89 protein-coding genes and 1 riboswitch (2 of these 90 cut by a window edge) are annotated in these 115,343 nt (G+C 43.3%); of the genes, 55 read left to right on the top strand and 34 right to left on the bottom strand.

Annotated features, from left to right (window positions below):
- The 13 genes from CGC64_RS15905 to CGC64_RS15840 form a co-directional block, all read left to right on the top strand.
- Nucleotides 1-440: the 3' portion of an ABC transporter ATP-binding protein gene (locus CGC64_RS15905; RefSeq protein ID WP_005681524.1), read on the top strand. Its footprint begins 226 nt before the window's first position; only the last 440 of its 666 coding nucleotides appear in the window; its start codon lies beyond the left edge, outside the window; its stop codon occupies nucleotides 438-440.
- Between the two features lie 84 nt (nucleotides 441-524).
- On the top strand, nucleotides 525-3,134 hold the full coding sequence (locus tag CGC64_RS15900; protein ID WP_005678605.1) for an ABC transporter substrate binding protein: 2,610 nt from the start codon (nucleotides 525-527) through the stop codon (nucleotides 3,132-3,134).
- Between the two features lie 175 nt (nucleotides 3,135-3,309).
- Nucleotides 3,310-4,788 carry a TolC family protein gene (locus CGC64_RS15895; RefSeq protein ID WP_005678607.1) on the top strand — a complete coding sequence of 493 codons (1,479 nt, stop codon included), beginning with the start codon at nucleotides 3,310-3,312 and terminating at the stop codon, nucleotides 4,786-4,788.
- 101 nt (nucleotides 4,789-4,889) lie between these two features.
- Nucleotides 4,890-6,245 carry a sigma-54-dependent transcriptional regulator gene (locus tag CGC64_RS15890; RefSeq protein WP_005678609.1) on the top strand — a complete coding sequence of 452 codons (1,356 nt, stop codon included), beginning with the start codon at nucleotides 4,890-4,892 and terminating at the stop codon, nucleotides 6,243-6,245.
- A gap of 79 nt (nucleotides 6,246-6,324) precedes the next feature.
- The gene (locus CGC64_RS15885; protein ID WP_005681521.1) at nucleotides 6,325-7,659 is read left to right on the top strand and encodes a sensor histidine kinase; all 1,335 of its coding nucleotides are present in this window, start codon (nucleotides 6,325-6,327) and stop codon (nucleotides 7,657-7,659) included.
- Nucleotides 7,660-7,756: 97 nt separating this feature from the next.
- Nucleotides 7,757-10,309, top strand: a complete 2,553-nt coding sequence (locus tag CGC64_RS15880) for a DUF5686 and carboxypeptidase-like regulatory domain-containing protein (RefSeq protein WP_005678611.1) — start codon at nucleotides 7,757-7,759, stop codon at nucleotides 10,307-10,309.
- A gap of 108 nt (nucleotides 10,310-10,417) precedes the next feature.
- On the top strand, nucleotides 10,418-11,707 hold the full coding sequence (locus CGC64_RS15875) for an inositol-3-phosphate synthase (protein WP_005678613.1): 1,290 nt from the start codon (nucleotides 10,418-10,420) through the stop codon (nucleotides 11,705-11,707).
- Between the two features lie 99 nt (nucleotides 11,708-11,806).
- Nucleotides 11,807-12,286 (top strand): phosphatidylglycerophosphatase A family protein, encoded by a 480-nt coding sequence (locus CGC64_RS15870; protein WP_005678615.1) that lies wholly within the window; start codon nucleotides 11,807-11,809, stop codon nucleotides 12,284-12,286.
- Between the two features lie 14 nt (nucleotides 12,287-12,300).
- Nucleotides 12,301-12,768 carry a GtrA family protein gene (locus CGC64_RS15865; protein WP_005681519.1) on the top strand — a complete coding sequence of 156 codons (468 nt, stop codon included), beginning with the start codon at nucleotides 12,301-12,303 and terminating at the stop codon, nucleotides 12,766-12,768.
- Between the two features lie 43 nt (nucleotides 12,769-12,811).
- Nucleotides 12,812-13,462, top strand: a complete 651-nt coding sequence (locus tag CGC64_RS15860) for a CDP-alcohol phosphatidyltransferase family protein (protein ID WP_005678617.1) — start codon at nucleotides 12,812-12,814, stop codon at nucleotides 13,460-13,462.
- A gap of 46 nt (nucleotides 13,463-13,508) precedes the next feature.
- A complete protein-coding gene (locus tag CGC64_RS15855; protein ID WP_005678618.1) occupies nucleotides 13,509-14,444 on the top strand; it encodes a phosphatase PAP2 family protein in 936 nt (311 codons plus the stop codon).
- 23 nt (nucleotides 14,445-14,467) lie between these two features.
- Nucleotides 14,468-15,460: a lysylphosphatidylglycerol synthase transmembrane domain-containing protein gene (locus CGC64_RS15850; RefSeq protein WP_005681518.1), complete on the top strand. Its 993-nt coding sequence runs from the start codon at nucleotides 14,468-14,470 to the stop codon at nucleotides 15,458-15,460.
- Nucleotides 15,461-15,891: 431 nt separating this feature from the next.
- On the top strand, nucleotides 15,892-18,429 hold the full coding sequence (locus CGC64_RS15840; protein ID WP_005678621.1) for a zinc-dependent metalloprotease: 2,538 nt from the start codon (nucleotides 15,892-15,894) through the stop codon (nucleotides 18,427-18,429).
- Nucleotides 18,430-18,840: 411 nt separating this feature from the next.
- Here CGC64_RS15840 and CGC64_RS15830 read toward each other — a convergent pair whose 3' ends face one another.
- The 6 genes from CGC64_RS15830 to CGC64_RS15805 form a co-directional block, all read right to left on the bottom strand.
- Nucleotides 18,841-19,290, bottom strand: a complete 450-nt coding sequence (locus CGC64_RS15830) for an N-acetylmuramoyl-L-alanine amidase (RefSeq protein WP_005677928.1) — start codon at nucleotides 19,288-19,290, stop codon at nucleotides 18,841-18,843.
- 10 nt (nucleotides 19,291-19,300) lie between these two features.
- Nucleotides 19,301-19,585, bottom strand: coding sequence for a hypothetical protein (locus CGC64_RS15825; protein ID WP_005677929.1), 285 nt, complete (start codon nucleotides 19,583-19,585; stop codon nucleotides 19,301-19,303).
- Nucleotides 19,586-19,613: 28 nt separating this feature from the next.
- Nucleotides 19,614-20,123: an HU family DNA-binding protein gene (locus tag CGC64_RS15820; RefSeq protein ID WP_005677930.1), complete on the bottom strand. Its 510-nt coding sequence runs from the start codon at nucleotides 20,121-20,123 to the stop codon at nucleotides 19,614-19,616.
- 190 nt (nucleotides 20,124-20,313) lie between these two features.
- A complete protein-coding gene (gene dnaB, locus CGC64_RS15815) occupies nucleotides 20,314-21,693 on the bottom strand; it encodes a replicative DNA helicase (RefSeq protein WP_032855249.1) in 1,380 nt (459 codons plus the stop codon).
- Nucleotides 21,694-21,695: 2 nt separating this feature from the next.
- Complete coding sequence (locus tag CGC64_RS15810; RefSeq protein ID WP_005677934.1) at nucleotides 21,696-22,325, bottom strand: hypothetical protein; 630 nt, start codon at nucleotides 22,323-22,325, stop codon at nucleotides 21,696-21,698.
- 418 nt (nucleotides 22,326-22,743) lie between these two features.
- The gene (locus CGC64_RS15805) at nucleotides 22,744-23,049 is read right to left on the bottom strand and encodes a DUF4248 domain-containing protein (protein ID WP_005677938.1); all 306 of its coding nucleotides are present in this window, start codon (nucleotides 23,047-23,049) and stop codon (nucleotides 22,744-22,746) included.
- Between the two features lie 203 nt (nucleotides 23,050-23,252).
- On the opposite strand from CGC64_RS15805, the gene CGC64_RS15800 reads away from it, so the two are divergent.
- From CGC64_RS15800 to CGC64_RS15790, 3 genes are all read left to right on the top strand, one after another.
- On the top strand, nucleotides 23,253-24,197 hold the full coding sequence (locus CGC64_RS15800; protein WP_005677939.1) for a tyrosine-type recombinase/integrase: 945 nt from the start codon (nucleotides 23,253-23,255) through the stop codon (nucleotides 24,195-24,197).
- A 375-nt stretch (nucleotides 24,198-24,572) separates the two neighbouring features.
- Nucleotides 24,573-27,539 (top strand): coiled-coil domain-containing protein, encoded by a 2,967-nt coding sequence (locus CGC64_RS15795; RefSeq protein WP_005677940.1) that lies wholly within the window; start codon nucleotides 24,573-24,575, stop codon nucleotides 27,537-27,539.
- 484 nt (nucleotides 27,540-28,023) lie between these two features.
- Nucleotides 28,024-28,863, top strand: a complete 840-nt coding sequence (locus tag CGC64_RS15790) for an Rpn family recombination-promoting nuclease/putative transposase (protein WP_005677941.1) — start codon at nucleotides 28,024-28,026, stop codon at nucleotides 28,861-28,863.
- Nucleotides 28,864-28,908: 45 nt separating this feature from the next.
- On the opposite strand, the gene CGC64_RS15785 is transcribed toward CGC64_RS15790, so the two are convergent.
- Both CGC64_RS15785 and CGC64_RS15780 read right to left on the bottom strand, forming a co-directional pair.
- Nucleotides 28,909-30,483, bottom strand: coding sequence for an Rne/Rng family ribonuclease (locus CGC64_RS15785; RefSeq protein ID WP_005681476.1), 1,575 nt, complete (start codon nucleotides 30,481-30,483; stop codon nucleotides 28,909-28,911).
- Nucleotides 30,484-30,770: 287 nt separating this feature from the next.
- Nucleotides 30,771-31,046 carry an HU family DNA-binding protein gene (locus CGC64_RS15780; RefSeq protein WP_005677943.1) on the bottom strand — a complete coding sequence of 92 codons (276 nt, stop codon included), beginning with the start codon at nucleotides 31,044-31,046 and terminating at the stop codon, nucleotides 30,771-30,773.
- A 208-nt stretch (nucleotides 31,047-31,254) separates the two neighbouring features.
- On the opposite strand from CGC64_RS15780, the gene mutY reads away from it, so the two are divergent.
- The 4 genes from mutY to CGC64_RS15760 all read left to right on the top strand — a co-directional run bounded on the left by mutY (nucleotide 31,255) and on the right by CGC64_RS15760 (nucleotide 34,941).
- Nucleotides 31,255-32,307, top strand: coding sequence for an A/G-specific adenine glycosylase (mutY, locus tag CGC64_RS15775; RefSeq protein ID WP_032855251.1), 1,053 nt, complete (start codon nucleotides 31,255-31,257; stop codon nucleotides 32,305-32,307).
- Between the two features lie 87 nt (nucleotides 32,308-32,394).
- On the top strand, nucleotides 32,395-32,874 hold the full coding sequence (locus CGC64_RS15770) for a single-stranded DNA-binding protein (RefSeq protein WP_005677946.1): 480 nt from the start codon (nucleotides 32,395-32,397) through the stop codon (nucleotides 32,872-32,874).
- 77 nt (nucleotides 32,875-32,951) lie between these two features.
- Entirely contained in the window at nucleotides 32,952-34,307 is a 1,356-nt protein-coding gene (locus CGC64_RS15765) for a gliding motility-associated protein GldE (protein ID WP_005681474.1), read from the top strand.
- 1 nt (nucleotide 34,308) lies between these two features.
- The gene (locus tag CGC64_RS15760) at nucleotides 34,309-34,941 is read left to right on the top strand and encodes a 4'-phosphopantetheinyl transferase family protein (protein ID WP_005677949.1); all 633 of its coding nucleotides are present in this window, start codon (nucleotides 34,309-34,311) and stop codon (nucleotides 34,939-34,941) included.
- Between the two features lie 137 nt (nucleotides 34,942-35,078).
- On the opposite strand, the gene CGC64_RS15755 is transcribed toward CGC64_RS15760, so the two are convergent.
- From CGC64_RS15755 to CGC64_RS15730, 6 genes are all read right to left on the bottom strand, one after another.
- Nucleotides 35,079-35,822, bottom strand: coding sequence for a DUF4465 domain-containing protein (locus CGC64_RS15755; protein WP_005677950.1), 744 nt, complete (start codon nucleotides 35,820-35,822; stop codon nucleotides 35,079-35,081).
- A gap of 38 nt (nucleotides 35,823-35,860) precedes the next feature.
- Entirely contained in the window at nucleotides 35,861-37,843 is a 1,983-nt protein-coding gene (locus CGC64_RS15750) for a YncE family protein (protein ID WP_005677951.1), read from the bottom strand.
- A 17-nt stretch (nucleotides 37,844-37,860) separates the two neighbouring features.
- The gene (locus CGC64_RS15745) at nucleotides 37,861-39,903 is read right to left on the bottom strand and encodes a TonB-dependent receptor plug domain-containing protein (RefSeq protein ID WP_032855222.1); all 2,043 of its coding nucleotides are present in this window, start codon (nucleotides 39,901-39,903) and stop codon (nucleotides 37,861-37,863) included.
- Between the two features lie 183 nt (nucleotides 39,904-40,086).
- Nucleotides 40,087-40,293, bottom strand: a riboswitch (cobalamin riboswitch).
- Nucleotides 40,294-40,327: 34 nt separating this feature from the next.
- Entirely contained in the window at nucleotides 40,328-41,266 is a 939-nt protein-coding gene (locus CGC64_RS15740) for a DUF5106 domain-containing protein (RefSeq protein ID WP_005677953.1), read from the bottom strand.
- A gap of 620 nt (nucleotides 41,267-41,886) precedes the next feature.
- On the bottom strand, nucleotides 41,887-43,668 hold the full coding sequence (locus tag CGC64_RS15735; protein WP_005677956.1) for a sensor histidine kinase: 1,782 nt from the start codon (nucleotides 43,666-43,668) through the stop codon (nucleotides 41,887-41,889).
- Between the two features lie 9 nt (nucleotides 43,669-43,677).
- A complete protein-coding gene (locus CGC64_RS15730; RefSeq protein WP_005677957.1) occupies nucleotides 43,678-44,367 on the bottom strand; it encodes a response regulator transcription factor in 690 nt (229 codons plus the stop codon).
- Nucleotides 44,368-44,608: 241 nt separating this feature from the next.
- Between CGC64_RS15730 and CGC64_RS15725 the strand changes: the two genes are divergently transcribed.
- The 4 genes from CGC64_RS15725 (at nucleotide 44,609) to CGC64_RS15710 (ending at nucleotide 49,468) form a co-directional block, all read left to right on the top strand.
- Nucleotides 44,609-45,802: a hypothetical protein gene (locus CGC64_RS15725; protein ID WP_005677958.1), complete on the top strand. Its 1,194-nt coding sequence runs from the start codon at nucleotides 44,609-44,611 to the stop codon at nucleotides 45,800-45,802.
- A 51-nt stretch (nucleotides 45,803-45,853) separates the two neighbouring features.
- A complete protein-coding gene (locus CGC64_RS15720) occupies nucleotides 45,854-46,660 on the top strand; it encodes a DUF3805 domain-containing protein (RefSeq protein WP_005677959.1) in 807 nt (268 codons plus the stop codon).
- A gap of 27 nt (nucleotides 46,661-46,687) precedes the next feature.
- Nucleotides 46,688-48,556 carry a ribosomal protection-like ABC-F family protein gene (abc-f, locus tag CGC64_RS15715; protein ID WP_005681459.1) on the top strand — a complete coding sequence of 623 codons (1,869 nt, stop codon included), beginning with the start codon at nucleotides 46,688-46,690 and terminating at the stop codon, nucleotides 48,554-48,556.
- A 63-nt stretch (nucleotides 48,557-48,619) separates the two neighbouring features.
- Entirely contained in the window at nucleotides 48,620-49,468 is an 849-nt protein-coding gene (locus CGC64_RS15710; RefSeq protein WP_005681458.1) for a histidinol-phosphatase, read from the top strand.
- 4 nt (nucleotides 49,469-49,472) lie between these two features.
- Here CGC64_RS15710 and CGC64_RS15705 read toward each other — a convergent pair whose 3' ends face one another.
- Together CGC64_RS15705 and CGC64_RS15700 are read right to left on the bottom strand one after the other, a co-directional pair.
- The gene (locus CGC64_RS15705; protein ID WP_005677963.1) at nucleotides 49,473-51,521 is read right to left on the bottom strand and encodes a polysaccharide lyase family 8 super-sandwich domain-containing protein; all 2,049 of its coding nucleotides are present in this window, start codon (nucleotides 51,519-51,521) and stop codon (nucleotides 49,473-49,475) included.
- Between the two features lie 45 nt (nucleotides 51,522-51,566).
- Entirely contained in the window at nucleotides 51,567-52,802 is a 1,236-nt protein-coding gene (locus CGC64_RS15700; protein ID WP_005677965.1) for a hypothetical protein, read from the bottom strand.
- A 181-nt stretch (nucleotides 52,803-52,983) separates the two neighbouring features.
- On the opposite strand from CGC64_RS15700, the gene CGC64_RS15695 reads away from it, so the two are divergent.
- Nucleotides 52,984-54,183 (top strand): pyridoxal phosphate-dependent aminotransferase, encoded by a 1,200-nt coding sequence (locus tag CGC64_RS15695; protein ID WP_005677966.1) that lies wholly within the window; start codon nucleotides 52,984-52,986, stop codon nucleotides 54,181-54,183.
- A 3-nt stretch (nucleotides 54,184-54,186) separates the two neighbouring features.
- Complete coding sequence (locus CGC64_RS15690; protein ID WP_005677967.1) at nucleotides 54,187-55,431, top strand: ABC transporter permease; 1,245 nt, start codon at nucleotides 54,187-54,189, stop codon at nucleotides 55,429-55,431.
- Nucleotides 55,432-55,463: 32 nt separating this feature from the next.
- Here the strand turns inward: CGC64_RS15690 and CGC64_RS15685 are convergent, their stop codons facing one another.
- From CGC64_RS15685 to CGC64_RS15670, 4 genes are read right to left on the bottom strand one after another with little or no spacing between them, the layout of a single operon-like run.
- Nucleotides 55,464-56,636, bottom strand: coding sequence for a glycosyltransferase (locus tag CGC64_RS15685; protein ID WP_005677968.1), 1,173 nt, complete (start codon nucleotides 56,634-56,636; stop codon nucleotides 55,464-55,466).
- A 56-nt stretch (nucleotides 56,637-56,692) separates the two neighbouring features.
- The gene (locus CGC64_RS15680) at nucleotides 56,693-57,718 is read right to left on the bottom strand and encodes an AI-2E family transporter (protein WP_005677970.1); all 1,026 of its coding nucleotides are present in this window, start codon (nucleotides 57,716-57,718) and stop codon (nucleotides 56,693-56,695) included.
- Nucleotides 57,719-57,777: 59 nt separating this feature from the next.
- Nucleotides 57,778-59,031 carry a sensor histidine kinase gene (locus CGC64_RS15675; protein WP_005681456.1) on the bottom strand — a complete coding sequence of 418 codons (1,254 nt, stop codon included), beginning with the start codon at nucleotides 59,029-59,031 and terminating at the stop codon, nucleotides 57,778-57,780.
- A 5-nt stretch (nucleotides 59,032-59,036) separates the two neighbouring features.
- The gene (locus CGC64_RS15670; protein ID WP_005677972.1) at nucleotides 59,037-60,395 is read right to left on the bottom strand and encodes a sigma-54-dependent transcriptional regulator; all 1,359 of its coding nucleotides are present in this window, start codon (nucleotides 60,393-60,395) and stop codon (nucleotides 59,037-59,039) included.
- A 377-nt stretch (nucleotides 60,396-60,772) separates the two neighbouring features.
- On the opposite strand from CGC64_RS15670, the gene CGC64_RS15665 reads away from it, so the two are divergent.
- The 16 genes from CGC64_RS15665 to CGC64_RS15585 all read left to right on the top strand — a co-directional run bounded on the left by CGC64_RS15665 (nucleotide 60,773) and on the right by CGC64_RS15585 (nucleotide 84,790).
- Nucleotides 60,773-62,074, top strand: coding sequence for a TolC family protein (locus CGC64_RS15665; protein WP_005677973.1), 1,302 nt, complete (start codon nucleotides 60,773-60,775; stop codon nucleotides 62,072-62,074).
- An 85-nt stretch (nucleotides 62,075-62,159) separates the two neighbouring features.
- The gene (locus tag CGC64_RS15660; RefSeq protein ID WP_005677975.1) at nucleotides 62,160-63,407 is read left to right on the top strand and encodes an efflux RND transporter periplasmic adaptor subunit; all 1,248 of its coding nucleotides are present in this window, start codon (nucleotides 62,160-62,162) and stop codon (nucleotides 63,405-63,407) included.
- Between the two features lie 12 nt (nucleotides 63,408-63,419).
- Nucleotides 63,420-65,825, top strand: coding sequence for an ABC transporter permease (locus CGC64_RS15655; RefSeq protein WP_050396685.1), 2,406 nt, complete (start codon nucleotides 63,420-63,422; stop codon nucleotides 65,823-65,825).
- 21 nt (nucleotides 65,826-65,846) lie between these two features.
- Entirely contained in the window at nucleotides 65,847-66,563 is a 717-nt protein-coding gene (locus CGC64_RS15650) for an ABC transporter ATP-binding protein (protein WP_005677977.1), read from the top strand.
- Nucleotides 66,560-68,980, top strand: a complete 2,421-nt coding sequence (locus CGC64_RS15645) for an ABC transporter permease (RefSeq protein ID WP_005677978.1) — start codon at nucleotides 66,560-66,562, stop codon at nucleotides 68,978-68,980. The genes CGC64_RS15650 and CGC64_RS15645 overlap by 4 nt, the downstream gene beginning before the upstream one ends.
- Before the next feature lie 417 nt (nucleotides 68,981-69,397).
- The gene (locus CGC64_RS15635; protein ID WP_005677981.1) at nucleotides 69,398-70,150 is read left to right on the top strand and encodes a FadR/GntR family transcriptional regulator; all 753 of its coding nucleotides are present in this window, start codon (nucleotides 69,398-69,400) and stop codon (nucleotides 70,148-70,150) included.
- A gap of 47 nt (nucleotides 70,151-70,197) precedes the next feature.
- Nucleotides 70,198-71,220 (top strand): hypothetical protein, encoded by a 1,023-nt coding sequence (locus CGC64_RS15630; RefSeq protein WP_032855224.1) that lies wholly within the window; start codon nucleotides 70,198-70,200, stop codon nucleotides 71,218-71,220.
- A gap of 26 nt (nucleotides 71,221-71,246) precedes the next feature.
- Nucleotides 71,247-72,158 carry a dihydrodipicolinate synthase family protein gene (locus CGC64_RS15625; RefSeq protein WP_005677983.1) on the top strand — a complete coding sequence of 304 codons (912 nt, stop codon included), beginning with the start codon at nucleotides 71,247-71,249 and terminating at the stop codon, nucleotides 72,156-72,158.
- Between the two features lie 118 nt (nucleotides 72,159-72,276).
- Complete coding sequence (locus tag CGC64_RS15620; protein ID WP_005677985.1) at nucleotides 72,277-73,917, top strand: sialidase family protein; 1,641 nt, start codon at nucleotides 72,277-72,279, stop codon at nucleotides 73,915-73,917.
- A gap of 3 nt (nucleotides 73,918-73,920) precedes the next feature.
- Nucleotides 73,921-75,156: an MFS transporter gene (locus CGC64_RS15615; protein ID WP_005677986.1), complete on the top strand. Its 1,236-nt coding sequence runs from the start codon at nucleotides 73,921-73,923 to the stop codon at nucleotides 75,154-75,156.
- An 18-nt stretch (nucleotides 75,157-75,174) separates the two neighbouring features.
- Nucleotides 75,175-76,599, top strand: coding sequence for a sialate O-acetylesterase (locus CGC64_RS15610; RefSeq protein ID WP_005677987.1), 1,425 nt, complete (start codon nucleotides 75,175-75,177; stop codon nucleotides 76,597-76,599).
- A gap of 109 nt (nucleotides 76,600-76,708) precedes the next feature.
- Complete coding sequence (locus tag CGC64_RS15605) at nucleotides 76,709-79,933, top strand: SusC/RagA family TonB-linked outer membrane protein (RefSeq protein ID WP_227102851.1); 3,225 nt, start codon at nucleotides 76,709-76,711, stop codon at nucleotides 79,931-79,933.
- A gap of 14 nt (nucleotides 79,934-79,947) precedes the next feature.
- Nucleotides 79,948-81,408, top strand: a complete 1,461-nt coding sequence (locus tag CGC64_RS15600) for a RagB/SusD family nutrient uptake outer membrane protein (RefSeq protein WP_005677989.1) — start codon at nucleotides 79,948-79,950, stop codon at nucleotides 81,406-81,408.
- Between the two features lie 12 nt (nucleotides 81,409-81,420).
- Entirely contained in the window at nucleotides 81,421-82,530 is a 1,110-nt protein-coding gene (locus CGC64_RS15595; protein WP_005681443.1) for a sialidase family protein, read from the top strand.
- Nucleotides 82,531-82,560: 30 nt separating this feature from the next.
- Nucleotides 82,561-84,105, top strand: a complete 1,545-nt coding sequence (locus CGC64_RS15590; protein WP_005677991.1) for a LamG domain-containing protein — start codon at nucleotides 82,561-82,563, stop codon at nucleotides 84,103-84,105.
- A 142-nt stretch (nucleotides 84,106-84,247) separates the two neighbouring features.
- Nucleotides 84,248-84,790: a DUF2500 family protein gene (locus CGC64_RS15585; protein ID WP_005677992.1), complete on the top strand. Its 543-nt coding sequence runs from the start codon at nucleotides 84,248-84,250 to the stop codon at nucleotides 84,788-84,790.
- 150 nt (nucleotides 84,791-84,940) lie between these two features.
- Here CGC64_RS15585 and CGC64_RS15580 read toward each other — a convergent pair whose 3' ends face one another.
- The 3 genes from CGC64_RS15580 to CGC64_RS15570 form a co-directional block, all read right to left on the bottom strand.
- On the bottom strand, nucleotides 84,941-86,260 hold the full coding sequence (locus CGC64_RS15580; RefSeq protein WP_005677993.1) for an aspartyl protease family protein: 1,320 nt from the start codon (nucleotides 86,258-86,260) through the stop codon (nucleotides 84,941-84,943).
- A gap of 242 nt (nucleotides 86,261-86,502) precedes the next feature.
- Entirely contained in the window at nucleotides 86,503-87,000 is a 498-nt protein-coding gene (gene trxA / locus CGC64_RS15575; protein WP_005677994.1) for a thioredoxin, read from the bottom strand.
- Nucleotides 87,001-87,335: 335 nt separating this feature from the next.
- Nucleotides 87,336-88,085, bottom strand: coding sequence for a GNAT family N-acetyltransferase (locus CGC64_RS15570; protein WP_005681440.1), 750 nt, complete (start codon nucleotides 88,083-88,085; stop codon nucleotides 87,336-87,338).
- Between the two features lie 739 nt (nucleotides 88,086-88,824).
- On the opposite strand from CGC64_RS15570, the gene CGC64_RS15565 reads away from it, so the two are divergent.
- Nucleotides 88,825-89,166, top strand: a complete 342-nt coding sequence (locus tag CGC64_RS15565; RefSeq protein WP_005677996.1) for a hypothetical protein — start codon at nucleotides 88,825-88,827, stop codon at nucleotides 89,164-89,166.
- Here CGC64_RS15565 and CGC64_RS15560 read toward each other — a convergent pair.
- The 3 genes from CGC64_RS15560 to CGC64_RS15550 form a co-directional block, all read right to left on the bottom strand.
- The gene (locus CGC64_RS15560) at nucleotides 89,159-90,658 is read right to left on the bottom strand and encodes an L-lactate permease (RefSeq protein WP_005677998.1); all 1,500 of its coding nucleotides are present in this window, start codon (nucleotides 90,656-90,658) and stop codon (nucleotides 89,159-89,161) included. The two genes, CGC64_RS15565 and CGC64_RS15560, sit on opposite strands and share 8 nt — an antisense overlap.
- A 94-nt stretch (nucleotides 90,659-90,752) precedes the next feature.
- Nucleotides 90,753-92,204, bottom strand: coding sequence for a DUF3868 domain-containing protein (locus CGC64_RS15555; protein ID WP_005677999.1), 1,452 nt, complete (start codon nucleotides 92,202-92,204; stop codon nucleotides 90,753-90,755).
- Between the two features lie 25 nt (nucleotides 92,205-92,229).
- Nucleotides 92,230-92,817: a DUF3575 domain-containing protein gene (locus tag CGC64_RS15550; protein ID WP_005678000.1), complete on the bottom strand. Its 588-nt coding sequence runs from the start codon at nucleotides 92,815-92,817 to the stop codon at nucleotides 92,230-92,232.
- Between the two features lie 248 nt (nucleotides 92,818-93,065).
- Between CGC64_RS15550 and CGC64_RS15545 the strand changes: the two genes are divergently transcribed.
- Genes CGC64_RS15545 through CGC64_RS15535 form a run of 3 tightly spaced genes read left to right on the top strand, consistent with a single transcriptional unit; the run spans nucleotide 93,066 to nucleotide 96,718 of the window.
- On the top strand, nucleotides 93,066-94,610 hold the full coding sequence (locus CGC64_RS15545) for an acyl-CoA carboxylase subunit beta (protein ID WP_005678001.1): 1,545 nt from the start codon (nucleotides 93,066-93,068) through the stop codon (nucleotides 94,608-94,610).
- A gap of 48 nt (nucleotides 94,611-94,658) precedes the next feature.
- A complete protein-coding gene (gene accC, locus CGC64_RS15540) occupies nucleotides 94,659-96,170 on the top strand; it encodes an acetyl-CoA carboxylase biotin carboxylase subunit (RefSeq protein WP_005678003.1) in 1,512 nt (503 codons plus the stop codon).
- Between the two features lie 23 nt (nucleotides 96,171-96,193).
- The gene (locus CGC64_RS15535; RefSeq protein WP_005678004.1) at nucleotides 96,194-96,718 is read left to right on the top strand and encodes a biotin/lipoyl-containing protein; all 525 of its coding nucleotides are present in this window, start codon (nucleotides 96,194-96,196) and stop codon (nucleotides 96,716-96,718) included.
- Between the two features lie 56 nt (nucleotides 96,719-96,774).
- Here CGC64_RS15535 and bioD read toward each other — a convergent pair whose 3' ends face one another.
- The 6 genes from bioD to CGC64_RS15505 all read right to left on the bottom strand — a co-directional run bounded on the left by bioD (nucleotide 96,775) and on the right by CGC64_RS15505 (nucleotide 103,648).
- Entirely contained in the window at nucleotides 96,775-97,425 is a 651-nt protein-coding gene (gene bioD, locus CGC64_RS15530) for a dethiobiotin synthase (RefSeq protein ID WP_005681432.1), read from the bottom strand.
- On the bottom strand, nucleotides 97,422-98,189 hold the full coding sequence (gene bioC, locus CGC64_RS15525) for a malonyl-ACP O-methyltransferase BioC (protein ID WP_005681431.1): 768 nt from the start codon (nucleotides 98,187-98,189) through the stop codon (nucleotides 97,422-97,424). The genes bioD and bioC overlap by 4 nt, the downstream gene beginning before the upstream one ends.
- A gap of 10 nt (nucleotides 98,190-98,199) precedes the next feature.
- Nucleotides 98,200-98,859, bottom strand: a complete 660-nt coding sequence (locus CGC64_RS15520; protein ID WP_005678006.1) for a DUF452 family protein — start codon at nucleotides 98,857-98,859, stop codon at nucleotides 98,200-98,202.
- Nucleotides 98,856-100,010 (bottom strand): 8-amino-7-oxononanoate synthase, encoded by a 1,155-nt coding sequence (locus CGC64_RS15515; RefSeq protein ID WP_005678007.1) that lies wholly within the window; start codon nucleotides 100,008-100,010, stop codon nucleotides 98,856-98,858. The genes CGC64_RS15520 and CGC64_RS15515 overlap by 4 nt, the downstream gene beginning before the upstream one ends.
- Complete coding sequence (gene bioA / locus CGC64_RS15510) at nucleotides 100,007-102,448, bottom strand: adenosylmethionine--8-amino-7-oxononanoate transaminase (protein ID WP_005678008.1); 2,442 nt, start codon at nucleotides 102,446-102,448, stop codon at nucleotides 100,007-100,009. The genes CGC64_RS15515 and bioA overlap by 4 nt, the downstream gene beginning before the upstream one ends.
- Nucleotides 102,449-102,538: 90 nt before the next feature.
- The gene (locus CGC64_RS15505) at nucleotides 102,539-103,648 is read right to left on the bottom strand and encodes a DUF4421 domain-containing protein (protein ID WP_005678009.1); all 1,110 of its coding nucleotides are present in this window, start codon (nucleotides 103,646-103,648) and stop codon (nucleotides 102,539-102,541) included.
- Nucleotides 103,649-103,808: 160 nt separating this feature from the next.
- Between CGC64_RS15505 and CGC64_RS15500 the strand changes: the two genes are divergently transcribed.
- The gene (locus CGC64_RS15500; protein ID WP_005678010.1) at nucleotides 103,809-106,934 is read left to right on the top strand and encodes a SusC/RagA family TonB-linked outer membrane protein; all 3,126 of its coding nucleotides are present in this window, start codon (nucleotides 103,809-103,811) and stop codon (nucleotides 106,932-106,934) included.
- 14 nt (nucleotides 106,935-106,948) lie between these two features.
- The gene (locus CGC64_RS15495) at nucleotides 106,949-108,430 is read left to right on the top strand and encodes a RagB/SusD family nutrient uptake outer membrane protein (protein ID WP_005678012.1); all 1,482 of its coding nucleotides are present in this window, start codon (nucleotides 106,949-106,951) and stop codon (nucleotides 108,428-108,430) included.
- Nucleotides 108,431-108,526: 96 nt separating this feature from the next.
- On the opposite strand, the gene CGC64_RS15490 is transcribed toward CGC64_RS15495, so the two are convergent.
- Nucleotides 108,527-109,729, bottom strand: a complete 1,203-nt coding sequence (locus CGC64_RS15490) for an MFS transporter (RefSeq protein WP_005678013.1) — start codon at nucleotides 109,727-109,729, stop codon at nucleotides 108,527-108,529.
- A gap of 97 nt (nucleotides 109,730-109,826) precedes the next feature.
- Here CGC64_RS15490 and CGC64_RS18870 point away from each other — a divergent pair, with 97 nt between their 5' ends.
- The 6 genes from CGC64_RS18870 (at nucleotide 109,827) to uxuA (ending at nucleotide 114,162) form a co-directional block, all read left to right on the top strand.
- The gene (locus CGC64_RS18870; protein ID WP_005678014.1) at nucleotides 109,827-109,976 is read left to right on the top strand and encodes a glycerate kinase; all 150 of its coding nucleotides are present in this window, start codon (nucleotides 109,827-109,829) and stop codon (nucleotides 109,974-109,976) included.
- A gap of 111 nt (nucleotides 109,977-110,087) precedes the next feature.
- A complete protein-coding gene (locus CGC64_RS15485; RefSeq protein WP_005678015.1) occupies nucleotides 110,088-110,333 on the top strand; it encodes a GlsB/YeaQ/YmgE family stress response membrane protein in 246 nt (81 codons plus the stop codon).
- A 46-nt stretch (nucleotides 110,334-110,379) separates the two neighbouring features.
- The gene (locus CGC64_RS15480) at nucleotides 110,380-110,667 is read left to right on the top strand and encodes a YtxH domain-containing protein (protein ID WP_005678016.1); all 288 of its coding nucleotides are present in this window, start codon (nucleotides 110,380-110,382) and stop codon (nucleotides 110,665-110,667) included.
- 376 nt (nucleotides 110,668-111,043) lie between these two features.
- Complete coding sequence (locus tag CGC64_RS15475) at nucleotides 111,044-112,114, top strand: LacI family DNA-binding transcriptional regulator (protein ID WP_005678017.1); 1,071 nt, start codon at nucleotides 111,044-111,046, stop codon at nucleotides 112,112-112,114.
- Nucleotides 112,115-112,136: 22 nt separating this feature from the next.
- The gene (locus CGC64_RS15470; RefSeq protein ID WP_005678019.1) at nucleotides 112,137-112,949 is read left to right on the top strand and encodes an SDR family oxidoreductase; all 813 of its coding nucleotides are present in this window, start codon (nucleotides 112,137-112,139) and stop codon (nucleotides 112,947-112,949) included.
- A gap of 43 nt (nucleotides 112,950-112,992) precedes the next feature.
- Entirely contained in the window at nucleotides 112,993-114,162 is a 1,170-nt protein-coding gene (gene uxuA / locus CGC64_RS15465) for a mannonate dehydratase (protein ID WP_005678020.1), read from the top strand.
- 75 nt (nucleotides 114,163-114,237) lie between these two features.
- Here uxuA and CGC64_RS15460 read toward each other — a convergent pair whose 3' ends face one another.
- Entirely contained in the window at nucleotides 114,238-114,840 is a 603-nt protein-coding gene (locus tag CGC64_RS15460) for a 3'-5' exonuclease (RefSeq protein ID WP_005678021.1), read from the bottom strand.
- A gap of 75 nt (nucleotides 114,841-114,915) precedes the next feature.
- On the opposite strand from CGC64_RS15460, the gene CGC64_RS15455 reads away from it, so the two are divergent.
- Nucleotides 114,916-115,343, top strand: the 5' portion of a protein-coding gene (locus CGC64_RS15455; protein WP_005678022.1) for an AraC family transcriptional regulator. The gene runs 397 nt beyond the window's last position; only the first 428 of its 825 coding nucleotides appear in the window; the start codon lies at nucleotides 114,916-114,918; its stop codon lies off the right edge, out of view.

Here is a 115,343-nt window from a genome sequence, read left to right as displayed (position 1 = left end):
AACTTGCCGCTTTCCGTAATAAGAAACTGGGATTTGTGTTTCAGTCCTTCCACCTGATAAATTCGCTCAATGTGCTGGATAATGTTGAGTTGCCTTTACTTTACCGTCGTATGAGTAGCAGTGAACGCAAGCGGTTGGCACAGGACGTTTTGGCAAAGGTGGGGTTAAGTCACCGGATGCGTCATTTCCCGTCTCAGCTCTCCGGTGGTCAGTGCCAGCGTGTTGCTGTTGCCCGTGCGATTATCGGCAATCCGGAGATTATCCTTGCTGACGAGCCGACCGGTAACCTGGACTCCAGAATGGGAGCGGAAGTTATGGAACTGCTTCACCGGTTGAATAAGGAAGACGGACGGACGATTGTTATGGTGACGCATAATGAAGAACAGGCAAAACAGACTTCGCGGACAGTTCGTTTCTTTGACGGGCATCAAGTGCAGTAAAAAGTTAAGGCTATTTGCATTGTTTTCAATATAATAACTTATCTTTGTGCGAACAATATTGAAAGAGGTGCAGATCTTTTGCTTATGAAACAACGATATTTCTGTGTGTTTGTAGTTCTGTTTATTGCCGTTCTTTGTCAAGCGGCAGCATCGGAGCGTACATACAATGTGCTTTTTATCCAATCGTATACTTCGCAGACTCCTTGGCATCGCGATTTGAACCAAGGTTTGGTGAAAGGCTTTAAAGATAATGGCTTGAAAGTGAATATAACGACTGAATATCTGGATGCGGATTTTTGGGCATTCAGATCTGAGAAAGTCATTATGCGTCGTTTCTGTGAGCGTGCTCGTGACAGGGAAACCGATTTGATTGTGACATCCAGTGATGAGGCTTTCTATACGCTCTTTGCGTGTGGAGACTCGTTGCCCTTGCAAATACCGGTTGTGTTTTTTGGTATTAAGTATCCGGATGAGAAGCTGTTTGCCGCTCATCCCAATGTCTGCGGATATACGGTCAATCCTGATTTTGATATTATTTTGCGGGAGGCACAGCGACTGTTTCCCAAACGCAAAGAGGTTATTTGTGTGATTGATAATAGTTTTCTGAGTAACAAGGGACTGGAGGATTTTCAGGAGGAATGGGAAGTCTTTCAGAAAGATAATCCCGATTATGACATGAAGATATATAACACACAAAATCAGACAACCAGCCATATTATTTCTGCTATTTGCTATCCGCGTAATAGTTACGGACGTGTGGTAATTGCTCCCAAATGGTCTCCTTTTCTTTCTTTTGTAGGCAAAAACTCGAAAGCCCCTGTTTTTGCTACACAGAATGTTGGTTTGACCAACGGAGTGTTCGGTGCTTATGATTGCGATGCCTATACTTCGGCAATGCAGGCCGCACAGAGAGCTTCTTCCGTGTTAAAAGGAACATCTCCCAAAGACGTCGGGGTTACTGAGATTCCGCAAGGGTTTATATATGACTACAAGCAACTGGAATTTTTTCATGTCAATCCTGACAAGATAGGCTCGAAAGGAACTGTTGTCAATGAACCCTATTGGGAGAAATATAAACTCTTGTTTATCCTTCTTTATCCGTCTATTCTGGCATTGTTGATTGCATCTATCGTATGGTTGATTCGCGTCAATCGTCGCGAGGCTAAGCGGAGGGTACAGGTACAGACCCGTTTGTTGGTACAAAATAAAATGGTAGAGCAACGCAATGAGTTTGATAATATCTTCCATTCCATTCGCGACGGTGTCATTACGTATGATACCGATTTACATATCCATTTCACCAACCGTTCCCTGTTGCAAATGCTACATTTGCCGTTCGATATAGGCGGACGTGTGTATGAAGGAATGATGGCGGGAAGCATTTTCAAGGTTTATCATAATGGTCAGGATATCCTCCATAAAATGTTGAAGGAAGTAGCAAAGACCGGAAAGAGTGTTATGATACCGCAAGGTGCCTTTATGAAAGAAGTACATAGTGACAAATATTTTCCCGTATCGGGAGAAATCGTGCCTATTTTTTCAAGGGAAGAAATTACCGGTATGGCTCTTTCTGCACGTAATATATCGGATGAAGAGATGCAGAAGCGTTTCTTCGACATGGCAGTGGACGAGAGCGCTATTTATCCGTGGCAGTTTGATATGGAAACAAATTGCTTTATTTTTCCGCAAGGCTTTCTGGTGAGGCTCGGTTATGATGAAGCTGTTACTACCATTTCTCGCAAAGAAATGGATCGTACGATTCATCCGGATGATATAAAAGAAATACGTGTTCTTTTTGACAAGGCCTTGTCGGGTGAAGAAGAAAGCACACGTTTGAACTTCCGCCAGCGTAATGTGAAAGGCGAATATGAGTGGTGGGAGTACCGTTCTTCTATTGTTACCGGCTTGACGCAGGATTCTCTCTATAATATATTAGGTGTATGTCAGAGTATCCAGCGGTATAAGACTGCTGAGCAAGAGATGCGGGAGGCACGTGATAAGGCGCTTCAGGCGGATAAATTGAAGTCGGCCTTCCTTGCCAATATGAGCCACGAAATCCGCACTCCGCTGAATGCTATCGTCGGTTTCTCCGATTTGTTGAGTGATACGAGTAACTTTACCGAAGAAGAGGTGACGCAGTTTATTGCCACAATCAACAAGAACTGCGGATTGTTACTGGCTTTGATTAACGATATTCTCGATTTGTCGCGCATCGAATCGGGAACAATGGAATTTATGTTTGCGGAACATAACCTGCCTTTATTGCTCAAAACTGTCCATGATTCGCAGCGCCTGAATATGCCTGCGGGCGTAGAACTGGTACTGCGTATGCCTGCGGGCGACAAGAAATATCTTACGACAGATAATGTCCGCCTGCAACAGGTAGTCAATAACCTTATTAATAATGCTGCCAAGTTCACCGGTAGCGGCTTTATCACTTTCGGTTATGAAGAAGATGAAGAACCGGGTTATACCCGGATTTTCGTAGAAGATACGGGAGTCGGCATTTCGGAAGAAGGTATCCGCCATATCTTCGAGCGGTTCTATAAGGTCGATAACTTTACGCAGGGGGCAGGTTTGGGATTGAGTATTTGCCAGACTATTGTCGAACGTCTGAAAGGAACTATCAGTGTCACTTCCGAAGTAGGCAAAGGCACCCGCTTTACGGTACGTCTTCCTAACTACTGCGAATAGACACCCGTACCTGCTACAAACAATACTAAAACGGCTGCATACATAATCGAACGTTCATTTTTGAGCATAGTGTCCGAAAATGAACACTGTTCTTATTCTTTAATTGATTGAAAATAAATACCTTATTCTTTTGGCACATCGTTTGAATCTCCTTAGGTGAAAAATATAGTGCGTAATGAAAAAGAAAAGTATATTGTTTGCTCTTGCTGCTGTTTGCCTGCCTGTGGTATTATCGGCACAGCAGGAAAGGAAGATAACCTTGAATGAAGCTATTGCTATGGCACGCGTGCAATCCGTAGATGCCGCCGTTGCCCTGAATGAATTGAAAACTGCCTATTGGGAATATCGTACCTTCCGTGCCGATCTTTTGCCGGAAGTCAACCTGACCGGTACATTGCCTAATTACAACAAGTCTTATGGCTCCTATCAGAATGCAGACGGTTCATACAGCTTTGTCCGTAACAGTGCTTTGGGACTTTCCGGCGACCTTTCCATTGACCAGAACATCTGGCTTACCGGCGGTAAACTTTCATTGGTGTCTTCGCTCGACTATATGAAGCAGTTGGGCTCCGGAGGCGACCGTCACTTCATGTCTGTTCCCATTACGCTGAAACTCACGCAACCGATTCTTGGCGTAAACAACGTGAAATGGAACAGGCGCATTGAACCGGTACGTTATGCGGAAGCAAAAGCTGCTTTTATTACCGCTACCGAAGAAGTAACCATGCGGGCAATCACCTATTATTTTAATCTCCTGCTGGCCGAAGAAAACTTGGGGACAGCCAGGCAAAACCTCTCCAATGCCGACCACCTCTACAAAGTAGCACTTGCTAAACGTGAAATGGGGCAGATCTCCGAAAACGAACTCTTGCAACTGAAACTTTCCGCCTTGAATGCAAAAGCTTCTTTGACGGAGGCCGAAAGTGACCTCAATGCCAAGATGTTCCAGCTTCGCGCCTTTTTAGGAGTGGGAGAGGATGAGAATCTGCGTCCCGTCATTCCCGAAACTGTGGACGGAACGAAAATGGAATACAATCAAGTGTTGAGCAAAGCTTTAGAACGTAACTCATTTGCTCAGAACATTCGTCGCCGACAGTTGGAAGCTGATTATGAAGTGGCCACGGCACGCGGTAACCTGCGTAGCATCGATCTGTTTGCAAGTGTGGGGTATACCGGAGAGAATCGTGATTTCCCTGCTGTTTACAAGAATTTGCAGGATAACCAAATTGTGCAGGTCGGTGTTAAGATTCCTATTCTGGACTGGGGAAAACGCCGGGGTAAAGTTCGGGTTGCCAAGAGCAACCGTGAAGTGGTGCTTTCCAGAATCCGTCAGGAACAGATAAACTTCAATCAGAACATTTTCCTGTTAGTGGAGAATTTCAATAATCAGGCGCAGCAGTTAGCTATTGCAAAGGAAGCTGATCTCATAGCGCAGCAACGTTACAAGACCAGTATTGAAACCTTTCTGATTGGCAAGATTAATACGCTGGACCTGAACGACGCTCAAAGTTCCAAAGATGCGGCGCGTCAGAAGCACATTTCCGAGCTCTATTATTATTGGTATTATTTTTATCAGATTCGTAGCCTGACGCTTTGGGATTTCCGTACCAATACCGAACTGGAAGCCGATTTTGATGAAATAGTGCGACAATAAAAAAGGAAAGGTCCATAAAGACAGTATTTTTTTGTAGATTTGCATCATCACAGTAATAGAAAAGGAAGCTCTGATAGAATATAGAATAAGGAATACGAACTATGATTCTGATAATTGACGATGATAGCGCGGTACGTTCTTCGCTTAGTTTTATGTTGAAGCGTGCGGGATACGAAGCACAGGTAGTTCCCGGTCCCCGGGAAGCTATCGAAGTAGTGCGTACGGTAGCTCCGGATTTGATACTTATGGATATGAACTTCACTCTCTCAACGACAGGTGAAGAAGGTTTGACTCTGCTCAAACAAGTGAAAGTGTTCCGTCCCGACACTCCGGTGATACTGATGACAGCTTGGGGGAGTATCCAACTTGCCGTGCAGGGAATGCAGGCAGGAGCTTTTGACTTTATTCCCAAACCGTGGAACAACGCTGCCCTGCTGCAACGTATCGAGACGGCCTTGGAACTTTCCACTGCTCCTAAAGAAACAACGCAGGAACAGAACGACGCATTCAATCGTAATCATATCATCGGTCGTAGCCAAGGCTTGACGGACGTATTGAATACCATTGCCCGCATTGCAAAGACCAACGCCTCCGTATTAATAACAGGCGAAAGCGGTACAGGTAAGGAACTGATAGCCGAAGCGATCCATATTAACAGCCAGCGTGCTAAGCATCCTTTTGTAAAAGTAAACCTCGGAGGAATTTCCCAAAGCCTGTTTGAAAGTGAAATGTTCGGGCACAAGAAAGGAGCTTTTACCGACGCTTCCGCCGACCGTACCGGACGTTTCGAAATGGCAGACAAGGGAACGATCTTCCTTGATGAAATAGGCGACCTCGACCTTTCCTGTCAGGTGAAGCTTCTGCGTGTATTGCAGGATCAGACCTTCGAAGTGCTCGGCGACAGTCGTCCACGCAAAACGGACATCCGTGTAGTTTCCGCCACCAATGCCGATTTGCGCAAAATGGTGAATGAACGTACTTTCCGTGAAGACTTGTTCTATCGTATCAATCTGATAACCGTTAAACTACCCGCTTTGCGCGAACGCCGTGAGGACATCCCTTTGCTGGTGCGTCACTTCGCTGACCGTCAGGCAGAGACGAACGGATTGCCTCGCACGGAATTTTCCGCCGATGCCATGCAATTTTTGAGCCGCCTGCCTTATCCGGGAAATATCCGCGAATTGAAGAACTTGGTGGAACGTACGATACTTGTCAGTGGCAAGCCTACTCTCGACGCATCCGATTTCGACGCCCAGTATATCCGCCATAACGATCAGAAAGCAGCCGAAAGTACTTCTTTTATCGGCATGACTTTGGACGAAATAGAGCGTCAGACCATACTTCAGGCTTTAGAACGGCATAAAGGTAACCTGAGTCAGGTAGCTATGGCATTAGGTATCAGTCGTGCCGCCCTTTACCGGAGGCTTGAAAAGCATAATATAAATTATACGTTATAATAGCTTGTATATTGTGGCTCTGTCTGATGATGCAGACAGATAATTACCAGTGAATCATATAACTTAAAACTATTTGTCCGTGCGAATCAAAGGCTTCTTTTACATATTCGTCATCTTGTTGTTGATTTTGGGAATTGGCTTGCTTTGCCTTTCCGGCCAGTTACGTCCGGCTTTCTTTTATGTAGGAGAGGGGCTGATCCTGTTCATCTTGGTCTATCTGGTTTTCTTTTATCGTAAGATAGTGAAACCTTTGAACACGATTGGAAGCGGTATGGAATTGTTACGCGAGCAGGATTTCAGTAGTCGACTGAGCCGGGTGGGGCAGTACGAAGCCGACCGTATCGTGAATATCTTCAACCGCATGATGGAACAACTCAAGAACGAACGCCTCCGTCTGCGCGAACAGAATCATTTTCTCGATTTGATGATTAAGGCTTCTCCTATGGGAGTTATCATCACCTCCCTTGACGACGAACTTTCGGAACTTAACCCTATGGCGTTGAAAATGCTCGGTGTCCGCTTCGAAGATGTTCAGGGGAAAAAGATGAAAGACGTTGACTCCCCGTTAGCCGGGGAACTTGCCAGTCTGCCGAGAGGTGAGACAGTAACCGTCCGCCTGAATGACTCGAACATTTACCGATGCACCCATTCCTCCTTTATCGACCGTGGATTCCAACATCCTTTCTTTCTGATCGAAAGCCTTACGGATGAAGTGATGAAAGCTGAGAAGAAAGCCTATGAGAAAGTAATCCGTATGATAGCCCACGAAGTGAACAATACCACTGCGGGAATTACCTCTACGTTGGACACCGTAGAGCAAGCGCTTACTACGGAAGAAGGTATGGAAGACATCTGCGATGTGATGCGTGTCTGCATTGAACGCTGTTTCTCCATGAGCCGCTTCATCACTCGCTTTGCCGATGTAGTGAAGATTCCCGAACCGACGTATTCTCTTGTCAATCTCAACGACCTAGTCTTTGCTTGTAAACGTTTCATGGAAGGAATGTGCAACGACCGCCACATCACTCTCCGCATGGAGATAGACGAAAGTCTGCCGGACGTAAAACTGGACAGCTCCCTGTTTGAACAAGTGCTTGTCAATATCATTAAGAATGCGGCGGAGAGTATCGCACCGGAGGGGAAAAGCATTGTGCCTGAAGACGAAAGTCCGGAACCCAAAGGAGAAATCATTATCCGTACCCTGTCTCCTGCTACGATCGAGGTGATAGACAACGGCAGAGGGATCAGTAAAGAGACAGAAGCCAAACTGTTCAGCCCCTTCTTTTCAACGAAACCGAACGGTCAGGGGATCGGGCTTATCTTTATCCGTGAAGTTCTGATGCGTCACGGATGTACTTTCTCTCTGCGTACTTATTCCGACGGATTAACCAAATTTCGTATTCTTTTTCCTTAAATGTGATAAATGAGAACAGTTCTTCCGTCAAACAGAACTATTAATTGTCCCCAAATACCCTTACCTTTGCCCCGCTCAATTCAATAGAATTTAAGGTATGAGACTAATGGTAAAAGGTGTACTAACGCTCTTTCTTTTCTTGACTATCAGTATTCCGCTAAGCGCGCAGTATATACTGCAAGGCGTGGTGACTGATTCTCTGACAAAGGAACCTTTACCTTATGCATCTGTACGTCTGAAAGACACGACCGAAGGAACGACCACCGGAAGCGACGGACGTTTCTACTTCAAGACCAGCCGTTCCGAAGCAGTGCTGGTAGTTTCAGTGATAGGCTATAATGATTACAGCCGGCAGATTCGTCCTGCCCGGAATGCATCTTATAAAATCGCCCTTTCACCCACTTCGTATTCCCTCAATGAAGTCGTAGTAAAGCCCAAACGCGAACACTACCGTAAGAAAGACAATCCTGCCGTAGAATTTGTCCGTCACATGATAGAGCATCGTGACGACCATTCGCCTGACGAAAAAGATTTCTGGCAACGTGAACGCTACGAGAAAACTACCTTCGCACTGAACAACTTTGATGAAGAAAAACAGAAAAAATGGCTCTACCGCAAGTTCGATTTCCTCACGGAATATGTAGATACCTCCGCCGTGACCGGAAAACCGATCCTTACCGTATCCGCCCGTGAACTGCTCGCTACGGATTATTACCGTAAATCCCCTCATGCCGAGAAACAATGGGTGAAAGGCCGCAAACAGGCAGGTGTTGACGAGTTTCTTTCCAAACAAGGAATGCAGGCAGCTATCAACGAGGTGTTCAAAGACGTTGATATTTACGAGAATAACATCTCCTTGTTCACCAACAAATTTGTCAGTCCCCTGTCGCGCATCGGTACAGGATTCTATAAATACTACCTAATGGACACCTTGCAGATAGCAGGTGAACAATGCGTAGACCTTGCCTTCACTCCCTTTAACTCAGAATCTTTCGGCTTTAACGGACACCTGTATGTGACACTCGACTCCACCTATTTCGTGAAGCGTGCCGTATTCAATTTCCCGAAAAAGATAAACCTGAACTTTGTCGATTATATGTTGCTCGAACAGGAATTTAAACGTGCCGAAGACGGTACGCGCCTGCTCGACCACGAAAGTATTACCGTAGAATTCAAGCTGACCGAAGGACAGGACGGTATCTTTGCCCGTCGCGTAGCGGATTATACGAACTATACATTTACTCCCACTGCCGAAGCGGACAAAGCCTTCGCCAAGCCGGAGCGTATCATTGAAGAAACGGAAGCCCTGTCCCGTCCCGCAACCTTCTGGGCGGAGAACCGTCCGCAAGCCGCTATCTCCGAACAGGAGAACTCCGTGGACAAGCTGATGACGCAACTGCGCGGTTATCCGGTTTACTACTGGACGGAGAAGATTCTCTCTATCCTCTTTACCGGATACATTCCTACTTCCAAAGAAGCCCCTCTTTTCTATATTGGCCCGATGAATGCCACCATTAGCGGTAACACGCTCGAAGGTCCCCGTCTCCGTGCCGGAGGAATGACTACCGCATGGCTCAATCCGCACCTTCTCGGTAAAGGTTACATCGCCTACGGCTTCAAGGACGAACGGGTGAAAGGACTGGCGGAACTGGAATACTCTTTCAAGAAAAAGAAAGAGTACGCCAACGAATTTCCTATCCACTCATTAAAACTACGTTACGAGTCAGACGTCAATCAATATGGGCAGAACTATCTCTACACAAGTAAAGATAACGTATTCCTTGCCCTGAAACGCGAGAAAGACGATCGCATCGGTTATTTCCGGCAAGCCGAGTTGACCTATACCAACGAGTTCTACTCAGGTTTCTCCTTCCAACTGACGGCACGTCGTCGGACAGACGAGTCCTCCTACCTGATTCCCTTTCTTCAGAAAGAAGGTGATGTGCTGACTCCGGTCAAAGAATACTCCACCAGTGCAGCCGAATTGAAACTGCGCTATGCTCCGAATGAGAAGTTCTTCCAGACGCAGTGGAACCGTTTCCCCGTGTCGCTGGATGCTCCGGTGTTCACGCTCTCCCATACCATTGCCGGAAAGGGAGTGCTGGGAAGCGATTACACCTACAACCATACCGAAGCGGGAGTGCAGAAGCGTTTCTGGTTCTCCGCCTTCGGCTATACGGACGTCATACTGAAAGCAGGAAAAGTATGGGACAAAGTGCCTTTCCCGTTGCTGATAATGCCTAATGCCAACCTTTCCTATACCATTCAGCCCGAATCCTATTCATTGATGAATGCCATGGAGTTTATGAATGATGAATATTTCTCTTGGGACGTCACTTATTTCCTCAACGGCTGGCTGTTCAACCGTATCCCGTTGTTGAAAAAACTGAAATGGCGTGAAATCGTTTCATGCCGGGGATTGTATGGTCATTTGAGCGATAAGAATAATCCGGAATTGAGCGACGGATTGTTTGCTTTTCCGATAGCGGATACCCGTGCCATGGGGAAAACGCCTTACGTGGAAGTGGGCGTAGGTATCGAAAACATATTTAAGGTATTACGCTTGGATTACGTCTGGAGGCTTACCTACCGTGATTCACCCGGAATAGACAAGTCCGGTTTGAGAATAAGTCTCCACATGACCTTTTAAAAGTTAAATCCTGCTAATTGCAATGTTTATATGACAAATAAAGACTGTATTAGTAATTAATTAATCTTATTTTTGCATCAATTTTAGTTTAATTTTAATAGAATAGAAATGAAACAAGAAATTAAACCCGCTACCGGACGCCTCGGTGTGTTGGTAGTTGGAGTCGGTGGTGCGGTTGCCACCACAATGATTGTAGGTACACTAGCCTCTCGCAAGGGACTGGCAAAACCGATAGGATCTATTACCCAGTTAGCCACAATGCGCATGGAAAACAACGAAGAAAAACTCATCAAGGACGTTGTGCCCTTGACGGATTTGAACGACATTGTTTTCGGAGGTTGGGACATTTTCCCGGATAATGCATACGAAGCTGCTATGTACGCTGAGGTTCTGAAAGAAAAGGACCTGAACGGAGTGAAAGACGAATTGGAAGCTATCAAGCCTATGCCGGCTGCTTTCGACCACAACTGGGCAAAACGTCTGAACGGTACGCACATCAAGAAAGCTGCTACCCGTTGGGAAATGGTAGAGCAACTGCGTCAGGACATCCGCGACTTCAAGGCTGCCAACAACTGTGAACGCATTGTGGTACTTTGGGCTGCAAGTACTGAAATCTACATTCCGTTGTCAGACGAACACATGTCACTCGCTGCTTTGGAAAAAGCGATGAAGGACAACAACACAGAAGTGATCTCTCCGAGTATGTGCTATGCATACGCTGCTATCGCAGAAGGCGCTCCGTTCGTAATGGGTGCTCCTAACCTGTGTGTAGACACTCCGGCTATGTGGGAATTCTCCAAGCAGAAGAATGTACCTATCGCAGGAAAAGACTTCAAGAGCGGTCAGACACTGATGAAAACCGTATTGGCTCCGATGTTCAAGACCCGTATGCTGGGTGTGAACGGCTGGTTCTCTACCAACATTCTCGGTAACCGCGACGGCGAAGTGCTTGATGATCCGGACAACTTCAAGACAAAAGAAGTCAGCAAACTGTCTGTAATCGACACGATCTTTGAACCCGAAAAATATCCTGATCTCTACGGAGACGTTTATCATAAAGTACGTATCAACTACTATCCTCCCCGCAAGGACAACAAAGAGGCATGGGACAACATCGACATCTTCGGTTGGATGGGCTATCCTATGGAAATCAAGGTAAACTTCCTTTGCCGTGACTCTATCCTCGCTGCTCCTATCGCGCTCGACCTGGTATTGTTCAGTGACTTGGCTATGCGTGCAGGTATGTGCGGCATCCAGACTTGGTTGTCATTCTTCTGCAAGAGCCCGATGCACGACTTCGAACACCAACCCGAACATGACTTGTTTACTCAATGGAGAATGGTAAAACAGACATTGCGTAACATGATTGGCGAAAAAGAACCCGATTACTTAGCTTAATCAGGAACCAAGAATAATAAAGTTGAGATTGAGGTTTGCCTTACTGAAAAGACGGGTGGATGCTCAACCTCAACTTTTTAATTAGTAACTTGTAATTTAATGAAGAAAGCTCCTTTTCTACCTGTATTGATAGGCACGGGCTTTGGCTCCGGTTTTTCTCCTTTTGCTCCCGGTACCGCCGGGGCGTTGCTGGCTTCTATCATCTGGATTGCACTTTATCTTCTGCTCCCTTTTTCTGTTGTCTTATGGATTACTGCCGCGTTGGTGATTGTGTTTACTTTCGCCGGGATCTGGGCTGCCGATAAGCTGGAGGCTTGTTGGGGGGAAGATCCTTCGCGTGTAGTGGTAGATGAAATGGTCGGAGTGTGGATACCATTGCTTGCCGTTCCCGACAATGACAAATGGATATGGTATGTAGTGGCGGCTTTCGTCCTGTTCCGTGCATTCGACATTGCCAAGCCATTGGGCATCCGCAAAATGGAGAGTCTCAGAGGTGGGGTAGGTGTGATGATGGATGATATACTGGCAGGGGTATATAGTTTTATCTTGTTAGCAGGAGTAAGATGTGTGATTGGCTGAGAAAAGTTGCACGGATGATTTCCCAGAAGGGTGGCTTCTTCATGTTTTTGAGGGCGCAGCTTTCGGCTCAAATGGCAACTATTGCAGACTTTCTGGTTACAATTCTTCTGGTGAGGCTGTTTGAAGTCTACTATGTATATGCTACCCTCGCAGGGGCTGTATACGGAGGAATTGTCAATTGCGTAATTAATTATAAATGGACCTTTAAATCGACAGGAAAGAAAACGAACGTTGCTGTAAAGTTTATCCTTGTGTGGGTATGCAGCATCTGGCTGAACACGTGGGGAACGTATGCGCTGACGGAATCATTGGCAAAGATTCCTTGGGTACGCGATACGCTCAGTCAGTATTTCGGCGACTTTTTCATTATCCCCAAAATGGCGGTAGCGGTTATCGTCGCATTATTCTGGAATTATAATATGCACCGCTTTTTTGTATACCGGAATATAAACATAGGAAGTTTGTTCAGAAAAAGAGATTGAAATAAAAACAGAAGATTTAGATAAAAACAGATTTAGACACAATATGAATTACAGAGATTATTTGCAACAGTTGATTTATAAGATTATCAATCCTTTGATACACGGAATGATTAAAATCGGAATCACTCCCAATTTTATCACTACAACCGGATTTATCCTGAACGTGGTGGCAGCAGGAATGTTTGTCTATGCCGGTATCTGTGGCGGCCGGAACGACCTTGCTATCGTCGGTTGGGCGGGAGGTGTTATTCTGTTTGCCGGATTGTTCGATATGATGGACGGTCGTGTGGCGCGGTTGGGAAACATGAGTTCCAAATTCGGTGCACTCTATGATTCGGTGCTCGACCGTTACAGCGAACTGATGACATTTTTCGGTATCTGCTACTACCTGTCGATGAAAGATTATTTCTTTTATGCCCTGATTGCGTTTGTGGCATTGATCGGTTCGTTAATGGTGAGCTATGTTCGTGCACGTGCCGAAGGATTAGGTATCGAGTGTAAAGTAGGATTCATGCAGCGTCCGGAACGTGTGGTACTCACCAGTCTGGGAGCGTTGTTCTGCGGTGTATTCAAAGATATCACGGCTTTCGACCCGATGTTGATACTGATTGTACCTTTGGCTTTCGTTGCCGTATTTGCCAATATCACAGCTTTCGCGCGTGTGAGACATTGCTATAAGGTAATGATGAAATAATTGTCCGAAAAGCTAAATAGTATTGGTATATTAACACCTTATTAGAATGAAAATAGTTATTGAACTGCCGTCAAAGAATGAAGCCCTGATTACTGTAATCACTATGGCTCTTTTTCTTTTGCTGACAGGTGTCTTCATCGGACTTCGTTCCGAACATTTCTTAATGGTGGCACTCTATCTGGTCTTATTCTTTGCCGGGCTACCCACCCGTAAACTTGCATTAGCCCTGTTGCCTTTTGCCATTTTCGGAATCTCCTACGACTGGATGCGTATCTGTCCCAATTACGAAGTGAACCCGATTGATGTAGCCGGATTATACAATCTGGAGAAATCTCTTTTCGGGGTCATGGACAACGGTATCCTGATTACCCCGTGCGAATATTTCGCTGCCCATAACTGGCCGGTTGCAGATGTCTTTGCCGGCATCTTTTATCTGTGTTGGGTCCCCGTGCCTATCCTGTTCGGTCTTTGCCTGTACTTCAAGAAGCAGAGAAAAACATATCTCCGCTTTGCGCTGGTATTTCTGCTGGTCAACTTAATCGGCTTTGCCGGTTATTACATTCATCCTGCTGCTCCCCCCTGGTATGCCATTAATTACGGTTTCGAACCGATACTGAACACTCCGGGCAACGTAGCCGGTCTGGGACGTTTCGACGCTTTCTTCGGTGTGACGATTTTCGACTCTATCTACGGGCGCAATGCCAATGTTTTTGCCGCAGTGCCTTCGCTTCATGCCGCCTATATGGTGGTGGCTCTGGTATATGCTATCATCGGCAAATGCAGGTGGTATGTGATTACTCTCTTTGCCGTTATCATGCTGGGCATTTGGGGAACGGCTGTTTATTCCTGTCACCACTACATCATTGATGTGTTGCTCGGTATATCCTGCGCATTACTCGGTTGGCTGGTGTTTGAATACGGGCTGATGAAAATTCCGGCATTTAATAGATTCTTTGACAGGTATTATAAGTATATAAAGTAAAATATACAGGTATATAAGAAGCAGTGAAGAACAAGTACCGCAATATATTCCTCGCTTTTGGCATCATTGCCGTCCTGATAATGATATTCACATTCGATATGGATTATCGGGAACTTTGGGTGAATCTGAAGCGTGCAGGAATATATTTGCCCTTGGTCTTGTTGCTTTGGCTGTTTGTCTACCTTATTAATACGCTGTCATGGTATATCATCATCCGTAGCGGAGGCAAACCGGGCTTTTCCTTTTCCCGGCTTTATAAATTTACCGTAACAGGCTTTGCGCTCAATTATGTGACACCCGTCGGGCTCATGGGAGGCGAGCCTTATCGGATTATGGAGCTGAAACCCTTTATCGGAATCGAAAGGGCTACCTCTTCGGTGATTCTCTACGTGATGATGCACATCTTCTCCCACTTTTGTTTCTGGCTGACTTCCGTCCTGTTGTATGTCTGTCTCTATCCCGTAGGGTGGGTCATGAGCGTTATTCTGGGAGCTATCACTTTATTCTGCCTGCTGGTTACCGTCCTTTTTATAAAAGGCTACCGGCACGGTATGGCAGTTGCCTTTATCCGCATGGGTAGTCGTCTCCCTTTTCTAAAGAAGAAAGTACTTCATTTTGCCGAAACCCATAAAGAGAAACTGGAAAACATAGATAAGCAAATCGCCCTCCTTCACCGGCAGAAGAAACGTACTTTTTATTCGGCCCTCTTTCTAGAATACACGGCTCGTGTTGTCAGTTGCCTTGAGATCTGGCTGATACTTAATGTGCTGACAACAAACGTCAGCTTTGCCGACTGCTGCCTGATTGCTGCCTTTTCCTCCTTGTTGGCCAATCTTTTGTTCTTCTTGCCGATGCAGCTCGGTGGACGTGAAGGAGGCTTTGCACTTGCCGTAGGTGGCCTCTCCCTTTCCGGAGCCTACGGGGTTTATGCTGCACTGATTACCCGTGTCCGCGAAATGGTCTGGATCGTGATCGGGCTTGCTCTGATGAAGGTTGGAAACAGGAAAGGAAATTAGCCGGCATGGCATACTGCGTCAATTTTAAGCCGGAAAAGAAAATTCTCGTTTGGCTTTGAAAAATGATGCTTCTTCAAATTTGGTGGTAATTTAACTAGTCGGTGGTATCTCCATTCCCCTCCTTCGGGGAAGGAGGGGTGGCTGAAAGCCGGGGTGGTAGGTGGATACACAATGTTGATAATAACCGACTTACGCATTCACCTACCACCTCCCCCTACGGGTACTCCTCCTTCCCGAAGGAGGAGAATGGAGAATACTATCGACTATCAAATTATTGTTGAATACTATCGACTATCAACTTTCAAATTATTATTTTCCTAATTAATTTTACCACCAAATTAGAAGAAGAACCTGAAAAATAAGGAAGTATTGTTTGGATAGCTCGTGTGAATAGTTAACTTTGCAGTTATTAACATCTTAAAAATAAGAACATGAGAAAACTAACTACCTTTTTGTTGCTTCTGGCAATGTTGATTCCAACGGCCGGAGCGCAGTCAACCGACATCTTTAAAAAGAAGAAAAAGAAAAACAGTAAGACGGAAGCTGTCGACAAAGCGAAAGCCGACTCCATAGCGAAAGCCAAGAAATCTCCTTTCCAACCTTATGCAAGCGTAATCACCGGTAAAGCCAAGACTATGAACGGTTTCTTCAAGGTGCACTGTATAGAAGGAAAATACTTCTTCGAAATCCCCGATTCCCTGTTTGGACGGGATATTCTGATTGTCAACCGTATTGTAAAGGCCCCGGTGGACAAACAAAAACGTAAAGCCGGCTATCCGGGCGACCATATCAGCGATGAAGTGATACGTTTCGAACTGGGACGGGACAACAAACTGTTTATCCGTCAGATCTCTTATCTGGAACATTCCACCGATACACTGGGAATGTATCAGGCAGTGCTGAACTCCAACGTGCAACCTATCGTTGCCACCTTCCCGCTGAAGACGATGCGCAAGGACAGCCTGACGAAAAACTATGTGATCGAAATGACCGACTTTATCCGCAGGGATAATGATATGTTCTCTTTCTCCAACTATGCGAAAGATAATATCGGGGCGACTTCAATGATCTCCGACGCCAGCTATATCGACACCTTGAAAGCCTTCCCGCAGAATATCGAAATCCGCACCGTGCGCACCTTCCAACGGAAACCGCCTATGGGCAGCGCTCTTGAGAAAATGATTGCTCAATACTACAACTCCACCGGTCCGATGACTTACGAACTGAACAGCTCTATGCTGCTCCTGCCCAAAGAGCCGATGAAACCGCGACTCTATGACCCCCGCGTAGGCTATTTTGCTGTCGGCTATAAAGACTTTGACGGTAACCCGCACGGTATGAAATACAAAGCGAACATCACCCGTTGGCGTCTCGAACCGAAAGACGAGGACAAAGAAAGATATCTGAGAGGAGAACTTGTAGAACCCAAGAAACCGATCGTTATTTACATCGACCCTGCTACTCCTAAGAAGTGGGTTCCCTACCTGATTCAAGGTGTCAACGACTGGCAGAAAGCCTTCGAGAAAGCCGGATTCAAGAATGCCATTATCGGTAAGGAAGCCCCCACGGACGATCCTACCTGGAGTTTGGAAGACGCCCGCCACTCGGCTATCGTCTATAAGCCTTCCGACATTCCGAACGCAAGCGGTCCTCACGTACACGATCCCCGCAGCGGTGAAATTCTGGAAACACATATCAACTGGTATCACAATGTAATGTTGTTGCTCTACAACTGGTATATCGTACAGGCCGGAGCCATAGACCCGGGGGCACGCAAACCTCAGTTTGACGATGAACTCATGGGCGAATTGATACGCTTCGTGTCTTCTCATGAAGTAGGCCACACACTCGGCTTGCGTCATAACTTCGGTTCTTCCGCTACCGTTCCGGTAGAGAAACTGAGAGACAAAGCATGGGTGGAAGCCAACGGCCACACCCCGTCTATCATGGACTACGCACGTTTCAACTACATCGCCCAGCCGGAAGACAGCATCTCACGTGCCGGAATCTTCCCGCGCATCGGTATCTATGACGATTGGTCTATCGAGTGGGGGTATCGCTGGATGCCCGAATTCAAGACGGCGGAAGATGAAATTCCTCACATGAACAAGTGGATTATCAGTAAGCTGAAAGAAGACAAGCGTTACACCTTCGGTACGGAAAGCGACCGCGACGATCCCCGCAACCAGAACGAAGACTTGGGAGACGATGCTATGCTGGCTGGTACATATGGTATCAAGAACCTGAAACGTATCATGCCCGAAATTATAAAGTGGACGTACGAGCCGAACGAAGGTTACGAGAAAGCAAGAACTTTATATAGTAATGTCGCCGGACAATTCTCTCTGTATATGGGACACGTGGCGACCAATGTTGCCGGTATTTACAGCACCCCGATTTCGGTAGAGCAGACCGATGTGAAAGCAGTGGAATTTGTGCCGAAAGAGATACAGAAGAAAGCAATGGCCTTCCTGAACAAAGAACTGTTCACCATGCCTACCTGGCTAATGGATAGCCAACTGTTGGAGAAAGCCCAGGTCAACACCTCCAGTTTTATCTTCAGTGTGCAGAGTGGCATACTGAAAGGCTTGCTTAGCAGCCGCACATTGGATAAAATGACAACTAACGAGTTGATGAACGGTACGAAAGCCTACACTTCCGCTGAGATGTTCCAGGATTTGAGAAAGAGTATCTGGAATGATCTGAGAGGAGGGAAAAGACCCGACCTCAATCAACGTGCCTTGCAGAAAGTCTATGTCAACTCATTGACTGCAATGCTCGAGAAACCGAAGACGAACGCCAATCAGTATATGCCCGATTCTCTGTCGGAAGCATCCGCCATTGCCCGTGGGCAACTGACAGATCTCCGGAGAGACCTTGCCAATGCAGCAAGCGCTTCCGGTGGTATATACAGAAGCCATTACCTGAACCTGAAAGCATTGATTGATACTGCATTCGAAGCAAAATAAAAGGTTGCTTCTTCAAATTTGGTGGTAAACTTAATTAGGAAAATAATAATTTGAAAGTTGATAGTCGATAGTATTCAACAATAATTTGATAGTCGATAGTATTCTCCATTCTCCTCCTTCGGGAAGGAGGAGTACCCGTAGGGGGAGGTGGTAGGTGAATGCGTAAGTCTATTATTATCAGCATTGTGTATCCACCTACCACCCCGGCTTTCAGCCACCCCTCCTTCCCCGAAGGAGGGGAATGGAGATACCACCGACTGGTTAAATTACCACCAAATTTGAAGAAGAATCAATAAAAGAAAGAATTTCTTTTTGAATAAACAGGAAACTCCAACTAATCCGACTTTATCAATCGGTTAGTTGGAGTTTCCTGTTTCATCTTTTTAGAGAAAGGAGAGCGCTTTTCTCAGTTTACACCTTCCCCCAATCCTTTTCAGCATTAAAGCAGGGACAAGCCTTGATCCATTCTTCCGGTTCTATCTCACCGTTTCCGTTCAGGTCGGGACTGAGGTCGCGATGTCCGCAGATGCGGCAGCCCGGGTAATCCTTCAATAAAGTGAGAATCAGCACACGCATCGAATGTTTCTGCCATTCGGTACGGGTATCTTTGGGATGTCCCTTGCAGTCGAGCCCGCCTTCGTAGCAGATACCGATACTTTCTTTGTTGAAGCCACGGGTGTGTGCGCCGATGCGTTCGAGAGGTCGGGTCGATTTGATATCCCCATTTTTGCGGATATAAAAATGGTATCCCGTCCCGTTGAATCCCCGCCTGCGGTGGCAGATATCCAAGTCATATTCCGTAAACTCCCTGTCCTCACGTGTAGCGGAACAGTGGATTACTATCAACTTTATAGGTCGCATACGTTCTCTTTCACAGCGCCCGTTGCGTACAATCTTTATTGCTGCATTGCAGGGCTGCCGCCTGTGCAAGTTGTCCCCGCAGTGAAAAGATCTCCGTATGCATTTCCTTCACCCTCGAACTAAGGTCAAAATAATCCTTCAACACCTTCTCCAATTGCTGCATCAGAAAAGTATATTGGTCTTTCACCAGTTCGCTGAACTCTTTTACCTCCTGCGCCATGACTTTGCGCTTCTTGCGGCTGCTGCCCAGAAAGGGCAGCACCGTCATAATGATTTCTATAATCTTATCTAACATGAATGTGATTTATTAATGAAGAATACCTTTAAACAGACGGGTCGGGAGTGACACCACCGCCGCCCGGTTTATCATTTCCGCCGTTTCCGTCATCGGAGCCGTCGGTTTCACCTTCGCCCTTCCCCGCAAGGACGAAATCTACATTATTCTCACTTCGGGTGGCAGTGTGGCTGGTATTCACCAGGTGCAGCGCCTTGTCCGCCACGAAACGGACATTCACCCGGCGGATACTGCGCACCGTGCAATCTTTCTCCTTCTCCGTGCCCTCGCTGCTCAACGTGATGTGGAACGTGCCCAATCCGTCGATCTTCACTTTATCGCCCTGCGTGAGCGACAGACGCAACTGCTCTACAAAAGCCTCGATAGCGTGCTTCACATCTCCCGCTGTGAGCGAAGAATTCGCCTCGATCGCATTCGCCAGCTTATTGACGTCCATAACTCTCACAGTACCCGATTTCTGGCGTACATAATACAACACCTGCGAATCTTCCTGATTCACATACTTTCTGCGCTGATAGCGCTCCACTAATACGTTCATAATTGAAAAAAGTTAAGGTTTAAGTAATAATATTTTCTGTCATTATTGACATTACAAATATACAAAATCTGAAAGGAGAAGTCAAGTATTTTGCCATTTATTTTATACTGATTTTTGAAATAAAACAAGGCACGGATGATTGAAAATTATTGTTGTATAAAATTGAATCTGTCTCACACTGGAATCACTTTTACTTTGCATGTTTCAGCAGAAACTCCAATGGCGGTACATAGTCCGTAATTTTTGTCATTTCCGGATTATGCCCGAAATAAGCGTTCCCGGTTTCCCCGTTGCGTTGTTTGGCTACGATTATAATGCCGAGCCCTTCGGTGGGATAACCGCTTTCGCGGTCGGTCGGTATGCGTGCGAGGGCAGGGCGGTAGAGTAGTAACACGACGTCCGCATCCTGCTCGATCGCTCCGCTCTCGCGGAGTTGTGACAGTTCGGGGCGACCGGCGGGACGGCCCTCCGACACACGGTTCAACTGGCTGAGCAACACCACAGGCACATTCAGTTCTTTGGCAAGCAGCTTGGCCTTGCGGGTGGCTTGCGCCACTTCCTGCTCTCGGTTACGGTTGTTTTGTCCCGTCGTCATGTCGCATAGTTGCAGGTAATCGATGATAATCATGTTGCACTCATTCCGGCTTTGCAGCAGCCGGGCGCTGCAACGGATGTGTTCCATGTTGACCGATGTACTGTCATCTACGTGTATCGGGAGACGTGCGAGGTCGGCGGCTGTGGCGTGTGCTTCTGCCAGTTCCTGCGTGCTGACTGTTCCCGACCGCCACCGGCGGGCGCTGATCTCACTGGCTGCCGTCAGCCAGCGGTCGGCCAGCCTTTCCCCTTGCATCTCAAGACTGTAGACGGCTACGGCATATCCTGCCATTGCCGCGTTCCGTGCCAGATGCAATGCCATGCCGGTTTTCCCTACACCGGGACGGGCGGCAAGTACTATTAGATCACTGTTCTGGAGTCCGGACGTCATGCGGTCCAGATCCGTCAGTCCGGTGGGAATGCCGGTCACTCCGTTCGTACTCTTGGCGATACGTCCCTCGGCTTCGGTCATGGCGGCGCTCATCAGTGCGTCCATGTCGCGCAGGTGGGTGTTGTGGTTGAACTCACCCTCCAGGCGGTCGAGCAGGTTGTGTGCATCTATCAGCGAGTCGTCGATATCCATGGTTTCGTCCAGCGAACAGGCGAGAAGTTTGTTGAAGCCCAGGATCATTTCGCGCCGCAGGTATTTTTCGTGCACAATCCGGATGTGGTATTCGATGTGTGCGGAACTTGCCACTTTACTGCTCAGTTGGGTGATACCATACGGACCGCCCGCTTCTTCGAGCTTTCCGCGGTGTGAAAGTTCCTCTTTCACGGTGAGGATGTCGATTTTGGTACCCGCCTGATACATCGCCAGCATGGCGGCGTAGATTATCTGGTGGCGTAGCACGTAAAACATTTCGGGGCGTAGCTTGTCGGCTACCAGCGGCATGGCTTCCTGTTCTATCAGGCAGGCGCCGAGGATCGCTTCCTCTATTTCGGGTGCTTGGGGCGAAACTCTGTTTTCGGTATTCATCATTAATAGGTGTATTCGTTCAGGAAAGCTTTGTTCGATAAATAACTGCCGGCATGGAGGAGAAAATTGACGTTCGTCTGGTGGAAATAATATACTTCGATGTTGTCGATTGCCAGTTGTTGTTCCTTGTCACTCAGCTTCTTCCACTCGCGTTGCGCCTTGGCGATGTTCTCCTTGGGAAGCTGCGTGATGCTGTGGTATTCGTTCCAGAACAGTTGGAACTTCTCGTTGACAGCTTTCTTTTTCTGTTTCCCGGCATCGGGCAGTCCCACCCATTTGTCATATTCGACGACGCGTATGTGCAGGGATGTATTGTTGGGGTGGGGGATGATTTCGATGATTCCCCGGGTGGCAAGTCCGTGCATGAAGCGGAAAGTCTTCCCGGTGGACCAGTGGAGAACGCGGCTCCAGTCGCGGTAACTGAACAGGCTTTCACCTCTTTTGCACGGGCAGTTCTTGTTGCAGCGGTCGTTGTATAGCGTTTCCGAATAGTTGACTTTCATCAGGATTTTCAGGAGTGCCTCTATCTCTCCCTCTTGCAGGTGCGGATTTTCTATCTGTTGTTGCAATAAGGTTTTCGGGATAATGAGAAAACCATGCTTTGTCATGGCTTGGAAATTAAATTTGTTCATTTTGGCTTATTTAAAATTTTCGGTAAAGGTAATCCCTTTGCGTATGGCTTGCAAGAGGCGTTGTGGTGTGTGGATGACTGTGGACGGTTGCGGACTTCGAATGTACTTCCGCTAACTGTTTTTTCTCTCTGCGGATGTTCTCCGGAGGGGATGATGAAACAGATACTCCGTTTCTGTCCGGCAGAGCCTTTGATACAGACAAACAGAGCCTTCGTTCGGTTGAATCGGAGGCTCTGTTTTAGTTGAAAAATACGGTCGTTTTTACGAACACTTTGTGGAACACTTTTTTCCTACTGCAAATAGCTGTATTTTTGAGAGTTATCTTTCTGTGGGAAAAAATGCCGAACGCAAAGTGGAATACATAATAAACGATAAAAGATAAATGATATATTTAAAAATATATAGTTCGATTTTTCTTTTATTTCTTATCCGTGTTTTTGTTTTCTGCTACGCGCTGTACTTTGACCGACAGTATAATGTGGGGCGGTCCCCAATGGCGGTAGATGATTAGCTGCATTTCGGGGCTGATCTCGATCGTCGTGTCGGTGTAGTGCGCGTCGGCAAGTTGTTCACTCAAAGCATTACTTGCTTTGATACAATTACGCATTTTTTTGCTGGCGGACGATGTACTTGCCATTTGAGGGAAGTATGCCACTGCCAAATCGGAAAAATGCTTGAAACCGTTAATGCTGTAGCTTTCGTCAGCTACTTCATTACTTTTCATAAATTTACAATTTAATTGTTTCTTAATTATGGCTTTTGTCTTAAAAACCGCACAAATATATGAAAATATATTTGATAAATAACATGAAAGTTTTAGTTTTTATTTTTGTAATTTTATGTATGTAAATTTTTATATATTGAATTTTTTGTTTTACTAAAGTAAAGTGTGGGAATAGTAAATATTATTAATTAAATTATTTGTTGATGAAGAAGGAAAGTTTTACTTCGTTTATGAAACAAGTGGCTGCCGATTTGCAGCAGAGTGGAAATTTAGGGACTGCTCATGTGTATAGAAGTAGTTTGAATGCGATTCTTGTTTTTCAGGAATCGGAAAGCGTGGAGTTTCGGGAAATAACTCCGGAGTGGCTGAAACATTTTGAGGGTAGCCTTCGTGCCCGCGGGTGTAGTTGGAACACGGTGTCTACGTACCTTCGCACGATGCGTGCCGTTTACAATCGGGCCGTCGATCTTCATCGTGCGCCGTACGTGCCGCATCTGTTCCGTTCCGTATATACAGGTACGCGGGCGGACCGCCGGCGGGCGTTGGATATGGAAGACATGAAGAAGGTGTTTGCCCGCCTGTTGCAGTCGGCCGCCATACCTCCCGGCATGAGGGGTGCGCAGGAATTGTTTATTCTCATGTTCCTGCTTCGGGGATTGCCTTTTGTCGATCTGGCTTACCTGCGTAAGAGCGATCTTCGGGGGGATGTCATTACTTACCGTCGCCGCAAAACGGGTCGTCCGTTGTCGGTGACGTTGACACCGGAAGCCATGTTCCTCTTGCAGAAGTATATGAACCGTGATAAGCGTTCGCCTTATTTGTTCCCTATTCTCCGCAGCGCCGAAGGTTCGCCGGAAGCTTATCGGGAATATCAGTTGGCATTGCGCCATTTCAATTATCAGTTGGAACTATTGGGAAGGTTTTTGGGATTGAAGGATAGATTGAGCTCCTATACCGCGCGCCATACCTGGGCTACAACGGCTTATTATTGCGAAATTCACCCGGGCATTATCTCCGAAGCTATGGGACATTCGTCCATTACAGTGACCGAGACGTATCTCAAACCTTTCCGGAGTAAGAAAATTGATGAAGCAAATAAACAGGTTCTCGATTTTGTAAAACGCTCTGTGATAGGTGTAAGCGCTTGATTGTAAGTCTGTTACTTCGTAGGTAACGGGTTTGAATATCGGTGCAAATATGAGCATATTTCTTAAAACAACCAAACGAAATCAAACATTTTTTCCAATAAACTACTCAAAAGCGGAACTAGGACAGATAAAACACGTGGATTCTTTGTATTAGGGCTTTGTTAACTTCTAAATATTGCAAAAGGTTTCCCTCCCCTCTGCCGCTCGTCAGAAGCAGGGGTAAAGAACTTTCATCACTTATCGTATCATTTTTCAGTATCGACTACTCTCAGAGAGCAGGAACAAAGGTTTCTCCGTTACCTACGAAGTAACGGGCCGTCTATTATTGAAACTTAGTGTTTAATAATATATTATTAATGTAATTTTTAAGTAGTTATGAAGAAAAATTTTGTTAGGGTAATGCTTTTCGGGGCATTGACGCTTGCAGTCACTACAACAGTCACAAGTTGTAAGGATTATGATGACGACATTAAAGGCTTGCAGGAACAGGTCGATAATATTAAATCGACTAATCCTGTGAGCACGGAAGACATGAAAGCTGCTGTTGATGCGGCAACGAAAGCTTTGGAAAAGAAGGTTAAAGACTTGCAGGATCTGGTTGACGGCAAAGTTACTGCCACTGATTTGGAAGCCAAAATTAAAGAATTGGAAGGTAAGCTGGCAGCTGGTGATAAAACCGTAGCTGATGCCTTGGCAGCAGCTAAGACTGAACTTACTGAATTAATAAATGGTAAAGCCAGTCAGGCAACAGTTGATGCCATTAATAGAGATATTGAGGCTTTGAAGGGAATGAAGACGACTCTTCAGGCTTTGATTGATGCAGAAAATAAGTTTATTGCTAATCCGGAGGATTTGAGCGGCTTCGAAAACACTAGCTTCGATAAATTCATCAATCAGAGCATTATAAATGCACTGAACGATAAAGGTGAAAACAAGGGAGCTATTGCCCAATATGTAATCGAAGCTGTACAAGCCGGTGTTGCATCAAATGCTAAAGCACTGAATGAGCACATTGAAGGCCTCGGAATAACCGGTGTAAAGGATTTGACGGGATTTGTAGATAAAATCTACAATGAAATCTTTAAAGAAAACGGTGTTATCAAAAAACAACTGGACAGTTTGGATGAACTGTTGAAAGCTATCAATGCACACGTAGGTACTGAGGAAGGTCAGTCTAAAGACTATGCAGCACTTATCAATGAGATTGTGGCTGCAAAAAATGCTTTGACTGCACTCCAAATTCCTGAAGGTAAGACTTTTGGGGAGGCTGTACAAGGCATCATTGACACTGAATTGACAAATGTAGAGTCTACATTAGGTAAGTTGAAAGCAGAATTGGAAGCAGAAATTACAGCACTGAAAGGCATGATCCAAAGTATCGTATACGTACCGGAATATGCAGACGGACTGGTTCAGCTTAGTACGTTCTATGCTAAGTTTGGTTCTAACGGTAATGCAGCCGATTGGGAACCGATGATTAGCGGTGGCGATGTGAAAGTGAGATTCCGTGTATCCCCGAGTAGTGCAGCGAAGGAACTGATTGATAATTTTGGACAGGCAACTGCTAAATATAATGTTGCAGTAGATTATCAGACGGTGAAAACACGTGCTACAGGTGAATTGTTCAATATTACAAAGATTGAAGCTGTAGAAGACGAAGCCAATCTGATTGAGGTGACTTTAGATGCTAGTAAGGCAGCAGCTAGCTATGCAATCGCTTTGACACTGACGGATAAAGTTGAAGGTGAGGCGAAGACTTTGAATGATATTTCTTCAAACTATTTCGTTGCTGTGAAGAATAATCTGTATATTAGCAAGGTAGAGTGGACTCCGAAAGAAAAGCCGGCAACATTAGTTAAAGGAAACACTATCGACTATAAAACGGGTGGTGACTATACTTTGACAGTTTATTCATCAGTAGATAATAATGGAGATGTTGAAGGCGAAGCCGACACAAGAACGAAGCTAAGTCAATATGGAATTTCTGCAGATAAGTTCCCTATGGAGTTAACTCTGGGAGGTACTAATGCCGCTAATTTTGAATTGTCTGAAGCAGGCGTGTTGTCTGCAAAAGAAGCAGCAGAAGTAAGTAACAAGGCGAAAGTATCGTATACAATAACAGTGTCTGGTCTGGGTGCTTCTTCTGAAAAAACAGTAGAATATACTGGTGATTATGGAGAGGTTAAATTGATCACTGAAGGTGAAGCACAAGAAGTTGTACTTGCTGCTGCGCAATTACCTCTTCTGTGGAATGGCGCAGAAAAATCATATACACTCGATGTAACTGCAGAAAGTGCTACCGTAGCTGCCGTAGCTAAGATAAAGGAAGCATTGGGCGTTGATAATTTCAACAATTGTACATTTACAGCAGTTCCGGTAACTCAGACAATTAAGTTGGGCAGTTCTAGCGGTGCTCTTGTCTTGAAAGTTCCTGCAAGCACAGTATGCGAAGCTACTGATATTACTACTAGAATTACTAGTCAAGACGGCAACAAGAGCATTGATGTAACAGTGAAAGGTGTAACGATAAGCTATCCTGATGCAAATGATGCAGCTTTCAAACTAATAGATAATGCTCAGACTTGGGACGGAAGTAAAGCAGTACTGGGTCGTACATTTACAGGTGCAGGTACTCAGGAAAGTAATTATACAGCTGTAACAGCAACAAGAAACCTGAAAGAGCTTTATTCTAACTATGCAGCTGTTGAGAGCAGTTTTGCTGGCTTAGGTTCCGGTGCTACTTTAAAGTTTGCTCCTGTTCTTGCTGAAGGTGAAGTTTCTATTACAGGTGTCACTGTAACTGAAAGTGGTGATGTAACTGTAACTAATTCTTACGAAGGTGATCCTATTAAAGTAACACTGACAGGAAAGTGCGGTGAACATGAAGTATTCTCTAAAGAAATTGCAGTGACAATTCCTGCTGATAAACTGAACGGAACATTTGCATATAGCGCAGAAAAACCGGAAGATCAAGGTAAACTTACTTATGATGTAACTTCAATAGAAAAGAGAAAAGAAGGTCTTGATTTGAAAACTGCTCTTGTTTGGAAAGATGCTACTGCTGCTGAAAACAAAATATGGCCGGAAGCTGCTGAGAATATTTACGACAGCAATGATCCTATGACTATATATGGTTTCGATGTAGAATATGTAATGGAAGAAGGTGCTAATAATGGCTTCTTTGAACCTACTATTGCTAAAGGCGTGCTCAAATTAACAACAACGGCAGCCGATTGGTCTGTAAGTGCAAAACCAATGGAAGTAAAAGTAACAGTTACTCCTAAATCTCCTTGGGGTGCTATGGAGGCTAAAACTGTAACAGTTACAGTTCCTGCATGGTAATAAGCCTTTGATGTATCAGACGATATCTCTCGTGATTCCCGGATTCATTTTCTGAAAGACCGGGAGATATCTTTGAAATCAACAAGATAAACCCTTCTTCACCCTCGTGGTGAAGAAAACTCCGAGAAGCACCAGTACGAAGCCATTCGCTTGTGAAAGTCAATCCTTCTATGCTGTGCTTCTTAAGAAAAGGGATGTCTTCCTAATAATTTCCCACTGACATCCCTTTTGCTAACTCTTAATGCATCTCCCTTATTATACCGGTCACAATTAGCCGGTCATGATTTCCCCTATGAAAGGGGGATGTCTTGAGAATACAAAAAGCCCGTGCTTGCGAAAGTCCGGGCTTTTCGTCCTTACATCTCCTTCTCTCTTATTCTAAAGGAAAAATGTTCTTTGTGAACAACTCATTTTTTATTCCAACCAGTTCTTATTCAACAAAAAAGCCTTATCTTTGTTGTAAGATACACAATCAACACGTATAATGGGAAGATTTATTAATCCCTTTACCGATTACGGCTTTAAGTTTTTATTCGGCAGAGAGGTAGAAAAGGAGTTATTAATCAGCTTCTTAAATGATTTGCTCGTAGGAGAGCATGTGATAACCGACATTCAGTTCCTCAACAACGAACAACAGCCGGAAGTAAAAAATGAACGAGGGATCATCTACGATATCTACTGCATGACCGATACAGGTGAGCGTATTATCGTGGAAATGCAGAATCGGGAACAACCTTATTTTAAGGACCGTGCTCTTTTCTATCTCTCAAGGGCCATTACGCAACAAGCCAAAAGGGGACAATGGAATTTCCGGTTGGATGCTGTATATGGAGTGTTCTTCATGAACTTTGTAATGGACAAGGACATGCCTGCAACGATAAGGACAGATGTTGTCTTATCCGACCGGGCTACAGGAAAGCTCTTTAATGACAAGTTTCGGCAAATCTTTATCGAATTGCCAAACTTTAATAAAGAAGAGGATGAATGCAATACGGATTTTGAACGCTGGATTTATATATTAAAGCATATGGATACACTTGACAGAATGCCTTTTAAGGCACGAAAAGCCGTCTTCGAACGACTGGAAAAGCTGGCTTCCAAAGCAAATATGACCCAGGAAGAAAGAGCACAGTACGAAGAAGAATGGAAAGTCTACAATGACTATTTCAATACGCTGGATTTTGCTGAAAAGAAGGGGATGCAGAAAGGGATGCAGAAAGAAAAGGAAGTAACAGCCCGTATCATGAAATCCAAAGGTCTTTCTCTCGAACTAATTTCGGAATGTACCGGACTTACAACCGAAGAAATTGAAAAATTAGAATGATAGAAACAAAAAGGCGACCCGTTTCCCGCGAGCCGCCTTTTCTGTCTATTTGATTTCGATTTCTTCCTTCATGTCGATTTCTTCTCCATGTGTATCATAGAACACATATTGTAAGAAAGCGAGTTTCTGACTTGGAATAACCTTGATACCGAATCCGTATTTCATCTGCCATTTCCGTTTCAGGGAAACGAGTCCCTGATTGATGTAGGCGGCAACATACGGATGGACGTGTAACGAGAATTTCTTAACCTTCAGTTTGTTGACCAGATAATCAATTTTACTCTCCAAAGTGTCCGTAAAGAGAATGGACGACTTGATAGTGCCTTTTCCGAAGCAGGTAGGACAAATTTCGGTCGTGTTGACGTCCATAGCCGGACGCACACGCTGGCGTGTAATCTGCATCAGCCCGAATTTGCTGAGCGGCAGAATATTATGCCGTGCCCTGTCTTTCTGCATATTGGCACACATCCGTTCATAAAGCTTCTGACGGTTTTCGGCTTCATTCATGTCGATGAAGTCTACGACAATGATACCACCCATATCTCTTAATCGCAGTTGGCGAGCCAGCTCGTCGGCGGCTCCCAGGTTTACTTCGAGTGCGTTACCTTCCTGCCCGTTGGCATTCTTGGTGCGGTTACCGCTGTTCACGTCTACTACGTGAAGCGCCTCAGTGTGCTCAATAATCAGATAGGCACCACTCTTGTAAGAGACTGTTTTACCAAACGATGATTTAATCTGCTTGGTGATACCGAAATTGTCGTAAATGGGAAGCTGGCCTTTGTACAGTTTCACGATGTTTGCCCGGTCGGGCGCGATCAGTGATACATAGTCTTTGATTTCGTTGTACACAGCCTCGTCGTTGACGTGAATATTCTCAAAAGAAGGGTTGAAGAGGTCGCGCAACAAACCTACGGCGCGACTGGTTTCTTCATAAATCAACGTCGGATACTTGGTGGCTTTCTGTACTTTAGCCATTGCATCTTCCCAATGTTTAACCAGGACTCTAAGCTCTCCGTCGAGTTCGGCTACGCGTTTGCCTTCGGCTACCGTGCGGACGATGACACCGAAATTTTTCGGCTTGATGCTCATCAGCAACTGTTTCAGGCGGGCGCGTTCTTCGCTCGATTTAATTTTTTGCGAAACAGAAACCTTGTCATTGAAAGGGATAAGCACGAGGTAGCGTCCGGCAAATGAAATCTCGGACGTCAGTCGCGGTCCCTTAGTGGAGATAGGTTCCTTTACAATTTGCACCACTACTTCTTGTCCCACCTTGAGTGTGTTGGATACGGTTCCGTCCTTGTCAAGATCGGGAAGTAGGGTTGCTTTGCTGATAGAAGTCAGCTTCTTCTTGTCGCTTAAAGTCTGCTTTATAAACTTTTCGAGTGAGTTAAATTGAGGACCCAGGTCAAGATAATGAAGGAAAGCGTCTTTCTCGTAACCGACGTCCACGAAACATGCATTCAGACCGGGCATCAATTTCTTGATACGTCCCAAATACATATTGCCCACGGAGAAAGAAATGTTTCTCCCTTCGCTTTGAAGTTCCACCAGACTCTTATCTTCGAGAAGAGCGATAGAGACCTCTTTGGGTTGTACGTCAACTACTAGTTCACTTGTCACTGTTTTGTTTCCTTATTATTGATTGAATCTCATTTACTATGAACAACTTTTTTGACAAATTGTTCATTTTGGGTTAGCTACTTAAACAAAGAACAAACTTGAAAGACATCGAGCTTCGCAAGTTTGTTCTTTATTTCTGTGTGATCCAGACTTAAAAATTATTTTTTGCTTTTATGTCTGTTCTTTCTTAGTCTTTTTTTACGCTTGTGCGTAGACATTTTATGTCTTTTTTTCTTCTTTCCGCTTGGCATAGCTTCACATTTTATGGGTTAATACTCTTGTTAAATTTATTTTTTTACTGAGATTGTAAATGTCTTAGCCGGTTTGAAAGCCGGAATGTTGTGCTCGGGGATGATGATAGTAGTATTCTTGGAAATGTTGCGAGCAGTCTTCTGGGCTCTTTTCTTCACCACGAAGCTACCAAATCCACGAAGGTATACATTCTCATCGTTAGACAACGAATCTTTTACGGCATCCATGAATGCTTCAACTGTTGTAAGAACGGTTGTCTTGTCAATACCGGTTTTCTTTGTAATCTCGTTTACAATATCTGCTTTAGTCATTTTTCCTTAAAAAAAATATTATTACTAGGTTTTTGCTAATTTTTTGGACTGCAAATATATAGCTTTTTGGTCTGCTAAAAAAATATATTCTGCACATTTTTCTAAAAAAGTGGAGGCATTAAGTTTTCTTAGAGTCAAAAGAGTTACTTTTGTACTGCTTTTGGATAGTATTTGCAAGATAAATGTAAGACGAACAACCGATATGGGAATGAATATTTTTAGTAAAGCAATTATAGACTGGTATAAGGAGAATAAACGAGAATTGCCCTGGCGGGAATCTTCGGATCCTTATCTGATATGGATTTCCGAAATTATTCTTCAGCAGACACGCGTGGCGCAAGGCTACGATTATTTTCTACGGTTTATCAAGCGTTTTCCTGATGTGCAGAGCCTGGCGGATGCGGACGAGGATGAGGTGATGAAGTTCTGGCAGGGGTTGGGATATTATTCGCGTGCCCGTAATCTTCATGCGGCGGCGAAAAGCATGAACGGTGTTTTCCCTAAGACATATCCGGAAGTACTTGCTCTGAAAGGGGTGGGAGAGTATACGGCAGCGGCTATCTGTTCCTTTGCCTATGGAATGCCTTATGCGGTGGTGGACGGCAATGTGTATCGGGTGCTTTCCCGTTATTTCGGTGTTGATACGCCGATTGATTCGACGGAAGGGAAGAAGTTGTTTGCTGCCTTGGCGGATGAAATGCTGGACAGGAAGCAGCCGGCTCTTTACAATCAGGGGATTATGGATTTCGGTGCGATACAGTGTACGCCACAATCGCCTGACTGTCTGTTTTGCCCGTTGGCGGAGAGTTGTTCGGCACTTTCTGCGGGAAGGGTGGCACAACTGCCGGTGAAGCAGCACAAGACGAAGATAACGAATCGTTACTTTAATTATATTTATGTACGTGCGGGCGCGTATACCTTTATAAATAAACGGACGGCGGATGATATTTGGAAGAATTTGTTTGAATTGCCGTTGATAGAGACTTCGGTTGCTTTGTCGGAGGAGGAGTTTCTGGCTTTACCCGAATTTAGGGAGTTAGTGGCAGAGGGGGAGAAACCGGTCGTGGTGCGTTCGGTTTGCAGAGAGGTGAAGCACGTGCTGTCTCATCGGGTGATTTATGCTAATTTCTATGAGGTGACTCTGCCCGCAGAGTCGGCTTCTTTCGGTAACTATCGGAAAATAAAGGCGGAGGAACTGGGGCAATATGCCGTCCCCAGATTGGTGCACGCTTTTATTGAGAAGTATGTCGATTCGAAATAAAAGTTACAACAATCCTTGCATTCTATTGTTATTCTGTTTAATTTTGGCAGCAGATTTGAATTAAAGAATGATAAACTTGATACATATATGTCAGTAAACAGAGTGATATTGATAGGTAACGTGGGACAAGATCCACGGGTGAAATACTTTGATACGGGGTCGGCAGTGGCAACTTTTCCGTTGGCTACGACCGATCGCGGATATACATTGCAAAATGGTACGCAGATTCCCGAAAGAACTGAATGGCATAATATTGTAGCATCCAACCGTCTGGCTGAAATCGTGGATAAGTATGTACACAAAGGTGACAAACTGTATCTGGAGGGAAAGATCAGAACTCGCTCTTACAGCGACCAGTCGGGAGCTATGCGCTATATCACCGAGATTTATGTGGACAATATGGAAATGTTGACCCCGAAAGGGGCCGGCCAAGGTGCGGGCACTTCTGCACAACAGGGGGCTGCAACACCGTCACAACAGCCGCAGCAAATGCAACAAAACCAACAGCCGCAGCAGTCGCAGGCGCAACCTGTACAAGATAACCCGGCAGATGATTTGCCGTTCTAAATACTGTGACAGTGTGCCAACTGGTTTATAAAAGCTGATTGGCACATTGTCTTTTGTTTAACTAAAATATATACTCTTTGGACTCAGATGGTTATTTAAGCCAATTGGCTGATATTTTCAACGGTATTACCGTAAACACTCCTTCTATCTCTGCTATTATTGCCATAGTGCTGGCTGGTGTGCTCCTGCTTGCTTCCGGCTTTGCTTCGGCTTCAGAAATAGCTTTTTTCTCGCTTTCTCCCTCGGACAAGAATGATATTGACGAACGCAAACATCCTGCTGACGAAAAGATAAGCTTTCTTCTGGATGATTCCGAACGTTTGTTGGCAACGATATTGATTACTAATAATTTTGTGAACGTAACCATTATCATGCTCTGCAATTTCTTCTTTATGAATGTGTTTGTATTCCATTCTCCGTTGGCAGAGTTCCTGATATTGACTGTTATTCTTACTTTCTTACTGCTGTTGTTCGGTGAAATCATGCCGAAGATTTATTCGGCGCAGAAGACGTTGGCTTTCTGCCGTTTCTCCGCACCGGGGATTTATGCCTTGGAAAAGGTATTCTATCCGATTGCTTCTGTCTTGGTGCGCTCTACTACTTTCCTGAACAAGCACTTCGCCAAGAAGAATCATAATATTTCCGTAGATGAACTGTCGCATGCACTGGAGTTGACGGATAAGGCGGAAATCTCCGAGGAGAATAATATTCTGGAAGGGATTATCCGTTTTGGTGGCGAAACGGTAAAGGAGGTAATGACGTCGCGCCTGGATATGGTCGATCTGGATATCCGTACCCCTTTCAAGGAGGTGATGCAGTGTATCATTGAAAATGCTTATTCGCGTATTCCTATTTATTCCGGTTCGCGGGATAATATAAAAGGGGTGTTGTATATCAAAGACCTTCTGCCGCATGTGAACAAAGGAGATAACTTCCGTTGGCAATCATTGATCCGGCCTGCTTATTTTGTGCCGGAGACAAAGATGATTGATGATTTGCTTCGTGATTTTCAGGCGAACAAGATTCATATTGCTATCGTTGTGGATGAGTTCGGAGGTACTTCCGGACTGGTGACAATGGAGGATATCATTGAAGAAATTGTTGGTGAGATACATGATGAATATGATGATGAGGAACGCACGTATGTCGTGTTGAATGACCATACCTGGATATTTGAAGCTAAGACTCAGCTTACGGACTTTTACAAGATTGCGAAAGTGGACGAAGATGAGTTTGAGAGAGTGGTAGGGGATGCCGATACACTGGCAGGGATGTTGCTTGAGATTAAAGGTGAATTTCCCGCATTGCATGAGAAGGTGACTTATCATAATTATGAGTTTGAAGTGCTGGAAATGGACAGCCGCCGTATTTTAAAGGTGAAGTTTACGATCCTGCCGAAAGAAGAAACGGAAGGGGCGGAAGACAAAGAGTAAAATGGGATTATTTCTGCAAGATAAAACGAATGATACACAATGGGCTGTCTGGAAGGTGGAGGAATCACTGGAGGCATTGTTGGCTCTTTTACCTGATGCGCGCAGGGTCTGTTGTGAACAGGAACTTTTGCAATTTGCTTCCGAACGGAGAAAGATAGAGTGGTTGTCTGTCCGTGTCTTATTGTACTTTATGTTGAAAGAAGATAAGCAAATAGGTTATTCTTCGGAAGGCAAACCGTTTCTGACTGATGATTCCTTTTTTATCAGTATTTCGCATACGAAAGGGTATGTGGCGGTGATTCTTAATCCCAAAACTCCTGTTGGCATTGATATTGAACAATATGGCAAACGGGTACATAAAGTTTTCGATCGTTTTATTCGTCCGGATGAGCAGGTAGAGGCTTATCAGGGAGATACTACGTGGGGGGTACTGTTGCACTGGTCGGCAAAGGAAACGATTTTCAAATGCATGAAGAATGCCGACGCTGATTTGCGGAAACTTTGTTTATCGCATTTTATTCCTCAAAAGGAAGGCACTTTTCAGGTTAGAGAATATGCGACGGAAGGGCAGTCACTCTTTTCTGTGGGGTATCGTATCTGTGAGGACTTTGTGTTGACGTGGACTTCGTGTTGACGCGGACTATGTATTCTATAAAAAATAACGGTGAGCAATGAGTGGAGTCTCCACAAATTGTTCACCGTTTATCTTTGGTCACTTATCTTTCTTGTTAAGTCTGTAACTTAGTGCGCCAGACGGACAGAATGATTGTTTTATTTCTCAATTAACGTGATGCCGTCAAGACAGAAATAGGAGGCAGTGTTCATACCATATTCATTTTTATCACTAGAGTCGGGTATAAATTTAACTTTTACAGCATTTTGGAGCGGGGTTAGGTCAAACCATATCCATTCTTTAACAGGAAGGTCATTATCGGTCTTATAATTTGCTAATAAGATTTCTGCTTTTCCTGTTTCATTACCAGCTTCATCGTATCCTGTTGCTGTAACTTTATACCAATCTCCCGCCTTGAAAGCCCTTGCATAACCGTCTCCTTGTATCATACCCATGTATGCCCATGTACTGTTTGCTATCCAGGTTCCTTTTAATTTATAGTTAGTATCTAATATGGTCAGAATTGCTGGAGTTCCATATTCTCCGTCGGTACTGTCTACACCAATATACACACTACCAATTTTAGCTTTACCTGTTATTGGTGCAGGACTATTGGCTGTTTGATTATCTGTTATATTCATATAAGAAAATCCGGCAAAACTATAACCGGAACCCCAGTCGGCATAATAGTGGTTGAAATTAATTAAGTTTTTAGGATCTTTGAAATCAGTTTCTTGGAATGCCTGATTGTTGGGGGTACCGTCTGCGATAAATTGACTGTTTTCCTCGGTCAATAGATTCTCAAAACTAACGACCACTTCGTTTTTTACATCATCGTCATCATCCCCGCAACTGCAAAATACAAATACTGACAACAGTAGTAATAAAGATAATTTCTTCATGTCCTTTTTTAATTTTTAGTTATTAATTGTTTTATTGATTAATTCTTGAAATGCAGGTTTTCGACAGTTGTTACTTCTGTCGATATTTCTCCCATTTGCCCTGAGTCTTGATTGACGGCAGTCATGATTTTCACAAAGTCTATACAATCCAAAACGATGGATTCTCCATTGCTGTCTATTGCCCAGTCTATTTTAAAATTACTGCCTTCTTTATCATTGCGATGATTGTCGGCATATCCCCACGGATAGCAATATCCTACCCATAATCCATTTTCCGGAACAGCATTGTCCTTTAAGCGTGTTCCCCGGAATGTTATTTCATTTTCCTGTATCCATACAGGATAATAGGACTCTTGGTTATGAAAGCTGTTCCGGAGGATTTCACCTTCGTTTCCTTGATTGTCTTTCCAAGAGACATTCTGGTTTGCCGGTTCCGGTCGATAATAAGTGATCTCATATCCACGTGTCTCCGTATCTTTCCCGTATTCGCTTCCGGCCAGCTCATACCACTCATCATCGGGTTCTCCATTGCCATTTACATCTTTAGATACAAATACGATACCCGGTTCGGCGCTTCCCCCTAATTTTCCTGTTTCTGTTTTCAGATTGTAATAAGCATTTCCTTTTATCTTGAAATCATACTCTCCTTCTACGTTCGGGATTGATTGCGGGAAACCCAGAACAATGTAACCGCCGAATCCTCCTAAAGTGATGATTGATTTTTGCCGTATTTTGCGGGTTGCTTCTTTCAGTATATCATCATAGGTAAATCCATTTTTATAGGCAGATGTAGTAGTATTGATAAATTGTCCCGGAGCCGGCCTGTACTCCCATACCTTATTGGCAAAAGCCAATGAATTTTCTGTTTCTCCGGTATCATCAATATCGCTTCGGGAAGCCTTGTCGCTGAATACGATTGTATTTGGATTCAGTCCGATATTATTTAGGCGGAACAAGAGTTGTCCTTGTTGGTTGAAACAAAGCAAATCTCCATATACGGTGTAGTCATAAGCGTCTGTGATATATATATTCCCACTGTAGGGATTGACATTGATTCCATAAGGAGTGCTGATATTGGTTCCGTCCGTAATGAAATTTTCACGGACAGTTTCTCCTGTTTTTAGATTGAATGTCTTGATAGAAGCGGTTTGTGTACTGTAATTATAGTTATATAGATAAGCAATCTCTCCGTCAATAGCAAAGTTTTGTACTCTCTCATTATAGTGGGTGACTACCTTTGTCCGGCAATCTATTTTTGCGAAATTATAATCTCCGGCTTCTACATCTTCGCCACGGGTGGCTACATAAACGACTTTTTCTTTCGTATCGGCAATGATCTTTCCCGGATTCGGACCTACGATAATTTTATCGGTTTCCTTGAATGTAGCGATGTCAACCACGGACACTGTATTGTCTACCCCCAATCCCGACGCATGGTCCAATCCGCCGGAGTTGGAAACATATAACTTGTCATCCTGTACACAAATTCCGTCAGGATTACGTCCCACTGTTGTCATAGCGTCTATGGTAAGCGAAGCCGTGTCAATACGTGCTACCGTACCGTCATAAGAACAGACATAGGCTTTTTCTTTATGAAAAGCAATGTATCGCGGTTCCCGGGGATTTCCGTTCTCTGTCAGCATTTGAATCTGTTTCAGCGAGTTTCCCGTTTGGAAATCCACTATTTCTATCGTACTGGAAACGTTGGCTACAATATATATCTTGCTACCGTAAATTGCCAGATCATTAGCCGTATCTCCCAGTCCCCGGTGATTGATCGTCTTGAAATAATTGCGTACCATTCGCTGGTTATTGAAAGAAAAACGCATCAGCGAACTGTTATTCTGATTGAACAATCCTTCGCACAACGCATAGAGTTCGGCTGTATCCGTCTCTGTCGGGTCACCTGTGATGTCCGATGAGGTGAAGGGCTTGTCCTCCATATCATCGCAAGCGTTGAGTAATAATAGCAGCGGCAGACAGAGCCGGAATATATATGTCAATTTCCTTTTCACGTCCATAATATCCTTTTATAATATTAATATCTTATCTTCAATGTTGCCCTGACTGAACGGCCGGGCATGGGGAAGAACTGAACAATCTCGTAATTTTTATCCAGCAGATTCAAAACCTCTACGCTAAGAGACGTTGTAACTTTTCTTATCCGGAAGTCTCGGCCGGCTGAAATACTGTGATCGCTGTAACTGGCCAACCGGTTTTCGGGAATGTTCTGTCCCAACGCATAACGTTTTCCCGAAAAGAGGAACGAATAAGATAAATCTATCCAGGGTGTTTCGATGCCCGCTTGTCCCGAAGCGGAGACGCGGGGGGTGTAGGCTATCTGATGTTTATAAGTCGATTTGTTCGAGCTGGCGTCCGGAGTTGTGACATCTAATGCCCGTTGATAAGTATAGTTCCCGGAAAAATTGATACGGATACTTTCCCGGGGTTGGAGCGATAGGCTTCCTGTGGCGTCAATACCTTTGATCTCTACACTGCCCAAATTCCTCATGCTCCACACAGCAAGGTTCTTGGTCGGGTAAGCAATGATTTTGTCCGTCACTTTGTTATAATATGCGTCAACGGTTGCCGACAGGTAGGGCAGGAATGTACATACATTTCTGCTATACGTCAAACCGATATTGTATTGACGGGCATTTTCGGGTTTCAATTTGCTGTTACCCACTTCCTGATAATATAAATCATTGAAACTAGGCAAACGGAAAATATCTTTGTAGAAGAAACGGACACGAAATTCTTCATTCCGGAAAGGCTTGAATGTGGCGCTGACGTAAGGAGTTAATTTGCGGTGATTGCCTGCGCTTCCTCCCTTGTCGGCCTGCTCGTTGATAACGGTTGCCAAGGCGGAAACAGATAGAGTGAACCATTCGTTGACGTATTTTCCGGCAATGGCTGTCAACCACGAATAGCGTGTGGGATGTGCAAAGTCTGCCATGTTGGCATTCATCGTGTTGATACTGCCGTCGGTAGATAATGAAAACGAAAGATTGTTCAGCAGCCTGTATAACACGGAGGCGGAAAGATAGTATTCCTGCTGGTAATAGCTGTTCTCTGTTTTGCCTTCATTGTTTTTGATAGCAGGGTCCAGATAATGCTGGTAACTCCAGTTCCATTTGGCAGAAGTCCGGAATACCCATTGCCGGCTGAATTCCTTTTTATATTGGCTTTGTATAAATGTATTTTTGTCCCAGAGGTGCTGTGCGGAAAAGTCGTTATATAGCGTGGTCGCTTTCGGCAATCCCCTGGAAGACTGGAAGTAGTAAGCTTTTAGCCGCCATTGCTCTTTGTCGGAGAAGTTGCCGTAAAGCCCGGCTTCGGCACGGAACGTTTCGACATCCGTGTTCTTCCGTTTTTCACGTGAAGTCAGGTCGTCTGCTGCGTTTCCATAACGTAGCGTGTACGGATATTGTCCGTCTGACGACATCCATTCACCGTTCGCCGAAACTGTCCATTGGGGGCTGAGTTGTTGTTCCAATAAGATAGAGGGATTGACAAGTCCCCACGAACCGGTTTTGAAAGCAGCGCTTATATTAGTTCGTTTCCCTTTCTCAAAGCGGGGAGTGAGCGTCTGTATGTCCAATATTCCTGCAGAAGCGAAGAAACGTGCCGGTTGGAAGATATTGTCACTCTGCCCGTTGCTCAACGAAAGTTGATCTACATTATCAAGTGAGAAACGGCCGATGTCGATCTGTCCCGTCTGACAGTCCGTTATGGCAATTCCGTCATAGCCTACGGCGGTGTGCTGTGCTCCCAAACTGCGTATGGAGACAGTTTTCAGACCTCCTATGCCTCCGTAGTCTTTTACAGTCACACCGGCAAAATGCTTCACCGCATCGGACACTTGCAAGGCGTGCAGATTCTTCAGGGCTTCTTTGGAAAATAGTTGTAGAGGTGCAGTAGAACGGACCTCACGGGTCTGGTAAATATCAGAAACGGTAACCTCCGGAATAAAATAGGTATGCGTTGTATCCACTTTCTGCTGTTGTGCAAAAAGCGGTATGGATAGAAATTGGCAGCAGAATGCTGCACAGATACTCATATAAAACGTCACATATCTCATCCTTGATTTTCTGGCTGTTTTCACATTTTAAAAGTGTCCGGGCGAAATCCCTTCGACCGGACACGCTAAATAAACTTTGGCAGAGTTTATTAATTTAAACATACTTTCTCTGAATCAGAGTGATGAATGAAATGATAGACGAATTGTCCGGTTCATTAGACTCAACGCTTTTTCCTCGAAAGCAGTGAAATTGGTTGCACGGCAGGTCTTCTGACTTGTTCCTGTTGCGGGCGCCTTCCCGGAAGTTTCTTTCCAGTGGCTAAAAGTAGGTTGCTCGCAACGTAATGTGTGGAACTTACAGCAGCGGGACTGTTCAGGATTTACACCTGATTCCCTTTTAATCGCTTCCCTCGTATGTGAGAGTTGCAAACCGATGCGCGACAAAGATAGATAGTTTATTTGTTTTATGCAAGAAAGAAGAAGATTATTGATGTATCATCAGGTATTCTTCAATCGCTTGTGTGGTAGCATCTTTCAACAATACGGTTTTCTCTTTATTTAATAGGTATAAAGTAGGGATCGCTTTCAGGTCATACAGTTGTTTCTCTTTGATTGTGAATTTCTTATCATATCCGTTAATCCATTCTTTGGGAAATTCATTCAGATGTTTGCGCCAGTCATCCAACTCTTCATCGGGGTAGATAGAAAGGACGATCAGCTTCTTCTCCTTTATGAGTTGGCTGATGATAGGGGCTTGCTTTAAACCTTCGATTGTCTCCGTACAAGCGTGGCAACCGGGATTATTGATAAATAGCAGAAGATAATCGGCATTAAGCTGATAGAGGGAGCCTTGAGCGCCGGAAGCAAGGGTATAGGTGAAGTTTATAGCTTTGGTGCCTATGCGGTTCTTTTGAGCTAATTCCAACCGTGCCTTGGGGCGTACTTTTTCTATCTCTTCCAATACGGGAGAGGCTGCCATTGCTTCCAATACGGGAATATAAAATTCCTCGTTACGCATCGGAGAGTTGGGGTCATATAAGTATTTATCCGCTAAATCGGTGATGTAGGCGAATACTTTCTTGTCTACGTTTGTGCGGTCGATCGTTTTGCGTATAGCTTCCTGTGCGGTTTTGAGGGGGACATGATTCAGAATGTCGCAGTAATCCACCCACGCCTGTTCGGTTATTTCCGGATGATGAATGTAGTTGGTGTCGGCGAAGTTCACATTATCCCAGTAGTGCTTTACTAAGAACTCGGCACGTTGTTCCGGTGCTACCATTATTTGAGGGATAGCGGGCAGCGTGAAAGTCTTGATAGTGTCCTGTGACACTTCGTTTTTAGTCTGGCTTGAAGCATTCCCGCTTTTGCAGGACCAAAGGAGGAGGAAGCAGAGAATGGGAAGGATATTTAAGTTTGTTTTCATGACTTGCTGTTCTACATTTATCTGATTATTTTTCAAGTTGCAGGCAAAGATAACTCCCTTTTTATTTTATTCAAAACATTCTTCTTTTTTTGTTCGGCAGGATATTATTTGAAGTTATCAGTTAACTATAATTTCGTCGGAGGGACTTGACAAATGCTTTTTTATGTTGTATATTTGTAGACAGAGAACGTGAAATCAATAACAGAAGAATGAAAAAGTATGGAATAAAAGTAGAAAGTGGTGTAATTTTACAACAAATATAGATTGTCTCCTCCTTTTTTGATGAGGGGAAGGGCGATCAATACTGGCTAAAGGCTGCGAATTTTATAAGGTTCGCAGCCTTTTTTGTTGTATTATTTCGGATGTTTTTCTATGAATTTTTATTTTAAAGTTTATAATAAACGGAGGGGACGTTTATAATAAACGATCATTGAATTTATTAATAACGATAAGAACGTTTATGTAGTGGAATGTTCGTTTTTTTATATAACGCTTATTCTAAGTCTCGAGATTTGTATTTTTATGGTAATAATAATTGAAGTCTTTCTCCGGTAATTTTTTCGGAACGTGTAAGCAGACTCGAATGAGACGAGTAATAATCTATATCTGCCGGAGAAAGATTATTTCTCTTTCCCCAGTGTAAACACGAATTCCAGTCCACCGCTTTGACTGCTTTTGGCGGAGATATTGCCGCCATGAATAATCACGGCATTTTTTACGATAGCCAGCCCCAAACCGGTACCGCCCAGTTTGCGTGAGCGACCTTTATCTACCCGGTAGAAACGCTCGAATAAACGGTTCAGGTGTTCGGCCGGTACGCCTACGCCCGTATCGGAGAAACTGAAATAGTAGAAGTTCTCGTCCTCACGGAAACAGTTGATGTTGATTTGAATATTCGTTCCGGCGTAAGCAATCGCATTATCCATTAAATTGCGGAAAATGGAGTAGAGCAGGGAGTAATTACCCTTGATCTGTATTCCCTTCTTTAATGAGTCGACGATAGTGATATGTTTTTCTTCCAATTCCAAAGCAACTTCGTTGATGATGTTACCTACCAATACACTGATGTCCACCCGTTCCATGTCGATCATGTTGGCGGCTTCGTCCATGCGCGTCAATACAGATATGTCACGCAACAGCCGGCTCAGACGATTACTTTGTGCATAACAACGTTCAAGGAAAGTGTTCATTTTCTCCCGTGAAATATTATCATTGTTGACGATTGTTTCCAGATACCCTTGGATACTGCTGACAGGTGTTTTCAATTCGTGGGCAATGTTCTGCGTCAGTTGGCGTTTCAGGCGCACCTGTTCTTCTTCCTGAGTGACATCGTTGATAGAAATCTCGAAACTGGCATCTTGGAAGATAATACATTCTACGATAAATGTCCGTCCGTTCTTATTAATAGTAATAGACATCCGCTTCTCATCTTTACTGAGCGAACGTTGTTGCTGGTTCTTGTTTATAAAATGGATAATCTCTTTCAGCTCACTGATTGCAAAGACCTCTTCCGTCGTTTCCAGGTTAGAGTCGGAAATCAGATTGCTGTATTGGGTAAAGAGATTGTTGACCAGAATCTCCTTTTTGTCTTTCGTGAATATCCCTAGTCCCTCGTGCGAAATCTGAAGATGGGTAATCAGTTTTTCACGTTCGATATAGAGTGCTTCTTTCGTTTCGTGCAGACGTTTGTAGATCTGAATGATATGCTGTGAAATTTCTCCCAGTTCGTTGTGCGGAAAGGCTGACTGCATCGCCATTTCGATAGGCTCATTCCGGTCGGCACGCATGGCAAACTCGCGGAGTTGGCTGATCGAAGTTCCCAGCTTATTGGTGAATTTATAGAAAATAATCATCAGCAATAAAGAAACAATCACGGTGAACCACAGGTAATGCGGGTCTGCTTTCAGGTTATTGATTAAGCTGACATTATACGGCAACGCCGACCGGACAATATAATCCCCGTAACGTGTGGCGGAGTAAAAATAAGGAAGTCCGGTGGTTTCGGAAGTACGGCGTACATCGAATCCGTTTCCTTCTTTCAAGGCTCTCTGCACTTCGGGACGGTCGCGGTGGTTTTCGTGTTTTATTTCTTGTGTCTTATAACTGTCATAAATGACATTTCCCTGCAAATCAATCAGCGTCACACGCAAATCCTTCAATGCATGGTTACGGATATATTTGTCGGTAGTTTCTTCGATAGCCGGACTATCGTTCAGTTGTTCGTACAGCCGGCTGTTATAGTCTTGTAACTGTGTATTCAGCAGTTCGACTTTATATTCCCTTTCCCGTTGGTACTGATAGGCGATGAAACAGATTGCGAATACCAGGAACAACGAAATGACCGAAAGAAAGAGTTTCCGGCTGAAAGAGAGGAAATGTTTTTGATTGACAGGTAGGTTCATAATCAATAATTATTCTGCTTCGAAACAGTATCCGTATCCGAGGCGGGTGACAATGCATTTGCCGTATTCGCCTATCTTTTTCCGCAAGCGGGTGATATTTACGTCGATAGTACGGTCGAGCACGTAAACTTCATTGCTCCAGATGCGGGTGAGGATATCTTCGCGTGAAAATACACGTCCTTTGTTCTGTACCAATAGAAGCAATATTTCAAATTCTTTTTTAGTAAGCTGCACTTCTTCGCCGTCGATACTAACCTTTTTCTTGGTAATATCAATGACCAATGACTGATAGACGAGCCGTTCGGGGGCTCTTTCCGTTTCCGCTGTTGCGGTACGCCGGAGTACGGCCTTCACACGTGCGATCACTTCACGCAGGGAGAAAGGCTTGGAAATATAATCATCCGCTCCCAGGTTAAAGCCTGTGACCGTATCGTTTTCCGTATCTTTGGCTGTGATAAAGATAATGGGCACTTTAGCTGTTTTCTTGTCTTTTTTCAACATATTCGCCATTTTGAAGCCGGAGATTTCTCCCATCATCACATCGAGGAGAATCAGGTGATAACTGCTGATGTCCATTTTTAGCGCTTCTTCGGCAGAATTGGCGGTATCCACTTCATAACCTTCGTTTTCAAGATTGAATTTCAGAATCTCACAGAGGTCTTCTTCATCGTCGACAACTAAAATACGGGTTTCGTTCATAAGATATATGTATTAATGTGATATGACAAAGTTAGTCTTTTTTTTATTTCGGGACAAAGATGAGGAGACTTTGTTACGGGCGGATGAAACAAATATTACAATCGTATTACATTCGGCGGAATACGGCTGTTCGGACGAAATTTAATAGTTTTTATTGGCCGGGGGAGGAAAAAACGTTTGTTATTTGTTATCTTTGTTAGAGAAATAGAATAGCAATAGATTAAAATACAACTTGCAAGCAATGATAAAATTTGACTTGAAAAATCACAGGCGCGAAGTGATAGGGGCGATCATCGTCCTTTTCCTTCTGATAGGAGGGATTTCCGTTTTTAAATACACCTCTTTCAATTCCGGTTTCGAGATTGTTGATGATCTGGGAGGGAATATCTTTCCTTCCGCCATACTGTCGGTAGCCACCACGGATGCGCAAGTAATCACGCCTTCGGACTCTATGTATCTGGGAAATCCGAAGTCATGTATTGCCGTGCGGGTGAAATCAAGAACCGCTTATAGCCGTGTGCGTATCGAGGTGGCGGAGACGCCTTTCTTCTCCCGTTCCGTGTCGGAGTTCGTTCTAAATAGACCGCGGACTGAGTATACCATTTATCCTGATATAATCTGGAATTATGAAGCATTGAAAAATAATGTTCAGGCCGAGCCGGTCAGCGTAGCCGTGAAGGTGGAAATGAACGGAGACGACTTAGGCCAGCGGGTGCGTACTTTTTCAGTACGCAGCATCAACGAGTGTCTGTTGGGATATGTGGCAAACGGAACAAAATTTTATGATACCAGTATCTTCTTTGCCGCCTATGTCAATGAAGAAAATCCTATGATTGACCAATTGCTTCGCGAAGCGTTGAATACCCGTATCGTGAATCGTTTTCTGGGATACCAGAGTAAGGCGAAAGGTGTGGTAGACAAGCAAGTCTATGCTCTTTGGAACATCTTGCAGAAACGCAAATTCCGTTACAGTTCGGTTTCCAATACCAGCCTGTCGAGCAATGTTGTTTTCTCGCAACGGGTCCGCACGTTTGATGATGCACTGGACTCTTCACAAATCAACTGTGTGGACGGTAGTGTGTTGTTTGCGTCGTTGCTTCGTTCTATCAATATAGACCCGATTCTGGTACGTACTCCGGGACACATGTTCGTGGGGTATTATACCGACAACTCCCATAAAGACATGAACTTCCTTGAAACAACAATGATTGGGGATGTTGACTTGGATGATTTCTTCCCCGACGAGCAACTGGATTCCACCATGGTAGGTAAATCACAGAACGAAATGTCTCTGCTCACCTTCGAGAAATCCAAACAATATGCCAACAAGAAGTACAAAGAGAACGAAGAAGGTATCCATTCCGGAAAGCTGAATTATATGTTTTTGGAGATTTCCAAAGAAGTACGCAGGAAAATACAACCGATAGGGAAGTAGTGAACACTTTTTTTCGTATTTTTGCCCGAGTAATCATTTTAATGAAAAAGGATGCAAGGCAAGAAATTTATCTCTCCCGGAGCATGGTTTTCTATGAACTATCCGTCGGACTGGAATGAGTTTGAAGACGGCGAAGGCTCTTTTCTTTTCTATAATCCCGATGTATGGACGGGAAACTTTCGTATATCTGCATTTAAAGGCAATGCTACTTACGGCAGGGATGCCGTTCGGCAGGAACTGAAAGAGAATGAATCGGCTTCATTGGTGAAGGTCGGGGCATTGGAGAGTGCATATAGCAAGGAAATGTTTCAGGAGGAAGGAAAATACTATACTTCTCACCTGTGGATTACCGGTATCGGCAATATCGCTTTCGAATGTTCGTTTACCGTTCCCAAAGGCGGAAGTGTGAAGGAAGCAGAGGAGGTTATCGCCACTCTGGAGATTCGCAAGGAGGGTGAGAAATATCCGGCGGAACTTATTCCTGTCCGTCTCTCCGAGATTTATCAGATTAATGAAAGCTACGAGTGGGTGGTATCTACCGTGAAAGAGGAACTGAAGAAAGATTTTCAGGGAGTGGAAGACGACTTGGAAAAACTTCAGCAGGTGATTGACAGTGGCAAGATAGGACCGAAGAAAAAGGACGAATGGCTGGCAATCGGCATAACGGTATGCACCATTCTGGCCAACGAAGTGGAAGGCATGGAATGGAAGACCTTGATTGACGGCAACCGTGAAGCTCCCGTACTTGACTACAAGGACCGGATTATCGACCCGATGAAGATAGCTTGGAGCAAAGTAAAAGCAGGGCAGCCTTGCAATGTTATTGAAGAATATAAATCCTTGATTATTAATTACTAACCACTACCTAACTAATTACTAAACTACGTGGCAGTACCTTATTTACAAGTAGACAACCTGACCAAGTCCTTCGGCGACTTGGTTCTTTTTGAAAATATATCTTTTGGCATTGCCGAAGGCCAGCGTGTGGGACTGATCGCCAAGAACGGTACCGGAAAAACAACCTTGTTGAATGTCATCGCAGGCAAAGAAGGATATGATAACGGAAATATAGTTTTCCGTCGTGACCTTCGTGTCGATTATCTGGAGCAAGACCCGCAATATCCTGAAGAATTGACCGTCCTTGAGGCTTGTTTTCATCACGGCAACAGTACCGTGGAACTGATAAAGGAGTACGAACGTTGTATGGAAACCGATGGACATCCCGGGATGGATGAGCTTTTGGTGCGTATGGACCAGGAGGAGGCATGGGAATATGAACAGAAAGCCAAGCAAATCCTTTCTCAACTCAAAATCCGTAACTTCGACCAGAAAGTGAAGCAGCTCTCCGGCGGACAGTTGAAACGTGTCGCCTTGGCTAACGCCCTGATTACTGAACCGGACTTGTTGATTCTTGATGAGCCTACCAACCACCTTGATCTGGATATGACCGAATGGCTCGAAGAATATCTCCGCCGTACCAATCTCAGCTTGCTCATGGTGACGCACGACCGTTATTTCCTCGACCGTGTCTGCTCGGAGATTATCGAAATAGACAATCGGCAGCTTTATCAATATAAAGGGAATTATAGCTATTACCTCGAAAAACGTCAGGAACGCATCGACGCAAAAAGTGTGGAGATAGAACGTGCCAATAACCTCTATCGTACCGAACTTGACTGGATGCGCCGGATGCCGCAGGCACGCGGACATAAGGCCCGTTATCGGGAAGATGCTTTCTACGAACTTGAAAAGGTGGCGAAGCAACATATCCGCAATGATAATGTGAAACTGGAAGTAAAAGCCTCTTATATCGGCAGCAAGATATTCGAAGCCGATCATCTTTATAAGAGTTTCGGTGACTTGAAGATTCTGGATGATTTCTCTTATATTTTTGCCCGTTATGAGAAAATGGGAATTGTAGGTAACAACGGAACGGGAAAGTCTACATTTATCAAAATACTCATGGGGCAGGTACAGCCTGATAGCGGTACGGTGGATATCGGCGAAACGGTTCGTTTCGGTTATTATTCGCAGGACGGTCTCCAGTTTGACGAACAGATGAAGGTGATTGATGTGGTACAGGATATTGCCGAGATCATAGAACTGGGTAACGGCAAGAAACTGACGGCATCCCAATTCCTTCAACATTTCCTGTTTACTCCCGAAACGCAGCATAGCTACGTTTATAAATTGAGTGGAGGTGAACGTCGCCGTCTGTATCTCTGCACGGTTCTGATGCGTAATCCCAACTTTCTGGTGCTTGACGAGCCTACCAACGACTTGGATATTATAACTTTGAACGTGCTCGAAGAATATCTTCAGAACTTCAAAGGTTGTGTCATTGTGGTGTCACACGACCGTTACTTTATGGATAAGGTAGTGGATCATTTAATGGTATTCAACGGACAGGGAGATATCCGTGACTTTCCCGGAAATTACAGTGATTACCGAGATTGGAAAGATGCGAAAGCGCAACAGGAAAAAGAGGCTGAGAAACCGCAGGAGGAGAAGACGGCCCGTGTCCGTCTGAATGATAAGCGGAAGATGAGCTTCAAAGAAAAACGTGAGTTTGAACAACTGGAAAAAGAAATAGCCGAACTGGAAACGGAGAAGGCGCAGATTGAAGAACAGCTGTGCAGCGGTACGCTCTCTGTGGACGAACTGACCGAGAAGTCAAAACGATTGCCGGAAGTGAATGACCTGATTGATGAAAAGACTATGCGCTGGTTGGAACTCAGCGAAATAGAAGGTTGAATTCCGAATAACAATAAACCCGAAAATTCTGATAACCAGATACCCCTGATAACATAAACCTTTATGACAAACCTGACCAATTATCATAGTCATTGCCTGTATTGCGACGGACGGGCCAATATGGAAGATTTTATCCGCTTTGCTATCAGCGAAGGCTTTACTTCCTATGGCATTTCTTCTCATGCCCCGTTGCCGTTCTCTACTGCATGGACAATGGAATGGGATCGGATGGATGATTACCTTTCTGAATTCTCTCGTCTCAAAGAAAAGTATGCTGATAAAATAGAATTGGCAATCGGCCTTGAAATAGATTATCTGGATGAGGACAGCAATCCTTCTTTGCCTCGTTTTCAGGATTTGCCGCTTGATTACCGGATCGGTTCGGTACACATGCTGCATTCTCCGGAGCGGGAAATCGTGGATATTGATACTCCGGCAGATACTTTCCGTCAATTAATAGACAAGCATTTCGATGGTGACTTGGATTATGTGGTTCACCTTTATTATAAGAATCTGCTTCGTATGGTAGAATTAGGGGGATTTGATATTGTAGGTCATGCGGATAAGATGCACTACAATGCTTCCTGCTATCGTCCGGGGTTATTGGATGAACCGTGGTATGATACATTGGTTCGCGGATACTTCACGGCCATTGCCGAACACGGCTATATTGTAGAAATCAATACCAAAGCTTATCATGAACTGGGAACATTCTATCCTAATGAACGATATTTCACTTTCTTGAAAGAATTAGGTGTTCGGGTGCAGGTTAATAGTGATGCTCACTATCCGGAAAGGATAAATAATGCTCGTGCCGAAGCTCTGGCTGCTTTGAAGAAGGCAGGTTTCACTTCGGTTGTAGAGTGGCATGATAGAAAATGGGAGGACACGGGAATATCAGTTCCTCGGTGACCGGTTATTTATTTGTAAGTTGGAGTGCAAAAGATTCGTGAGACACGATTTCTTTCTTTTTTATATGAATGATATAAGTGCCCGGTTCTGAGATAGCAATCGGATTATCATTGTCTATTAGTAAATTGGTAGGATGATAAACACTTGCGTAACATAGATCATTGATGACAGCCGCTTGTGCTTTTTTATCATTGCGGATGATATGAACGGAGCGACTGTCGAAATCGCGCACTTTTTGTTGTGTGGTGGCTGGAAGTGTCAGATATACATAAGATGCAGGTGCATCTTTACGGTGTTTTAAGTAAACTGAGAATAATTTACTTTTTAGAATTTCGGGTTTGTACATTCCCATAAAATCTTTCCATTGTCCTTCTTTATTCTCGGTCAGAGTGATGCAAGTGTCCGCCTGCAAGATGATATATCCGGTATTATCATGGAAAATCCGTTTATTGTCATCAGACCATACTTTGCCTTTGCTGAACCGTTGGTCAATAGATGTCATAATAGTGGCTGTGCTGTCAGCATGGATGTTGCTTCCCATACATAATACATAGTTATCCGTAAATATCCAGGTTTTATTCGCCTCCAGTTTGTTACGTTTCAGCTGCATAGCAGTAATTCCGGTATTTTGGTAAGTCGTTCCTCCTACATAGGAACTGTGATTTCGCGCATCTGTTTTATTGGGATTAGGAATAGGCGCATTGCTTTCATAAGTAGTAATCCCCGGGATTCTTCTCCAATTCCAAAAAGGAAAAATGTTATGGTATTCATCTCCATGCACATACGTATACAATGCACCGTCGGCCATGTAATATCCTTTCAGGTTATCCTCGTTCACCAGTTCCGTGCCGATTACTCGTTCGGAAGCCATACGTACGGAAGCCAGCCAGGTAGGAGTACGGTGAACGGTATAGTCCGACTCCCGGAAATGTTTGTTTCCGGTGAATGAGTTGGGGACTTGTGAAAAAGAAGAATTTCGAAGAATCATTTTCTTTATTTGATCGGCAACTTCCGGTTCGCTGCTTTTCATTAATGAATGTGCGGCAAATAGTAAACTAAATCCTTTGTCAATATCTGCGTTGCGGAATAGTTGGCGGTTAAGCGCATTTACATCCCAATATCCCCTCCAGATAATCCATTGGTAACCTTCTAGTAGCAGGGAGGTGAGAATTCTTTGTTGTTCCTGTGAAAAAGCAAGGGTAGTGCCGGTAAATAGTTCCGAATAGAAACTCATATTGCATATAAAAGACAGGCCGTAATTGCCAAACTGTTGTTGGGGCCCGTGCTGGTGAAAACTCCAGTCAGCTTTGATTCCTTCTTTTTGTCCGAGAGTTATTTCAGAGGCAATAACTTTCCGTGCTTCTTTTGCCAGTTGCCAGTCATTCTGCAATAAAGCTCTGATTAGTACATTACCTGCCAGCCAAACTTTGTTCTGTCCTGTCATGCCGAAGGATGAATTCATCATTACTTTGATTGCGCCTTGTTTTTCCGGTTCGCTCATTTCTTGTTCGAACAATAGGAATGCGGGCCCGAGTGTACGTGGAATGCCGATTTGATTATACCACCAATTTTTGCATACCAGTTTTCTACTAAACCAGAAATTCATTGCTTGATGAATGGCGTTAGTCAGTCGGGCTCTTTCAGACGGTTTAAGTATCTGCTTTTTCTGGTAATGGTATTTAGTGAGTTTCAATATCCGTTCGGTATGTTTTTTCGGTTCCCACCCGGAACGTTTCGTATCTGCGTAGTTGATATCTTCCCATGAACCGTCCGTATAGAGAGTATTTATTAAATGTTTGATTTCTTTAGGGGAGATAGGATATAGTTGTTGTAACTCAATTACATTCTGGTCCGAAGCTTCCTTCTCTGGAGGGATTGTTGATAATTGCCTAAGAAGCACCTCCTTACCTTTATCTTTGCCGACAGTGGCATTTATATAGTTTCTTTTGATTAAGGCGACTGAGTCATTGAACGCTTCTTGTGCATCGAGCGGTGCATAGCTTAATAGACAAAGAAGTAACGAGAGATAAAGGTAAGAGGGTGTGATTTTCATATTTTCTATTCTAGACTGTTTTCGGATTGCTTTTCTGTATTTTATTTATTCTGTCCGTTTGCAGGCATTCGCCAGGAAAAACTCATTCAATGCATCTTCGTAATTTCCGTGAATCAGAATATGATGATTGCCCAATGGATTCTTCAGGAAATACTCGGCGGGAGTATTCATACGGATACGTACCTGTGTACGGCACATATTGATATAATTCGTGTTTTCGGATAATGTTCCCGTGGACAAGTAATATTCATCCAGACATTCGCCGCCACATTTAATAATAGTCACGTCTCCTGTTGGAAGTAAGCCTTGGATAGCAATACCTTTTTCTGTCTCGAAGTGGTTGCGGATAATGTATCTTTCCGTTTGTTTAAGGCCTATGGTACAGTGAGCTAATATAAGCTCGTTGGTGCGGGAATTAATCATGGAAGGATTCGCCATGAATCCGTCTTTTCCGGTTAATGACTTCACGGCCAGCAAAGTAAATATCGACTGAAGATCCCCTTCACAACCTGCCATTATGCCATCGTCATTCAGCAAAGATAATGCCAGACAACCGGTAGTGTCGATTTGCTCAATCAGTTTGAAACAACTGAGTGTCAACGCCTCCAACTTTTCTTCTTCGCATACTTTCTTAATAGCCCGATATAATCGCATCGCTTTGATTAAATCTTCGGGAGTTCCTTCACGGCAAGCAAGAGCTTGTGAAGCAACGGCAGCACAGGAAGCACCTACCTGTTCATCTGTGATTTGTTGAAAATGTTCATAAATTCGTTCCAATGGAATGTCTATGTATTCGATACCCCAACGGCGTTTTGCCAGAAGATAGTCAACATTGCTGGCGACCAACCAGGATGAAGGTGTTCCGATAACTCCGATGCGTTTGCCGAATAAAGAACGTTGTGCCCGGAAATTATTATAGAGTATATGTACACGTTGTATGATTGCCGGTAATTCACCGTGAAGAATTTCGCTTTTCATTCCTCTTCCGCGTAACCATGTAGATATCTCCAGAGCGGCTGCAAGTGAGTTTTGCATACCGTCGGCCAGTAAAATGGCAGGGCGGGGAAGTCGTTCGAAATGTTGGATGACCAGTCTTTCTACTCCGCCGGTAGCGATAAAAATAATCTTGAAATCATCACTCGTCAACTTGTCCATATCCTGATAATCGACAAGCTTGACAGTATAATATTTTTCGAGTTCGCTTAAAATCGCTTCATGCGAACTGCGCAGCGTGGCTTGTTTATGAAGTAGTGACGCAAATGAGATAAGGTGTATGGTCATTATGATATTGTTTTAAGTTTTCCGTATGACAAATGTATAGCTTTATTTTCAAAATCCCATAACGTTTTTAACCTTGCTAAGGTTTTTAAAGTTTTTATGTCTCTGTATTCAAATTATTGCGTACATTTGCAGCTCCAAGTAGATAAAGTAAATAGTAATTAAGTAATTTGTAGTTAAAATTATGCCAACCATATCCATTCGCGGAAACGAGATGCCTGCATCTCCTATCAGAAAACTGGCTCCTTTGGCAGACGCTGCCAAGCAACGCGGAGTTCATGTATTTCACCTGAACATCGGACAGCCTGACCTGCCCACGCCTCAGGTCGCGATTGACGCGATACGCAACATTGATCGCAAAGTGCTGGAGTACAGTCCCAGCGCAGGTTATCGTAGCTATCGCGAGAAATTAGTAGGATATTATGCAAAGTTCAATATCAATCTTACAGCAGATGATATAATCATTACGTCGGGTGGTTCGGAGGCGGTGCTTTTCTCTTTCCTTTCCTGTCTGAATCCCGGGGATGAAATTATTGTTCCGGAACCGGCTTATGCCAACTATATGGCATTTGCTATCTCTGCCGGAGCGAAGATCCGCACTATCGCCACGACTATCGAAGAGGGTTTCTCACTTCCGAAAGTGGAGAAATTTGAAGAACTGATAAATGAACGTACCAAAGCTATCCTGATTTGTAATCCGAACAATCCGACCGGTTATCTGTATACTCGTCGTGAGATGAATCAGATTCGTGACTTGGTGAAGAAATACGATTTATTCCTTTTCTCCGATGAAGTATATCGCGAATTTATCTATACCGGTTCGCCCTATATTTCTGCCTGCCATTTGGAAGGCATCGAGAATAATGTGGTTCTGATTGACTCCGTTTCGAAACGTTATTCGGAATGTGGAATCCGTATCGGTGCGCTGATTACCAAGAACAAAGAGATACGTGACGCTGTTATGAAGTTCTGTCAGGCTCGTTTGAGTCCCCCTTTGATCGGACAGATTGCTGCCGAGGCTTCATTGGATGCTCCGGAAGAATATTCACGTGAGACCTATGATGAATATGTGGAACGTCGTAAATGCCTCATTGACGGATTGAACCGCATTCCGGGTGTTTATTCTCCGATTCCTATGGGAGCTTTCTACACGGTGGCGAAACTTCCGGTAGATGATTCGGATAAGTTCTGTGCCTGGTGTCTTTCGGACTTCGAGTACGAAGGGCAGACAGTCTTTATGGCTCCGGCTTCCGGTTTCTATACCACTCCGGGCTCTGGTATCAACGAGGTTCGTATTGCTTATGTATTGAAAAAAGAAGACTTGACCCGTGCGCTTTTTGTCTTGCAAAAGGCTTTGGAGGCGTATCCGGGAAGAACGGAATAAAAGATGTCTCTATCACTTTTCATAGCCCGGCGTATCTATCGTGAAAGCGATGGCGGAAAGCAGGTATCACGTCCTGCGGTCCTCATTGCTATGGCGGGTATTGCTATCGGACTGGCTGTAATGATTATAGCGGTAGCGGTAGTGATCGGGTTTAAAAGTGAAGTGAGAAATAAGGTCATTGGATTTGGCTCGCATATCCAGATAACGAATCTGGATGCGGTCAATTCTTATGAGACACATCCGATTGTTGCTGGCGACAGTTTGATTGCCGCCCTTTCCGATTATCCTGAAGTGAGTCATGTACAACGTTATTCCACCAAACCGGGAATGATAAAAACAGACGACGCCTTTCAGGGAATGGTGTTGAAGGGTGTTGGACCGGAATTTGATTCCCGCTTTATGAAGGAATATCTGGTCGAAGGAGAAATTCCCGTTTTCAGTGATTCTGTATCTTCCAATCAGGTGCTTATTTCCAAGGCTTTGGCTACTAAGATGAAGTTGAAGCTAGGAGATAAAATTTATACCTATTATATACAAGATGAGGTTCGTGCCCGTCGTTTGACGATTGCTGGAATCTATCAGACTAACTTCTCCGAGTATGATAATCTTTTTTTATTGACTGATCTCAATCTGGTGAACCGCTTGAACGGTTGGCAGCGGGAGCAGGTGAGCGGAGTGGAATTGCAGGTTCGTGATTATGATAAGTTGGAAGACGTAACTTATGAAATCGCTATTGATACCGATAGTCAGCGGGATAAGTTTGGAGGCATATATTATGTACGGAATATTGAACAACTGAATCCCCAGATATTTGAATGGCTTGGCTTATTGGATATGAATGTATGGGTGATTTTGTTCTTAATGATAGGGGTTGCCGGATTTACCATGATTTCCGGTCTATTGATTATTATCATTGAACGTACTAATATGATAGGAATCCTGAAAGCGTTGGGAGCTGACAATTTCACTATTCGTAAGACGTTTCTTTGGTTCTCTGTTTTTCTTATCGGAAAAGGAATGCTTTGGGGAAACGTGATCGGTCTGGCATTCTACTTTATTCAATCTCAATTCGGAATTCTCAAACTCGACCCGGAAAGTTATTATGTCGATACAGTATCGGTCTCTTTCAATATCTGGCTTTTTCTTTTGATTAATATCGGTACATTGTTGTCGTCGGTGCTGATGTTGATCGGTCCTTCTTTCCTGATAACGAAAATCAATCCGGCAAACTCTATGCGATATGAGTAAGTCTTCCTTCCGGATATAAATAAACAGGTTTATTATCTTCTCATAAAATCACCTTTCCCTCGGAAAAGGCGGCATAGCTTGAAATTAAGAGATTGTATCGGTTGGAGAATATCGAATATGGGCAATGAGAAATAATATTTTCTACCTCCCCCCATTTCTTTGGCTGTCCGGTTAATCACAATAGCTTGCGTTATGTAACGAAGCAGCCATATCAATAATGCAATACCTGCTACCAGCCAATGAAAGTTGAGTATGCCGAATACGATACCTGCCATACAGGCGACATAGAATAACAGGCGGGAAAATGTTTCGAATCCCGACAGGTAACGTTGTGCTCCACGGTAGAAGCGTGCGGTAGCCATATAACTAATTTTTTCTTCCTTCCAGTCTTTGTAGCGATAGACGGGCTGTATACGCATCGTAGCGTTGAAGTCAGTTTCTACGCGCGTATTCGTTTTGGTTACTATTTGATTAATGAACAAGTCATCTTCTCCGCGTTGCAGGTTCAGATATTTGGAATATCCTTTTTGTTTGAAGAATAATTCTTTACGGTAAGCCATGTTACGACCGATACCCATATAGGGGTTTCCGGCCAAGGCGAACCCCAGATAACGTAAAGACTGAAATAATGTATCGAATGCGATACGTTTGTGTAACCAGCCTTTGATACGGTCGTATCCGCTGTACCCCAATACGATTTGCGTTTGCGAAGTGAAGTTGCGCGCCATAAGTTTCAGCCATTGGTTACTTGCAGGCATACAGTTGGTTTCCGTAAATACAAGCCAGTCGTGCTTGCTGGCTTTGATACCTAATGTCAGAGCTAGTTTCTTGTGGCTGATATAGCGGGCGCTGTCCGGTGTAAAACTATGGTAGAGATGAGGATATTTTTCTTCCATGTATCCCAGCACATCTTCTGTTTCATCAGTGGAAGCGTCATTGATAACAATGACTTCGAACTGCGGGTAATCTTGTTCCAGAATAGCAGGCAGAATTTTACGCAGGTTATCAGCTTCATTGCGTGCACAAAGAATGACGGAAAGTGGAGGCAATTCCCGTGAGAAGTGGGTTTCCTCTTTGCGTACAGTCTTATTGCGAACGTGTATCCGATTGTACAAACCGAAATAGTAAATAAGCTGAATGATAAAAAGAATACCTGCCGCCGATAAAAGAATCAGTTCGGCAGTATTGAATGTAAATGCTTCCATTGAATTTAAGTGTCGTTTTTACGCCCGCAAAAGTACGCATTTTTTCGATAGTTCCCTCATCTTGAAGGAAGGTTATTTCGCAAATCCAGATATTCTTTCTTGAACATATTCACGAAAAGGAAGAATAGCGAGAGTAATAACGGCCCGAAGATGACTCCCATAAATCCGAATAACGGCAAACCGATGACAACTCCGAAAATAGTGATGAGCGGATGTGTGTCCGCCATTTTCTTTTGAAGGATAAATCGGATCAGGTTGTCGGATTGTGACACGACGATGGCTCCGTATGCAGCGAGCCCGATTGCATGGAACCAGTCTCCGCTAATAGCCAGATAAGCGGCTACGGGAAACCATACCAATGCTGTACCTACCATTGGAATAATAGTTGCGAAGCAGGTGAGGAAACCTAATAATAGTATATTGGGTGCTCCGAAAATAAGATAGCCTATCATGGCGACGCCTCCCTGAATGATAGCCAGCAGAGGAATGCCGATAGCATTGGAACGTACAATCATGTTAATCTCACGAATGACTTCCTGCGTATTTGCCTCATTAAAAGGAAGAATGTCGTTGACGTATGCTTCCATTTTTTTTCCTCCTATCAGCATAAAGTAAAGCACGAATATCATGACGAATAGATTGACTGCAAGGCTACTGGCGCCTTCCATAATTATCTGTCCGATACGAGGGAGGATAGATACGATGAATGATAGCGTATCTTTTCCCAATACATCATAACCGGTCTTTTCTTTAATAAATTCTGCTACTTGCTGAATGGGTTCGATAAAGGTTTGCGGAGCCAGATTTATATCCTGAAGTTTGTTTACCACTAGCCAGATTATTAATCCCAGCGGAACAAGAAACACCATAATGGTTTCTGCCGTAATCAGTAATGCACTGATGCTGCGTTTCATTTTCCGCTTTTCTGTCAGATAATTCATGTGTGTGCGTACAAGTATATACATAGTTAATGCTCCCAGTAATCCTCCCAAAAAAGGAGTGATTTGCCGGAAGATGATAACTCCCATAAATAGAATAATGACAATGAGGGAATATTTCCAGTATTGTTCTTTGATGCTCATATCGTGCGATTCGTTCGTTTATATAATAATAAACACGAAAAGCACCGGAAAGGTTTGTTTTATAATGGCATATCAATATGAAAAATTGTTTTGCCGGGATTGCTTTCCTGAATGGTGAGATGCCCGTCGTGAAGGCGGATAATTTGTTTGCATAGGCTTAATCCGATACCGCTGCCTTCTGATTTGGTGGTAAAAAAAGGAATAAATATCTTTTCCTGTAATTCAGGCGGAATACCCGGGCCGTTGTCCGCAATGTCAATAGATATGTGTTCGTCTTGTTGTGCATGGATGCTGATTCTGCCTTTTTCTTTTCCTTCCAGTGCTTGCATGGAGTTTTTCAGAAGGTTAAGCAGGACTTGGGAGAGTTGGTTCTCGTCACCTTTCATATAAATCGTTTTAGGTTCGCAGGTCAGTGTGAAGATGATATTGCTTTCTTTGAAGTCGCCGGATAAGAGTTCCCGGAGATTTTGCAGGGTTGCCGTAAGTGAGAAAAGTTTCTTTTCGGGTTTTGGCAGGTAGGAGAGGTGACGGAAGGATTCGGTAAATTGCAATAAACGTTCGCTTTGTGCTTGAATGATGCGAAGTCCGCGAACTGCTTTTTCGTTGATGTCCGGATAGGTGGACAGTGTTTGTGACAGGGAGATAATGGGAGCAATGGTGTTCATTATTTCATGAGTGAGCACGTGGCTTAGTTTGTTCCACGATTCACTTTCTTTGTCGCTAAGCTCGTCACCGATATCCTTGATAGACAAGAGAGTTATTGTTTCATCTTGTAGTTTCATCCGGCTTTGTGAAAGACTGAGATGCTCCTTTTTGCCTTTTTCTTGCAGTAAGGATTCCAGTTGTCGGTATCGGGTTAATTGCTGGCAGTCTAATAAGGAAAGGGCAGTGCTGTTTGCTATGATTATTTTTCCGGTAGAATCCCATGCTAATACACCGCTGGGCACTTCTTCCAAGAGTGAGCGGTAGAAGTGTTCCTGTTTGGAATATTCTGATTGAGTTTTGGCGAGCAGGAAATTGATGCGGTTGAGAGAGCGGTTCAGTTTTTCCTGTTCTTTACTAACGTTTTGTTCGGGAAAGTAAAGCATATTATCCTTGTCTTCTATGGCATCGAAAAAGACACGCAACTTTTGGTTGAATGAATTTAGTTTATTTACCAGCCTGCTGATTTGGAAGAGGGAACAGGTAATTAGTAATGTGCCTATTACAAATCCGCGTTGTGAGATGATAAGCCAGGCGCCTGTTCCCGAGGTGACGAGGATAAGCATGACGTGTAGTAGTATAATCCAATAGATGTGTCGGCTGAATATCATGCTGTTCAGGGTTTGAAACGTTTTAGTTTGTTATAGAGTGTCTGACGGCTGATTCCCAATTGTTCGGCGGCGGCAGTCAGGTTGCCATTATTTTGCAGAATGGCTGTTTCAATGGCTTGCCTTTCCACTTCTTCCAAATTGGGGACAGTGCTGGTGGTTTGCGGCTTCCAGGTTTGTTTTACCAAAATGTCTTTGGGGCGTATCACGTTGCCTTCACACAAGATAACGGCTTTCTCGATAGCGTGCTGCAGTTCCCGGATATTGCCCGGCCAGTGGTAAGAGCGTAGTTTCTCTATTGTTTGCTCATGCATTCGCATTTCCGGGCGTTGGTATTTCGAAGCGAAACGGTGGAGAAAGGTTTCGACGAACAGGAGTATGTCGTCTCCTCGTTCTCGTAATGGAGGAATTTCAAGGTGGATAGTGTTGATACGGTAGAATAAATCTTCGCGGAATAATCCTTGTTTCACCATTTCCGGGATGTCTTTATTGGTGGCGGAAATGAGTCGTATATCAACGGGGACGACTTTATTACTTCCGATTCGGGTGATATTCCTGTTTTGTAGTACAGTCAGTAATTTGGCTTGTAGTGCAAGGGGAAGATTTCCAATCTCATCCATAAAAAGCGAACTGCCGCTGGCAGCTTCGAATTTTCCCGGACGGCTTTCGTAAGCGTCCGTAAAAGCTCCGCGCTCGTGACCGAAAAGCTCGCTCTCAAAAAGGGATTCACTGATAGCTCCCATGTCGATACTTGACATGGGACGAGTATTGCGTGGAGACAGGCGGTGTATTTCTCTGGCCAGCATTTCCTTTCCGGTCCCGTTTTCTCCGGTTATCAGAATATTGGCGTCGGTCCTGGCTACTTTATTGACTACCTTTATTAATTGTAGCATGGCGGGAGAATGCCCTATCAGCATTTCAGGTTTGTTCGGATTGCCGGATCCTACGATTGAGTTTTTTGATTTTGAGGAACTTTTCCTGTTCGATTTATTATTGTATGCTTCCTTTATTTTCTGAACCAGTGTCCGGTTATCCCAAGGTTTGAGAAGAAAGTCGGTAGCTCCGTTCTTCAAAGCTTTTACGGCTAGTTCCACATCTCCGTAAGCAGTTAACATTACCACAGGGAGTGCGGGGCGGATTTCGTGAATATGTTTCAGCCAGTATAGTCCTTCGTTGCCGTTATTGATACCGGCCGAAAAATTCATATCGAGAATTACGATATCAATGGAAGTGGTAGTGAGCAGTGTTGTTATTTGATTAGGATTGGCAGCTGTGCGGACTGTACTGAATTCATTTTCGAGTAAAAGTTCCAGCGAAGCCAACACACTTTTATTATCATCTACTATTAAAATAGTTCCGGTTTCCATATATGTAAGATTGGGGGGATCTGCCTGGGTTGAACGATTCTTTAAGTTTTTGGGTAAAGATATTCGTTTTTACTTTTCCCTGCAAGAGAGTGTCCAATAATTAGACGTTTTATGATACATTTCCTGAAACATGACTTTATCCTATGTTTCGTTTAAGTAATATTTATAGCCTGAACGTTGAATAATGGCTGTTTGCACGCAGGTCATGGTGGCTTTTTATTGATAACGTCCAATTTTTAGACGTTATAGTGTGTAATAATTGGACGGGAACGATAAAATAATGTATGTCATCTATCTTGTAATCAGTGGTTTAAGTATTGTGGCATTATGTTTGCTTTTTTAATTCATATAGAACACAATTGCATATATACTGAAGAATGAGGAACATTTTCTTTTTATTGTTTTTATTGCCCGTGATTACGTATGCTCAATCTGCAATGAGTTTGGATGAATGTATCCGTTTGGCATGGAAACAGAATCCTTCTATACGGAATAGTGCCATTAACATAAAGGAAGCACGAACGGATTATGCTGCCGCTATCGGTACATTTCTTCCCCGCATAGTAGCCAACGCAGAAACAGGAAAGCGTTTCGGGCGTTCGATAGACCCGGATACCAATGGTTATACAGAAAAGACTTTTGAAGAAGGAACGATAGGTCTTGATATGACTTTGTCTTTGTTTGAAGGTTTTTCACGTATCAATCAGGTTCGTTTTCGGAAAATAAATCGGGAACGCAGCAAATGGGAACTGAAAGACAGGCAGAATGAACTCGCCTATCAAGTGACGGATGCTTACTACAAACTGGTTTTGGAAAGAAAACTCTTGAATTTGGCTTTGGAGCAAAGCCGGTTGAGCGAACGATACCTGAAACAAACCGAGACATTTGTGGAACTGGGCTTGAAATCCGTTTCCGACTTGCAAGAGGTAAAAGCCCGCAGGGAAGGGGATATATATCGTTACCAATCCCGTGCTAATAGCTGTCGGTTGTCATTACTGCATCTGGAACAGTTGATGAACTTTCAGTCGGGTGATACACTTGTCATTCAGGATACGATTGTCGAATTGAATAAACTCCCGTTACTTTCACTCCCCTCTACGGAAACATTGTATAGACAATCGTTGGAAGTACTCCCTGCCATGCGTATGATTAGCTTAAAGCAGAAAGCTGCCCGCAAAGAATATGCAATGGCGGGCGGAGCTTTTTCTCCTTCTGTTTATGGCCGCTTTACGGTAGGTTCTAATTTCTACAACACTGCATTTTCCGCCAGGCAATTGCGGGATAATATAGGAAAATATATCGGTATCGGTATCTCTTTCCCTTTGTTGAGCGGTTTTGAACGTTTTACGAATCAAAGGAAGTTGAAATTGAACTTGTATCGCCTGAAGAATGAAGAGGAATTGGAGAAGCAACAGCTATATACTGAAATTGAGCAAACTCTTCTTTCCCTACGTGCCGGCTATACGGAACATCAACAGGTATTGCAGCAATTGAGCGCGGAAACTCTGGTCTTGAAAGAATCCGAACGAAAGTGGGAAGAAGGGCTTATCTCTGTCTTTCAGTTAATGGAAGCCCGCAATCGTTTTATTTCCGCCAAAGCAGAACTGGTTCGTGTGCGCTTGCAGGTAGAAATGATGATGAAACTGGAGAAATATTACCGGGAGGGAACTTTCTTATAAAGGCAGAGTTTATATATTTTGAATAACAAAGTTGATACTTCTTTAATAACTAATTTATAATAACCCTATTTTTGATTGATTCCTTATGGATACACCTATTGAACGTAAACCCGGCATTACCCGTAAACATCTATATGTAATAGGTGGTATAGCCTTTGTTATTGCCGTTGTTTTATATTTCATATTCAGAGACACTACCTCTTCCATGACTGTGGAGAAAGAACGTCTGACGATTGCTACCGTTAACCGTGGTGAGTTTAATGACTATATTCGTGTCATTGGTCAGGTAATGCCTAATCGTATTATTTATATGGATGCCGTGGAAGGTGGACGTGTGGAAGAACGTCTAAAAGAAGAAGGTGCTATGGTGAAGGCAGGCGACGTGATTTTGCGTCTCAGTAATCCGTTACTAAATATTGGTATTATGCAGAGCGAAGCGGATCTGGCTTATCAGGAGAATGAACTTCGTAATACCCGTATTAGCATGGAGCAGGAACGCTTGCGTTTAAAACAAGAGCGTATTGGGCTAAATAAAGATCGGCTGGTGAAACAGCGCCGTTATGAGCAATACAGTCGCCTGATAAAAGAGCAACTTATTGCAGAAGAAGATTATCGACTTGCCAAAGAGGAGTATGATGCGGCTAAAGAACAGTTGGATGTCATTGACGAGCGTATTCGTCAGGATAATATTTTCCGTGAAAGTCAGGTAAACAGCTTGGACGAGAACATACGTAATATGAAACAGAGTCTCGCGCTGGTACGCGAACGAATTGAGAACCTGAAGGTGAAAGCTCCTATTGACGGGCAGGTAGGTAATCTTGATGCACAGATAGGACAATCAATAGCTGCGGGCGAGCACATTGGTCAGATCATCACTTCTGACCTGAAAGTACAAGCGCAGATTGACGAACATTACGTGGAGCGTGTTGTACCCGGATTGCCGGCTGACTTTACCCGTGACGGTGTCAGTTATAAACTGGAGGTGACGAAGCCGTATCCGGAAGTAAAAGAAGGGCAGTTTCGTACCGATTTGCAGTTTACAGCCGGACGACCGGAGAATATACGTGCAGGGCAGACCTATCATATCAATCTACAATTGGGTGACCCTGCACAGGCTATTTTGGTGCCGCGTGGCGGATTTTTCCAAATAAGCGGTGGACGATGGATGTATGTTGTGGATGAAAGTGGTAAATTTGCTATTCGTCAGCCTATCCGCATCGGACGACAAAATCCGCAGTACTATGAGGTTACCGAAGGATTAAAACCTGGTGATCGGGTGATTGTATCCGGATATGAACTGTTTGGCGATAACGAGAAACTGATACTGAAATAAGTCTATGATATGATAAATTACTTTTCACAAGTGATACGTAGTCAGCGGGTTAAAAAATCTCTGACACTGATAAATATAACGGGATTGTCTGTTTGTATTGCAACAGCATTGCTTATCATACTTTACGTATGGTCGGAGTTAAGCTACGATTCATTCCACAATACCGAACGTGTATATCGTGTTGAAAGCCGGTTGTATGAAGGCAAGACGCTGACAGATAACTGGGCGACTACAGCTTACGGCCATGCACCTGCAATGGCTCGTGAAATTGCAGGCATTGAGAAGTATGTCCGTGTAACAGCACAAGACCGCGAACAAGTGGTGAATTACTTCGACAGGAGATTTGCCGAAGCACATTATTGCTACACCGAACCTGCTTTTTTTGAGATATTTAGTTTCCCGATAATTAGAGGAGATAAGACCGGGCAACTGGTGCGTCCTAATACGGTGGTACTGACCGAAAGTGCGGCAAATCGTTATTTTGATGAAGAAGACCCGATAGGGAAGGTGCTGACTTTCAGTACGCCTTCATCGCAGCAAAACTTTGAAGTTACCGGCGTGATAGCAGATATGCCTGTTCGTTCCCATCTGCAATATGATTTTCTACTTTCATATAGTACGATTCCCAAAGAGCGACAGGACATTTGGTACATTCACGGAGTTTATACCTATGTCCGCCTGATGTCCGGAAAATGTCCGGAAGAGATTGAAGAGGCTTTTCTCAATATATCCGATAAGTACAAAACTGATGCCTTGAGACATAAGACTTGGGCGGTAGAACTGATACCGCTGAAAGACATTCATCTCACTCCACAAAAAGCTTATGAGAAAGAAGTGAAAGGGAGTCGGACTGCGGTTCTTATACTATTGGTGATGTCCGTTGCTCTGCTACTGATAGGTTGGGCTAATGCCTTGAATCTGACTGTGGCGCGTTTTTTGGAACGCGGACGTGAGTTCGGGTTGCGTAAGGCTTTTGGTGCTTCGCGCCGTCAGATTATTATCCAGGGACTTCTTGAATCAGGTTTCATGAATCTGTTGGCTACGCTGATAGCTCTTGGTTGGCTGGAACTCCTTTTACCCCTTGTTTATCGCTGGGCAGGGCAAAGCTTTGGGGCGGATATACTTATGTTGCCTGCTTTTTGGGGAATTGTAGCCGGAGTGGTTGTTATCGGTACGTTTGTTGTAGGCTTCTATCCTTCTTGGCTGATGGTTACTATACGTCCGTCGGAAATTATGAGGGGGAAACTGTTACACGGTAAACGCGGTAACCGGATAAGGAAAGTGCTGATTGTGGTTCAGTTTCTCGCTTCTTTTGTTCTGATTACTGGCACGTTCACAGTGATTCGGCAAGTGTGTTATATGCAAAGTGAGGCTTCCGTCGATTCTCATTCACGTATGTTAGTCATTAAGTACCCCTCTTTCACCGAGGGATTGGCACTACGTCTGGAAAGTTTCACCAAGCGTCTGAAGCAACGGGCAGATGTAAGCCACGTAACCGTTTCAGGAGCTGTTCCCGGGGTGGAGGTAGCCAATTATTTTACCAATCGTCCTTATGGAAGTGACCCTTCGCAAGTGAAACTGATACAGATGTTTGCCGTAGATTATGATTATCTATCTGCCTATATGCCCGCTATGATTTGTGGGCGGTACTTCTCTGAGGACTTTGGCGGTGACCTCAACCGGATAGTGCTCAACGAGGAAGCAGTCAGGTTATTAGGTTATGAGTCGCCCGAAGCCGCATTGGGACAGCAGGTTAAAATGGAGGTGGTAGGCGAACCGCTCGAAATTATCGGAGTGGTGAAAAACTATCACCAGCAATCGCTTTCCGTGGCTTACAAACCTATTATCTTCTTTATGAAAGAGCGAGTACCATTTATTGCAACACCTTATATTTCAGTCCGCTTGACAGGCGAAGGAGAAGATAGTGCTTTGAAGGAGATCGAGCAGATGTATCATGAATATTTTCCGACTTCTTTATTTTCTTATTTCTTTTTGAGTGATTTGAATACTTTCCTTTATAAATCAGACCGTAATTTCGGTTGGATATTTGCCAGTGCTTCTTTAATTGCCATATTTGTGGCATGTCTCGGTTTGTGGATTGTAACATTGTTTTCAACCTTATCGCGCTTGAAAGAAGTGGGTATCCGCAAGGTGCTCGGTGCAAATAAAAGCAGCCTGTTTTTTATCTTGACCAAGGAGCTGATGTTGCTCACTATATTGGCATCTGCAATCGGTATACCCGTATCAGCAGTGTTAATGAATGGCTGGTTGGAGACGTATGCTTTCCATATTTCGCTACCTTGGTGGATATATGCAGTCGTTTTTGCGCTGTTGATGCTGATTGCGTTCCTTACTGTTTTTCAACAAGTGTGGCGCATTATCTGCTTGAAACCGATGAGTATTTTAAAATATGAATAACTAATAAATATTGAACTGATTATGATTAAGACTGAAAAACTGACAAAACTCTTCGCAACCGAAGAAGTGCAGACAAAGGCATTGAACGAAGTCACTTTACAAGTGGAACAAGGGGAGTTTGTTGCTATAATGGGTCCTTCGGGATGCGGTAAGTCAACACTGCTGAATATTTTGGGTACACTCGATTCTCCAACTTCCGGCTCTTATTTCTTTGAAGGAAAACAGGTGGATAAAATGAATGAGAACCAATTGACTGCCCTCAGGAAAGGTAATCTCGGCTTTATCTTTCAGAGTTTCAACTTGATTGACGAGCTGACCGTATGTGAGAATGTAGAATTACCCCTTATCTATATAGGCGTCAAAGCCAATGAACGTAAAGAAAGAGTAAAGAAAGTACTCGAGAAAGTAAACCTGCTGCATCGTGCCAACCATTATCCACAGCAATTGTCCGGTGGACAGCAACAGCGCGTAGCTATTGCTCGTGCCGTAGTGACGGACTGTAAATTGCTTCTCGCTGACGAACCTACCGGAAATTTGGATTCGGTGAACGGTATAGAAGTAATGGAACTATTGAGTGAACTGAATGCTCAGGGAACTACTATCATCATCGTTACCCACTCTCAACGGGATGCAATGTACGCACACCGCGTCATTCAATTATTAGACGGACAAATCGTAGCCGAAAACGTCAACCGCCCACTGGGAAAAAATATGTCAGCTAAAAATGAAACTGTATGATAGGAAATTACTGGAATAGTGCTTGGCGGAATCTGATGAAACGGAAAAGGTTCAGTTTCATTAATATATTCGGACTGGCGATTGGTATGGCATCGGCACTGCTGATTCTTACCTACGTGACTTTTGAATTCAGCTTTGATAAAATGCACACAAAGTATGACCATATCTACCGTGTGCAAAGTACGTTTCACGAAGGGGAAGTGCTGACCGACTACTGGGCAAGCAGCTCCTTCGGATATGGTTCGGCAATGAAAGAGAACCTTGCCGGAATAGAGGATTATACCCGAATCGGCTCCCTACTCCAGCCGGAACAAATAGTGAAATACGGTGAACTGACCTTGCGGGAGAATCAGATAGCGTATGCCGAACCCAGCTTTTTTCGCCTTTTTGATTTCGAACTTTTGAAAGGCGATAAGAAAACCTGTCTCTCCATGCCGGGGCAAGTGGTAATCACCGAACGCATTGCCAGTAAATATTTCAAGGACGAAGACCCTATCGGGAAGATATTCATCTTTACCGGCGCATACGACAAGATATCGTGTGAAGTGACCGGAGTGATGAAAGAAATGCCTTCCAACTCGCATATACATTATAGTTTTCTGATTTCGTATAAATCTCTGCCTAAATATATGCAGGAATATTGGTACAAACACGAGGCTTATACCTACGTCCTGCTTGACTCTCCCGAAAGGAAAGCGGAAATAGAGAGAGAATTTCCTGTAATGGCGGAAAAGTACAAGACGGATGAAGCCTTGAAAAACAAGACATGGGGAGTCTCTTTAATCCCTCTGGCAGATATACACCTCACTCCGCAGGTAGGATACGAAGCGGAGACGAAAGGAAACCGTTCTTCTATGATTGCCTTGATTTTTGCTGCTATTGCTATTTTGGCTATTGCCTGGATAAACTATATAAACCTCACCGTAGCCCGTTCAATGGAGCGTGCCAAAGAAGTGGGAGTTAGGCGGGTAGTGGGAGCTTTCCGCAAGCAGTTGATTCATCAATTTTTGTTTGAAGCATTAGTGATGAACCTGATAGCTTTTGTACTCGCCGTTGGCTTGATAGAATTGGTTCTTCCGTACTTTAATCAATTGGTAGGCCGTACCGTTACCTTCTCCGTTTGGCTGATAGATTATTGGTGGATTTTATTGATTCTTGTTTTTATCGTCGGGATATTCCTTTCTGGATATTATCCGGCATTGGCTTTGCTGAATCGGAAACCAATTATGTTGTTGAAGGGGAAATTCTTGCATAGTAAATCCGGAGAACGGACACGGAAAGTTTTGGTTATCATTCAATATATGGCTTCAATGATATTGTTGTGCGGCACATTGATTGTCTTTGCACAGTTGAGTTTTATGCGCAGCCAGTCTTTGGGAGTTAAGACCAATCAGACATTGGTGGTCAAATTTCCTGGGCATACCGAGGGACTGAATACGAAACTGGAAGCTATGAAAAAAACGATAGCACGTCTTCCGTTGGTATATCAAGTCACTTTCTCCGGCGCTGTGCCGGGCGAGGAAGTAGCGACTTTCCTTTCCAATCGTCGTACCAATGATGCTCTGAAGCAGAATCGCCTGTATGAGATGCTTGCCTGCGACCCCGATTATGTGGATGCCTATGGATTGCAAGTTGTGGCCGGAAGAAATTTCTCGGAAGACTATGGAGATGATGTAGACAAACTGGTGATTAACGAAACGGCTGTGCGTAACCTGGGCTTTACATCTAATGATGAGGCTATAGGGGAGTTGGTGAACGTTGAATGTACTGATGCCCCGATGCAGATTATCGGAGTAGTGAAAGATTATCACCAACAGGCATTGAACAAGAATTATACACCTATCATGTTGATTCATAAAGATAAGATTGCCTGGTTACCACAACGTTATATCTCTATCGTAATGACTTCCGGCGATCCTCGTGAATTGGTATCACAGGTGCATGAGATTTGGAATCAATATTTTGCGGATTCCAGTTTCGATTACTTTTTCCTCGACCAATTCTTCGACCACCAGTATCGTCAGGATGAGGTGTTTGGTGTAATGATTGGCGCTTTTACCGGTTTGGCTATTTTCATTTCCTGTTTGGGACTTTGGGTACTGGTCATGTTTTCATGTTCCACACGTACCAAAGAAATGGGGATACGTAAAGTTCTTGGGGCTTCCCGTTGGACACTCTTCTATCAGTTGGTTAAGGGATTCTTTCTGTTAATTCTGATAGCAGTTGTTATTGCTTTGCCACTAGCTTGGTTTAGTATGAATGCCTGGTTGAGCCATTATGCTTTCCGCACAGATTTGAAAGCATGGTTCTTTATTATGCCTGTATTGCTAATGTTGTTTATCTCATTTATAACAGTAGCTTTCCAGACCATAAAGATAATAATGAGCAAACCTGCCCGCTCTTTACGATATGAATAATCTCTGAATCACTCAATAGGATATTCGTTAATATCCAATTTGATTTATGTTAAATGTTAACGAAACTATTACTTTTATTAAACCATGTTATAAGATGCGTTGCTTTACTCCGAAAATTTGGAGATATGCTGAAAGTCCGTATCTTTGCAATGTGTTTTTCATAGTATTAGATTTAAGGTTAACAAAAAGATTGGCTGTCTGGGATAGATAGCCTTTTTTTATGCTTTTTAGTTTCCTTCTATTTTTCACAAGTATATCTAATTTCCTAATTCTTTTTCGTTTGTGTTCTAAAGTATGTTTTTCAACACATATGCTTATTTTTCTATTGTTTTCTTCTTGCATTCTAAAAAAAATCTCTTAATATTGCATTTGTATTATTTGTCGGACAAATAATACAAATAATAAAAATCTAATGATATGAAGATAGAAATCAATCAAACAACGTTAATTGATCAGGTAGAAGACAGCCTGCTTACCTATTTCAAAAAGAATGATTTAGGACGCGGGGATTCTATTCCTAATGAGAATAGTCTGGCTGCAGAACTGGGAGTTGCAAGGAGTGTTGTCAGAGAGGCACTGAGCCGTCTGAAGATGATGGGGTTGATTCACGCACGTCCTCGTAAGGGGATGGTTCTGACAGAGCCTTCCATTTTGGGAGGAATGAAAAGAGTGATAGATCCCCGTGTTTTAAGTGAAGAAACAATTTTGGATTTGTTGGATTTCAGAATTGCACTTGAAATAGGAATATCAACTGATATTTTCCGTAAGATAACTCCTAAAGATATTGAGGAACTGAGCGAAATCGTAAAAATGGGAATCGTTTTTGAAAATAACGAATACGCGTTAATTAGTGAATCGGCTTTTCATACGAAACTATATAAAATAACCGGGAATAAAATCATATCTGAATTTCAGGAAATCATTCATCCTATACTTGTCTATGTGAAAGAGAAATTCAAAGATTATTTGAAACCTATAAATATAGAAATGAGCAAAAGCGGTCGGATAGCTACTCATGCTGATTTGCTGGACTTTATCAAGAAAGGGGACGAGAAGGGTTACCGGGATGCTATCGAAAGACATTTTGAGGTCTATAAAATTTTCAAGGTAAACCGAAGTCAGGAATTGATGGCTGAGAAGGCAGAAAGTGAAAAGGTAGAAGGTATATGAAAAGGCGGCATCTGATAATTTTATGTTTATCCTTAATTTTATTGCTAATGAATACATCTTGTTTTAGAAAAGAAGAAAAGAGGATAGAGGCACAATGGGAAAATACATTGTTGCTTCCGGGATGTGCCGGCATGCCGGAGAACGTCGGATTAGCAGGTGCATATTCCGGGATAGTGGAAGGCAAGTTGCTTGTGTTGGGTGGAGCTAACTTTCCTGATAAGTATCCTTGGGAGGGAGGTCTTAAGACTTGGTGGGCTACTTTATATAGCTACAACTTGGATACAGAGGAATGGACTGTATATGATGATTTCCTTGACCGTCCGCTTGCTTATGGGGTTTCAATAAGTTTGCCGGAAGGTTTATTGTGTATCGGTGGATGTGACCATGCGCGGTGTAGCGATAAAGTATTTCTGATAAAAAAAGAAATAGATTCATTTGTGATAGATTCTGTCAGTTATCCTTCTTTACCGGTTCCATTGGCTAATGCAGCGGGGGCTATTTGTGATAATTGCATTTATATTGCTGGGGGGCAGGAGTCTATGGTAAATGAACGGTCAACTCATCATTTCTATATGCTTGATTTGCATCATAAGGAGCAAGGATGGCAGGTAATGCCGGGTTGGGATGGTCCTTCTCTTTCTTATGCGGTAGGCGTCGCTCAAAGAGGACGGTTTTACCTCTTTAGTGGAAGAAGCTATGCACCGGATGAGTTGATGACGGAATATACGGAAGGATATGTATTTGAACCGGGTACTGGGAAATGGAATAAAATGACCGGTTCTTTCCCGGTGATGGCGGGTACGGCCATACCTTATGGAGAAGACAAGATTTTGATACTGGGAGGAGTGGAGGAAATTTTGCCGACATCTCCCAAGCACCCGGGATTTAGCCGTAAACTTCGGGTGGTCAGTACGGACATGAATGCTTTGGTAGCTTTGTTCGATTGTTCATACCCTATTCCCGTTACAACGAATGCTGTTTCTATTGGAAATCAGGTATTTGTAGTAAGTGGCGAGATACAACCCGGCATACGGACACCGTTAATTTTGAAAGGAACTTTCCGAAAGTGAAATATAATAATCTAATTAAATGCATTATGAACAATTATGAAAGACTGGAAGGTATGGTTGCGGCCACCTTCACCCCAATGGATGAAAATGGGGACGTGAATTTATCTGTTATTGATAAATATGCTGATTGGATAGCATCAACTCCTGTAAAAGGGGTATTTGTGTGTGGTACGACTGGTGAATTTTCTTCGTTGACTATTGACGAGCGTAAGGCGGTTCTTGAAAAATGGGTAGCCTCTGCTGCTAAACGTTTTAAAGTGATTGCACATGTCGGTTCAAACTGTCAACGAGACGCAATGGAACTGGCAAGCCACGCGGCACAAACTGGAGCTGATGCTATCGCTTCAATAGCACCTTCTTTTTTCAAGCCGGGAACGGTAGATGAACTGGTCGATTTTTTTGCACCGATTTGCCGGGCCGCCAGTGAGTTGCCTTTCTATTATTATAATATGCCGTCAATCACAGGGGTTAACTTGCCGGTAGATAAATTTTTGATAGAAGGCAAGAAGAAAATACCAAATTTGGTAGGAACGAAGTTTACTCATAATAACCTGATGGAGATGGGGGCTTGTATCGGTTTGGAGCAGCATAAGTTTGAAGTATTACATGGCTTTGACGAGATTCTGATTGCCGGTTTATCTATGGGAGCAGTGGCAGGTGTGGGAAGTACATATAATTATATCCCTAATGTCTATCATGCCATTTTCGAATCAATGAAGAAAAATGAGGTGGAAACAGCACGTGCCTGGCAGATGAAATCGATACGTACAGTGGAAGTGATTATTAAATATGGTGGCGGCGTACGTGGTGGTAAAGCTATCATGAAACTTATAGGTCTTGATTGCGGCAGTTGCCGGTTACCGATAAAAGCTTTTTCAACGGAAGAGTATGAAAAACTAAAAGGTGATTTGGATGCGATAAAATTCTTTGAATTTTAATGATAAGAAAGAGGAGATGACAGTAAAAGTGTATTGCTGGGGTTTAGCTACTTTACTTTCTGTCTATCTCCCCCTAATCTAGTTAAATGCGTTCAAATTTACCTAAAATAAAGATACTATGAAAGTAAGTAAGAAAATATTTATCATATTTTCGATGATTTTGTTATTGATACCGGATATATCTTTAGGTAAAGATATAAGGTTGGAACTGGAAAGACCTGTTATCCCTGTTTTAGTCAAGAAGCAGATTAATCCGACTATTAAGGCAACTTTGATTCAAACAGACAACAGTCCTTATACCATTCGGCAAATTGATGTTGATTTGCAGGGAAGTACGGATTTGTCTGATATTGTTTCTGTTGCAGTGTACGGAACTCATAAAAACGGGCTGATAGATGAATCCCGTCTGATATGTAGACCGGTACCTGCTGAACGGAAAATTTCTTTTACAGATAATATACAAGTGAAAGATGATTCCTTGTCTTTCTGGGTAGCAGTGACATTGAAAGATACGGTTTCACTGACACATCGTATTAGTGTGAATTGTAGCCGGATAAAAACGAGCCGGGGAGAGCTGAAAGTTTCGAATAAGGATGTTGTCCCCTTGAGAGTGGGAATGGCGTTAAGACAGAAGGGACAGGATGGTATCGTTTCATCACGTATTCCTGGACTGGCTACCAGTAACAACGGAACGTTGTTGGCTATATTTGATGCCCGCTATGATTTGACTCGTGATTTGCAGGGGAACATAGATATCGCTCTTCATCGTAGCTTTGATAAAGGACTGACGTGGCAACCCATTCAAACGGTATTGGATATGGGAGAATGGGGAGGTTTGCCGCAAAAGTTTAATGGAGTGAGTGATGCTTGTATCCTTGTGGATAAAAATACAAATGACATTTATATAGCCGGATTGTGGATGCATGGTGCATTGGATGACAATGGCAAGTGGATAGAGGGCTTGAATGAAAATAGTACTTACTGGATACACCAGTGGAGGAAGAAAGGATCGCAACCAGGAATCGGTTTGAAAGAAACCTGTCAATTTCTGATAACTAAAAGTACGGACGACGGACTGACATGGAGTTTTCCTGATAATATAACAGGTAAGACTAAACGCCCTGAATGGTGGTTGTTTGCTCCGGCTCCCGGACAAGGGATTACATTGGCAGACGGTACTTTGGTTTTTCCTACGCAGGGACGTGATGAGAAAGGAACCGCATTTTCCAATATTACATATAGTAAAGACCATGGAAAAACTTGGATGACCAGTAATCCGGCATATTTGAATGTGACGGAATGTAATGCAGCACAATTAAGTGACGGTACGGTGATGCTGAATATGCGTGATAATAGAAACCGGGGTAATAAAGAAGTAAATGGCCGGAGAATTTGTACGACAACAGACTTGGGTGAGACATGGACAGAGCACTCTACATCACGGAAAGCATTGGTGGAACCGACGTGTATGGCAAGTTTGCATCGTCATGATTATACTGTCGGTGGAGAAAAGAGAAGCATATTATTATTTGCCAATCCCAGCGATTATGAGACACGGGATAAGTTGACTTTGAAAGTTAGTTTTGACGATGGAATGACATGGCCTGAGAAATACTGGATTTTGTTTGACCAGTATCGTAGTGCCGGTTATTCCAGTATCACGTCAATAGATGAAAATTCAATAGGGATATTATATGAAAGCAGTCAGGCAAATATGGCTTTTATTAAAATTGATTTGACTGAAATTCTAAACAGGTAAGCCATGAACAGTAAAACTTCAAATATATATCCATGGGTGATAGTCGGATTACTATGGGGAGTTGCTTTACTCAACTATATGGATAGACAAATGCTTTCTACTATGCGGATTCCGATGATGGCAGATGTCCGTGAACTGGAGTCGGCTGCAAATTTTGGCAGATTGATGGCGGTCTTTTTGTGGGTATATGGGTTGATGAGTCCCATTTCCGGGATTATCGGTGATCGTATGAGTCGTAAATGGTTGATTGTAGGCAGCCTGTGTGTATGGTCTGGAGTGACATATTTGATGGGGTATGCCACCACTTTTGACCAGCTTTATTGGCTTCGTGGAATTATGGGAATAAGTGAGGCATTGTATTTGCCCGCCGCTCTGTCTTTGATAGCTGATTTTCATCAAGATAAGACACGTTCGTTGGCAGTGGGAATACATATGACAGGGCTCTATGTAGGTCAGGCGATAGGTGGTTTCGGAGCTACTTTTGCAGCCATGTATTCTTGGCATAGTACCTTCCACTGGTTCGGTATTATTGGGGTAGGATATGGGGTCATTCTGGCCTTTTTCTTACGGGATAAGGAAAGAGGAACGATCTCTGTTATGCAGGAAAAGGTGACGAAGATACCGGTTCTGAAGAGCTTGGCTATGTTGTTTTCTAATGTCTTTTTCTGGATTATCCTGTTTTACTTTTGTGTGCCGGGCACTCCGGGATGGGCGGCAAAAAACTGGTTGCCGACTCTTTTTTCAGAGAGCTTGTCTATTGATATTTCCGTGGCAGGACCGATGTCTACTATTTCCATCGCTTTGTCGTCACTGTTCGGAGTGTTAGTCGGTGGATATATATCAGACCGTTGGGTGCTCAGAAATGTACGAGGAAGGGTATATACGGGAGCTTTGGGGTTGGGTTTTATCATTCCCTCTTTATTGTTTATCGGATTCGGACATTCCATTTTCGCATTAGTGTTGGGAACAATTTTGTTCGGAGTGGGATTCGGAATGTTCGACGCAAATAATATGCCGATTCTTTGCCAGTTTGTTTCAGCCCGTTATAGGGCAACGGCATACGGTATAATGAATATGTGCGGAGTATTTGCGGGGGCGGCAATAACCAGTATTCTGGGAGAATCTACGGATGCCGGACATTTGGGACGTGATTTTGCGCTTCTGGCAGTATTTGTATTAATTATGCTGGTCATTCTGGTCACATGTTTGCGACCTAAGACCATTGATATGAAGGATTAATATTTAAAACTATAGATCATGAAAAAAATACTATGCATAATTGTCGGTATGCTTTGTCTTTTACCTTTGGGAGCAAAGGTAAAGCTACCGGCAATTATTGGAAATGATATGGTATTGCAACAGAATACCAATGTCAATCTGTGGGGATGGGCTACACGTTCTCGAAAAATTACAGTTAGAACATCTTGGGATAATAAAAACTATACAACCACTTCCGCATCGGATGGTACGTGGAAAATACAGGTACAGACACCTTCTGCCGGTGGTCCTTATACCATTACTATATCCGACGGAGAACCGGTAACACTTACTAATGTTCTGATAGGGGAAGTATGGTTATGTTCGGGACAGTCGAATATGGAAATGCCTGTAAAAGGGTTTAGGGGACAACCGGTGGAGGGCTCATGTGATGCTATTGCAACAGCTCTCCCATCCGATAATATTCGTATGATTACGCTTAAAATAAATAGCAGTCAGACTGTTTTAGATGATTGCGTGGCAACTCCTTGGGTGGAGTCTACACCGGCTAATGTCGCGGATTTCAGTGCCACTGCCTATTTTTTTGCAAGTTATCTGCGTAAAGTTTTGAATGTGCCGGTAGGTGTCATTTGTTCCAGTTGGGGTGGGTCCAAGATTGAGTCATGGATTAATAAAGAGGTATATACGGAAAAATTCCCGGAAATATCTTTGTCGGTACTGACCAAAGATCCTAAAGACATTGCCAGACCAAAAGATGAACCCACGTTACTATATAATGCGATGATTCATCCGATAAAGCAATTCACCATTAAAGGTACCATTTGGTATCAGGGAGAGAGTAACTTAAATAATCCGCAGGTATATAAGCGATTGTTTCCGGCGATGGTAAGGTCTTGGCGGAAGGAATGGAACCAAGGTGAATTTCCTTTTTATTATGTGCAGATAGCACCCTATGATTACGGACGGAAAAATGCAGATAAGACGGAAGCGGCTGAAATTCGCCAAGTGCAACTGGAATGTTTGAAGGAGATCCCTAATGCGGGTATGGTTGTCACGGCGGATATTGGAAATCGCACCTGCGTACACCCCTCTGATAAGGAGAGTGTAGGGAAGCGACTTGCTCTGTGGGCATTAGCCAAAACTTATCAGCGTAGCGGAACACCTTATAGTGGCCCTCTCTACAAGTCTTTTACAATAGATAAGGAAAAGATAATTGTGGAGTTCGATTACGCAGAAATGGGGATGACATCTTATGACAGGGAAATTGTCGGATTTGAGATTGCAGGAAAAGATGGTATTTATTATCCGGCGAAGGCTGTTCTTTTTGATAATAAAACCAAAGTGATGCTGACTAGCGATCAAGTTCCCGAACCGGTAGGGGTTAAGTACGGGTTCAGAAATTATCAGCCGTTGAATTTATTTTCAAATTTCGGATTACCGGCTTCTCCTTTTGTTGCAAAATAATTTTATAATATATGAAACAAGAAAATAGAAAAACCTGAAATTAGAGTTATTAACTTGTAATCTACAATTTATGTTAAATGCATTTTTTTTAAAGAGTAAGCTACTCCGCATGTCGGGTATCTTATTGGTTATCCTCTCTTTTTGTATACCTGCATTCTCGGCTTCGCTCGAGGCTTTGGGTATAGAACAAAAGAAGGTAACAGTAAACGGAGTTGTTTTGGACGATACACGAGAACCGTTAATAGGGGTTTCGGTTTTAGTGAAAGGTTCTCAACAAGGAACAGTAACAGATTTGGATGGAAAATATTCCATCACTGCTCCGGCAGACGGTATTTTGGTATTCTCATTTGTAGGAATGGAAAAACAGGAAATACCGGTAAAGGGGCGGAACAATATCCTGGTGACGATGAGAAGCAGTTCGGTAGCTTTATCAGATGTTGTTGTTATCGGGTATGGTAAACAGTCCAAGGCAGCATTGACCAGTGCCATTACTAAAGTGGATTCAAAAGATATGGCAATTTCGCCGACAGGAAATCCGATGTCAATGTTACAGGGAAAAGTGCCGGGTATGGAAATCCGTGTAAATTCCGGCCAACCGGGGGCTGACCCTCAGATTATAGTACGTGGCGGAACGACTACTGCGCCCGAAAGTGATTCTCCTATGGTAATCATTGACGGCGTGATTCGTACTATGAAGGATATTAATTATGCGGATATAGAAACCATACAAGTATTGAAAGATGCAGCTTCAACAGCCATTTATGGTTCAAAGGCTTCTCGTGGTATTGTTATGATTACAACCAAACAAGGAAAAGCCGGTAAAGGGAGTATCTCTTTCAGTTATGGATTGTCTGTAGACCACCAGCCGAAAAGAATGCCGTTGTCCGGTGCCCGTGAATATCTGACCGCAACTCGTACGGCTGCACTGCACGCAACCGATCCGGATAAATATCTGTCAGGTACGTTTGCAATGAGTACCGCTAATAAACGAAATGCTTTGAATACGACCGCTTTTCTGGATGATTACATTGCCAATTATGGTCAAGGATATGTAGAAGACCTGTTGTATAATCAGGGGTGGGAGATGATGGAAGACCCGGCAAATCCCGGTAAGATGTTGATTTTTAAGGAAACGGACTTTCAGGATAATCTCTTTCAAACGCCAGTCAACCATGATTTTAATATAAACTTCAGTGGCGGCAACGAGAAAGCGACTTACTATATGAGTTTGGGATATCTCACTCAAGATGGTATTGTTGTAGGTACTCATTATAATCGTTGGAGTTTTCTTACAAATGCTTCTTACAAGATTCGTAAGAACCTTACTGTAAAAGGTATGGTAAACTACTCTATGAGAACGACTGCGGGCATTAATGAAAATAATGTAATGTCAAGGGCTGCCAAAATGCCGCCTACAGTGCGCCAGTATTATGAAGACGGAACTCCGGCACCGGGTGAATTGACAAGTTCGTTCCGTACTCGTCTGCACGAAGTTTATTATCAGGAGAAAGAAAACAGAGTGAGCCGAATCAATCTTTCTGCCGAACTGGATTGGGAGATTATTCCCGGGCTACATCTCAAACCTATGTTCTCGTATACCAATAATGAGGGTAAAGACCATAACTTCGAGAGGTATAATGAAGTGGTGAAGAATAGACCGGTGTCCGAAGCGCATAATATGGATCTGCATTATCAATATGATCTTATTTTGAATTATGCGAAGACAATAAAGGATAAGCATAACTTGGATTTGATGGTCGGTGGTAACTATATTTATGATAACTGGTATCGTTTCAGTGGTTCCGGTTATGGCGGAACATCAGATTATATCGAAACGCTGAACGGTATTGCGACGGAATCTGCCAAGACTACTTCCACTTTTGAAGAGAAGAAGATGAATAGTTACTTCGGGCGTGTCAATTACAATTATGATATGAAATACTTGTTTTCTGCAAGTATTCGTTATGATGGTTCTTCTCACTTTGCCGCCAATCATAAGTTTGCTGCTTTTCCGGGTGTATCTGCCGGATGGAATATGCATCGTGAGGCTTTCTTTGAACCCTTATCGAAAGTAGTCAGCAATTTGAAACTTAGAGCCAGCTGGGGAAAAACGGGATATGACAACCTTGCTCTGGAAAATACGGAAGGCTCTTATGAAGCCGGTAAAAACTATGCAGGGGAAGCCGGTATTTTGAATACAGTGCTTATGAACCGCAATTTGTTATGGGAAGAAACAACCTCTACCGATTTGGGACTTGAAGCCGGTTTCCTGAATAACCGTATTAATCTGTCTTTCGACGCTTATTATAAAAAGACAACGAACCGTTTACTGAACGAGAATTTGTGGTCGGAAACGGGATTTGCTTCAATCAAGTCCAATTTCGGCTCCTTGAACACGAAAGGGGTGGAAATAGCTATTAATGCGATTCCCATACAAACCCATGATTTCCGTTGGAATATAGATGCCAATTTTTCGATTTGGAGAACAACTATCGGCAAGTTACCCAATAATGGCGCAGATAAGAATCGTACCGGCGGCGGAATCATTTTTGACCCGAAACTGGGAAAATATGTTGAAGTAGGTGGATTTGCGGAAGGAGAGCGTTTCGGTTCCCGTTTTGCTTATCAGTTGGACGGGGTTTATGCAACAGATGAAGATGCAGCCAACGCTCCTTATGATGAAGGAGTATCTTCCGGTTGGTTGGGTAAAGGGAAATGTGCAGGTGATGCCATTTGGCGTGATGTGGATGGAAACGGTATCATCAATTCCAAAGACATGGTGTTTGTAGGATATATTCACCCTGATAAGATGGGGTCTTTCAACAATACTTTCACTTACAAGAATTTTACTTTACGGATTGCCACGGACTTCTCATTGGGAAATGTGATTGATAACCATTTCAGGGCACAGGCGAACGCAAATTCACGGAATAACTTTGCAACGATTCATGATGTGGCCAGTAGCAAGATGTGGCACAAACCGGGTGATATAGCTTCTATTCCCCGTTATGATGTAGAGTCTGACTGGGATAACGGAAAGCGTAATCATGGTCGTCCGAGCAGTTCTACCATTGGTTTTAGTGGTGGCAGTGCCAACACCTTGTATATAAAGAAAGGTGATTATCTGGCATTTCGTGAAGTCTCCCTATCATATCCCTTGCGTACCAAGTGGCTGCGTGCCGCTAAGATTGAAACGCTGGACTTGACGGCAGCTGTCTATAATTTAGGGTATTGGACTGCTTATGACGGACTTACTCCTGAAGTAATTGGTGCTGATGCCGGTAAATATTCCCGTCCGCGTCAGTTTATATTCTCTGTAAAATTTACAATGTAACATTAAAGTAAACGATGATGAGAGCTAAATTAATAATGTTTAGTATAATGACTGCCTGTACCTTAGGTAGTTGTGAATCTATATTGGAGATAGATCCTATTTCTGAAATAACTATGGCAAATTACTGGAAATCGGAATCTGACGTAAAAGGCTACCTGAATGGTCTTTATTCGGATTATAGAGGAATGACCAGTACTACCCTGTATGGAGAAGATCGTGGAGATGCTATGGTATCGGGAGTGATTGGCGGTGTTTCACGTTCGCATCAGCATGAACTGAATGAAGAATATGGATTGGACTGGCGTACTTTCTATGAGAACATTCATCATTGCAATATGATAATCAAATATGCTCCGGGAATTGACTTTACACTGGAAAATGAAAAGAAACGTATCTTGGCACAGGCATATACTTTTAGGGCAAAAGCCTATCTTACTTTAACTCAGATGTGGGGAGACGTACCTGTTGTTTTAAATCCGACAGAATCTTATGATAAGGAGTCACGCCCGACGCGTAGTACGGCTTCAGAAGTGATGAAACAGATTCTTTCAGATGTTCAGACTGCCATCGATCTTTTCCCGGAAACGAATATTTTGGATAAGAATCGGATTTCAAGACCTGCTGCGTTATGTCTGAAAGCGGAAGCGCTGGCATGGAAATATACGGTTCAACGGAGTAATGACAAGAATGACTTGACAGATGCGATTTCTGCATTGGAAGAAGTGGAAAAGTGCGGTGTGAGTATGATGGATAAATATGCGGATATTTTCGATGTGGCAAACAAGAAGAACAGCGAAATCATTTTCTCTATTTATCTGAAGAAAGATGAATATAACAATATGTATATGTCTACGTTGTCCATGTCTGCCGCAGCCGGACTGCTGACTAACGATATTGTGAACAAAGAAGACATTCCATACACTAACTCCACAATCGCACGTCACGTGTATGCTCCGTCTCCCCGTCTGATATCGCTTTTCAGTGACAAGGACAACCGGGCTTCGTCAGCTTATATCAATGCTATAAATTCAAAAGGGGCGGTAGTTTTCACTTCACAGAACAAATTTCGGGGGACAGCTTATACCGATGACCGTTATTATGATAATGATATCGTGGTTTATCGTTTGGGCGAAGTCAAATTGTTGAAAGCGGAATTGTTGTGTTATCTGGGTGGTGACAATGTACAAAAAGCCATTGATGCTATGTTCGCTACCCGTAATCGTGCCGGAATCGGAGCGTATACCGGGAGTACGGTCCAGAAAGTGGTCCAGAAAGAGATATTGGACGAACGCGGCAGGGAATTGTGTTTCGAGTTGAAGCGTTGGCCTGATCTGATGCGGGCACATCACGCGGGTACCATTGATATTTATAGTTATATTCCTAATTTGGTTGGTAAATCTACTCCATTGTATTTCCCGATTTTGAGGAAGATGATTGATTTGAATCCTAATTTGGAACAAACTGAGGGTTATTAAAAAATAGAAACAATGAAAAATTTAAACTTAATATTTGCATGGGTATGCCTGTTGTTTATATCGACGGCATGTAATGATGTGGAGCCGAGCATATCTTCTTTACCGGTTCCCACGAGCAAGCCTTATTCCATCAATAGGGAAGGATATGCCTATTTTAGAATCCCCACGATGGTAATTACTAACAGTGGTACAATATTGGCATTTGCCGAGGGACGTCGCAATGGTCCTGAAGATGAAGGGGACATCGACATCGTGTTAAAGCGTTCCACTGATAAAGGAAAAACTTGGGGGCCGTTAATAACAGTCAAGGATGATGGAGAAAATCGTTGTCGTAATCAAGTACCTGTTTATCTTCCGGATATCAATCGTATCATTTTACTATCTTGCTGGAATCCGGGTGCAACAGGAACTAATTCAATTTTTGTAACTTATTCGGATGACGAAGGATTGACATGGGCGAAAGAAAAGGACATAACTGCTTCCGTAACTCCTGACAAATATAGATGGTACGCTACAGGGCCTTGCCATGGAATAGTGAAACAGTTTGAGCCGCATAAAGGGAGAATTGTAGTGCCGTGTAATCATAATACCACTACATCCGGTGCGGGACGTTCTCATGTGATATATTCGGATGATAAGGGAGAAACTTGGCATTTGGGTGGTATTATGGACGTGGATTATACGAATGAAAGCACTGTGACTGAATTAAGTAACGGTGATTTAATGTTGAACATGCGCAAACAGTCTGACACGGAAAAATATAGGATGGTCTCCACCAGTACGGACGGCGGACTGACATGGACTTCGTGTAAGTATACTACATTGAAAGAACCTATATGCCAAGGTTCCATACTCTTTTACGGTTTGGGGGATGATGGTAAAGGCATTATTCTGTTCTCGAATCCTGACAGTCAGACCAATCGTAATAATAACACGTTAAAGATGAGCGAGGATGACGGAGTAACTTGGAAGAAGCAATATTCCTATACAGGAAGTGATTATGGAGGATACTCGGACATTGCCCGTTATCCTGACGGTACAATTGGAGTATTATATGAATATGGTTTCAAGAATATCGGAGGCATTGCTTTTCAGAATGTTGAGTTGTCACAGCTACAATAAAACATGCGTAGAATTAAAAAATAGATTGATATGAAAAAGATAATATATTTCTTGTTCGTGTGTGTCGGGGCCTTTTATGCCTGCAAAGACGAGGAACAAGTACTGTTGAATGCAGATTTTATTTCAGACAAGCAAACCATATCCGCAGGGGAGAAGGTATATTTTATGGATAAGTCTGCTGGAGAACCTGTACGTTGGGATTGGGCTTTTGAAGGTGGAGAACCTAGTGTGTCTAATCTGTTCAGCCCGGAAATCGTGTATAATTATCCGGGAACTTATACCGTAAAATTAAGAGTAGGGCGGGGGACGGAAAATGCGGAGACTGAGATGTTGAAATATATCACAGTTGTATATCCGGATGAAATCACCGTAGCCTTTAAAGCCAATAAAACTCAGGCATTGAGTGATGAATCTATTAGTTTCACAGATATGTCCGTAGGATTCCCGTCTACTTGGTTGTGGGAATTTATTCCTGCAGAAGGCCGTACCGTCACCTCAACGGAACAGAATCCGAGTTTAGTATTTGAGCCGGGAGTTTACTCTGTTAAATTAACAGTTACTAATCCTAAGACAACGGCTACGCTTACGCAAGAGAATTATTTGAATATTATTGATAAGAATTCAGTTGCTGCAGATATTACGGCAGACCGGCGTATGGTTATAGAAGGGGGAGTCATATCATTCAAGGATACTAGCTTGGGACGTCCTACCCGTTGGAACTGGACGTTTGAAGGAGGAACACCTTCTACTTCCAATGAGCAGAACCCGACTGTTACTTATTCAACTGCCGGTAAGTATAAAGTTACTTTAGTCGCTTCTAATGATATGAATACTTCCACAGCTGAACAGGAAGGATATATCACAGTATTGCCGGGTAAAGATATTGTTCTTTTCTATCCGTTCGAGGGTGACAGTAAAGATATGGGTCCCAATGCTATTCATCCGGAAATTCTTAAATTGGGAGATAATATGGATGTCAACTTTAATGCACCTGCCCGTAAGGAAGGATTTACTTGTGCTGAGTTCAGAAGTAAGGATAATCAGAATTATGCATTCTTGTCGTTGCCGGATAATGATGCATTAGATTTCCAGGCAACTCCGGTGACTACTTCTTTCTGGGTGAAAACTTCGAATAAAACAGCTGCTAATCTGGGGGTATTCCAGCATGGAGCCGGTCCTAATGCAAGTACAGACGGAAAGAATAAGCAGACTTGGTTTAGATTCCAAAAATCCAGTCCGTTTATAAGATATGTCATTGAGTACTCTGGGCTTTCCGGAAACTGGACTGATTATAAGACAAAAGCTATGACAGACGGAGAGTGGCATCATTATGTATGTGTTCATACCAATGGAAGCACCTATTTATATATTGACGGAGTAAAAGCAGCGGAAGCACTCAATAAAGGTTTGAAACCAATTGATCGGAAGCCTTATTTCATCGGTGCCATGTACAGAGGGGCAGAAGGCTCCCGTTCTTATGAGAACTTTATGGATGGTTATATAGATGATTATCTGGTGTATAATCGTGCATTCACGGCAGCAGAAGCGAAAGCGCTTTATGATAGCATGAAATAAGTGATATCATATTCACTGATATAAGTCTAAAGGCAACTTGCTCATCGGTATCGGGAGTTAGTTGCCTTTTCTTGTACTGTATTTGTCATTAACCTGAATTTTTTCTTTGTATATTTGCAAACAGATACATTTTAGTATTATTATGAAAAATATTTTTATTCAAATTCTTCGTGTCCTGATGCTTTTTCTGCTTCTTATTTCAGGAGTTATTGGCTATATAATTTACGAAGATACATTGTCGGAGTGGTGGATACCTGTCGGAGTGGCATTGATGATAGCTGTTGCTACATTTCCTTTCTACATGAGGTGGGCATGGCTGACAGCCGGAGATAATAAAATAGTTAATTTTTTGTGTCATTTGGTATGTGTGGGAGTTATGAGTTATGCACTGTTTCTTGTAGGTAACTATTGGTTGGCAGACCCTGCTTCCATGCAGGAAGAAGAAGTTGTAGTGCAGAGGAAGTATCAGGAGACGCATAAGAAAACCCGCCGGGTAGGTAAGAGGCGTTATGTACCGGACGGTGTACGTAAGGAGTACTATTTGGAAGTAGCTTTTACAAATGGTACTATGAAAACATTGCATGTACCACTCTCTACTTATAACAAGACACGACAGGGTGCAACAAAGACATTGACTTTGCAGAAAGGATTCTTCGGGCTTCCGGTGATAACAAAAGGACTTTAAAGAAATATCTGCGAAGGACTCATTGCAATGAGATATCCGACTTGTTGGCTAAAGCCACTTTTCTGCGGAGAAGTAAGTCGGATATAGTTAATGCATTTTCCATCGAATCGTTTGATAATTTCATAAAACCGTATAAGAAATGCAAGGATATTATTCAAGCTTTAGAAACATTTCTTTTAGATTGATTGTCACGCAGTCAAACTGATTCACCATATCCATACCGATAATCCCTGCATCATCTGATGTCTGGAAATCACCGTTTGTAGTATCCACTGCAAGATTTTTCAATTCGACCGGAACTTTACCGACCTTTATGCGGAAGGACGGTAAACGCAATATTTCTTTTGTTACCACTATGTTGAAGCCGCCACCCGTAATGTGTTCCCGTTTGCCGGAAGCGTCGAGTTCGGACTTATGGCCTTCATAATATCGGTAATACAAGCCGGCAGTAGAACATCCTGTGTCAAAGTGCAACTTGAGCTTTTCCCCATTGTTTGCCTCTGCTTTTATTTTCAGTGCGCGGTCGGTCAATATCATGTTACGTCCCGAAGCGGGGAGCGGTGTAGATGATACAGGAAAGACAATTTTTTTTTCTTTCGGATAGATACGCAGTTCATCGAACAAATTGATAAAATCCATGCCGAGAATTGCGTCAACCCTCATGACACTGTCCAGCGCGTTAGGCGGAGCAACAGTAATGAGTGGATAATGGAAAATCATGCTACCAATCTGCATATTCTCCACTGTTCCCATTTGTCCGTTCATAGCTCCGGGAAGCGTTGAATTGATTGTCAGCGAATCATTCAACATACGTACACCTACCTCTTTGGCAAAACGTTCGGACATGAAACTGGTTCCGGCACCGGTATCAAAAATGAAGCGGTATGTTTTTCCGTTGATTGTAACAGGTATTAAAATTGTTGTACCCCGCCAACCCTTCGGTTCAACACTTGTCGGTAGTTTTACTTTTTCTATTTCAATAGGGACGGATACATCGCAATCCGGTCGTGTGATACTTGGTGCCGGGATGCTACTCAATTTGCTATAGAAAGAAAAGACCTGCTCAAGTCCTTCATAAGCCTCTTTCTCTGCATTTTGTGCTTTAAGCTGGTCAATGATGCTTTGTGCATTCTGCGCTGCTGAAGCATAATTGCCCCTTAAACCGTCTATTTGACAGGCCAGTATAGTCATGCCAAGTACATTTGAACCTCCAATTTCATTCTGGTGATTGGTAAGTAGTTTCCGGATGCCGCTTATTGCTTTATCCGGACGGTTGAAGTTATAATCAATCATGATTTCCGACATCAGTTTAAGAAAATCAACCTGCATGGAATCTTTTAAGATCGGATAGTTTTCTTCCAGACCGAACCAGTCCGACTGATTGATAAGTGTTCCGATACGTTCGTCGGCACTTTGTGAAAAAACAGGGATAGAAAAAAGGACCGCTGCTAATAAAAATAATTTCTTCATTTGTTTTGGGTATTTTATAGTTCTGTATTTATGTGTATTTTTCTGACTATATTTTATTTGTTATATCCATAAGCTATTTTGTTTCTTTTGGTATGGTGGTAAATATAGTGAATTAATCAGAAACGTAGAATAAGGTTCGTTTTTATTTTGGGAAAGTTTGTTCAAGAACATAAAATTCGCCCTCTGCCAATCTTCAAAAGACTGACAGAGGGCGGCTACCATGACGAGAAAAAAGTCGAAGTTTATTGCTTGGCTTCGTTATTTTGTTTCAACAGAAATTCATCAATTGCTTTCTTCAGTTGGTCTTTGGGCAAAGCTCCCTGTGAGATTCTTGGCTGTTCGTTCATCGGAATCATCAGCAAGGTAGGGATGCTGCGAATGCCGAAAGCGGCGGCCAAATCCTGTTCTTGGTCCACATCAATTTGATAGATATCTATTTTACCGCTATATTCTTTGCTAAGTTCTTCAAGAATAGGGTGCAGCGCTTTACAGGGGCCGCACCAGGTTGCGTAGAAATCAACAATTGCCGGACGTTTGCCTTCAAATTTCCAATCGTTCGGATTGGCTTCATAATTATATACTTTCTTCAAAAAATCCGCTTTATTTAATGCTATTACTTCCATTTTATTTTCTTTTTTTGTTGGTTCATTACTCTTTTTATTTTCTCCGCTGTTTCCTGCGCAAGCAGTGGTAGCAAGTACGATAGCGAAGGCACTCATAATACTTTTGATTAGTTTCATAATTCTTTTCTTTTTATTTTTTCTCTGATGCAAAGATAGAGGGATTACAGTTCCCCTGAAATGGCGATTTGGCCGGAACACTTGGCGAAATTTCCTTTAGACAGTTAGTTAATGCTAAAATATGTCTTTTATTTTTTGGTAGGGAAGAGATAGACTTGGTTGTGGATTATGGTGCACGAGTGAAGATTGTCTATTTGGAATAGCCGTATCATATCTTTGTTGACGGAAGCGCATGAGGTGGTGTATCATGTGTTATAGTCAAGGAGTATTATACTCCGGCTTCTCAGGCTAATCACCAATCAATTTGCAGGATATTAGGAGAAAAACGGAGTTATTTATTTTTTGAGTATTCGTTTTAAATAGTCGGTATTCGTTAAGTTCACTGTCTCGAAAACACCTTTATAAAAGACGGCAAAGTTATTGAATACGCAAGGCAACTCCTTTGCTTTTTGTAGCGTATCCACTTGGACGAAAGATACAGGAACGTCATTTGTTTCACAAAACTGTTTTATTATGTCAATGTATTGATAAATATAAGGGCATTGCATATCATGATAAATTGTCAGTTCTTTGTTTTCAATCTCTAGTTTCTTGGCGTTTGGTGCAAACTTGGGTGTTGTTCCGTCAAAAGAGAGAGCTAACAATTCATATCCATTATCGGTAGTATCGACAACCTCAAAGCCGAACTTTTTGGCAAATGTCTGGTCGGAAAGCCAGCTCTTTTGTTTTTTTGCCCCGAGCATACAAACACCGGATTTGCCTTTCTCTTTCGCATCAGCTAGACAATACTCCATGAGCGATTTTCCATATCCTTTTCCTTTGGAGCTACCCAGCACCCATAGACAATACAGATAATAATAGTTGTTGCCGATGATAGGAACCCAAGCTGTTTCAAGAGGGGCATATTCGATAAAAACCGTGGCCTTTGCATTTAATTTTCTAAAGATATGACCTTCGCTCAGCCGCTCGGAAAGCCATTGGCGTTTGGCATCAATACCCGGATGAGACTTCTTACTGCGGATAATGCAACATAAATGTTCATCGGTAAGGTTTTCATTCGTCAGGTTTATAAAATCAGTATTCATGTGTAAGTTTGTTTTAGGTTTGGACATTATCAATCAGTAAGATGTATTGAGCCTATCTATTATCATTGTACAAATGTAGCGAATTTATGTAATATTGATTACCTATAAATGACTTTCATTTATGATTGAAGTAAAATAGAGCAAAGCCGTACAGATTTAAACAAAATAATCTACATAACGAAAAAATATGCATCATGCTATCATTCATTTTAATAACCTCTTAATTATTAGAAGAATAAGTATGATAGATAGCTTTTTAGAATGTATCTATCATACTTTTACAGCTAAAATAGAGTATCTATCATCAATAAGATAGTTGAATAAAGGATGGGCGGACGTAATATAGCTTGTTTTTGTTGCTATGAATCCGTATAAATCCGACTATCATGGGTTGATAATCCAACTTTAGCAGCTCTAAGTTTGTATCCCACGTATGCGGGCTGTGCATCCCACATGTATAAACCGTATATCCCACGTATGCAGGCTGTATACCCCACATGTGTGGGCTATAAAAATACGACTATTTCTAATAGATTGTCAAGCCGTTAGATATAGGTTATCTTACTATAGATCGTGCATTCTTATGCCTTTAAAGAAAGAATTTTATTTAATGCTATACTGGAATTAGGTATAAGCTGGGTATGATAGATATACGTTTTTTACAATAAAAGTATGATAGATAAATTGAAAAAGAACTGTCTATCATATTTATTCTTTTGATAATTAAGAGGTTATTAAAATGAATGATAGCGTGATAGATATTTTTTCATTATGTAGATTCTTCTTCAAATTTGGTGGTAATTTAACCAGTCGGTGGTATCTCCATTCCCCTCCTTCGGGGAAGGAGGGGTGGCTGAAAGCCGGGGTGGTAGGTGGATACACAATGTTGATAATAAATGACTTACGCATTCACCTACCACCTCCCCCTACGGGTACTCCTCCTTCCCGAAGGAGGAGAATGGAGAATACTATCAACTATCAAATTATTATTTTCTTAATTAATTTTACCACCAAATTTGAAGAAGAACCTCATGGAATTAAAATTATTCCGACAAAGAAATACTTTTCGGGAACTAACTGAAAATATAGACGATAATTCCGGTAATTAGCACATAAGTTAATGCGTACGGAATAGCTGCTTTCAGGATTTCCCCTTCTTTACCCTGCTGGTTTCCGGCGGAAGTGGCAATAGCGATACTTTGCGGGGAGATAATCTTACCGCCCGTAGCCCCTACCGTATTTGCAGCGGAAAGCCAATCGGGGCTGACATGAATTTGTCCCGCTACACTTGCTTGCAGTTTGCCGAAAAGGATATTGGATGAGGTGTCGCTTCCGGTAATAAATGTTCCCAGGCAACCGATGACCGGTGCGAACAGCGGATATAAACTTCCGGTAGCAGTGGCGAGTGCCGTGGCAATAACGGCAATCATTCCCGAAGCGTCCATAATGGTGGATAATCCGACCAGGCAGATAACCGTGACGAAAGTTTTTTTCAATTGTTTCACCGTATTCCAAAGTACGGTGAACAAGTCCTTTACTTTTGCTCCCTGTATCAATCCGCCGATAAAAGTACCCACGAAAAGCAATACTCCCGCATGAGTCAGCCATGAAATAGTGTAATTTACGGTAGAAGCATTGATAGGCAGACTGATTTTCGTTATCCAGTTATTTTCCAATGTCTGGCGCAATCCCGGGAATAGTGGGCTTGTAAGAATAATAAGGACGAGAATAAGCAGATAAATACTCCATGCATTCAGAATATCTTTCGTTTTCAACGAGCTTTTCCGTGCCTTTTCTTTTTTGGATGCAGTCAGTTTGCCATAAAGGACGATGACGATGATAGACAGGATGCTTCCGATGATAGCCGGAGATTCCGCTCCCATATATCTGGCTGCGAGGTATTGGCTGATTAAAGAAACACTGCCTACCAATAAAGCCAAGAACAGATTCTTGGGGAGTGATTTCAGTTTGGGGTCGGTAAGGAAAAGCAATACAAACGGAATAAGGAACATGAGGACTGATAATTGCAATACGACATTGGTACTAAGGTTCAGAACATCCAGATTCGTCTCCTTTGCCAGTACGAGCACCGGCGTTCCGATAGCTCCGAAAGCAGTAGCCACACTATTCGCTATCAAGCTGACCGTAGCCGAGAATATCGGCTTGAACCCCAGGCTGATAAGAATCGCTGCCGGAATAGCAACTGCCGTTCCGAATCCCGCCATCGCTTCCAGCAATCCGCCGAATCCCCAAGTCAATAACAATACCTGAATACTCTTATCGGTGGAAATGGAAGCGAACTGTTGCTTTATAATCTCCATTTTTTCTGTTTTCAGCAATACGTTGTAGCTGAAAATAGCCATTAGTATAATGATTAAAATAGGGGAGACAGCTTTTAACGCTCCGTATAGAAAGGAATAAAACAGATTGTCCACAGAAAAGGTGAAGCCGAAAAGTGCAATCAGCATGGTTACCACTAAGGAAATAATACTACTTTTGTCGCCCGGCATTTTGAAGAATACCATTAATATGATTAATAATAGTACCGGAATGATAGCAAGAATCAAGGTCATAATAGTCTGGTTTTAAAAAGTAAGACGTTCATTTGTTATGAGTATAACAAACAAACGTCTCACTTGGGTCGATGCGGCAAATAGATTTTTCTATTTATTTCATTTTCACATTTAATATTTGCTGTAACTGTTTCAGGTTCGTCTGAGCTGCTTCGTTACCTAATTTGGCAGCTTGTTCGAATGCGGCCATAGCACGTTGGATATCTCCGTTCAGGAAATTGTAAACTCCGGTATTGTTCATAAATTCGGCAGTTGTATGGTCTGCTTTTTCCATATATTTCACGGCTGTATTCAAGTCTTTCTGTGATAAGGCGACGGCAGCGGCATTCAGGTTGGCTACCTGGTCGGTAGGATACATACGTACTGCGATATCGAATACATTCACGAAATCTTTGCTACCTTTCGGATAACTGTTGGCTACCTGATACATTTCATTCAGGCTCAAATACTTCGGATTCTCACGAATGATGATGCGTCCCTGTTCTACGTCGAAATTGACGACGGTATAGTCGATCTTACAATTCACCTTACGCAATCCCGGATAGATTTCCTTGAGCATACTACGATAGGGAGCTCCACCGCCCACACGCATGATTTCCTGTTTCCGTTTGGCGTCATCAGTTGTATTCTTGATAATATTCAGGAAAGTTTCCTTGTCTTTCATGGACGAGGACTTTAAAGCTTTCACCAGTCCGTCCCAGTTTTCGCCGCCGAAAGTCACTTTATAAAGTTTGGAAGAAACTTTCTCATTCTTGACCAGATAATCTTTCAAGGCTTCCGCACGTTTCTTGGAAAGCTGTTCATTGAAGGCCAGCGGTCCTTCGGGAGAGGCGAAACCTTCGATTCCGATTCCTTTTATAGTCAAGTTCTTATCATTCTGAATCTTGTCGAACATGGAATGAATATTCACCAGTTCGGTATGATTATTCATAAAGTCGGTAAGGATAACTGATTTGTTGACCGGGAAATCCAGATGAGCTTCATATTGTTCGCTACGGTTTTTCACAACTTCTACCGTAGGCTGGATATAGGCGACGAAAGGAGACATGGCACTTAACCGTTTGGCTTCGGTAGATACGTCGTTGGTGATTAATTCTTGCGCGTTCATCTCCTGATAATTGCCACAGCCGCATAAATTCTCTACGAGCTGTAAGGAGGCGTTGCTCATCCAAGGCTTATATGGAATGATCTGCGTATAATTAAAAGTCTCCCGTTTGTTATAAGGGACGATAAGAGCAGTCGGTTCCTGTTTGGTAATGGCTAGTCCGCGGATATAGGCCTTTTCGCGTCTTTTACCGTTGACGATAATTTCTTGCAGGGGGACGTTGTGCTGTCCGTCTGTCAATAAAGGAATCAGGCTGAGGCTTCGGGTGGAGCCTATTGTCAGTTTGCTCATGTCAAAAGTCATTCCGACATAGAGCGAGTTGCCTTGTTGCCATAACGATACATTGGAGAGAGTGAGTTCATCATTCAGAAATTTCTGTGCATGTGCCGGCAATATTGCGGCGGCAAAGGCTATAAATAGATAGATAAGTTTTCTTTTCATCTTTGTAAGTTTTTGGAAGGTTCGATTATTTGATGATATAAATGAAGCTTAAACCGACTTTGGTTGGACCGAAGTAATTACGGTTGTTATGTCCCAGCTTCTCTCCTCCGTCGCCACGGGCGTATTTATCATATTTCAGGTGGGCATATCCGACGCCTATGGTGGCCTCCATGCTCCAACGTTTGCTTATTATCCATTGATAACCATAAGAGATACCCGCTCCGTATACATTCCCGTCGTAACGGTCGTGCCCCATTCCGAAGATATTCAGGTTGCTGACATTCATTTCTCCGTAATGTCCGTGCAGACCGAAGAAACTTCCGTTGAAACGTTCGCAAAGCCAGTAACGCAGTTCCGGCTGAACAAGCCAATGTTTAATCTGGCGGTCATCTCCGAATTTCCACGGGTTGTAATTACCCGATATGTCGAGGGTGAGTTTCTTTGCCAGTCCCACTTCGAAGCCGAGGTTGGGCGTGGAGGTTGCCCAATAGAGGGCATTGGTCTTGATAGCGAATTTAGGTAGATAGGCTTCGTTCCGTTGTACTTGCGCATAAATGCTTGTACCGGACATGAGCAGGAAACCGGCTGCTAGTAAAAATTTAATTGTTCTCATTTTGTTAGGGTCTAGATTTTATTAAAAATGATACGCGATAAACAGTAAAGAACGGGTGTTTGTTGTCTCCGTCTGCAAAAAAATGATGCCTTGAAGAATAAATAAAGATGTTTAAAGGCATAAATGCTAACATTTTCGGGATGTCGTGCGTTCATTATATAAAATACCTTTGTGTAATCAATATGACAATGATTCTATTTATTACTGCTTATTTTTACACACATACAATTTTAAATTAAATAGAGCCTATGAAAGAGCTTATCAAGAACCTGGAAGAACTGAACAGGAAAGCAGAAAAAGGCGGCGGCGACGCACGCATTGAAAAACAACATTCCGTGGGCAAACTCACCGCCCGCGAACGTATCGAATTACTTTTGGAAAAAGGTTCGTTTATTGAACTGGACAAGTTGGTTACTCATCGTTGTACCGATTTCGGTATGGAGAAACAGAAGTTTGCAGGAGACGGAGTTGTCACCGGTTATGGCATGATCGGCAAGCGCCTGGTTTATGTCTTTGCACAGGATTTTACCGTGTTCGGAGGAGCTCTTTCAGAAACACATGCCAAGAAAATCTGCAAGGTGATGGATATGGCGATGCAAATGGGGGCACCTATCATCGGACTGAATGATTCGGGAGGTGCGCGTATTCAGGAAGGTGTCCGTTCTCTGGCAGGATATGCCGAAATATTCCTGCGCAACTCTATGGCGTCGGGAGTGATTCCGCAGATAAGTGCGATTATGGGACCTTGTGCCGGGGGAGCTGTTTATTCACCTGCACTGACTGACTTTATTCTCATGGTAAAAAATTCCGGCTATATGTTTATTACCGGCCCTGATGTCGTGAAAAGTGTGACACAGGAGGAGGTGAGCAAGGAAGATCTGGGTGGAGTAGGCGTGCACATGACCAAATCCGGCGTGGCTCATCTTTCCGCAGAAAATGATATTGAATGTATCAACTATATCCGCGAACTGATTTCTTATCTGCCGGGAAATAATATGGAGGAACCTCCGTTTGTAGCAACGAGCGATTCGCCCACTCGCCTGACTCCGGAACTTTCTAACTTGGTTCCTACGAATCCGAACCAACCTTATGATATCAAGGAAATGATTGAGGCCGTGGCTGACGATAACAGTTTCTTCGAACTTCAGGCGGAATTTGCGGCGAATATTGTTACCGGTTATATCCGTCTGAACGGAAAGACGGTGGGAGTCGTTGCTAACCAGCCGTTGGTACTGGCAGGGACTTTGGATATTAATGCATCTGTCAAGGCTGCCCGTTTCGTCCGTTTCTGCGACGCTTTCAATATACCTTTGCTGACATTGGTGGATGTGCCGGGATTCCTTCCGGGAGTAGATCAGGAATACGGCGGTATTATTCGTAACGGGGCGAAGTTGCTGTATGCTTATTGTGAGGCTACCGTTCCGAAAGTTACGGTTATCACCCGTAAGGCATACGGAGGAGCTTATGACGTCATGAGTTCCAAACATATCCGTGGTGATGTGAACCTGGCTTATCCCACTGCCGAGATTGCAGTAATGGGACCGGACGGAGCGGTAAACATCCTTTTCAAGAAAGAAATAGAAAAGTCGCAGGCTCCCGCAGAGAAGCGGAAAGAACTTCAGGACGACTATCGGGAAAAGTTCGCGAATCCATACCGTGCGGCAGAACTGGGATATGTAGATGAAGTGATTGATCCGGCAATGACCCGTTTGCGCCTGATTCGCAGCTTCGAGATGCTTGCCAACAAGCGGCAGTCCAATCCACCCCGGAAGCATTCGAATATTCCGCTTTAAGAAGTGGAGAGTTGAGAATGGAGAGTATTCATTAAAAAGAAAAAGATTATGATAAAGAAAATATTAGTAGCTAATCGTGGTGAAATAGCCATGCGCATCTTTCGTACGTGCCGGGTGATGAATATTTCAACGGTAGCTGTATATACCCATGTAGATCGGGGAGCTTTGCACGTCCGTTATGCCGAAGAAGCCTATTGTATCTCCGAATCACCCGAAGATACTTCCTATCTGAAGCCGGAACTTATATTGTCCATTGCCAAAAAGACCGGAGCCGCCATTCATCCGGGATACGGATTCTTGTCGGAAAATGCGGATTTTGCTCGTCGTTGCGAAGAAGAAGGAGTGATTTTTATTGGTCCGGGTGCCGACATTATAGCTAAAATGGGAATCAAGACGGAAGCCCGTAAAATTATGCGTGAAGCAGGACTTCCTATTGTGCCCGGAACAGAAGCGCCTGTGCAGGGAATCGAGGAAGTGAAAAAGGTGGCTAAGGAAGTCGGTTATCCTATCATGCTGAAAGCACTTGCCGGAGGTGGAGGGAAGGGGATGCGTCTGGTACGCTCCGAAGAGGAAGTGGAGGCGGCTCTCCGTCTGTCTCAATCTGAAGCCGGGACTTCGTTTGGTAATGACGCTGTCTATATCGAAAAATATATAGAAAACCCGCATCATATTGAGGTACAGATTATGGGGGATAAATATGGTAATGTCGTTCATCTGGGAGAGCGTGAATGTTCTATCCAACGACGGAATCAGAAGGTGATTGAGGAATCTCCGTCTCCCTTTGTAAAGGAAGATACCCGGAAGAAAATGCTGAAGGTTGCTGTGGAAGCCTGTAAGAGAATCGGTTATTATAGTGCCGGAACCCTGGAATTTATGATGGATAAGGATCAGAATTTCTACTTCCTTGAAATGAATACCCGTTTGCAGGTGGAACATCCGGTGACGGAAGAATGCACCGGTGTCGATCTGGTACGTGATATGATAACCGTGGCTGCGGGCAATCCTCTGCCTTATAAACAGGATGATATAAAGTTTAGCGGAGCTGCTATTGAATGCCGTATTTATGCGGAGGATCCGGAAAATAACTTTATGCCTTCTCCCGGTGTGATTACGGTTCGTGAGGCTCCCGAAGGACGTAACCTGCGTCTGGATAGTGCGGCTTATGCCGGATTTGAAGTTTCGCTGCATTATGATCCGATGATTGCAAAACTCTGTTGCTGGGGACGTACCCGCGAATCGGCTATTTCGAATATGGCGCGTGCGTTGCGCGAATATAAGATTTTGGGTATCAAGACGACGATTCCTTTCCATCAGCGTGTATTGAAGAATGCGGCATTTCTGGAAGGAAAGTATGATACTACTTTTATTGATACACGCTTCGATAAGGAAGATTTGAAACGCCGGCAGAATACTGATCCGACGGTGGCCGTCATAGCTGCCGCAGTAAGGCATTACGAACGGGAGAAGGAGGCCGCCTCGCGTGCAACGACGCTTCCGGTAGTGGGAGAGTCGCTCTGGAAATATTACGGTAAGTTGCAAATGACAGCCAATAATTATTAAACTAAAAACTAAAGAAATAGCTTATGGGTACAACACTGGCTACATATTATGCCAAACTTCAGGATATGCCGGATAGTGAATATAAGGTGGAAATTCTGGAAGATGGGCCAATCAAGAAGATTGCAGTCAATGGCAAGGTATATGAGGTCGATTACAATATGGGGGGTGACTCTATCCATTCAATCATCATCGACCATCATTCACATGGAGTACAGATTTCTCCTTCTTCCAATAATTCATATACTATAATGAATAAGGGGGAGCTTTATCAGATTGAGTTGCAGGGAGAAATGGAAAAGATACACAATGCCCGTAGCGGGGCGGAAGCTGTGGGACGTCAGGTGGTTCAGGCTCCTATGCCGGGAGTGATCCTGAAAACATACGTAAAGAAGGGTGATAGCGTGAAACGCGGCGATCCGCTCTGTGTGTTGGTAGCCATGAAAATGGAAAATGAGATTCGTGCGGTGACCGACGGCGTTGTGAAAGAAGTGTTCATAGAAGATAATATGAAGGTTGGGCTGAATGACCGCATCATGGTAATCGAATAAGTGGTCTGTAGAAACAAAAGACTAGCCTGCTAAATAGTGAGGCTAGTCTTTTGAAGTCATAAGTCTTTTATTTCCGGAATCAATATAAACTTCGTGTTCGGAAAATACTTCTTCAACCAGTTTTGAATGAAGTTCATCGTATCATTCTGAATCGTTTTATCTTTTGGGGTGGGATACATATTGTAAAGTACCGTATCCAGTACAATATCACGCTTTTGTATGGCCTCAAGGCTTAAAAGGGTGTGATTGATGCTTCCCAATTTCCCGGAAGTAACAAAAATAAGAGGATAATTCTCTTGGGCAATGTAGTCTATTGTCAGAAGTTCTGTAGTTAATGGAACCATTAAACCGCCTGCGCCTTCGAGTAGGACATAATCATATCGTTCACTCAATTCTTCCGTAGCACGTTTGATTTTACCGAAGTCAATGGGACGGTTATCCAGTTGGGAAGCGAGGTGTGGAGAGGCAGGATAGGAGAATATTTCCGGCATAGTGAGTCCTTCCTTGTCTTCTTCTGTAAAGGGGATTCCCATAATATGACGATGCAAGTCAATATCCTCGGAATGACCGACGTTTCCTGTCTGGATGAATTTTTGAGTGATGGTACGTTGTCCGTTCTTGTTCCATTCACGAGCTAGAAATCCGGTGGCGTAGCTCTTACCGGCATCGGTGTCGATGCCGCTTACGAAATATACATTCTGTTTCATACTTTTTTCTTTTTTGCGATAATATAAATGGGGTGGTAAGTCAGGGATACTGAAGTGCCCTGAGTAAATTCTTGTGTGTAACGTTCACTGAATAACTGCAAGTCACGGCGTGTCCGCAGTTGTTGGGAAGATGTGCCGGTTACTCCTGTTACTCCTGTCTGCTTCAAATGATAAAGTACTTTTATGGGATTATCAAACGAAAGAGAAATAAGTTCTTCTTCCGAATGGAGTATGTCAAAGTGAGTTGACAGGGCTGTTACAAGTTCTTCCCGTGAACGATAAGGGAGTCCGCTTCCTGTTAGCTCTCGTATCTCTTTCATATTCTCTTTCCCGAAAGTGCTGAAAGCGAAATAGCCTTGTTTATTGAGCAAAGCATTGCATCTTTTGAAAAAGTTTTCGGGAGATTCGAACCATTGCAACGCGGAACAGGAAGTTATCAATGTGCTTCCAGTAGGGAAAGGAACGATTTCTGCATCTCCCGGAAGAAAGGATACTTGCTCTTTTCTTAGTATATCCTCACAGCAGTATTTCATCTCCGGGCAAAGGTCGTTCAGGAATAATTCTTCCGGTCGTAGAGCCTGGAGCAGCATACGGGAATAAATGCCCGTACCGCATCCGAACTCAATTACTTTAGAACAGGGGAAGGATATATGTTTTGTAAGCAGGTGAATCATTTTATCTGCAATCTGCCGCTGTACGTTTGCTTCCTGTGGATAGGTAGCAATGGCTTTAGAGAAACGTTTTGAAATTAGTTGTTTATCCATAAATCAATAATTAGTTGATATGCATGATTACGTTATCAAAAAGTTCTTGTTGATAGTGGGCGGCTTCTGTATACTCAAGAGAATCCACTTTGTTTCTCCATGCCAGCCATTGGCTATCCGGCAGGAAGATATGGTCGTTCTTTCCTATGATGGCTTTTTGCCATGCAAAGTCCGAAGGTGGTAATGATAAGTATTGCTTTTGTATGGCAGCAAGTTCTTCCTTGAGTTCTTCAATGGAACGTTGGGGAGCTACTGTCTGAAAAGTTTTGTAACCGGCTGTTGAACCACACATCCGTCTTTGAAACTTTTGCAAGGATTGTTCGTTCAAACCTTGCAATGTCCCTTCGAAAATGGCAGGAGTGATCCCTTTCGTTTCATGTATAGGATAAGGGGTGCCATTGATAGCGATACTTTGGGAGAGGGGCAGGGATGGATATTGTTTCATTATCTGAGAAGCTGCCCATACTCCCATGGACCAGGCAATGAGGGTAATTTCGGAATACTCTTGCAAGATGATGGCATCGAACTCTAATGAACGATAATCATAACAAATCAGCCAATCCTTATTGGTCGGGCGGATTTGCAAAAATGGAGTTTCATCCATTCCCCAACCTGCGAAGAAAAGCAATAGATGCTTTTGATTATTTTTTATGATAAAATGCTGTTTCATCCGTTTATCAATTTTATAAGTTGGTCGATTTCGTGTTCGGTGATGTCCGCTGTTAATGAGAAGCGGATGCGTGAAGTCCCTTCAGGAACCGTAGGCGGACGTACCGGCAATGCATAGAATCCTTTGCGTTGGATTTCTTCTGCTTTACATATAGTGTTTTCACTTGCCCCTACAATCATAGGGACAATATGGCTTACCGAAGGACAGTTATATCCTTTGTCGACAAGTGCAGTCTTTAGTTTGTTGCTGATCCGTAACAAATGTGTCCTTTTCTCTTGGAGAGAGGGTAGTTGTTCTAGTATCCACGAGGTCCATTGAATATTTATGGGTGGAAGGGCTGTTGTGAATATAAACGTGCGCATCTTGTTGATTAGATATTCCCGGATAACTTGTCGGCAGGCAATGTAAGCTCCTGCTGAGGCTATTGCTTTCCCGAATGTTCCTACCAGAAAGTCTATATCGTTGATGCAATTTTGTTCTTCAGCACATCCTAATCCGTTGTCTCCCCGTACACCGAAAGCATGGGCTTCGTCCACGTAAAGAAGAATATTGGAATAACTTTTTTTTAATTGGACAAGGGCATGAAGGTCGGCTTCATCACCGTCCATGCTGAAGATACTTTCGGTGACAATAATGATTTGCTCATACGCATTGTGATTCTCGGAAATCAATCGCTGTAACTGGGATAAGTCATTATGGCGATACCGGATACATTTCGCAGATGACAACCTGATTCCGTCTATCAAACTGGCGTGTACCAGTTTGTCTGCAAGAATTAATGTCTGAGCATTGCTGACGGCAGGAAGAATCCCTGTATTGGCATGATAACCACTATTGAATATAAGTGCGCTTTCTGTTCCGAACATGGCTGCCAGTTGTTGTTCCAGTTCTTGATAATCGGTAAAATTGCCTGTAAGCAATCGGGAAGAAGAAGAGGTAGGCAGGAATGTTTCAGGAGTTATTGTCTTTAGGAATTCCTTTCTCAGCGATATGTTATTAGCCAGTCCGAGATAATCATTGGAAGACAGGTTCACCATCCGTTGCCCGTTCAGAATTACATTCCGCCCGTCGTGGATGAGGGGTGGGAGAGAGCGATAATTCTTCTTTTCCTTTAGAGTAAGAAGTTCTTGGTTTATATGGTCTGATATCATAAGTTATTGATGTATATTTTATTACGTTCTCCACTGATTACCTTGAGTAATCCGGTCGTTAGTTTGCTTAGTTGTTCGGGAGTGATGATAAAGGGGGGCATCAGATAGACGAGCTTTCCGAACGGGCGTACCCAAATTCCTTCTTCCACAAAACGGCGTTGCATAAATGCCATATTTACCGGACGCTTCATTTCAATTACTCCGATTGCCCCTAATATCCTTACATCGGCTACTTGTGGAAGTTCCCGGGCAGGTGCCAGTTCTTCTTTTAATTGTGTTTCGATTCGTTTCACATTCTCCTGCCAGCCGGATTGGAGTAATAACCGGACAGACGCGCAAGCCACCGCGCAAGCGAGCGGATTTCCCATGAAGGTAGGACCGTGCATGAAGGCTCCCGGTGCATGATTGGAGATAGTATCTGCCACATGATTACTAGCCAATACGGCAGAAAGTGTCATATATCCACCTGTCAATGCTTTCCCGATGCACATGATATCCGGCTCTACTCCGGCATATTCCCAGGCAAAAAGTTTACCGGTACGTCCGAATCCAGTTGCAATCTCATCAAAGATTAAAAGAAGTCCATGCTCTTTACAAAGCTTTTCCGCTTCGCGAAGATATTGTGGATGATAGAACCACATACCGCCTGCTCCTTGGACAATAGGCTCAAGAATGAGCGCTGCTAGTTCCTCCGAATGTTTTTCTATTGTTTTTCGTAGCGGTTCGATGTCCTGAGGATTCCATTCACCGTCGAAACGCGATGAAGGAGCCGGAACAAAATAACGGACAGGAAGTGACGCACCGAAAAGGCTGTGCATTCCCGTTACAGGATCACATACGGACATGGCATTCCATGTGTCGCCGTGATATCCGGAACGGATAGTCACAAAGTTATTTTTATCCGGTTTTCCGGCTGCATACCAATATTGTACAGCCATTTTCAGAGCCACTTCCACCGCTACCGAACCGGAATCTGCATAGAAGATTTTCTGCATGGAGGGTGGTACTAAAGGTAATAGTAATTTACCCAGTTCAATGGCAGGGTCATGTGTCAATCCTCCGAACATTACATGAGACATTTTATCCAATTGGTCTTTGGCAGCCTGATTCAATGCCGGGTGATTGTATCCATGCACTGCACACCACCAGGATGACATCCCTTCGATGAGTGTTCGTCCGTTTTCGAGGGTGATAGTGGCTCCGTCCGCCCGTTTTACTTTGTATACAGGTAGCGGATCGGTGGTGGATGTATATGGGTGCCATAGATGTTCCCGGTCGAATTGAGAGCTGGCAAACTGATACCCTTCTTTCAGGATCATTTGCTTGTCTTCCGAGACTTTGGAACCGAGTGTAGTGAGTAAATCACCTACAATGGCGGAATTAATACCAATGTATAACGCTTTGCTCATAGCTTCGGAAGATAGTTGTGAACGTCCTCCGGCAAAACGCAGGAAAGCAGTTGGGTTAATGAAACGGAACAAGGCAATTGTTCTGAGAACTTTTTCTTCACTCAAAGGCTTTTCGTTCTCCAACGGCGTTCCGGGTATCGGACTCAGCAGGTTGATAGGTATGGATTGGACATTCAGTGCTTTCAGCGTAAAAGCGAATTCAATCCGTTGTTCCATTGTTTCTCCCATGCCAATGATACCGCCGCAGCAAATATCCATACCTACACGGCGGGCAGCATTGAGGGTAGCCAGTTTCTGCTCTTGCGTATGTGTGGAGCACAGTTTCGGGAAATAGGAAGGTGCAGTTTCCAGATTGCAATGATAGCGGGTAATTCCGGCATCGTGTAATGCATGCAATTCGTTTTCGTCAAGTAGTCCTAAGGAAGCGCAAAGCTGAATCGACGAGTGTCGTCGTATATGGCGAACAGTATCACAAAGTTGGGTTATCTGTCTGGAAGAAGGTTTTCGCCCGCTAGTGACGAGGGAGAAACGGTTGACGTCTTGGGTTTCGTTGTATTTAGCCTGTCGGAGACATTCTTTAGCGGGAAGGAGGTCGTAGACTTCGGCTTGCGTCTTGTAGTGAGAGGATTGTGCACACCATTTGCAGTTCTCCGGACATCTGCCGGACTTGGCATTAATGATAGAACACATGTCGAATTCGTGTGAAGCACGTGCGACGGTAATCTCGTGCGCGGCGGCATAGAGCGCCTCGCTGTCAGCCATATTGGCCAGCCAAGCGGCTTGGTCGGGCGATATGTCAATGCCTGCCAACACTTGGTCTTTGATTTCTTGAAGTGTCATAAATGTATGATAAGGGATAGTTTGTGCAGCATTCTGCTTGCGAAGGGCAACGTCCACCACATTGGTATGCAGATGACCGATTTGGAATTCACGTCCCATACTTGCAAAGGCAGCATAGTTCTTCCTGCCCCAGTAGCGGAAACGGGAAAGGAGGGTACGTGTGGTCTGTATATGACGTTGTTTCTTCATTTGGTTCTTGTTTTAAAGGTAAGAACGGGGCAAATGTACAAAGATTCTTTGGATAAGCAAGCAAGTTAGAGATTTCTGATGTATGTATTTTTATTTCTTCTTCCTATATTCTTTGCGCAAATGGAAGTTGAAGCCTGCATACACTTGAAGTGTGCCGAATCCGTTGTCCAAAGAGAAATTGTTCCGATGATAATTATAGTTTTTTCCAACAAAGGAGGAACCGACAAAATACTTTCCGTTATTGTAGACAATGCCTGCGCGAATCAGAAAGTCGAGGTTGAATTTACTGTACCATTGTTTTCCTTCGTGGGTTTCCGCATCTACGTCGGAAGCCTTGTAGGCAATGGCGGGGGTGAGAGAGATACAAGCCAGGCAATTACGCGCAAATACCCAGTTGTAGGCATAACCGAAACTGATATTGGCATTGGTGTATTTGATTTTATTGACTTTCATACCCGGATTCATCTTTTCTTGAATATACTCGGGTAATTCTTCATAATCAAAATCAAGGTTGTGCTTTGAAATAGAAAAACCTGCAATGAATGTACCTGCATTACGACGCTGGTTGGTTGACTGGCTAAAAGCAGCCGGATAGGAAAACTTCCGGTTATTAAATATATAATATAAATTCAAGCCTTTGATATCTACTTTCAGGCCATTGAAGTTTTCGGAATAATTGGAAGGAATCTCGTCATAGAATCCTCTGATTTTATGAATTTTATAATTGTTTCCCGTGCGACGATAGAAAATATCTACACCCAGCTTGGAACTGTAAAGGCTTAGGTCGAACTCCGTACCTTTATTCTTTCGGTTGGTTTTCCTGTAAATATCGTCCACATCAACAGACCAGCCCAGGAAAATCCACCTCCAGCCAAAGTACAATCCGATTTTGTTATGTGGATTGGGGGAGAAACTGAGCTTTTGAGGTTGGGGCAGGTCACTACTGACCGAGTAGTATTCGAAGTTGCTGAAATGAGTGGCCATTAGCGCATAATTATATCGGTTGGGACTGATATAGAGCGTATCGAAATCACTGAAGTTCATGAATTTTTTGATGGCTCTTTTAAAGGCGCTCGGTCGGACGGATGTGAGCGAGTCGGCTTCTATATTGTCATTCATGAGACTGTCCCTCTTTTCAGTTTGAGCCTGCAAAGAGAGTGACAGCAGCAGAAAGAAAGATAGAATAAGCCGTTTCATCATAAGGTTCTTCGTTACTGTTATAGATGTTGTTCGTTTCACGAAAGTACTATCTTTCGCTGATTTATGCTAACAATCATCTAAAAAATGTTTCGTTTCCTAAACAAAAAACTTCTCTATACTGTTAATTACGGCAAGCAAATAAATATTAAGCCACAAAATTATGAGAATCTATTTACATTTATTAGCAGCGTTTTTTCTGTTTTTTGCAGGAAGTATATATGCAAATACACAACAGGAAAAACGCGTGACGGGGACAGTAACTTCCGAAGGGGAACCACTGCCCGGTGTTTCCGTACAACTGAAAGGGGCTTCTTCCGGTACGATTACCGATATTGATGGAAATTACTCTATTGAAGCTCCCGTCAACGGTACGTTAGTTTTCCGCTTTGTAGGAATGAAAACAGTGGAACAACCGGTCAATAACCGGAATGTGATTAACGTGACGCTGGACTCCGAAAGTAAGGAACTGGAAGAAGTAATGGTAGTAGCCTATGCTACCGCCAAGAAATATAGCTTTACCGGGGCTGCTTCGACAATGAAGGCAGGCGAGATTGAGAAGTTGCAGACTTCCAGCGTATCACGTGTATTGGAAGGCACTGTATCCGGTGTACAGGCAAGTGCGGCAAGCGGTCAGCCGGGAACGGATGCGGAAATCCGTATTCGTGGTATCGGCTCTATTAATGCTTCCAGTGCCCCGCTGTATGTGGTGGACGGTGTTCCGTTCGATGGTAGTGTCAATTCTATCAATCCCGATGATATATCTTCAATGACTGTCCTGAAAGATGCCGCATCGGCTGCCTTGTATGGTTCGCGTGGTGCGAATGGTGTGATTATCATTACTACCAAGCAGGGACAGCAGGACTCGAAGGCGACGGTAAAAGTGAAAGCGTCTTTAGGAGGTTCCAATCGTGCTGTCCGTGATTACGACCGTGTCAGTACGAATCAGTACTTTGAACTGTATTGGGAAGCGCTGCGCAATCAATATGCCAAAAGCTCGGATTATACTCCTGTAACTGCCGCCACTCAGGCTTCCAGGGATTTGGTGACGAAATTAATGGGTGGAGGTCCCAATCCTTACGGTCCGCAGTATGCGCAGCCTGTCGGTACGGACGGAAAATTGGTAGCGGGCGCCCGTCCGTTATGGGATTCTGACTGGAGTGACGCTATGGAACAGCAGGCACTCCGTACGGAATTGAATTTGAGTGTTTCCGGTGGCGGTAAAGCCAATCAGTATTTCTTTTCCGCCGGATACCTGAATGACAAAGGTATAGCACTCGAATCCAGTTACCAGCGTTTTAATCTTCGTTCGAATATAACCAGTGAAATAACTTCTTGGTTGAAGGGTGGCGTCAATTTGAGTTTCGCCCATTCCATGCAGAATTATCCGGTATCGTCAGATTCTAAAACCAGCAATGTAATTACAGCAGGACGTACAATGCCCGGTTTTTATCCGATTTATGAGATGAATACCGACGGAAGCTATAAACTGGACGATAGCGGAAACCGGATTTACGATTTCGGCTCTTACCGTCCTTCAGGCTCTATGGCGAACTGGAACTTGCCCGCCACTTTACCTTTGGACAAATCGGAACGGATGAAAGATGAAGTTTCCGGTCGTACTTTTCTGGAAGCTACGATTATTGAAGGATTGAAATTCAAGACAAGTTTTAATTTCGATTTGATAAACTACAATACGTTGGATTATACAAACCCGAAATTGGGTCCTGCCAAGGAAAACGGAGGTGGTGTCAGTCGGTTGAATACCCGTACTTTCTCCTGGACGTGGAATAATATTGTCACGTATGACAGGACTATCGGTGAACATCATTTGAATGTCCTTGCCGGTATGGAGTCTTACTCTTATCGGTATGATGAACTGACGGCTTCACGTTCTAAAATGGCGCAACCTGATATGCCGGAACTGGTAGTGGGTTCGCAATTGACAGGAGGTTCGGGCTATCGTATTGATTATGCTTTGGTTGGTTATCTTACCCAGTTACTCTATGACTACCGGAATAAGTATTTCTTCTCTGCTTCTTATCGACGTGATGGTTCTTCCCGTTTTGCACCGGAGACTCGTTGGGGAAACTTCTGGTCATTGGGTGCTTCATGGCGTGTCGATCGGGAAAGTTTTATGGCTTCCACTTCAGACTGGCTTTCTGCCCTGACGTTGAAGATGAGTTATGGTGCGCAAGGAAATGACAACCTGGGTACATACTATGCAAGCAAAGGGCTTTATTCAATTGTTTCCAACTTGGGAGAAAATGCGTTGGTGTCCGACCGCATGGCAACCCCAAATCTGAAATGGGAAACGAACCTGAACTTTAATGTCGGCATTGATTTTTCTCTGTTTAACAACCGTTTCTCCGGTTCGTTCGACTTCTTTACCCGTCGTTCGAAAGATTTGCTTTATTCGCGTCCGATAGCTCCTTCTTTGGGATATGGCTCTATTGACGAAAACGTGGGAGCGTTAAAAAATACGGGTATTGAAATGGTTCTTAACGGAACGATTATTAATCAGAACGGTTGGGTATGGAAACTGGGAATGAACCTGACGCATTATAAGAATAAGGTGACGGACCTTCCTTTGAAGGATATGCCGAGAAGTGGCGTGAACAAGTTGCAGGTAGGCCGTTCGGTCTACGATTTCTACATGATAGAGTGGGCAGGAGTAGATCCGGAAAATGGAGATCCGCTGTGGTATATGGATGAGAAAGATGCAAATAAAAATCCGACTGGAAGACGTGTCACAACAAACGATTATAGTTCGGCTGACTATTATTATGTCAATAAGTCGTCTCTTCCGAAGGTGTATGGCGGATTCAATACGTCTCTTTCCTGGAAAGGATTCGATCTTTCGGCCATCTTTGCCTATAGTATCGGTGGATATATCTACAATCGTGATATAACGATGATTCTGCACAATGGTAGCTTGGAAGGACGCGACTGGTCGACGGAGATTCTAAGAAGATGGACGCCCGACAATCGTTATACAGATGTTCCTGCCTTGAGTACTACTTCTAATAACTGGAACTCGGCTTCTACCCGTTTCTTGCAGAATAATTCGTATATGCGATTAAAAAACCTGACACTTTCCTATAACTTGCCCAAACAGTGGATCAGTAAGTTGTCATTGAGCAGTGTGCAGGTGTATGTGCAAGGAGATAATCTGTTTACCATTCATCGGAATCAAGGACTGGACCCTGAACAGGGAATTACCGGTATCACTTATTACCGTTATCCGGCTATGCGAACCATTTCCGGAGGTATCAACATTTCTTTCTAAATTCAGACTAAATTATGAGAAAAATAAAAATACAATCCATTCTTGTAGCTGTTGCCGGTCTTTTTCTGGCAACGAGCTGTAGCAGTAGCTTTTTGGATACAGATCCCACAGATGCGGTAAGTTCGGATAAGGTATCTGTACCCGAAAATGCGGAAGCACTTGTAAATGGTGCCTGGTATAATCTGTTCGATTATTCAAGTACCTATGCCAATATTGGTTATCGGGCACTTCAGTGTCTGGATGATATGATGGCAAGTGATGTTGTTTCCCGTCCGAAATATGGTTTTAATTCTTCGTATCAGTTTAATGATATAGCACTTTCTTCGAACAGTAGAACAGAGTTTGCCTGGTATCTGATATATAAAACGATAGATAATTGCAATACTGCCATTTCTATCAAGGGGGATTCGGAAGAACTCCGACAGGTACAGGGACAAGCATTGGCATTGCGTGCTTTCTGCTATTTGCATCTGGTACAGCATTATCAATTTACCTATTTGAAGGATAAGGATGCGCCTTGTGTTCCTATTTATACCGAACCGAGTAATAATGAGACAGTGCCGAAAGGAAAATCGACAGTGGCACAGGTTTACCAGCGTATTTTTGACGATTTGAACTTGGCGCAGGATTATTTGAAAAACTATGTTCGCAGTGGTGATAACCAGAAGTTCAAGCCGAATGTAGCAGTCGTCAACGGCCTTCTGGCTCGTGCCTACTTGCTGACCGGACAATGGGAAGAAGCCGCAAAAGCTGCCGAATCCGCCCGTGAAGGATATTCTCTGATGACAACCACTGCCGAATACGAAGGATTTAATAATATCTCCAATAAGGAATGGATATGGGGATTCCCTCAAATACCTTCCCAATCGGATGCCAGCTATAACTTCTATTATTTGGATGCCACATACGTCGGAGCTTATAGCAGTTTTATGGCTGATCCTCATTTAAAAGATACCTTTACCGAAGGTGATATTCGTTTGCCTTTGTTTCAGTGGATGCGTGAAGGATATTTGGGATATAAGAAATTCCATATGCGTGCAGATGATACGGCTGACTTGGTCTTGATGCGTGCTGCTGAAATGTATTTGATAGAAGCTGAAGCAAAAGTACGCGATGGCGTGGCGTTGGCGCAGGCTGTTGCACCCTTGAACACGTTGCGTAATGCCCGTGGAGTAGGGGATTATGAGGTAACGGGAAAATCACAGGAAGATGTAATCAATGAGATTCTGATGGAACGTCGCCGCGAACTTTGGGGAGAAGGATTTGGTATTACAGATGTACTTCGTACACAAAAAGCTGTGGAGCGTACAGCCTTGTCGGAAGATGAACAAAAAATGGAAGTAGACTGTTGGCAGGAAGATGGTAGCTTTGCCAAACGTAATCCATTGGGACATTGGTTTCTTAACTTCCCGAACGGAAAGCCGTTTATAGTAAATAGCACTTATTATTTGTATGCTATCCCGCAAAAAGAAATTAATGCTAATCCTAACATATAAATAGCTCTCTTAATTTTTTGACTTTGACCTTAACTTGTGAGTCGGCATGCATCGTGAGGATGCGTGCCGACTATTTTCTATATTGAGGATATTATTTTATATTTTCTGTTTCTTCAAATTAGGCAGAAAGAACGTGACTAATCCCAGCAACGGCATATAAGCACAGATATTGTAAACATACTCAATGCTCGTCTTATCCGCTAAGTTACCAAGCACAGCCGATGCAACGCCGGCAACTCCGAAAGCAAATCCAAAGAACAGTCCTGATATTAATCCGAGCTTGGTCGGAAGCAACTCTTGTGCATAAAGTAATATGGCGGGAAAAGCGGAAGAAAGCATCAATCCTACGCAGAAACTAAGAATAATAGTCCATACCAGATTAGCGTGAGGCATTAATAAACTGAACGGGGCAGCTCCCAAAATTGAGGCCCAAATAACATATTTTCTACCGACACGGTCGCCCACAGGACCGCCAATCAATGTCCCGATAGCGGTAGCAACTAAGAATATGAATAAATATAGCTGTGATTCCTGTACCGTAACATTGAATTTGTGAATCAGATAAAATGTATAATAACTGGTCAGACTTGCCATATAGATATATTTTGAGAAAATCAATATCAATAATATACCGATAGAAATAGCCGTTTTATCCATTGGTAAAGGGAGGTGGACCGGCTTTCTGATGCTGACCGTCTGAGCCTTCATACGATTGAGATAAGACTTATACCATTTACATATCGGATACATGACGGCAATTGCTGCCAATGCGACAAATGCGAATATAAGAAGGTGTTGTCTTCCATAGGGAGCTACCAGTAAAGCTACTAGTAAAGGGCCTAATGAACCGCCAAAATTACCACCCACCTGAAAGAGTGACTGTGCCAATCCGCGTTTCCCGCCCGAAGCAAGGAATGTGATGCGCGAGGCTTCCGGGTGCAATACGGAAGAACCGATTCCGATTAAGAATACAGACAATAATATCCAATAAAGATTATCAGAAAAAGCTAAGTTTATCAGCCCTATCATAGTGAAGCTCATTCCGATAGGCAATGACCACGCGACGGGATATTTATCAAAGATAATTCCCGTAATCGGCTGAAAAACCGAAGCTGAAAGTTGATAAACCAATGTTATCAGTCCGATTTGAGCGAAACTAAGTCCTAAGTCATCTTTGAATAGAGGATAAGAGGCCGATAAAACCGATTGTAAAAGGTCATTGAGGCAATGTGAGAGACTCAATGCGATTAAAATGGAGAATGTAATTTTTCCTACGGGTTGTTCCTGATTCTGTACCATAATACCTGTTCTTTAGAGATGTTCCTGAAAAATTGGCTGCAAAGGTACGCAAACTTCCCGTTTCTCAATATATTTGCTACGATTAATTCTATATGATATGAAGAAAGTAGTGCTGGCGATAGATTATTTTAAAGGTTGTCTGTCCTCGATTGAAGCGGATAAGACTGCCGAGCAGGGTATAAAGATAGTTTGTCCGGATTGTGAAGTCATTTCTTTGGCAGACTCTTTTTTTACTTCAAGAGAATAGTCTCTGATAATAAAACCCTAGAACTAAGGATTGTAAATTGTCGTTAATTCATTTTTGACTGACTGAACCATTCGCCACACCTGCTGTTGTTAAATAAAAAAGGAGGATGATATGAGCTTTATTTGGTATATTATTATTGGTATTGTGGCCGGATTCCTTGCAGGCAAAATTATGCGCGGCGGAGGTTTTGGTCTTGTAATAAATTTATTACTTGGTATTCTAGGAGGTGTATTAGGCGGTTGGGTATTTGCCCTTTTCGGACTTGCAGCCTCGGGATTGATAGGAAGTTTGATAACTTCTACAGTGGGGGCTATTCTTGTATTATGGATTGCTTCTTTATTCTCAAAATCCAAATAGGTATTTTATATAATTTATTTTTAATCTAAAAAAACTGAACTTAATTATGGAATGTAGACATGGAAATTTCTGGATTGGACTCGGAATAGGTTCTATCCTTGGTGCTGTTGTTTATCGTCTTTCACGTACAGCAAAAGCTAAACAACTGGAAAGTGAAATTTATGACGCTATCCACCGCATTGGTCGTGATGCTGAGGTGGCAGCAGCTTGTGCAGAGAAGAAAGCAATGAATCTTGGATTGAAAGCGGTAGAAACCGGAGCTGAAATAGCTGATAAAGTGGCAGCAGAAGCTGATAAAGTCGCTGGAAAAGCAAAAGAAAAATGGGAAAAATAACATTCCCAGAATTGGTAATCAGTTAACATCTAATTGATTACCAATTTCTTTTTTACCATTCTATTTGCTTTTATATACACTGAATATTTTCATGTGTTCGTGCACACTTTACCATTTCTCTATTCTTTCTGTCTTTTTTCAGTGATCAAAAGTCTTTCTTTTCTTTTCTGTATCCATTCTCTGGAGTGCTTTTTCTTAATGTTTTTATCTTTTTTCTTATGTTTAATAACATGTATATGTTTGTTGTCGTTGAGGTAAGTGTTTGATAATTAGTTTTATAGTTCGTTTTATGACTTCATGTGTGTGCGCACACACTATTGCTTAATTCAATAATTCATTTTACTTTTGTCGACGAAAAACAAGATACTTATTAAGAATGGACAAAGAATTCTCAAATATTCGTATTGTAGACATCGCTAAAATGGCGGGTGTCTCTGTCGGTACGGTGGATAGAGTCATTCATAATCGTGGACGGGTATCTGAAGAAAACAGGAAAAAAGTGCAGGCTATTCTGGAGATGGTTAATTACCAGCCTAATCTCATGGCACGTTCATTGGCGTCTAAGAAACAGTATCACTTTATTGCAATCACCCCGTCTTTTGCTCAGGGAGAGTATTGGGAAGCCATTTCGGAAGGCATTGATAAGGCTGCATCCGAAATGGGGGCTTATAATATAACTATCACGAAACTCTTTTTTGACCAGTATGACAACAAAACTTTTGATGATATAGTCCGCAATCTGTTGGACAAGAAGGTGGACGGTGTGTTAATTGCCACATTGTTTACCGATTCAGTTATCCGGCTTTCGCGGGAACTCGACCGATTCGAAATTCCCTATATTTATGTTGATTCCAATATTGAGGGACAACATCAACTAGCCTATTTCGGTACAGAATCTTATGATGCCGGAGTTATTGCCGCCAGGTTGCTGACAGATAGAATCTCTCCCGCTTCCGATATTCTCATGGCACGGATTATCCATAGCGGAAAGAATGACTCTAATCAGGGAAGAAACCGTAGAGAGGGATTTTGCCGTTACCTAAAAGAAATGAGATTCACCGGAAGTCTGCATGAAGTGGAGTTGAAAATCAATGACTCGGTATACAATTTCACAAAACTTGATGAAATCTTTGAATCAAATCCGAATATCGAAGGAGCTGTTATTTTCAATTCTACCTGCTATATTTTGGGAAATTACCTGAAAGCAAGAGCCATGCAATCGGTAAAACTGGTAGGGTATGACCTTATCGAGAGAAATACGCAGTTACTTTCGGAAGGAGTGATTACCGCATTGGTTGCACAGCGTCCCGAACGGCAGGGATATGAAGGAATTAAATCCTTATGCAATCATCTGTTGTTCAAGCAACATTCTGAAATGGTAAATCTGATGCCGATAGATATTCTCCTGAAAGAGAATCTGAAATATTATCTGAACAATAAGCTATAAACATATAAATTTTTTAGAAACCATGAATGAATTATTTAACGTAAAGGACAAAGTTGTTGTAATTACCGGTGGAGCCGGAATCTTAGGTAAAGGAATTGCTGCATACCTCGCAAAAGAAGGTGCAAAAGTTGTTGTGCTCGATAGAAGCGAAGAAGCAGGAAAAGCATTGGTAGACAGCATCAAAGCTGAGGGCAACGAAGCTATGTTCCTTTATACTGATGTAATGGACAAAGAAGTATTGGAAGGCAACAAAGTGGAAATTATGAAAGCTTATGGCCGCATTGATGTACTGCTGAACGCTGCCGGTGGTAACATGGCAGGTGCAACAATCGCGCCGGACAAGACTTTCTTCGACTTGCAGATTGACGCTTTCAAAAAGGTAGTAGACCTGAACCTGTTCGGTACAGTGTTACCTACAATGGTATTTGCTGAGATCATGGTAGAACAGAAGAAAGGCTCTATCGTAAACTTCTGCTCTGAATCAGCTCTTCGTCCGTTGACTCGTGTAGTAGGATACGGTGCGGCAAAAGCTGCTATCGCCAACTTTACTAAATATATGGCTGGTGAACTGGCTCTGAAATTCGGTAACGGCTTGCGCGTAAACGCTATCGCTCCGGGCTTTTTCCTGACAGAACAAAACCGTACATTATTAACTAATCCTGATGGTTCTTTGACTGACCGTTCAAAGACAATCCTTGCTCATACTCCGTTCAACCGTTTCGGCGAACCGGAAGATCTTTATGGAACAATCCATTATCTGATTAGTGATGCTTCTAACTTCGTAACAGGTACAGTAGCTGTTATCGATGGTGGTTTCGACGCATTCTCTATCTAATTTATTTCAATCATAATCAGTAATCTATAAATAACAGCTATATATGTATTTATGTGAACAAACTTGGCGCTGGTATGGTCCTAACGACCCGGTAAGCTTGTGGGATATTAAACAAGCCGGCGCTACCGGTATAGTAAACGCGCTTCATCATATTCCGAATGGTGAAGTATGGACAGTAGAAGAAATCATGAAGCGTAAGCAAATGATTGAAGAGGTAGGTCTGACATGGTCTGTTGTAGAAAGTGTACCTGTGCACGAACATGTCAAGACACAGACAGGCGACTTCATGAAATATATCGAGAACTATAAGGAAAGTATCCGTAACCTGGCAAAATGTGGCGTAATGGTAGTTACTTACAACTTTATGCCTGTATTGGACTGGACACGTACTGATCTTGCCTATACACTGCCCGACGGCTCTAAAGCGCTTCGTTTTGAAAAAGCGGCTTTCGTAGCTTTCGACCTTTTCATCTTGAAACGTCCGAACGCAGAAAAAGACTATACTCCTGAAGAAATAGCCAAAGCGAAAGCTCGCTTTGAACAGATGAGCGAAGACGATAAGAATCTCTTGGTTCGCAACATGATTGCCGGACTTCCGGGCTCTGAAGAAAGTTTCACAGTAGAACAATTTCAGGAAGCGCTCGACCGTTACAATGACATTGACGCTGAAAAACTTCGTTCCAACCTGATTTTCTTCCTGAAAGAAATTGCTCCCGTTGCCGATGAAGTAGGAGTGAAGTTGGTGATTCACCCGGATGACCCTCCTTATACAATCTTAGGTCTGCCGCGTATCCTGAGTACGGAAGAAGACTTCAAAAAACTGATTGAAGCCGTACCTAACGAATCCAACGGTCTTTGCCTGTGTACAGGCTCTTTCGGTGTACGTGCTGATAATGACCTTGCCGGTATGATGGAACGTTTCGGTGACCGTGTAAACTTTGTACATTTGCGTAGTACACAGCGTGATGAAGAAGGCAATTTCTACGAAGCAAACCATTTGGAAGGAAACGTAGATATGTACAATGTAATGAAAGCTCTTATTCTTCTGCAACAACGTCGCAAATGCTCTATCGCTATGCGTCCCGACCACGGGCATCAGATGATTGATGATTTGAAGAAGAAGACAAATCCGGGGTATTCTTGTTTAGGACGCCTTCGCGGATTGGCAGAACTTCGCGGTTTGGAAATGGGCATCGCTAAGTCTATCCTTTAATTTGAGTACATAATTAGCATTTTATTATAGAAGCACTACGGCTATTATTGATTGAGATAATAGTTGTAGTGTTTTTTATTTGGTCTTTTTCACTGTTACCGTTTGAGGAATGAGTGAATCGAATAAGTCTCCGACGTGCGTATCTTTATTTGCTTTTTTCGCTGGCTTCGCTTTTTTCGGTTCAGGAATAATTAGTAATGCAATTTGGGCGCAGGCTTCTGCGTCAGCAAGTGCGTGGTGGTGATTCTCCAAGTTATATCCGCATCGTTCTGCTACTGTATGCAACTGATGATTGGGCAGGTCCTTTCCGAACACTTTCCTTGAAGTACGGCAGGTACAATAAAACTTGTAATTAGGATAAGTCATACCATATAATTCGTGAACAGCACGGAGGCAACCTTCATCAAAAGGACTATTGTGAGCTACAAGCGGAAGTCCTTCCAGCAACGGCTTGATTTCCGCCCATACTTCAGGAAAATCATCCGCTTCCATAGTGTCATCGTAGGTAAGTCCGTGGATAGCTGTTGTCCATTGAGTATAATAGTTGGGTGCAGGACGAATCAGACGATAGATTTTATTCACAATCCTACCGCCTTTTACGATGACAATACCGACACTGCATACACTGGTACGCTTGCCATTGGCAGTTTCAAAGTCGATTGCTGCAAAGTCTTTCATTAGTCCGTTGTTTTTTGAATACAAATGTATTGAATTAGAATTTATTCTCTCTATATTTGCCTGTAAAATATATCAATGTATACAGAATATCAGCCTTCTCATTTGCTTGCTCCCTATATTGACAACTATTGGGAATTTAAAGGTAACCCGGAATATGGTATGCGCATCCATATTCTGCCGGATGGTTGTACCGATTTTATTTTTACGCTTGGAGAAGTCGCAGATACAGTGGAGGAAGAAAGCTTGATTATGCAACCTTATCGTTCGTACTTTGTGGGGCCGATGACGAAATATTCCGAACTGATTACATATTCCGAATCGGTTCATATGTTTGGTGTTCGTTTTTTGCCTTGCGGATTGTCCTGTTTTACAAAGTTGCCTTTACATGAATTTGTAAATGATAGAATCAGTACAAGGGAAATGAAAGCAGTTTTTGATGATACTTTTGTTGAAAGGCTATGCGAGCAAGAACATATAGGCGACCGGATACGGATAGTAGAAAA

This window comes from Bacteroides caccae (assembly GCF_002222615.2).
Lineage (GTDB): Bacteria > Bacteroidota > Bacteroidia > Bacteroidales > Bacteroidaceae > Bacteroides > Bacteroides caccae.
This window is presented reverse-complemented; position numbering and strand designations above follow the sequence as displayed.

What these genes read in the sequence shown, in the direction of transcription:
- CGC64_RS15900 (WP_005678605.1), top strand. Translation starts at nt 525, where the DNA reads ATGAAACAACGATATTTCTGTGTGTTTGTAGTTCTGTTTATTGCCGTT.
- CGC64_RS15595 (WP_005681443.1), top strand. Translation starts at nt 81,421, where the DNA reads ATGAAAAATTTAAACTTAATATTTGCATGGGTATGCCTGTTGTTTATA.
- CGC64_RS15535 (WP_005678004.1), top strand. Translation starts at nt 96,194, where the DNA reads ATGGGTACAACACTGGCTACATATTATGCCAAACTTCAGGATATGCCG.
- CGC64_RS15755 (WP_005677950.1), bottom strand. Translation starts at nt 35,822, where the DNA reads ATGAAGAAATTATCTTTATTACTACTGTTGTCAGTATTTGTATTTTGC.
- CGC64_RS15610 (WP_005677987.1), top strand. Translation starts at nt 75,175, where the DNA reads ATGAAAAAAATACTATGCATAATTGTCGGTATGCTTTGTCTTTTACCT.
- CGC64_RS15585 (WP_005677992.1), top strand. Translation starts at nt 84,248, where the DNA reads ATGAAAAATATTTTTATTCAAATTCTTCGTGTCCTGATGCTTTTTCTG.
- CGC64_RS15545 (WP_005678001.1), top strand. Translation starts at nt 93,066, where the DNA reads ATGAAAGAGCTTATCAAGAACCTGGAAGAACTGAACAGGAAAGCAGAA.
- CGC64_RS15515 (WP_005678007.1), bottom strand. Translation starts at nt 100,010, where the DNA reads ATGATATCAGACCATATAAACCAAGAACTTCTTACTCTAAAGGAAAAG.
- CGC64_RS15780 (WP_005677943.1), bottom strand. Translation starts at nt 31,046, where the DNA reads ATGACTAAAGCAGATATTGTAAACGAGATTACAAAGAAAACCGGTATT.
- CGC64_RS15520 (WP_005678006.1), bottom strand. Translation starts at nt 98,859, where the DNA reads ATGAAACAGCATTTTATCATAAAAAATAATCAAAAGCATCTATTGCTT.
- CGC64_RS15580 (WP_005677993.1), bottom strand. Translation starts at nt 86,260, where the DNA reads ATGAAGAAATTATTTTTATTAGCAGCGGTCCTTTTTTCTATCCCTGTT.
- CGC64_RS15800 (WP_005677939.1), top strand. Translation starts at nt 23,253, where the DNA reads ATGAAGAAGGAAAGTTTTACTTCGTTTATGAAACAAGTGGCTGCCGAT.
- CGC64_RS15880 (WP_005678611.1), top strand. Translation starts at nt 7,757, where the DNA reads ATGAGACTAATGGTAAAAGGTGTACTAACGCTCTTTCTTTTCTTGACT.
- CGC64_RS15590 (WP_005677991.1), top strand. Translation starts at nt 82,561, where the DNA reads ATGAAAAAGATAATATATTTCTTGTTCGTGTGTGTCGGGGCCTTTTAT.
- CGC64_RS15665 (WP_005677973.1), top strand. Translation starts at nt 60,773, where the DNA reads ATGAGGAACATTTTCTTTTTATTGTTTTTATTGCCCGTGATTACGTAT.
- CGC64_RS15760 (WP_005677949.1), top strand. Translation starts at nt 34,309, where the DNA reads ATGGGATTATTTCTGCAAGATAAAACGAATGATACACAATGGGCTGTC.
- CGC64_RS15770 (WP_005677946.1), top strand. Translation starts at nt 32,395, where the DNA reads ATGTCAGTAAACAGAGTGATATTGATAGGTAACGTGGGACAAGATCCA.
- CGC64_RS15740 (WP_005677953.1), bottom strand. Translation starts at nt 41,266, where the DNA reads ATGAAAACAAACTTAAATATCCTTCCCATTCTCTGCTTCCTCCTCCTT.
- dnaB (WP_032855249.1), bottom strand. Translation starts at nt 21,693, where the DNA reads ATGAATACCGAAAACAGAGTTTCGCCCCAAGCACCCGAAATAGAGGAA.
- CGC64_RS15710 (WP_005681458.1), top strand. Translation starts at nt 48,620, where the DNA reads ATGACAAACCTGACCAATTATCATAGTCATTGCCTGTATTGCGACGGA.
- CGC64_RS15485 (WP_005678015.1), top strand. Translation starts at nt 110,088, where the DNA reads ATGAGCTTTATTTGGTATATTATTATTGGTATTGTGGCCGGATTCCTT.
- CGC64_RS15620 (WP_005677985.1), top strand. Translation starts at nt 72,277, where the DNA reads ATGAAAGTAAGTAAGAAAATATTTATCATATTTTCGATGATTTTGTTA.
- uxuA (WP_005678020.1), top strand. Translation starts at nt 112,993, where the DNA reads ATGTATTTATGTGAACAAACTTGGCGCTGGTATGGTCCTAACGACCCG.
- CGC64_RS15600 (WP_005677989.1), top strand. Translation starts at nt 79,948, where the DNA reads ATGATGAGAGCTAAATTAATAATGTTTAGTATAATGACTGCCTGTACC.
- CGC64_RS15810 (WP_005677934.1), bottom strand. Translation starts at nt 22,325, where the DNA reads ATGAACAAATTTAATTTCCAAGCCATGACAAAGCATGGTTTTCTCATT.
- CGC64_RS18870 (WP_005678014.1), top strand. Translation starts at nt 109,827, where the DNA reads ATGAAGAAAGTAGTGCTGGCGATAGATTATTTTAAAGGTTGTCTGTCC.
- CGC64_RS15635 (WP_005677981.1), top strand. Translation starts at nt 69,398, where the DNA reads ATGAAGATAGAAATCAATCAAACAACGTTAATTGATCAGGTAGAAGAC.
- CGC64_RS15870 (WP_005678615.1), top strand. Translation starts at nt 11,807, where the DNA reads ATGAAGAAAGCTCCTTTTCTACCTGTATTGATAGGCACGGGCTTTGGC.
- CGC64_RS15495 (WP_005678012.1), top strand. Translation starts at nt 106,949, where the DNA reads ATGAGAAAAATAAAAATACAATCCATTCTTGTAGCTGTTGCCGGTCTT.
- CGC64_RS15735 (WP_005677956.1), bottom strand. Translation starts at nt 43,668, where the DNA reads ATGAACCTACCTGTCAATCAAAAACATTTCCTCTCTTTCAGCCGGAAA.
- bioD (WP_005681432.1), bottom strand. Translation starts at nt 97,425, where the DNA reads ATGAAACAGAATGTATATTTCGTAAGCGGCATCGACACCGATGCCGGT.
- CGC64_RS15660 (WP_005677975.1), top strand. Translation starts at nt 62,160, where the DNA reads ATGGATACACCTATTGAACGTAAACCCGGCATTACCCGTAAACATCTA.
- mutY (WP_032855251.1), top strand. Translation starts at nt 31,255, where the DNA reads ATGAATATTTTTAGTAAAGCAATTATAGACTGGTATAAGGAGAATAAA.
- trxA (WP_005677994.1), bottom strand. Translation starts at nt 87,000, where the DNA reads ATGAAACTAATCAAAAGTATTATGAGTGCCTTCGCTATCGTACTTGCT.
- CGC64_RS15855 (WP_005678618.1), top strand. Translation starts at nt 13,509, where the DNA reads ATGAAAATAGTTATTGAACTGCCGTCAAAGAATGAAGCCCTGATTACT.
- CGC64_RS15565 (WP_005677996.1), top strand. Translation starts at nt 88,825, where the DNA reads ATGAATGATAGCGTGATAGATATTTTTTCATTATGTAGATTCTTCTTC.
- CGC64_RS15670 (WP_005677972.1), bottom strand. Translation starts at nt 60,395, where the DNA reads ATGGAAACCGGAACTATTTTAATAGTAGATGATAATAAAAGTGTGTTG.
- CGC64_RS15490 (WP_005678013.1), bottom strand. Translation starts at nt 109,729, where the DNA reads ATGGTACAGAATCAGGAACAACCCGTAGGAAAAATTACATTCTCCATT.
- CGC64_RS15695 (WP_005677966.1), top strand. Translation starts at nt 52,984, where the DNA reads ATGCCAACCATATCCATTCGCGGAAACGAGATGCCTGCATCTCCTATC.
- CGC64_RS15470 (WP_005678019.1), top strand. Translation starts at nt 112,137, where the DNA reads ATGAATGAATTATTTAACGTAAAGGACAAAGTTGTTGTAATTACCGGT.
- CGC64_RS15750 (WP_005677951.1), bottom strand. Translation starts at nt 37,843, where the DNA reads ATGGACGTGAAAAGGAAATTGACATATATATTCCGGCTCTGTCTGCCG.
- CGC64_RS15805 (WP_005677938.1), bottom strand. Translation starts at nt 23,049, where the DNA reads ATGAAAAGTAATGAAGTAGCTGACGAAAGCTACAGCATTAACGGTTTC.
- CGC64_RS15700 (WP_005677965.1), bottom strand. Translation starts at nt 52,802, where the DNA reads ATGACCATACACCTTATCTCATTTGCGTCACTACTTCATAAACAAGCC.
- accC (WP_005678003.1), top strand. Translation starts at nt 94,659, where the DNA reads ATGATAAAGAAAATATTAGTAGCTAATCGTGGTGAAATAGCCATGCGC.
- CGC64_RS15460 (WP_005678021.1), bottom strand. Translation starts at nt 114,840, where the DNA reads ATGAAAGACTTTGCAGCAATCGACTTTGAAACTGCCAATGGCAAGCGT.
- CGC64_RS15825 (WP_005677929.1), bottom strand. Translation starts at nt 19,585, where the DNA reads ATGTTAGATAAGATTATAGAAATCATTATGACGGTGCTGCCCTTTCTG.
- CGC64_RS15625 (WP_005677983.1), top strand. Translation starts at nt 71,247, where the DNA reads ATGAACAATTATGAAAGACTGGAAGGTATGGTTGCGGCCACCTTCACC.
- CGC64_RS15475 (WP_005678017.1), top strand. Translation starts at nt 111,044, where the DNA reads ATGGACAAAGAATTCTCAAATATTCGTATTGTAGACATCGCTAAAATG.
- CGC64_RS15820 (WP_005677930.1), bottom strand. Translation starts at nt 20,123, where the DNA reads ATGAACGTATTAGTGGAGCGCTATCAGCGCAGAAAGTATGTGAATCAG.
- CGC64_RS15705 (WP_005677963.1), bottom strand. Translation starts at nt 51,521, where the DNA reads ATGAAAATCACACCCTCTTACCTTTATCTCTCGTTACTTCTTTGTCTA.
- CGC64_RS15790 (WP_005677941.1), top strand. Translation starts at nt 28,024, where the DNA reads ATGGGAAGATTTATTAATCCCTTTACCGATTACGGCTTTAAGTTTTTA.
- bioC (WP_005681431.1), bottom strand. Translation starts at nt 98,189, where the DNA reads ATGGATAAACAACTAATTTCAAAACGTTTCTCTAAAGCCATTGCTACC.
- CGC64_RS15690 (WP_005677967.1), top strand. Translation starts at nt 54,187, where the DNA reads ATGTCTCTATCACTTTTCATAGCCCGGCGTATCTATCGTGAAAGCGAT.
- CGC64_RS15650 (WP_005677977.1), top strand. Translation starts at nt 65,847, where the DNA reads ATGATTAAGACTGAAAAACTGACAAAACTCTTCGCAACCGAAGAAGTG.
- CGC64_RS15615 (WP_005677986.1), top strand. Translation starts at nt 73,921, where the DNA reads ATGAACAGTAAAACTTCAAATATATATCCATGGGTGATAGTCGGATTA.
- bioA (WP_005678008.1), bottom strand. Translation starts at nt 102,448, where the DNA reads ATGAAGAAACAACGTCATATACAGACCACACGTACCCTCCTTTCCCGT.
- CGC64_RS15685 (WP_005677968.1), bottom strand. Translation starts at nt 56,636, where the DNA reads ATGGAAGCATTTACATTCAATACTGCCGAACTGATTCTTTTATCGGCG.
- CGC64_RS15890 (WP_005678609.1), top strand. Translation starts at nt 4,890, where the DNA reads ATGATTCTGATAATTGACGATGATAGCGCGGTACGTTCTTCGCTTAGT.
- CGC64_RS15630 (WP_032855224.1), top strand. Translation starts at nt 70,198, where the DNA reads ATGAATACATCTTGTTTTAGAAAAGAAGAAAAGAGGATAGAGGCACAA.
- CGC64_RS15730 (WP_005677957.1), bottom strand. Translation starts at nt 44,367, where the DNA reads ATGAACGAAACCCGTATTTTAGTTGTCGACGATGAAGAAGACCTCTGT.
- CGC64_RS15795 (WP_005677940.1), top strand. Translation starts at nt 24,573, where the DNA reads ATGAAGAAAAATTTTGTTAGGGTAATGCTTTTCGGGGCATTGACGCTT.
- CGC64_RS15505 (WP_005678009.1), bottom strand. Translation starts at nt 103,648, where the DNA reads ATGATGAAACGGCTTATTCTATCTTTCTTTCTGCTGCTGTCACTCTCT.
- CGC64_RS15720 (WP_005677959.1), top strand. Translation starts at nt 45,854, where the DNA reads ATGCAAGGCAAGAAATTTATCTCTCCCGGAGCATGGTTTTCTATGAAC.
- CGC64_RS15725 (WP_005677958.1), top strand. Translation starts at nt 44,609, where the DNA reads ATGATAAAATTTGACTTGAAAAATCACAGGCGCGAAGTGATAGGGGCG.
- CGC64_RS15555 (WP_005677999.1), bottom strand. Translation starts at nt 92,204, where the DNA reads ATGAAAAGAAAACTTATCTATCTATTTATAGCCTTTGCCGCCGCAATA.
- CGC64_RS15645 (WP_005677978.1), top strand. Translation starts at nt 66,560, where the DNA reads ATGATAGGAAATTACTGGAATAGTGCTTGGCGGAATCTGATGAAACGG.
- CGC64_RS15605 (WP_227102851.1), top strand. Translation starts at nt 76,709, where the DNA reads ATGTCGGGTATCTTATTGGTTATCCTCTCTTTTTGTATACCTGCATTC.
- CGC64_RS15480 (WP_005678016.1), top strand. Translation starts at nt 110,380, where the DNA reads ATGGAATGTAGACATGGAAATTTCTGGATTGGACTCGGAATAGGTTCT.
- CGC64_RS15680 (WP_005677970.1), bottom strand. Translation starts at nt 57,718, where the DNA reads ATGAGCATCAAAGAACAATACTGGAAATATTCCCTCATTGTCATTATT.
- CGC64_RS15875 (WP_005678613.1), top strand. Translation starts at nt 10,418, where the DNA reads ATGAAACAAGAAATTAAACCCGCTACCGGACGCCTCGGTGTGTTGGTA.
- CGC64_RS15895 (WP_005678607.1), top strand. Translation starts at nt 3,310, where the DNA reads ATGAAAAAGAAAAGTATATTGTTTGCTCTTGCTGCTGTTTGCCTGCCT.
- CGC64_RS15500 (WP_005678010.1), top strand. Translation starts at nt 103,809, where the DNA reads ATGAGAATCTATTTACATTTATTAGCAGCGTTTTTTCTGTTTTTTGCA.
- CGC64_RS15865 (WP_005681519.1), top strand. Translation starts at nt 12,301, where the DNA reads ATGATTTCCCAGAAGGGTGGCTTCTTCATGTTTTTGAGGGCGCAGCTT.
- CGC64_RS15570 (WP_005681440.1), bottom strand. Translation starts at nt 88,085, where the DNA reads ATGAATACTGATTTTATAAACCTGACGAATGAAAACCTTACCGATGAA.
- CGC64_RS15675 (WP_005681456.1), bottom strand. Translation starts at nt 59,031, where the DNA reads ATGATATTCAGCCGACACATCTATTGGATTATACTACTACACGTCATG.
- CGC64_RS15860 (WP_005678617.1), top strand. Translation starts at nt 12,812, where the DNA reads ATGAATTACAGAGATTATTTGCAACAGTTGATTTATAAGATTATCAAT.
- CGC64_RS15840 (WP_005678621.1), top strand. Translation starts at nt 15,892, where the DNA reads ATGAGAAAACTAACTACCTTTTTGTTGCTTCTGGCAATGTTGATTCCA.
- CGC64_RS15745 (WP_032855222.1), bottom strand. Translation starts at nt 39,903, where the DNA reads ATGAGATATGTGACGTTTTATATGAGTATCTGTGCAGCATTCTGCTGC.
- CGC64_RS15560 (WP_005677998.1), bottom strand. Translation starts at nt 90,658, where the DNA reads ATGACCTTGATTCTTGCTATCATTCCGGTACTATTATTAATCATATTA.
- CGC64_RS15550 (WP_005678000.1), bottom strand. Translation starts at nt 92,817, where the DNA reads ATGAGAACAATTAAATTTTTACTAGCAGCCGGTTTCCTGCTCATGTCC.
- CGC64_RS15830 (WP_005677928.1), bottom strand. Translation starts at nt 19,290, where the DNA reads ATGCGACCTATAAAGTTGATAGTAATCCACTGTTCCGCTACACGTGAG.